The sequence below is a fragment of the Deinococcus cellulosilyticus NBRC 106333 = KACC 11606 genome (assembly GCF_007990775.1).
Taxonomy (GTDB): Bacteria; Deinococcota; Deinococci; order Deinococcales; family Deinococcaceae; genus Deinococcus_C; species Deinococcus_C cellulosilyticus.
Window position 1 is genome coordinate 57,672 of record NZ_BJXB01000016.1, and the last position, 87,771, is coordinate 145,442.

The window sequence follows — 87,771 nt, forward strand, 5'->3', positions numbered from 1 at the left end:
TGGGCCGTGGCCGCCCACCAGGCCCATCGGCTGGTCGGCTCTCCAAGGCTCACCCACATTGGCATTGCCATCCCCAGCCCTTTTGATTACCAGGGCGGATTTTCCCTGCATGAGCACAAGTTCCGTCTGCTCAGGGGCATGAACCTCACCGAGGGCCTCAGAGAACGCTGGATGAGCAGTGCCCTGGCACAGGTCCCTGTTCTGTATGGCAACGATGCTGACCTGTTCGTGCTGGGAGAATGGTGGGGTGGAACGGCCCGGGGCGCAGAACGGGTGCTGGGCGTCACGCTGGGCACCGGCCTGGGATCAGGGTTTCTGGAACGAGGTCGTGTGCTCACCCATGACCCCAGGGTCCCCCCAGACGGTGAACTCTGGAACACCCCCTACCGCAGTACCATCGCTGAGGACTACGCTTCAGGGCGCTCCATTGTGCTTCACCACACCCGCCTCACCTCCAGAAACTGGACGGTGCACGAAATCAGCACTGCCGCCAGAGACCATGATCCACACGCCCAGCAGGTCATGCAGCATTTCGGCGAAGAACTCGGGCAAATCCTCACTCCGTGGGTGTCAGGCTTTCAGCCTGGTCTGGTGGTGCTGGGGGGAAACATTGCCCGGGCTCTGGATTGCTTTGAAGCACCTCTGAAAGCCCGTCTGCAGGATGTGCCCATCGTGACCAGCACCCTCTTTGAACAGGCCAGCCTGTTTGGAGGGGCCGCACTTTGTCAGGCATCTGAACAATATGAACAAATGGATGCACCACAGCTGAAGCTGTGATAGTTTCAACCAGAGGAGCCCCATGTCACACCTTTTGCAACTGATCCCTGAGCACCACACCCGGGTCTGGGGGGGTCACCGCCTGAAACCCGACAGCATTGACCCCGTTGGTGAAGCCTGGGTGGTCTACGAACACAACCTCGTCGCCTCCGGCCCTCACAAAGGCCAGAAGCTCTCTGAAGTGATCCAGCAGGAAGGAGAAAGACTGCTCGGAAGCAACGCCTGGCAGAGCACAGGCGAGCGTTTTCCCCTGCTGATCAAACTGCTGGACTGCACCGACTGGCTCTCGATCCAGGTCCATCCCAATGATGAGCAGGCCCGTGAGCTGCATGGCCCGGACCAGTTTGGCAAAACCGAAGCCTGGCACGTCCTGGAAGCTGCAGAAGGTGCAAAAGTCATCGCAGGCATCAGGGCAGGAACTTCACCAGAAGCGCTCAAAGAAGCCATTCTTGCAGCACAAGTGGAGCCTCTGTCTGAATACGTCCAGGTCAAAGCTGGAGACACCATCTTCATGCCAGCAGGCACCCTCCACGCACTGGGTCCAGGGCTTTTCATCTACGAAGTGCAGCAAACCAGCGACATCACCTACCGGGTTTACGACTGGGACCGTCCGGCCAGCGCAGGTCGCAAGCTGCATCTTGAAGAGTCTGCCCAGGTCACCCGATCAGACCTCTCAGGGCAGGTGAACCCCTACCCGGAACTCGAGGACAATGATCTGAAACCTGTGGTGACCAGCCCCTATTTTGTCACCGAGGTGCTCCAGGCCACCTCTTCCCCACTGAACCTCAAAACCACCGGAGAGAGCTTCCATGTGGTGACCGTCATCGAAGGGGAGGCAGACGTGAGGCTTGGGAAAGAAACTGTACACCTGGGCCTGTTTGAAACCGTGCTTGTTCCAGCAAACGCCGGGGAATACACCCTGACCTCCAGCACAGGCAAAGCCAGAGCCTTGCGCTCCAGTTTGCCCTGAAGACAGAAGAAAGCAAAGCATGAAGATCCATCTGTGGTCTCCTGTTTTGTTGAGGAAAGCGATGCACCTGTCTTTTGCTTTTTGTCCTCGGCTCTCAGCCCTCGGCATCTTCCAGGACATCTGTCCAGGCCAGAGCGCCCCTATAATCTCAGGATGACCCTGTTCTATGCTGCCCTACTCGGTGGTCTTGGTGTGGCCTCTGGCGCTTTTGGAGCCCATGCCCTCAAGGACATGCTCCCTGCTGACCTGCTGGCGACTTTTGAAACCGGAGTGCGCTACCAGATGTACCATGCCCTCGCCCTGCTGGGTCTAGGCGCTGCGAGGTTCAAAAGCAGAGGCATTTTGTTTCTGTTCCTTGGGACGCTCATTTTTTCTTTCAGCCTGTACCTGTTGGCCCTCACGGGGGTCAGGGTGCTGGGAGCCATCACTCCGATTGGAGGTGTGTTGCAGATCATTGGCTGGGTGATGGTTGCACTTGATGCCCGCAAGGCAAAATGGTGAACGCTGAAGATTTTGTCCAGAAGGTTCAGGCGGCTCTGGAACCCCTGAGCAATCCCGGGCAGGCACCAGCCATGCAGAAATACATGAAGGACCGGTTCGATTTTCTGGGAATCAAGAGGCCTGCCCGCACCGAAGCCACCCGTCCCCTCCTCCGGCAGTTGCAGCCACAGGAAGCCCTCCCTGCTGCACAGCACTTGTGGACCCTGACCGGGCGGGAATACCAGTATGTCGCTGTGGACATCCTGGCAAAACACGTCAAAATGCTCTCTCCAGAAGATCTTTCAGCCATTCGTGCACTGATCCAGACGCATTCCTGGTGGGACACTGTGGACCTGCTGGCTTCAAAGGTGGTGGGAGGTCTGGTGCGCAGGCACCCTGAACTCAAAGCAGAGATGGACCGCTGGAGTGAAGACCCGGATTTCTGGGTGCGCCGGACAGCCGTCCTGCACCAGCTGTCCTTCAAGAAGGAAACCGATCAGGAAAGGCTTTTTGCGTTTGCCCTGAAAAATGCCCCTGATGCAGAGTTTTTCATTCGCAAGGCCATCGGGTGGGCACTGAGAGAGCATGCAAAAACCAGCCCCGAGGCTGTGCGCACCTTTGTTGAGGCACATCGGGCACAGTTCTCAGGGCTGACCATCAGAGAGGCATTCAAGCACTTCTGAGTCGGTTTTTCAGTTTTGCTGGGCCTGCTGGCCTTGCAGCACAAACCCGATGTATTCGTCTGGGAAATACACTTCACTGCCTGGAGCGAGTTCTGCTCCGACCCTGCTCAGGAGCACCAGCAGGGCCTGCTCCACTTTCTGGGGGGTGACGGTGGAAACCGCAGCCATCTGCTGTTCGGTCAGGCCAGGGTACATGGCCTTGAATTGCGCCTGGTCCTGCAGAAGTGTGTTCACCTGCCTGCTGAGGTCAGAGATCACATCAGTGCTGACCACAGGGGTACCGTAAAGGTTCACCAGTTTCAGGCCTGCACTGTCCAGTCGCTCTTTGAGGGTGGCCTGTCCCTGCACAGGGTAGGTCTGGGTGAAGGTCTTGCTGAAGCCGTTGGCTCCGGTGACCACAATCTCGCTTTTCAGTTCACCGTCTTTGACTTCAAAGAGGGGAACCAGGGCCTCGTTGATGCGGAATCCGTTGGTGGAGGGCTTGAGGGGTGGCGTGAATTCTGCAGCAGAGACCACTTCTCCATTCTGGGAAAGGGTGTATTTCACCGTAACAGGCAATGGAAGCACCACTGCACAGCGCACGTTGAAGTCTGCCTGCAAGTACTGGCCCTGTTTCAGCTGGGTGGTGGGCTGGCCTTTGACCACAAACCAGGGCTGGTCTTTCAATTCAAAGTCGCAACGGGCCTGTTCCAGCCGGGCCACAATCTGCTCTGCATTGTCCTTCTGGGCAGGGCTGAGGCTGGATCCCAGGTAGACTTTGATGTCTTTCAGGGCTTTGGGATAATCTCCAAGCTGCTCATTCAACACGCCGCTGTAGAAGTGGTATCGGGTTTCTGTGCCCTCGGTCAGGTCCTGAACGGCCATCTGGGTGTCCTTGTAGGTGCCCAGACCCAGTGCGTAGTCATAGGCATCCTGGGCCTCCAGGTCATTCCCCAGTGCAACATGGTAAAGGCCGAGGTTGTAAGCCGCGATTTCATCTCTGGGGTCAAGCTGCAGGGTCTGCTGTGTGGAACGCAGGGCCAGTTGCGCATTCCCAGTCTTGTATTGTGCCCAGCCCAGATTGGTCCAGTACAGGGGTTTGTAAGGGTTGAGGGTGACCAGTCGTTCCATGACACTGCGTGCTGTCTTGAAATCGTTGCGGTCAAAAGCCAGGAAACTGAATTCCTGCAGGGCATACTCGGAGTTGGGGAGCACGTTGTACAGGCCTTCGCGGGTGTCCTGCACCTTCTCTCCAGTGGCCTGCAGAATCACTGCCTGGGCCTGGGTGAGCACCCCTCTGTTCTGAGGAGGCCAGGATTCCGGGAGTTTTTTCCCACGGGTCAGCTCAATCACTTCCGAGAGGGTTTTGGCATAGGGGTATTTTGAAGTGGCCAGCAACTTCAGGGCCTCATCGGTCTGGCCATTCTGTTCGAGATACAGGGCCTGATAGGTGATCAGGCTGGGCACCTGACCCACATTCAGTTCCAGCAGCCGCTTTGGACCCTGCAAAATGGCCTGATACGCCTGATCAAGATGCTCTTTCGGAGAGAGCAATGATTCAAAAAATGCTTTGGCAACAGGATCTTTTGCATCTTTGTAGGGCGCAACAGCTGCCAGGACATCCAGTTTCTCCAGGTCACGCAGCGGCAGGGCCAGCTCTTTCGGGGTCAGTTTTGGCAAAATCAGGCTGGTTTTCAGCAGTTCGGCCACTTTTTTGAGGGTGGTCTTGCGCAGGTCGTTGGCTGGAGCCTTGACCTGGACCTCCTGGTACTGGTCTCCCTGTTGCAGGAGCAAGGTCACCTGTTCCCCTTTGACCAGACCTCCAATCACCGTGCGAACACCCAGCGCATCTTGCAGAACCTGCAGGTGTTCCGGGAGGGTAGGCTCGGCAAACCCTTCGTAATACAGCACATCCATGGGCAACTGTGGCCCATTCGGGGTGAGAAGAGGGGCAGTAAAAACCTGGGTCTGGTGGGGTTTCAGGAGTCCAAAATTCAGTGCAACATCATAAGAAAGCAGTGCAGCTGTTTCAGCATCCTGGGGGGTGGCTGGATGAAACCAGCTGACAGCCCCACGGGTCTGGGCGAAGGCAGCACCGCTCAGCATCAAACTTAACATCAGGTGTTTTGCAAGCATGGTTCATGTTACTGCAAAGGGCCTGAGGATTCCGTGTGCTCGGTGAGAAAAAGGCAGGGCAAGCGCAACGTCGCTGGACGTCAGATGTCGATGCAGAAAGCGGTCAGCCTTCAGCTTTCAGCAGTCAGCGCAACAACACCTGTGTGTTCATTTCAGCCTGACAGGACAGATGTTTGATCTTCCAGCACAAATCCTCTGGCCCACGGCCACCACGTTTCAGCCTGGACTCAGCGTAAAACAGATTAATCACAATTTTCCATCTGTTTTTCTATTTCACACATCAAATCTTATTAAGACAGAAACACAAATATAAATTCGTAAAGTGATCAAAACCCTCAAAAAAATCATTTACCGCTATTGACCATCTGCTGTCGAATGGTTTAACCTTTGACCAATCAACAAAACCCATGCATGACCCCCTGTGGGTCAAATCCTCATGTTGACTGAAGGAGCACCATGATGCGAAAAACCTCTCTTTCACTGGCCACCTCTTCTCTGCTGCTGTCTCTGGTTCTGGGAGCCTGCAACCAGTCCCCCCGCCTCTCCTCACCAGAAGTCTCCCAGCAAGCCATGACTTCTGCATCGGATGATGCCATGGTGTGGCTGAATTCCCAGTACCGCACCAACGGGACCTCCAGCTGTGTGGACAGCTACCAGGATGACAAAGACATCGCCTACACTTACGACATGGCGCTTGCCGTGCATGCCTACCTGCTCAAAAATGATCAGGGGAAAGCCAAAAACATTCTGGATTCCTTCAAAGCCAGACAGCTCTCGGATTTCAGCGACACCAGCCAGTGGGATGGAGGTTCGTGGTACGCGGCCTACCACTGCAACACTGGGAGCACAAGCTGGACTCCTTTTCATGAAGAGAAATTCACGGACGTGGGACCCACAGCCTGGGTGGCCCTGGCAGCCATTGCCTACCGCAAGAAATACAATGATGCCGCCTACGACGACATGATCATTCGGGCTGCAGAATACATGAGCCGCAATCAATGGAAAACCCAGTGGGGCGGAGATGGCGGTGTGAATTTTGCCTCCAACCGCCTGCAGACCGTCTCTTCCACCGAACACAATCTGGACGCCTTTGCAATCTTCAAGAACATCCAGCTGATTCCTGCCCTGAACACCCTGGCAAACCAGCGGCTGACCGGAGACTTCTCGGTGGGCACCAGCCTGGGCAATGCAGATCACTTTTTGCGCAACCAGGTGTGGAACAGTGCCGAGCTGCGCCTGAATGGCGGACGGGGCGACACCAAATTCCCCACAGACATGCTTTCCTGGGGTGCACCTGCATTCGGGCCTTACAACGACAACCTGTATTACTCCGTGGTCAGGCACATTGTGGAGAACACCAACCCCAGCCACCAGAACGCATTTAACGTCAACGGATATGGCACACAATACGCTGTGGACTTCATCGCCAGAACCTCGGACAAGGACAGCTGGTTTGAAGGCACCGGACAGATGATCGTGGCGCTGAAAATGGCTTCGAAGTTCTACCGCAGCAAGGGATGGAGCAGCGCAGCCATCGACAGCAAGATGAACACCTACCTGAATGCCATGAAAAACGTTCAGGCTTATACCAAGGCCAACGGGTACAACGGCATGGGCAGTTACAATGGCGGTCTTCCCTATTCCTGGAACGGAACCAACAACACCTATTTCACCATGTTGAAAAACCCCAGTGTTGCTGCCACCACCTGGCTGATCTTTGCCGAAGCAGGGTACAATTCCTTCTACCCAGACTTTGTGAATTTCTACTGAGCTCTTCCAGAAAAGAGGCTTCCAGCTGGAAGCCTCTTTTCTGGTTTCAGAGTTGCTGACACCTTGGACAGAAGTGGGTGCCCCGCTGGGCCAGCCAGTACTTTTCCAGTGGCGTGTCGCACCTCTGGCAGGCCTTTCCCTCTCTGGCATAGGCCACATGGTCAAACTGGAAATAGCCAGGGTTGCCATCAAGTTGCCCATAGGTTCCATCCGACAACGTGCTCCCTCCAGCCTGCACAGCCCTGCCAATCACGTCCCGAATGGCATGGTACAGACGGGTGGATTGCTCCTGCGTCAGGTTCACTGCTTCAGGGTGGATCTGGGCATGCCACAGGGCCTCATCCACATAGATGTTCCCGAGGCCTGCCACAGGTTTCTGGGAGAGCAGATACGGCTTCACCTTTCCACAGGCAGCCATGTCCTGAACAAAATCCTCAAGCCTGAAATCATCACTGAGGGGCTCCGGTCCCATGTCTTGCAGGGTCGGCATGGTGGCATATTCCCCTTTTGGGATCACTTGCCATTTGCCAAACTTGCGGGAATCCTGAAAGTACACGGTGCCCTTTGCGGTTTTTACAGTGACACGGGTGTGCTTGCCCTCATCCAGTCGAAACCCTCCGGTCATCCCGAGGTGAACGATCAATTCCAGGGGTTCCTCGAAACGGGCAATGATGTATTTCCCTCTGCGGGACAGTTCGGTGATGCGTTTCCCAACCACATTGCTGAGGTCAGTGTAACGGTGGTTGTTCTCATGGTCGATGGACTCGATCACCTGTCCAAGCAGGAAAGGCTCAATCAGGCGACGGGTGGTTTCCACTTCTGGCAACTCTGGCATAACATGAATATATTACGCTAAAAACATATTCAGAATTGCAATCTGGTTTTCAGGGACGCCAGAACCCCAGAAATACAATTCGCTTCCTGGCTCTGCTACGCGCCTGGAGGACGGCCTCCTTCTTGACGCAAAGAGGTGCTTGCGGGGCGGAAAGCCAAGCACAGCGTCGCTTCGCGCTGAGCCGCTTTGCTCAAGCAGACCTGGCTTCAACCCAGGTCTGCTGAAAGCAGTAATCACTGAACTTGCAGATTTGAAGCCAGCTTCTGGCCGTTATACTCGTTCAATGAAAGAGATTTTTGATGCCATCACCCCTGAGACTTGCAGACGGTATCCCGGATCGAAGTGGCAGACCCATCCTGAAAGTGTTCTGCCGCTGTGGGTGGCAGACATGGATTTTCCCATTGCATCAGAAATTCAACAGGCCATCATCGAACGTGTCAACACGGGATTTGTGGGGTATCCCATGCATGGAGGGGGTCCCGAACTTCATCTGGCCCTTCAGAAAAGACTGCAGGAGCGTTTTCAGTGGCACATCGAACCTGCAGATGTGCTCATTGTGCCCAGTCTGGGCCGTGCCCTCCACACCTGCATTGCTGCAGCCAGTCGGCCTGGAGAGGGGGTCATCACCCAGACACCCGTATACCACCGCTTCTTGATTGGGATTCGGGAAACAGGGCGCACCACGCTTGAAAATCCCATGGTTTTTTCCGAACAGGGCTGGGAACTGGACTTTGATCACCTTGAAACCCTGGTCACTCCAGACACCCGGGTCCTGATGCTGTGCAACCCCCAGAACCCCACCGGGCGGGTCTGGGCCAGGCCCGAACTCGACCGTCTTGCCGCATTTGTTCTGAAACACAACCTTTTTGTGGTTTCTGATGAACTGCATGCAGATGTGAATTACGGCTCACACCACACCGTTTTTGCCAGCCTGAGCCCTGAACTTGAGCAGCGAACCTTCACCCTTTATGGCCCCGGAAAAACGTTCAATCTGGCCGGTTTGGGACTGGGATTCGTGATTTCCCGCAATCCTGCACTGCTGCAGAAATACAGAGAGGTGCTCCTGGGCACGCTTCCCGAACCCAATGTGCTCTCTTCTGCTGCTGTCCTTGCTGCATACACCCAGGCTGAGCACTGGGAAAGTGAAGTTCTGGCTTACCTGCAGGCGAACCGGGACCACCTGATGGCAAGGCTTTCCGCAGAACTCCCTGATGTGCGCTGGGCTCCGCTGGAAGCGACCTACACGCTGCTGCTGAACCTCAGGGCCTATCCTTTTGCCCGTGAAGCCCAGAAGGTGTTGCTCGGAGAAGGACTGGCGTTCAATGATGGGGCCAGCTTCGGAAAAGACTTCTGGGGATACGTGCGCATCAACTTTGCCACCAGCAGACAGATCCTCGATCAGGCAGTGAACCGACTGGTGCACATTCTGCAGAAACATCAGGCCACTGCCGCAATTCAGTGACCCAGCAGCGGCCTTTCAGCAGCACTCAATCTGTTTCATGATTCCTGCGAGGCCATCTCATTTCCAGAGCGCAAAAAGAAAGTATGGAATACCTCGTGCTGCTTTTTCTGCTGTTGCCTCTGGCCAACCTGCTGGTGGAGCATTTTGAGAAACCAGCACCCCAGGCCGATCCACAAAGCCCCAGACGTTTCGGTTCACCTCAGGCCGTGGAATCCGATTGAGGGAGGATGTTCAGGCCACAAAACCCAGACTGCAAGAAAGGAGGCCGAATCTTCCGGCCTCATCTGTTATCACTGTTGCTATGTCAGACCCGACCCGAAACAAGAGCATGGTGCCTGCGGTGCTTGGGATGGGAGGGGTGGTGGTGCTCAGCGCCCTGGCCATCGTCTACATGGGCAAACCCTCAGCAAAAACAGCCCAGACCCGTGACTGGACCCCGGAAAAAGTCTTGCAGACCTTGCAGGTGAAACCCGTCAAAACGGCAGGGGATGCGCCCCGTTGCAGCCTCATTCCGGATGATCCCGGAGTGGAGGTTCTGAAAAACCTGAACACCAATGGACATTCCAGCACCCAGCTCAGTGTCCTGATGGATGCTGCCCTGCCCCTGCAGCAGCTTTCAGGCCGCCTGATCAAAAGTGGGCAGTTTGAAACCCTCTCCAGCCATGCCAATGCAGAAACCCGTGGAGGGCCACGCAGCCGGTATCTGGTTTCTACGGACAAAAGCCGCAGGGTCATCATGCTCCAGCAACAGGCCCGCTGTCTGACGGTGGTTGCCCTGGCCGCAGGAACGGCGCTTGAAGATGTTGCTGCCGCACAGGTGAAGTTCTCCCCTGAGGAGGTGCCACCACTGGTGACTTCAGAACCCACCGATCCGTCCACTCCGGCCTTGCCTGCAGAGGTTCAAGATCCACAGGGAACACCCACAGACCTTCAGGGACCTGGTGTGGCTGGACCTGAACCCACAGGCCAGACTGCAGAAATGGGCACAGATGCCCAACCTGAGGGAACAGACAGCCCTGCCCCTGAGGTTTCTGGCAGTGATGCTGGAGAATGAAAACCAGAAGGCCATGCCGTGGAAGTGCATGGCCTCTGGTTGGCTCTGGGGTCAGGAAACAATTGCACCGTAAGTCTTCTGGACGTAGGCTTCGAGCAGGGCCTGGAATTCTTCCACGATGCGAGGACCTTTCAGGGTGGTCAGGAGTTTGCCGTCCTGATAAACAGGAGCTCTGGGGTCCTCTCCGGTTCCCGGAAGGGATATCCCGATGTTGGCGTGTTTGGATTCGCCAGGGCCATTCACTATGCAGCCCATCACAGCAACCTGCATGGTTTCCACACCCGGGAGGGTCTTCTTCCATTCGGGCATGCGCTCTTTGATGTAACCCTGGATGTCCCGGGCCATCTCCTGAAAGAGGGTGCTGGTGGTGCGTCCACATCCTGGGCAGGCGGTCACCTGAGGCAAGAACTGGCGAAGCCCGAGGCTCTGCAGGATCTGCTGGGCCACTTCCACTTCCTTCTTGCGGGGTGCACCGGGCTCTGGAGTGATGGACACACGGATGGTGTCCCCAATGCCCTCTGCCAGCAGCACAGAAAGTCCTGCAGTGGAAGCCACCACACCCTTGTCTCCCATTCCTGCTTCGGTGAGACCGAGGTGGAGGGGATAATCGCATTTTGCAGCCAGCAGTCGGTACACCTGCCAGAGTTCCGGGGCACTGGACACCTTGGCCGAGATGATGATTCTGTCGTGCTTCAGACCCAGGCTTTCAGCATAGTGGGCACTTTCCAGAGCAGAGACAATCATGGCGTCGATCATCACGTCTGTGCCACTGCGGGGCTCGGGCAGTTTGACGTTCTCGTCCATCATGCGAGCGAGCACCGACTGGTCCAGGCTGCCCCAGTTCACCCCGATGCGCACGGGTTTGTCGAAGTCTTTTGCGACCTCAATCATGGTGGCGAAGTTCTCGTCGTGCCTGTCCCCCACTCCGACGTTGCCAGGGTTGATGCGGTACTTGGCCAGCAGTTCTGCGGTTTTCGGGAATTCCCTCAGGAGGATGTGCCCGTTGTAATGGAAATCTCCCACCAGAGGCACCCTGATGCCAATGTCCTCCAGACGCTGGACGATTTCTGGAACGGCAGCAGCACTCTGCTTGTTGTTGACGGTGATGCGGACCACTTCACTGCCCGCGTTGTAAAGCTGGGCCACCTGAATGGCGGTGGCCTCGGCATCTGCAGTGTCGGTGTTGGTCATGCTCTGGACCACAATCGGATGGTCTGAACCCACCCACACCCCACCCACATTCACATTGACGGTCTTGCGACGCTTGATCATACAGGCACATTGTACTCTCGGCGGGTGAGGGGATTGGGGTGGTGGAGCACGGAACCCATTCCAGCAGAGGCCACACATCCGCAGGGGGCAAATCCGCTACACTCACCTTCAAGATGCACTGGAGTTGCCCATGAACAGACCTGCAAACCGACGTTCCCGACGCCCTATCCTGGTTCTGGCTGTCCTGGCCGTCATCGCAGGCATCCTGTACCTGATCTTCCGAAACCTTCTCACTGTTCCACCTGAAGAGGCCGTGTCCAGGGGAAAAGAACTGCTGCAGAAGAAAACTGTTCTGGCTGTGGTGGCCCACCCCGATGATCTGGAGTGGTACATCGGCGGGACCTTGCACAGGCTTGCCCAGGCAGGTGCCAATGTGCAGGTGGTGGTGGCATCTTCTGGCGAGAAAGGCCCCAACCGATTCGATGCACCCAACCTGCCCGGGGTCCGGGAGCAGGAGCAATCCGCAGCAGGAAAAATCAATGGTTACACCCGAATCCATTTCTTGCGTCTGCCGGACCGTGGTGTGGCAAAAGATCCCCGTTTTGTCCCTGAAGTCACCCGCATCTTCAATGAGGTGCGTCCTGATGCTGTTTTTGTCTTTGATCCAGATTACCCTTCCCTGCCTTATCTGCATGCAGACCATCAGGGTTCAGCACGGCTGTTTCTGGGTTTCTGGAACACGCTGGGGGCGGATCGGCCTCCGGTTTACCTGTTCCAGACCCGCAGGCCAGATGTGGCTGTAGACATCAGTGATGCCATTGAAACCAAAGCTCTGGCTCTTTCACAGCACCGCAGCCAGTACGGAAACCGCGACCCCAATGGTGGGCGCATGCTGGAGGTTTTCCGTTCCGAAGGTTCACGGGTGGGTGTGGAATTTGCAGAGCTTTTCAGGCTGCTTCGCTGAGGGTACGCCGTTTCACCGATCCACAGGGGTGCAAATGCAGGTTAAATTGTGCCCATGCAAATCCGACCATTCCAGCCAGAAGACACCCAGGGCATTGTTCAACTGATCCTTCCGATCCAGACCGAAGAATTTGGCATTCCCATCACGCTGGAGGACCAGCCTGACCTGCTGGACATCCAGAATTTCTACCAGCAAGGGCAAGGGAACTTCTGGGTGGCAGTGCAGGATGGCCAGGTGGTGGGCACCATCTCATTGCTCGACATCGGCAACAATCAGGGGGCATTGAGAAAGATGTTCGTGCATCCCGACTTCCGGGGAAAGCCTTTTGGTACCGCCCAGAAGTTGCTTGAGGTCCTGCTGTCCTGGGCCAGAGAAAAAGGCATGAAAGAGGTGCTTCTGGGAACCACCGCAAAGTATCTGGCTGCCCACAGGTTCTACGAGAAAAATGGTTTTGTGCAGATGGAAGCTGAGGATCTTCCTGCAAACTTTCCCAGAATGCAGGTGGACACCCGTTTCTACCGGATCAGCCCTGATCAGTACATTTTATAAGGCAGGAATTTGCCATTCAGTACGATTTTGACCCGGTCTCCTCTGGGGTCCTCTTCTCTGGAGATGTCCATTGAGAAGTCAATGGCGCTCATGATGCCATCTCCAAATTCCTCATGAATCAGGGCCTTGATGGTGGTGCCATACACCTGAATCAGCTCATAAAACCGGTAGATCAGGGGATCTGTGGGAACAGCCGTGGGAAGTGATCCTTTGTATGGAACGGTCTGCAGGGTCTGGATGGCTTCTGCAGGAAGGTTCAGTCGTGCCCCCACTTGCTCTGCCTGCTCTTTTGAAAGGGTCATCTGACCGAGCAGGGCAGCTGTGCTCCACTCTTTGCTCTGTCCCAGGGTTTCTGCCAGGGCACTCCAGCTGAGGTTTTCACGGGCTTTGGCATTCAGGATCATCTGGGTGACTTCTTCACGAATCATGTTCCCTCCCTTATGGTTGGGAATTCTAGCAGGTTTCTGCATTTTTATACATAGCAAAATGCAGCGTCGGATCTTGCCATGGTAAAAAAAGCTGGATGGACCCGAAAAGAGGGTCCATCCAGCCAGATTCCTGATGCATTTTTGTTCATCGGCCCAGTGGCTTACCTTTCCAGAAGCTCAAACCCCTGGTGTTGCAAACTCAGGGTGTGGGTGGCAACAGTCTCCACCATTCGCTGGTCATGGCTGGCAAACAGCATCCCTCCGCCAAATGCAAGCAGAAAGTCCTCCAGGGCTTCGATGCTCTGGATGTCCAGGTGGTTGGTGGGCTCATCAAGCAACAACAGATGGGCATCGGTGACGCTCAGGCAGGCCAGGGACAGCCGGGTTCTCTCCCCTCCCGAGAGGGCCTGAACCTCCATCTGGGGATCTCTTGGCAAGTCCAGGTGGCCCAGGATGGCGTACACTTCTGCAAGTTTCAGTTTCGGGTTGCTGAACAGCAGGGCGTCCAGCAGGGTTCGGTGGGGCAGCAGTTCTTCGTGGTGCTGACCGCAGGCATAGACTTTCACAGGCCCGCCAATTTGCACTGCAGGGTCCCCTGACCTGAGGGCCGCAATCAGGGTGCTCTTGCCACTGCCGTTCTCACCAAGCAGGGCCACACGCATGCCTTTTTTCAGCACCAGATGAATGTCACGGGTGCAGAAGGTGTCGAGTCCTTCCAGGCGCAGCAGGTCGTTCGGGTACTGGGTGGGCAGGGACTCCGGGATGATCAGCTGCTGGCGGTCCTGATAGGGTTTATCAGGCATCTGATCCCGCATGCGCTCCACCCTTCTTTCCAGGGCTTTTGCCTGCTTGTCGGCCTGGTTTCCGGCATGCTCGGCCTTGTTTTTTGCCAGGATCAGGGCCTGGTTGCCGGCCCGCTTGTGGTTGAAGGTGTTGCTGGACCGGGCAGAGCTTTTCAGGGAATGCACCTCCTGGGTGAGGGCTTCGAGTTTGCGGCTCTGGGACTGGTAATCCCGCATCTGAGCGGCTTCCAGTTCTTTTTTATGCTGCAAGGCCCGGCTGTACCCTCCCGTAAATCCTTCAATGGAACCCCGTTCCAGAAAGAGGGTCCGGGTGGCCACCTCATCCATGAAAGCCCGGTCGTGGGAAGCAAAGAGCATGGTTGCAGGGCTCTGGCGCACCCACTCGACCAGTGCAGCTTTGCCCTGAACGTCCAGGTGGTTGGTGGGTTCGTCCAGCAGGTAGAGGTCGGCAGGTTCCAGCATCACCCGTGCCATCATCACCCGGCGGATCTGGCCTCCAGAAAGCTGGCTGAGGAGTTGGCGCTCTGGAAGACCAAGTTCGGAGAGCAACTGCTCCATGCGCTGGTTGAAATCCCAGCCGCCCAGTTCCCTGAAAACCTCCTCTGCCCTGGCGTACCGGGCCAGGTGGTCTTCGGTGGGATCAGACAGCAACTGCTCTGCAACTTCCAGGTTTTCTCTGGCTTGCTGCAGGGTTGGAGGGGTCAGGTAATCGCTGAGGGTGATGTGCAGGTCGGGAGGCAATTGCTGCACAACAGCCACCCGCCCGGTGGTCTGCACTTTTCCAGCATCTGGCGTGAGTTCACCAGAAATGAGTTTCAGCAAAGTGCTCTTTCCAGAGCCATTTTTTCCGACCAGAGCGACTTTCTGGTGCGGTTCGATTTCGAGGTCGACCTGGTCAAACAGTTTTTTGAGTCCCAGAAAATGGGACATGGCCGTGATGAGAATAGACACAGCAACTCCTTTCAAAAGTTGAAATTTGAAGGGGTCACTCGTCTCTCATGTCACGTCCTGTTCTGAATGAAGGGAAAACGACCTCAGGAAGCCTGATCGGGTCAGTACTCAAGGTAGCAGAGGTCGGCTTGAATTGCACTAGTGGGAAAGGCGTAGGGAGCGGTCAGCGGTCAGCCATCAGCAAAAGATGATCCCGTGCTTTCCTGAAAGCCAGAAGTCTGGGAATGCTTGCAAGTCCCACACACTGGTTCCACTCTGGTTAAACTTCGATCCAACGGCAGGGGTTTTGCTGACCGCTGACCGCTGAAACCTGACGGCTGTGGGCTACTCCAGAATGGGATTCACCTTCAGAAAATCCAGCAGTTGCGCCTCCTGCAAGGGCCGGGCCAGCAGGAAGCCCTGAACACCGTCGCAATTGAGCTTGCGGAGCCAGTCGTGCTGGGTTTTCTCCTCCACACCTTCGGCAACCACCATCAGACCCAGGCTGTGCCCGAGGGCAATGACGGCACGGGTGACGGCCTGCCCCCTCTGGTCCACCACCAGGTTCTGCATGAAGGAGCGGTCCACTTTCAGGCGGTCCAGGGGAAGCCGCTGCAGGTAGGTGAGACTGGAGTATCCGGTGCCGAAGTCATCCAGGGACACCGTGACCCCCAGGGCACTGAGTTCACCAAGCAGGTCAATGGCAGTGTCCAGGTTGCTCATCAGGAGGCTTTCGGTGACCTCCAGATCCAGGTATCGGGGCTCCATTCCGGTTTCTTTGAGGGTCTGGGCCACTGCATCCACCAGCGCACGGCTGCGGAAGTGGATGTCGCTGAGGTTCACCGACACCGGAAGTTTGCCGATGCCCAGGCTTTCCATGCGCTGGTTCATCGAGCAGGCTTCTTTCAACACCCAGCGGGTGATGTCCTCAATGATGCCCATTTCTTCAGCGATGGGAATGAAACGTGATGGGGGCACCTCTCCAAGCTCCGGGGATGACCACCTGAGGAGTGCTTCCACCCCCATCACCCGGCCTGTCTGCAGGTCCATGATGGGCTGGTAGTGCAGGCGCAACTCTTTGCGCACCAGCACGGACCTGAGGGCGGTTTCAATGCGCAGGCGGTCCATGGCCCTCAGGCGCATGTCTTCGGTGAAAAAGGAGAATTGATTGCGGCCTGAACGCTTGGCATGATAGAGCGCAGTGTCGGCATGCTTGCGCAGCAGGTCAAAACTTGAGGCGTCTTCGGGGTACAGGCTGATGCCAATGGAGTGGGCCGCAATCAGTTCATGGCCATCGATCTGAAAGGGGGCAATGGAGTCCTCAAGCAACCTCTGGGCCACTTCGGAAGCTTCCTGCACAGAGGTGTCCGGAACCACCACAATGAATTCATCTCCGCTCTGGCGGGCCACCAGACCTTTGGCGGGAAGGCTCTGGCGGATGCGCCTTGCCACCTGAATCAGCAGTTTGTCTCCAGCAGCATGGCCCAGCGAGTCGTTGACGTTCTTGAAGTTGTCCATGTCCATGTACAGGAAAGCCAGTTGCGTGCCTTCCTGATCGGCCTGCTTCAACAGCTGGATCACGGTGTTCTCGATGGAGATGCGGTTGGGCAGTCCGGTCAGGGCATCAAAATAGGCCAGATTGCGAATCTTGGCCTCAGAGGCTTCCCTTTCCAGCACGATGCGCACCAGATCCACGCAGGTGTCGATCATGCGGCGCTGGAAGGCACTCGGAGCCTTCGGCTGCCTGTAATAGATGGCAAAAGTTGCAAGCACCGTCCCATTCCGGTCCAGTACGGGATTGGACCAGCAGGCCCTCAGGTGGTGCTCGCGGGCCAGCTCACGGTAATGCTCCCACAGCAGGTCCGTTTCGATGTCGGCAACAATCACCGTTCTCCCCAGGTGGGCCGAAGTTCCACAAGAACCCGCCTGAGGACCCGAGTGAAGTCCATTGACTTTCGACACAAAGGACTCCGGGAGGCTTGGGGCAGCCAGATGCCAGAGGGTGTGGTCTGCTACGTTGTACCTCAGAACCGAGCAGAGGGCTCCGGGGTTGATGTCCTCAATCATGGAACACAGGCCATTCAGGATTTCACGGGTGTTCTCAGAGCGGGCAGTCAGGTACAGGATGTGTTGCTGCACGGCATTCAGCTGCTCGATCTGCTTGCGCTCCGAGGTGTCCCGGACAATTGCAAGGACCTTTTCACCTGTGTACGGCACAAAACGGGCCTCAAAATACCGGCGCTCTGAATACTGGTCCAGTGCATATTCGAGAATCTCAGGCTCTCCGTAAAGCTGAACGGCCTGGATGGCCTCCATGAAAAGCTGTGCCAGATGGAAAGGAAACACTTCCGTTGGGGTGAGGCCCAGAAAATGCGCAGGAAAGCCGTGCAGGTCCCGCTCGTCCTGCAGGCTGTAATCCACAAAACGGCCTTCCCGGTCAATCACCAGCATCAGGTCAGGCAGGGCCCTGAGCACCGCACGGGTGCGCAGTTCGGTGTCCTTGATGCGCTGGGCAGCCTGGGCATTCCAGGCCTCCTCCTGTTCCAGACGGTTCTGCTGCTCTGCAACCTTCAATTCAAGTCTGGCATTGAGGTCCCGGAATCTGCGTTCATCGTCTTTCCGTCCGGTGATGTCCTGTGCGGTCAAAAGCACCCGAGCAAGCCCTGAGCTCTCCTCTCGAATCGGGAGGAAGGTGAATTCAAACCAGCGCGGGTGAGGACCTTCAATCTTGGATTCTGTGACGCTGGTTTCACCATCCAGCGCTTTCTGAAAATGTTTGAGGAAAGCCCCATTGATGTGATCGGGAACGTAATAAAACAGATCGGTGCCCAGTTCCAGGGGTTTGCTGGAGAGCAAGGCCAGGGCCTGCTGGGCATAGGTGTTGAACACCAGGAGCCTGCGGTACTGGTCGAGCAGCACGAAAGCCTGCTTGGTGTTGTCCACCACCGCTTTGAGGTTGGCTTCAGAATGGATCAGGGCCATCTGGGCATCTTTGATGGGCTGGATGTCCTGCACCACAGCAATCATGGTGCCCTGGTCTCCGAGGGTCATTTTGAGGTTGTACACCGAAAGCACACCCCAGACCACCCGGCCATCTTTGCGCACATAGCGTTTCTCGATGGTGAAGTGGTCTCGCTGTCCAGAAACGAGCGCCTCATACAGATCGGCATTTTCGGGAATGCTGGAAGGGTGGGACACGTCTTCCCACCTTTTGCCTTTCAGTTCATCTTCGGGGTAGCCCAGAAAATCACAGAAACGCTGGTTGGCGCGCACCAGGCGCTGGTCATGGTCCAGCACCACGATGCCCAGGGCGGATTGTGCAAAGTTGAGCTCCAGAAAGCGAGCGGCACTTTCAAGTTCTCCCACGCGGTTTCTCAGCAGGTTGATTTCCTGGTGGGAATCCGTAAATTGCTCTGCCATACAGTGACCTCAACTCACATGTCAAACAAGGGGAACGCCGGGTGGCGGTGGAACAGCAAGGGTTGACCACTTTCAGTGTATGCCATAAATCTAACGGAATTCTCACTGTTATTTGACCAGGTTCAAAGAAAAGCCCCAGCCATACAGACTGGAGCACCGTCACCCGTCCGCAGTTCATCCAAAATAGGTGAGAACATCCATGAGAACCCGGGGGTAGTCGTCTGGTTTGAGGCCCTTCTTCTCGATTTTCACACTGGGTGGAAACTGGGCCACCTCGGTCCTGTGGGGAAACCGCTTCAGGGAGGCTGCATCAAAGTCCAGTCCCTTGTAACTGAAACTGACCACCAGATGGGTGATGTTCTCGGAGATGCTCAGGACCCGCTTGTTCAGGGCAATGATGCGCAGTTTTGCCAGATCCAGGAAGTGCTGCACTTCGGTGGGCGGCACGCCAAAGCGTTTGCGGAAGTCTTTCTCGACCCTCGAAATGGCAGGAAGGGTGGTGGCCTCGGAGAGCATCCCGTAAGCCTGAATGCGGGCAGATTCATCTCCGAAGTACTCTGCAGTCAGGCGGGCATCCACAGGCAGGTCAATGCTGATCTGGGTGGGTTCAGGCAGCACATCCCCCTTGAGTCTGGCCACAGCTTCCGCAAGCAGTTCAGTGTACACCTCAATGCTGACCGCCTGGATCTGCCCGTGCTGCTCACTGCCCAGAATGTTTCCGACCCCACGGATCTCCATGTCCTTCTCGGCAAGCCTGTGGCCTGAACCCAGGTCCTGCAGGTCTGCAATGGCCCAGAGCCTTCGGCTGGCATTTCCGGTCAGTCTTGGGGGGTAGAACATGTAAGCGTAGGCTTCACGGCTTCTGCGTCCCACACGACCCCGAAGCTGATAAAGCTGGGCCAGGCCCAGGCGGTCTGCACGCTCAATCAGGATGGTGTTGGCTTCAGGGATGTCCAGCCCTGTCTCCACGATGGTGGTGGAGAGCAGGACATCAAAAGCCCCCTCTTCAAAACCCAGCATGATCTCTTCAAGCTGCTCTTCGTCCATGCGTCCGTGCGCCACCGCGACCCGCGCTTCTGGCACGATGTTTTTCAGGTAAAGCGCCCTGGCTCCAATGGAAGCGATGCGGTCATGGATGTAAAAGACCTTGCCTCCCCGTTCCAGCTCACTGATGATCGCATGGCGAACCACCGTCGGATCATAGGGGCTCAGGATGGTCTGGATGGGTTTGCGCCCCTTGGGTGGGGTCTGAATGCTGGACATGTCCCTCAGGCCCACCATGCTCATGTAGAGCGTTCTGGGAATCGGGGTGGCCGACATTGAGAGCACATCAATGGACACCTGATTTTTCAGTTCTGCCATCGCATCTTTCACTGCGGTGTTGGTGGAAGGCTGGTCCTGCTTTCTGGGACGCCCCCTGCGGCGTGGAGTGGTGTCTGCAGGTGCAGCCGTTTCAGGCTCGGGAATCCCCTCGAGCTTGCCGAATGCTTTCAGGGCCTTGAGTTTTTCTTTCTGCAGAACCCCAAAGCGGTGCTCCTCGTCGATGATGATCAAACCCAGATTTTTGAATTCGATGTCTTCGGAAAGCAGCCGATGCGTCCCGATGATGATGTCCACCGAGCCTGCTTTGAGGCCTTCCATGATGCTTCTGGACTGTGCAGGTGTGGTGAAACGGCTGAGGCCTTCAATGCGCACAGGCAGATCCCTGAATCTGCCGTTGAATGTGCTTGCGTGCTGCTCGGCAAGCAGGGTGGTCGGAACCAGCACCGCCACCTGTTTGCCGTGACCGACCACCCGGTGGGCAGCCCGGATGGCCACTTCCGTCTTCCCGAAGCCCACATCCCCCGAGATCAGGCGGTCCATCGGGTAGGTCTTCTCCAGGTCGTTCAGGGTCTCCCTGAGGGCCCGTTTCTGGTCGAAGGTCAGTTCATACTCGAAGTTCTTCTCAATCAGGGGGTCCCAGTCTTCCAGCGGTGTGAAAGCGTAACCCGGGGTCACCTGCCTCGCTGCGTATTGCACCAGCAGCTTTGCAGCAAGGGCTTCTGCACTCTGGCGGGCCTTCTCCTTGGCTTTCTGCCATTCCTGTTTTTCCAGCCTGCTGAGGCTCGGGGGATCATCGGTGGTGCCGGGATGGCGTCGCATGATCGGCAGAAGCTCAATGGGCAGGTAGATTTTCGCTCCTGCCCCATATTGCAGGTGCAGGTAATCCCGCTTGACCCCCAGAACCTCCCGCGTCTCAATTCCCAGAAACTGTCCGATGCCGTGCTCAGGATGGATCAGGTAGTCCCCGACCTGCAGTCCCAGTGCATCTGTAACAGGCTTTCCTGAAAGGCGCTTGGAGCGAAGGGCAGATCCACCCTGAAAACCATAGAGCAGGTCCTCCGTCACCACCACGGTGTTCTGGTCTGGAATCTCGAATCCACCCTCACCAATGCCCACCAGGAAACTGGCCTGACCGGGCACCATCACCGGGTTTTTCACCCACTTGATGTTGAGGCCCGAAAGCAGTTTGTCCTGCAGGTATTTTCCGGTCCGCTCGTGCCGCAGGAGCACCAGAACCTGCTGTTCCTGTTCCAGCCACCGTTCCAGATCCCGGGCAAATTTGGTGAGCTGCGCCCGGTAGAAAGGCAGGGTTTTCACAGGGGAAACAATGTCCGGGAGTTCTATGGGCGTGCGGCCAAAAGACACCACATCTCTGGGCATGAGGAGTTGCCAGAGCTGCGGGGTGTTGGGTTCCAGCACACTGCTGTAGAGCTCCGGTGCATCCAGAAAGACCCGGTACTCCGAAAGCAGTTCCAGACGGGTGGCATCCCATTTGCTCGGGGGCAGAAAGCCTTCCGCAGGAGGCACAATAAAAGAACGCAGTTTCTGACCTTCACCGTCTCTGAGGGTGTCCAGTTCGTCTCCGAAGAACTCTGCCCGGATGACCCTCTCCCCACCCAGATGAATGGTGAGGGTGTCCCCTTTCACGGTGTAGCCAGGTTCCTCCTCACGCTGGTAACCCAGCGAAATCAGACGGTCAAAGAGCGCATCTCTGGGGTAGTCCTTCCCGATCTGCAGGGCAATGGTCAGGCTTTCCGGGTCCCTCGGAAACAGGTCCAGCGCCGTCGAGACATCCAGAACCACCCTGTCGCCCTTGATGGCCCACTCCGGAATCCCCGGATTGAACGAAACCTCCGCCCCCCACAGGTCCAGTGTCTGGTAAACCGCGAGCCTCTCTGGCGTGGTCAGCAGGACCGCTTTCCCTTCATGGGCTGAAAACAGAAGCTGTCGGGCCACCTGCGGCACACCCTGCACGGTACCCGGTTGAGAGGGGGGAATCAGTTCTCGTAGACGCGTCACGGGGGTTATTGTACCCCTGCGGTGGGTCTTTACGCCAAAGCACTTAATACAAAGCGGTCAGCTTTCAGCAGTCAGCCCTCAGCCCAAAGAAGCAAAAGCTTGTGGCTGCCCATTGGCATTTGCAGTGGCCTCTGCACAACAACCTGCTGACCGCTGAAAGCTGATGGCTGATCGCTCTAAATGCACACCCCTCCATCCACCAGTATGCTCTGTCCTGTCACATAAGCCGCCCCTGGTGAAGCGAGATAGGCAACGGCAGAGGCCACTTCTTCAGGAAGGCCCACCCTCCTTGCAGGAATGCGGGCAGCAATGCGTTCCAGATCTTCAGGGGTGGGGTGAAGCTGCTCCAGACGCTCTGTCAGGGTGTAACCGGGAGCCACTGCATTGGCAGTGATGCCATAAGGGGCCACTTCCAGAGCCAGGGTCTTCAGGTAATTCTCAACCCCTGCCCTGAGTGTGTTGCTGACCGTGATGTTGGGAACAGGCCGGGTCACACTCAGGCTGGTGATGGCGATGATGCGGCCCCACTTCTCCCCCATCATGTGGGGCAGTACCCCCTGCGCCAGACGGATGGTGCTCATCAGGGTCAGCTCGAATCCAGCAAGCCAGCCTTCCTCGGTGACCTGACTGGGCATTCCGGGTTTCGGTCCTCCAGCATTGCTGACCAGAACATCCACTGCACCTGCCTGGGAAAGCACCTGATCCACACCTTCCTGAGAACCAATGTCTGCCACAATGAACTGGCTTCCAGGAATGCTCTCCTGGGCCTTCCTGAGGCTGTCTTCACTGCGGGACACCAGCGTCACCCGGGCTCCAAGTTCGGAAAGCAGTTTTGCAGATGCGAATCCAATGCCCTTGCTGGCTCCAGTCACCAGGGCGTGTTTTCCTGAAAGATCAAAAAGTTGATGCATGACCCCACTTTAACAGCCGACAGAGGGCGAGCCAGCGTCCAGCGCGAAACTGCGACTCAGCGCGAAGCGGGCCGCCCCGCAAGCGCGTAGTGGAGTCAAGAAGGCCGTCCAGTGAGCGCGTGGTCAAGACAAGACAGCGGCCCGCCCCTACATCTGCCATCTATTGCAACGTGTCCTTCACTGCATCAAACATCACAGAAGCAGGGACCGCCTGACCTGTCCAGCGTTCAAAAGCCAGTCTGGCCTGATGCACCAGCATGCCAATGCCTGTGACGGTGTTGTACCCATGTTCCTGGGCTTCGAGCAACAGTCGGGTGTAGAGCGGCTTGTACACCATGTCATAGACCGTTGCACCTGCCTGAAGCTCTGGAAAGGGCACCGTGAGGGGGGATTCCTGGGGGTTGCTGAGCCCTGCAGAGGAGGAATTCACCAGCAATCCCACCTCTTTGAAGGGAATCTCTTCCTGGGTGGCAAACACCCGGCCTTCCACCTGCATGCTCTCCAGCAGGTGTTCTGCCCGTGAGGGGGTGCGGTTCTGAATCCAGATGGTGAGTCCGGCCTGACTGAGGGCATGCACTGCAGCTCTGGCCGCTCCCCCTGCACCCAGAATCAGGGCGACCCCCTGGGGCTGATATCCCCCTTCCAGCAGGCTCTGGTAAAAACCGTCTGCATCGGTGTTGGTGCCCATCAGTTTTCCGTCTCTGCGCATCAGTGTGTTGACTGCACCAATGCGCTTTGCCACAGGCTCAATCTCATCCAGAAAGGGGATGACCGCTTCTTTGTGGGGCAGGCTGAGGTTGGCTCCGATCACTTCTGGTTCTTTCAGGCGCAAGAGGGCTTTCCCAAGGCAGGAAGGCTCGATGTCCACCGCCTGATAAACCCCGTCCATCCCAATCCACTGAAATGCAGCGTTGTGCATCCTTGGGGAGAGGGAGTGGGCTGCTGGATGGGCAAACAGAAATGCACGTTTCATGGTTAACACCATAACCTCTGTGCATGTGCATCCCACAAGGGTGTCTAGCAGGTTCTGCACCCATCAAGGACTGGTTCTCTTGTTTCCGGATTCTGGTGTGCCAGGGGCTCCACCGTGCAACAATCTCCAGGCTGTTGTTTATCAATCCTTGGTTTCTTTTCATCATTCTCGTTCTTTTTCAGAAAACGAATCCAGTAGACTGTGACCGTAACAGAATGGCCTGCTCCTTGCGGGCTTCCATGAGGTCCTATGTCGCCTGCGAAAAAGAATGTACGCCGCAAACCCAATAAACCAGCACCTCCCAGAAAACGCCTGACCCGTGCCCAGATGATTTTGCTGGCCACAGGTCTGGTGCTCCTGTTCCCCCTGTTTTTTGTGATCAAGTGGACCACGGAACTCCCCAATTACCGGGAACTGGAGCGCATCAAACTTGCAAGCAACACCAAAGTCTTTGACCGCAACCTGCAGTACCTCGGGACCCTTCCGGTCACCCTGCCCACCGGGGTGCGGATAGACCGGAACATCGTGCAGCTTGAGAACATCAGCCCTTACCTGTCGATGGCCATCATCACCAGTGAGGACCGCAGGTTCTTTCAGCATTACGGGGTGGATTTCATCGGTCTGGCCCGTGGCCTGATGAAGATCGTGCTCGGAAACCGCCTGGAGGGGGGATCGACCATCACCAACCAGGTGATCAAGAACACCCTGCTCTCGGAACTGAGCACCGGACGCACCCTGGAACGAAAATACAAAGAGTGGATTCTCAGCGTGCAGGTGGAGCGTTACTTCTCCAAGGATGAAATCCTCACCGACTACCTGAACCTGATCTACCTGGGGAGTGGCGGGTACACCGACCTGATTGGCGTGGACATGGCTGCAAGGGCCTACTTTGGAAAATCTGCCAAAAACCTGTCTCTGGCCGAGAGTGTGTACATCACCTCCCTGATTCCCAATGCGCGTCGCTACTTTGATTACCCCTCGTACCGTCCCCTGATGAAAAACATCCTGACCCGCATGGTGGAGGATGGCCGCATCACCCAGCAGGAAGCAGATCAGGCCTGGAAACAGCCCCTGCGTCCTGCTGGATGGCAGGTGCGTTACGACAGGGAAGGGAACCTGCTGGATGCCAAACTGGTGAACCGCGAAGCTAAGAACCTCAAGCCGAACCGCAACACTTTTGCCTCCCATTTCATGCAGCAACTCGAAAACCAGCTCAAAGGCCTGATTCCCAGCAGTGCCTTCACGGACCCGGGGGGCCTGAAGGTGTTCACCACCATGGACCAGCAGGCGCAGCAGGCCATCGAGCAGGCCTCTCGCAACGCCAGGGTTCCAGCAGGAGCCACCATGGGAGCAGCCATTGTGGACCCTTACTCTGGGGATGTGCGGGCGATGGTCGGTCAGAAACTTGACGTGTTCAGCCGGGAGTGGAACAACGCCGCCCAGTCGAAACGTCAGGTGGGGTCCAGCATCAAGCCCCTCCTGTATGCCACCGCCATTGAAAACGGTTACCAGCAGTACCACACTGAACTTGACGCACCTGTGAGCTTCAAATGTTCTGGATGCCCGGGTGGCGTGTACAGTCCCAAGAATTTCAGCATGACCTCCAGCGGAAGGGAAACCACATTGCGTGCCGCACTGGACCAGTCCCTGAACCTGCCCACTGTGCGCCTTGCGGATCGCATCGGCATCGACACCTTCAGGAACAAACTGCAGGACCTGGGGTTTGAAGTGCAGGGCAATGAAGGCCTCAGCCTGTCCATTGGGACCCTGGAATCGAACCCATTAAAGATGGCCCTGGTTTACGCCAGTTTTGTGAACGGGGGCAAACTGTTTCAGCCCAATTACGTGCTGAAGGTGGAAAACAGCCAGGGTCAGGTGCTTTATGACGCAGAGAACCACCGTTCTGGTGGCAAGCAGGTCTGGAAGCAGCAAACCGCATTCGTGATGTGGGACATGCTGCGTGGTGTGGTGTATGACCGCACCGGAGGCCTTGCCCGCAGCGCCCAGATCCCGGGCCGTCTGGTGGGGGGGAAAACCGGTACCACCAACGACGTGAAAGACCTGTGGTTTGTGGGACTCACACCTGAGCTTTCAGGCGCAGTCTGGGTGGGCAAAGAAGAAGGCGGAGCCATGCCCGAGAATTCCTACAGTGGGGTGATCGCTGCACCCATCTGGCGGGACATGATGGCCGGAGCCCTGAGAGGCAAACCCAACAAGAATGTGCCCCGTCCTCTGGGTGTGGCCTACGAATTGCACGCTGGATACCAGATGGCCGTGGTCAAAAACACCACGCCCCCCGAGGAAGAAAACACCCAGGTTGAGACCCCTCAATCCAAACCTGAAGAAAAAACCGATCAGACCACAGTAACAGCTCCAAAAACCGAAACCCCCGATCCAGCAACAGCAGATGACGGCACCATGCTGGTCATTCTGGACAGTGTGTCAGGGTATCTGGCAGATGCCTCCACTCCCCAGCAAAACCGCGTTGAGCGCCGGATTCGCAAAGAAGACCTGGACAAATTTGTCAAACCTGAAGAACCTGCAGCTGTGGTCACTGAAGAAGAGGCAACTCCACCTCCCTCCTCCACCCCAGAAACCCAGCCTGATGCGACTGTGGAAGAAGTCCCTCTGGGCGAATCCACAGAGACCACCGATCCTTCGGCTGTACCGGTTGATCCGAATGAAGATCCCACGGTCTATCCAGAAGATTCTGGCACGCAAGGCCTGCCTTCAGGACAGGCAGCGCCAGGCACGGATGGGACACCAGCAGATTCCAGTTTCCAGTGATGAGGACCAAAAGAGAAGCGCCATTGGGCGCTTCTCTTTTTTCAGGCTCTCTTTTCAGTCCAGAGACGCCAGTTTGCGTTCCAGTTCATCACCACAGGTGAGGCAGCTGAGTTCTGCATCTTCCAGGGTGGCCATGTCTCTCAGGGCATAGGCGGTGCCAATCACCACGGTCAGTTCACCCACCAGCGACTCCAGGCGGGGGTCGCCGGTCTGTTCCACATAGTAGGTCAATCGGTCCAGTGCTTCCAGTGCGCGAAAATAAACAGACTGCAGGGTAACTGCCATTCCCATAAAGTACTGTACGCCCGGGAAACGCAGCAAGGAAAGTGTTTATATCACACAAAGATCAGGGGGCCAGACGCTCGATCTTCCACTGACCATCTTGCAGGGTGAAGGCGAAACGGTCATGGAGGCGTGCAGGTCCTCCCTGCCAGAACTCAAAGTAATCGGGCACCAGACGGTATCCCCCCCAGTGTTCTGGGCGAGGCAGTTCTTCGGGGTGCTGCTGCTCGAGTTCTTCCATGCGGTCAAACAGAATGTCTTTGCTTTCAATGACCTCTGACTGTGGGCTGCTGGCAGCGGACAGCTGGCTGTCTCTGGGCCGCGACGCAAAATAGGCATCTGACTCTTCAGGACTGACTTTTTCGATGGTTCCCTCGATGCGCACCTGGCGTTCGAGTTCAGGCCACCAGAAACTCATGCAGGCCACAGGACGCGCGGCAATGTCCTGTCCTTTGCGGCTCAGGTAATTGGTGAAGAACACAAAACCTTCTGCATTGAAGCCACGCAGCAGCACCACCCGGTTGGTTGGGCGTCCATTGTCGCCCACCGTGCTGACGGTCATGCCGTTGGGCTCGGGAATCTTGGCATCAATGGCTTCGTGCAGCCAGGCATCAAACTGTTGAATGGGATCGGGGTTGACCTCGTTGAGACTGGCCAGGGTGTAGTCTTTGCGCAGGTCACGGATGGAGTCATTCATGGGCTCACCTCTTTTGCTGGAGCGTCTTGAAGCTTTTCCTCTCTCAAGCCCAGTGTAGAAGGTGACACTCAGGACGTTTGGCTTTGGAGGCCCTCCAGGATCTCTTCTCTTCTAGGCATGCTGGCCTGTGCCCCCACTTTGGTGCAGGCAATTCCAGAGGCCACCACTGCAAAACGGGCAGCTTGCTCAACGGTGGTTCCACGCATCCACTCTGCCAGGAATGCACCCACAAAGGTGTCCCCTGCTCCGGTGGTGTCCACAGGTTCGATGGGAATGGCAGGAACCGTGATGGTCTTCTCCTGTGTCACCAGCAGGCAGCCATCGGAGCCCAGCGTGATGATCACCATGCCCACGCCTTTTCTCAGGATGTCCTGGGCAGCATCTGCATAATTGTCATGGTCGGGAGCATTGATGAAAATTTCATGCTGGTTGGTCACCATCACATCCAGAAGAGGAAAAAGCTCTTCTGGAAGCCGGGTGGCCGGTGCAGCGTTCAACACGGTTTTGAGTCCTGCATCCCTGGCTTTCTGGTAGTAGGCCACCACTGTGGGCATGGGGGTTTCAAGGGGCATCACCAGGGCCTTGAAGCCCTTGAGGCTTGGGAGGTGTTCGGGTTTCAGGGTGTTGTTGGCACCCGACGCCACAGTGATGGCGTTTTCCCCTTCTGGAGACACGGTGATGAAGGCGGCCCCGGTGGGCTCAGTGACCCGTTTGACGTAACGGGTGTTCACCCCATCTGCCTGAAGGGTGTACAGCAGGTTGTCCCCGTAAAGGTCCCGACCCAGGGCACCCAGGAAGGCCACCTTGCCCCCGGCACGGGCGCAGGCCACCGCCTGATTGGCCCCCTTGCCTCCGGCGAAGGTCTCAAAGTTCTCTCCCAGCACCGTCTCTCCGGGGGCAGGGATGCGGCTTGCACGCACGACGAAATCCAGGTTTGCGGAACCAGCGACCAGAATCATGATGTTTTTAATCTAACCCGAGACTGTGCCGGATGTGAATCAACTCCTCTACAGGAATCGCATCGTGCATGCCCGCATAGAGGCTCAGGGTTGACCGGGCACCCAGCAGCGAAAGGATTTCATGGCTTTCCCGGACTTTCCAGGCCGGAATCAGCGGATCATTTTCACTGGAGCAAAAATGGAAGAGTGTGTCTGGGTGGGGCTTTGGATACCTGCGCTTCATCACAACCCCATGGAAGGCCAGCACAGCTGCATAAGGCCTGGGATGGCACAGGGCATATTCCAGGGCAAGGCAGGCTCCCTGCGCAAAACCTGAAATCACCAGCTGCTCTGCCGGGATGGTCTTCAGGGCCTCCTCCACAACTTCATGGACCTGTTCCAGGGATTCAGACAATTCAGGTTCATTCATGGTGCGAGGCGCGAGGGTGCTGTACGGGTACCAACTGCCTTCTCTGGCTTCCGGGGTGAAAACCAGACGTTCTTCCAGCCCGAGTTCCTGAGCAAGAGGAAGCACACTGCGGGCAGTTTTTCCACGACCATGCAACAGGACAATGCCCTGCACTGAGGTTCTGGACATGCGTCTGGAAGAAAACAGCTCGGTCCACATCATGCGGCATTATCATCAGTTTCCCTGCGCCCAAATGTAACCGATCACGCTTGACCCGGTGCAGAGATTCTGGATGCCTCCAATTTTCCTTTTCAAACAGGAAAGGAAAAGTTATTCTGCAACAGACCATGACACGCCTTGCCATCATTCACACCGGAGGAACCATTGCCTCCAAGCCCGTGGCCTCAGGAGGAGTGGCCCCACAGGCCAGTCCGCTCGACCTGATCCAGGCCCTGCCTGAACTGGGAGATTACACCCTCAGCGTGCATCAACCGTACCAGTTGCCCAGTCCCCACATCACCCCACAGCACATGCACACCCTGCGCAACCTGGTGCTGGAACTTGCCCCCAATCACGATGGCATTGTGATCACCCACGGCACAGACACCCTGGAAGAAACCGCATTCTACCTGCACCTGACCCTGCGAGAAGAGGTCAGTGTGGCCCTCACAGGCAGCATGCGCCATGCGCTGGAGCCCTCCTGGGATGGACCAGGAAACCTGTGGGGCGCGGCTGTGGCAGCCACACACCCCCTCAGCCGGGGTCGTGGACCGCTGGTGGTTTTCGGTGGGGATGTCTTTGATGCCCGCACCGTCACCAAAACCCACTCCACAGCACTTGACAGCTTTGGGGGGTATCCTGGACCCATTGGTCGGGTCGATTCCAATGGTCGCGGGCCAGAACTGCATTACTTCAACAAACCCGAGCGCATGCAGGCTTTCGACCCACCTCACGCAGATACCCATGTGGAAATCATGTACACCTATGCAGGCTGGAAAGGCGAAGGGGTCAAAGAAGCCCTTGAACGCAGCGACGGTCTGGTGATTGCCGCGATGGGCACAGGCAACGTGCCTGCCGAAGTGCTGCCTCTGGTGGAAGGATCAACAAAACCTGTGGTGATCGCCACCCGAACCCACGCAGGACCTGTGCTGCCTGTCTATGGTTACCCTGGAGGCTTCAGAACGCTGCTGGATGCCGGGTGCATCCCTGCCAGTTTCCTGAGCGCCCACAAGGCCCGCATCCTGCTGATCGTGCTCCTCAGCCTGGGTTACTCCAGAGCCCAGATGATGGACGCCTTCAAAAGGGTGGTCGCTTGATCGGAGTCACTTTTGAAGAGGGGTTGCAGGAACAGGCGGCAACCCTGGCCCTGCAACTGGACCTGTCCCTGGTGGATGATCCAGCCAGATTTCAGTATGGGCTGCGCCTCACACCTCAAGGTCTGGACATCGTGGACCTGCACAAAAAGCAGCGGCCCATCCGGGTGGATTTTCACCAGCTCAATGAAGACCGCTCAGGTGGAGACCTGATCAAAGCCGTGAACACCAGAATGCACAAGACCGTTCTGGATGCCACAGGAGGCCTGGGTCGGGACGCATTCATGCTGGCAAAAGCAGGCTGTCAGGTGATCCTGATGGAAAAAAACCCCATCATCCATGCCTTGCTGCAAGATGGGCTTGCCAGAGCACAGGACCTTGAAGCCGTGCAGCGCATGACCCTGATTCATGCAGACAGCCTGATTGCGATGCCTGATTACACTCCGGAAGTGATCTATCTGGACCCCATGTACCCTGCACGTAAAAAAGACGCCCTGCCCAAACTGGAGATGCAGGTTTTTCATGCTTTGCTGGGCGCAGAGCAGAATGAACAGGAGTTGCTGCAAGTGGCCCTGAATCAGGCCCGCAAGCGTGTGGTGGTCAAACGTCCCATTCATGCTCCGGTGATTTTGCCCACCGGGTTGCAGTTCAAGGGGAAAACCACAAGGTTCGATGTTTACCTGAAGTGAAACCCTTCAGGCAGGCTCAGAATCCCGTAACGCATGCCTGAGCAGGTCGGTGGTTCCCTGAAGGTCCTCGAGCCAGGGCATGTGACCCACACCTGGAATCAGCCTCCAGTGGGCATGTGGAATGGAGAGGGCAAGTTGCTCAGCACTCCAGGCTGGTCGAGGGTCCTCTGATCCGTGTAACACCCAGGTGGGCACCTGAATGGACTCCAGGGGAAGCTGCTGCAACCTTTGATTTGTGTCTCTCGACAGTTCAGCATTGGCCTGCCGATTGATGTGCACCCCCTCACGCAGAAGACTTCCTGCAAGCTCAAGGCCACATTCCTGATCTGCAAAATCTGTGGACCATGCCCACCTGCAATACTCTGGCTCCACAGAGGGGTCCTGTTGCCATTTGTTTTTCAGGTCCTGCAGCTTTTGTATGCCTTGAGACCCAAGTCTCCTGTTCCTTTCCAGTCGATAAGCCTCATGCCAGCCTGGATGAGTTCCGGCACCACAGAGGTAAACAAGTTTCTGGACCCTTTGAGGGAAGGTGGAGGCATAAGCAAGCGCCAGATCTGCACCAAAGGAGTGGCCGACCACCGACCAGCGGTCCACTTTCCAGAATTCACGCACAGCCTCCAGGTCCTCCAGAGCCTGTTGCAGGGTGTAAGGTCCTTCTCCACTGGACCAACCACAACCTCTCTGGTCGTACCGGATCACTGTGAAATCCTGCTGAAGCAATTCAGCAAGAAATTCAAAATGATCCCACAGTCCTGGACCACCATGACAGAACACCACCACAGGTCCCTGTCCCTGCAGCACACTCCAAAGGGTTGCATCAGAAAGTCGAATCTCTGGCATTCTGTCCCATTTTACTGGCCCTGAATCTAAAGAAAACCCCAACCCAGCTCCACCCGAAATACAGCACCAGTACAGTTTTTTACCATACACCTGTCATGAGGCGGGTCTATCCTGACCTCAACACGTCCTCCGGGACTGGTGGGGCACATCTGCCTGCACCCATTTCATGCTGTATTGCCAAGGAGGCCCTATGTTTCCGGTAACCCTGCTTTTCATGTGGTTGATTGGTCTGCTGTCCGTTGCCATCCTTTACGGAGGGGGCTATTACATCTGGATGTGGTATGAAAGGGAAATTGATGCCACCTGGCCCCTCGTTCTGGGGATTGCCTTGCTGCTTTTTGGGTTGCTGGGACGACCCCTGATGATGCTTTTTCTCGGAAAACAGCCAGAAGCCCATGAACAGGAACCCAGAATGGAGCGCTGCAAGGAGACCCACCTGATTTCGAGACCAGATGGCACAGAACTCTTTGTGGAGATGTGTGGTCCTGAGAATGCGCCTGTGCTGGTTCTCACCCACGGATGGGGCATGAATGCCACCGAGTGGTTCTACGCCAAACGCCACCTGTCTGATTCCTACCGTCTGGTGATGTGGGACCTTCCAGGTCTCGGCAATTCCAGAGGACCCAGAACCCGCAATTGGGACATCGACAAGATGGCCGGGGACCTCGAAGCTGTGCTTTCCGTCACCGGAGAAAGCAAAGTGGTGTTGCTCGGGCACAGCATCGGCGGCATGATCACCCTGAAGTTCTGTGAGCTCTTTCCCGAGCACCTGCAGGAAAAAGTGGTTGGGGTGATCCTGAATCACACCACCTACACCAATCCTGTCAAGACGGCCAGAGGGGGAAAATTCTGGCGTGCTGTGCAAGAACCCCTCCTCAAACCCATCTGTTATCTGACGTTGTGGACGTGGCCCATCAGCTGGGCCATGAACTGGCTCAGTTACCTGAACGGCACATTGCACCTGATGAACCACCTGACCCAGTTCGGGCAGTCTGAAACCAAAGGGATGCTGGAGTTCGCCACCCGGTACAACGTGATCTCCTCCCCTGCCGTGGCGGTTCGTGGGATGTTCGGGATGATGAAATACGACGCTTCGGAGGTGCTGGAAAAGATTCCGGTTCCCACCCTGGTCATTCTGGGCCATGATGATGTGGTCACCATTCCAGAAGCCAATCATCACATCGCTCAACACGTTCCCCATGCCCGTGAGCTGGTGTTGAATCCCGGAGGTCACCTTGGCCTGATCGAAAAACACCAGTTCTGGGTGTCTGAAGTGAAAGGGTTCACCAGAGACTGCTTCAACGCTTCCTTCCGGGTTGCTCCCCAGCGGCAGAATCAGGGCCAGAAGCAGGGCAACAAACGCAATGCCTTTGGTCAGTGAATTTGGAGGGCAAAAACTACAGTTTTTGCCCTCCAAATCCCACTTCAGATAGTGTTCATTGTCGCTACACTTCGCACCAAAAAGGATTAAAATGAGGATGTGCAGAAAACGCATGAAGGACTGGCAGACAACCCGAGAACCGAAGGTCAAACTGGCCTCTTCCCGGTGTGTGTGCCTGCTTCTGAACCGCAAGGACTTTTCGAATGTTCTGGGACAGGACATCCCATGAGGTTCTTGCAGAAAGTGCCCACTTGAGCTGCACAGCGGACTTCCCCGGTAGGCCAATTCTTGTACTGGCGCACGCGCATGATGCTGACGCGCCACTTCGTCCTGTGCTGCAGAATAAAGGCGGTAAATGTTGAACGAATCTCTGATCCAAAGCACCATCAGGCTGAAGAACCAGCAAGAAGCCATCCAGCTGTTTGGTGAGAACGACAAGACCCTCAAGCGAATCCGCGCCATGAGTGCCGCGAAGATCATCGCCAGAGGAGACACCATCACCATCAGCGGCGACACCGAGCAGGTTCAGCAGACCGAGAACTTCATCCGCGATCTCCTTGCCATCATCCGTCAGGGGGGTCAGATTGAAGACACCCTGGAACGCGCGAACGAACTGTCCGGTCAAGGCAAAAGTCTGTCAGCGGAAACCTCCGTTTCCGGTGACCTGGTGCTTCCCAACAAACTCCGCCCCAAAACCCCGAACCAGGCCCGTTACCTGGAAGCGATCAACCAGAATGACATCGTGTTCGGGATTGGCCCCGCAGGGACCGGTAAAACCTACCTCGCTGTGGCCATGGCTGTGGCTGCCTTAAAAGCCCGCAAGATCAAACGCATCATCCTGACCCGTCCTGCCGTGGAAGCCGGAGAACGCCTTGGCTTCCTGCCTGGAGACCTTCAGGCCAAAATTGACCCTTACCTGCGCCCCCTGTACGATGCGCTGTATGACATGCTGGACAATGACCGCTTCGAAAGCTACCTGCAAAGTGGCGTGATCGAAGTGGCTCCTCTGGCCTTCATGCGTGGTCGCACCCTGAACGATGCCTTCATCATCCTGGACGAAGCACAAAACACCACCCCTGAGCAGATGAAGATGTTCCTGACCCGCATGGGCTTCTCCAGCAAGGTCGTGGTGACCGGGGACGTGACCCAGGTCGACCTCCCCAGAAACGTCAAAAGTGGTCTGGCGGTGGCAAGAAAAACCCTGGAGAACATCGAGGGAATCCACTTCCATCACTTCGCAGAATCCGACGTGGTCCGTCACCCCCTGGTGGGCAGAATTGTCCGTGCCTACGAGTTTGCAGAAGATCAGGCCCAGGCCCTGCGTGACCAGCGTGAAGCTGAACGTGCTGCGGCAAATGGCGGTGGGGACCAAAGCGAATAAATCCCCCTGTTCATCAGGGCGAGGCACGCCTCGCCCCTACAGACGGTCCCCCTGAACGAAGGGATGACAAGATCCCCCTGTTCATCGCTGCGCTCTGAACGGTCCCCCTTAGCGAAGGGGGACTTGTTCATTGACTGAGCTGGAGACCATGCCAGAATCCCACCCATCCCCCTTAACAAGGGGGACAGCCCTGAGCAAAGCGAAGGGCAGGGGGATCTGCCCCCCATTCTCACCCCGAAATCGGTTATGTTGAATGCGTGATAGAACTGGTGGTCAATCAGGAGCCTCCGAAGGGCCTGAAGAGCAAATTGCGTCAGGCGACAAAGGCCGTGATGCAGCATTACAACATTGAACGCAGGAGCATCACGGTGGTCCTCACGGGCGATGAGGAAATCCGTGCCCTCAAAAAAGAGCACTGGGGCGAAGATCAGGCCACCGATGTGCTGACCTTTCCCACCTGGCATCCGGATGATCCTTTCATGCCTCCGCATCTGGGGGACATTGTGGTGAGTCTGGACACCGCAGCCAGGCAGGCGGAGGCCAGGGGTCACACCCTGACCCGCGAGGTGGCGCTTCTGGTGTCCCATGGCCTGACGCACATCATGGGGTTTGACCATCCACACAGTGAAGATTTCGGATTTGATGAAACCACCAGTGATGCAGAGTGGCAACCATTCATTGTGGCGTCCAGAATTGCATATGATGTGGTGGATCAACCGTCAATCCCTGCCAAGAGATGAGTATGTCCAGTGATGATTTTTCGTTGAAACGCATGCGGTTCAAAAAACATCCCCACACCCAGCTTGAAGCATTCAAGTTTGCGTATGAGGGGATCATGCACTGCATCAGAACACAACGGAATTTCAGAATTGAACTGGCTCTGGCTGCTGTTGCTCTGGGGCTCAGCATCTGGCTGAAAACGGGCCTCGCCATCATTGTGGCCTGCATTGTCAGTGTGCTGGTTCTGGAGATGATCAACACCGCCATCGAGGCGACCATTGACCTGATCACCGAGGAGTACCATCCTCTGGCCCGCATTGCCAAGGATGTCGCTGCTGGCGCGGTGCTGGTGGCTTCGCTGGGGGCTGCACTGATCGGTGCAATCACCCTGATTCCCCCCCTACTGGAGAAATTGACATGATGGACCCTGTCCTGGCCGAGCAGGCCAAATTCGCTTTTCAGCAGGCTTACGCCCCCTTCTCTCGCTTCCATGTGGGAGCAGCCCTCAGAACGAAGTCTGGCAAGGTGTTCTTCGGGGCCAATGTGGAAAACAGCAGTTATGGTCTGGCCCGTTGCGCCGAGCAGAGCGCCATCCAGACCATGGCCAGCAACGGTGAGCGTGAATTCACCGAAGTGGTGGTCTACTCTGAAGCCTCCCCTCCTGCCTCTCCCTGTGGTGCGTGCCGCCAGATCCTGTTTGAGTTCTCTCCAGAAGCGAAAGTGTACTGCTACAACCATCTGGGAGATGTCATTGAGGGCACCGTGCAGGATTTTCTGCCGCACGGTTTCCGGCTGAATCCTGATCGCTGAATCTCAGTTGCATAAAAATCCCCCCAGGACACCTGGGGGGATTTTTGGTTGAGGATCTTACTTCCAGTTGATGAATTGAACGCTCTTGTTGATCATCTTGCCGTTCAGGAACTGGGTGTAACCCTGAGACCCACCAACGCGTTTCTGCAGGTCGTCGGTGACGTTGACCAGGGCATTGATCAGTTTTTCCTGATCTTTGGGTTTCATCTCGCTGGCTCCGGAGGCCAGGGCCAGTTCGAGGGTGCTGCGGATGGATTCGCGGGTCTGCAGGGGGGCTTTGTTGCTGAACTCGATGGACTGCACACCTTTGGGGAATTTGGCGTTTTTGAAGGGGGTGCTTTCACTGAGGCGCAGACCCGGGGCGAGCAGGGCGCGCATGTCGGCTTCACTGAAGGCCAGCAGCATGAAGTTGTTCTTGAAGGTGTAGTAGGCACTGAAGTCCTGGTCTTTCAGCACGTTCACAGTGCTTCCATTGACCGTGAGGGTCTGCTGGTCCAGGGGCTGTTCGCTGCTCTGGGTCAGCTGGGAGAGCAGGCTCTGCATGCCTTTGCTGGCAGCGTCTGCACTGGTCACTTCCAGAACAACGGCTGTTCCAGTCAGGGTGGCCAGCGGATCAGGATTGCTGAGCTTGATGTTGGAGGCACTGGGCAGGGTCACCATGGCGACTTCTTTGCCCAGCCAGCTGGTGTTCTGGGTGAGGTTCAGCTCTGGAATGGCGCCTGCGGGGATGGAGGGATCGTTGCTGTTGCCCACTTTGTTGATCCAGCTGTCCAGGTACCTGGCGAAGCCTGGGAGGTCTGCAGCACCATCGGAGAAGGTCAGCACATTGGCAGGAACGACAGTTGCAGCGTTCAGGCTGGCTTTGTTGTAGGTGAGGAGGTTGTAGAGGGCTTTGTCTTTGGTGTTCTTGTTGGGGAAGAACACGGTCGTGCTTTCCAGACCTTTGGCTGTAACGCTGGTGCCCGCTCCGAGCTGTCCGAGGGTCTTGACTGCCTCCACGGCAGAGCTGATCAGGGGATCGGTTCCTGCGAATGCCTTGAGCCAGTCTCCAGCAGCAGAGAAGTTCAGGAAGAACTTGAAGTTGCTGTTCTGGACGTTGGTCATCACACCTTTGTAGGTGGCACTTGCACTGAGGCTGGTTCCTGCACCGCCACCAAGTTTGCGCAGGAAGGCCCTCAGGGTGGTGGCGTCACTGGAGACGTAGGCCACGTTGTTCTGGAAGCCGTAGACGGAGTCGGTGCTCTGGTAGAAGCTGTATTTGCCTTCTTTGACGGTGCTGACTTTGCCCGCTTTGCGGTCAGAGGCGAGCATGCTGTCCAGCAGTTTTTTGGCCACTGTGCCTGCAGAGGTGGTGGTCACAAAAAGCACGCTGGGCTGGAAGGTCTTTTTGTTGATGTGAACGCTGATCACACCTTCCGTGCCCAGGAATTCGAGAACGTCTTTTTCACTTTTCAATGCGGTGGCGCTGGATACACCCACGGCGTCCTGAATGGCTTTCACCAGGACAGGACGGAAAGCACCCATGCGGGTCAGGGCACCTTTCAGGTCTTTGACTTCCAGGGTGAGCAGGGCATCATCTGGAACAGATTGGGCGAGCGGTGCGGCGAAAGAGGTGCCGAGCACAAGTGCAGCGCTGGTCATCAGGAGTTTATTCATACGCTTACAGTTTACGAGAGTGCAGATGAAAAAGTTCCGAAAATTCTGCCTGAAGCAAAAACATGAAGACCAAAGACAAAGAGCGTGGATGTCCACGCTCTTTGCTGTTCTGCTGGGAGGGTGCTCAGTGGGCTGCAGCAGACACTGTGGGGAAATAGAAGAAAGCGAAGGCCAGCAGCACATAAACCCCGAGCAGCATCAACCCTTCAAGCCAGTTGGATTCGCCGTCCTTGGCAATGGAATTGGCAATGACAATTCCGGCCACCACCGCCACAAGTTCCAGCGGATTGTGCAGCACGAGGTCCATCTTCTGACCCACGGCAAGGCCAAGGAGCACCAGCAGTGGGGCCACCAGGAGGGCCACCTGGATGGTGGAACCAATGGCAATGGTGACGGCCAGATCCATCTTGTTTTTCATGGCAAAGACCACCGCACTGGCGTGCTCGGCTGCGTTGCCGATGATCGGGATCAGGATGATGCCCACGAAGAACTCACTGAGTCCCAGGCTTTGTGAGGCTTCTTCAAGGCTTCCGACCAGAAACTCAGACATGAAACCCACAGCAACGGTGCTGGCCAGCAGGATGCCCAGCGCTTTGGGCACACTCCATTTGGCCACTTCATGTCCCTCTTCTTCGTGCCCGGAAAGCAGGTCTTTGTGGGTCACCAGCGAGAAGTACACGTTGCCAAGATAAATCAGGATGAGCACGACGGCCACGGCCACACTCAGGCGGAAGTCCAGGTCTGCGGGCTGTGCAAAATTGGCAAAGTTAACGGAAGCCAGATCGAACACCGCAGGAATCAGCAGTCCCAGCACCGAAAGGGTCAGCAGTGAAGTGAGGATTCCGGCATTTTTCTGGCTGAACACCTGGGTCTTGTGTTTCAGGCCGCCCAGAAAGACAGCCAGACCCAGCACCAGCAGAATGTTGCCCAGAATGGAGCCAGTGATGCTGGCTTTCACCACTTCAAGTTTCCCTGCTTTCAGGGCAAAGAAAGCAATGATCAGCTCGGTGGCATTGCCGAAGGTGGCGTTTAACAGTCCACCAACGGTGCTTCCAGCACGGATGGCCAGTTCTTCGGTGGCACGGCCCATGATGCCTGCCAGGGGGAGGATGGCAATCATGCTGGCGATGAAAATCCAGGTGGGGTTGCCGTGGGAAAACTCCAGGTACACCGCAATGGGAAGAAAGATCAGCAGCCAATTCAACATGACCGTAGCTTATCAGATGATGAAGTGATGAGATAAAGTTGATTTCATCTCATCTTCATCTGATTTTGAGCACTTCCACAGGCTGGACTAAGGGAACGAAGACCTGTGACCCCTCAAATCTCAGCAAAACCGTCCTGCAAACAGATTGCACAGCATTCGCTTTGATTCTGCTGTGGGCGTAATGTAAACTGGGTGCAGTGGCTACGCTTCAGGAATTGCAAGAAAAATTGAGAAAACCGCTGGAACGCGAACTCCTCATGGGCTGCCAGAACCGTGTGGTGGCCGGAGGGCTTGAAAAACTGCTGGACAACCTTGGCAAACCCTTCCCGAAGGTTCGGGAAGTGCTGCGTCAGTATGAATCGCTCAGTGTGGAAGAACGGGAACAGAAACTCCGTCTGGCCCTCGAACTTCTCACTGCTCCTCAAAAGTCTGAAACACCCCCTTCGAGACCCACCATGAAGGTCTCCAAAGAACCCGAAATCGTCACACCAAAAAACTGGCAGGAAGACACCCTGGTGGAAAAAATTGCCCTGAGCACCCAGGCTGTGAAAAAACTGCATGCACTGGGCCTCAGAAACCTGCGGGATGTGCTGCACAACTACCCCCGCAAACATGAGGACAGGCGGGCCCTCCCCAACCTGTACGACATCGAAGATGGCCAGAAGATCACCGTGGCTGGGGTCATCACCGGGAAAAACCGCCGTACACCCAAACCTGGCATGCTGATTCTGGAAGCCGTGGTACAGAACGCCTACGGTCACAAAGTCAAATGCACATGGTTTCAACAGCCCTGGATTGAACGCAGCCTGAAAGTGGGTGCCCACATCATCGTTACGGGGAGGGCCAAGAAGTTTGGTCGCCAGATCCAGCTCAACGTGGAATACATGGAAGAGGATTCAGAATCCAGCCTCTCCACCGGCCGCATTGTCGGGGTGTATGACATCAAAGAGGGCATCTCTCAGGACTTTGTGCGAAAAACCGTGCATGATGTGCTGACCCACACACCAGTGACCGATTATCTTCCAGGCCGCATTCTGCAGGAGCATGGCCTGATCAACCTGCCAGATGCTTTGAATGGCATTCACTTTCCGAGGGATGAGGTCCATCTGGCAAAAGCCACGGACCGCCTGCGCTTCGATGAGTACCTGTTTCTGGAATTGCGCATTCTGCTTCAGGGCGGAGAGAACTCCCTGCTCGGCAAACGCTTTTCGGCAAAGCGAGAAGACATCGACACCTTTGAGAGCTCTCTGCCTTTCAGGTTCACCAATGCCCAGCGGCGTGTGATGCAGGAACTGGCCTCCGACATGAAAAGCGAGAAGCAGATGGCAAGGCTGGTGCAGGGGGATGTGGGATCAGGAAAAACAGCAGTGGCTGCCTGTGCCCTCTACCTTGCCACCCGCGACCTTTATCAGGGTGCCCTGATGGCCCCCACGGAAATCCTTGCCAAGCAGCATTATGCCAACCTGACCAGATACCTCTTCCCACTCGGGGTGCGCTGCTGCCTCCTCATCGGGGCCATGACTGCAAAAGAGAAACGGGAGAACCTGCAGCGCATTGCCACCGGAGAAGTGGACGTGGTGGTGGGAACCCAGGCTCTCATTCAGGAGGCCGTGCAGTTCAACAACCTGGGCCTCGCTGTGATTGACGAGGAGCACCGCTTCGGGGTGCAACAGCGCAGGGCGCTCCTGAAAGACCGGCCCGATGTCATCGTGATGAGTGCCACCCCCATTCCCAGGTCGCTGGCCCTCACCCTGTATGGAGACCTCGAACTCTCGATCATTGATGAGTTGCCTCCAGGTCGCACCCCCATCTCCACCAAACTGCTGCACGATTCCAGCCGTCTGCAGGCCTACAGCTTTGTGATGCAGCAGATCCGGGAAGGCAGACAGGCCTACGCCGTCACCAGCCTGATTGAGGAGTCCGAAACCCTGACCGAGCTTCTGGCCGCCACACAACTGGCAGACAACCTCAAGGAGATCCTTCCCGAGGCCCGCATTGACCTTCTGCACGGCAAGATGAGCGCCCAGGAAAAAGAAGAGATCATGGACCGCTTCCGGCGGCACGAATTTGATCTGCTGGTCTCCACCACCGTGATTGAGGTGGGTGTGGATGTGCCCAACTCCACCGTCATGGTCATCGAAAACGCCGAGCGTTTTGGACTGGCACAACTGCACCAGCTTCGGGGACGGGTCGGACGGGGCAGCAACAAGAGTTTCTGCATTCTGGTGGCCGGGGATGCCAGCCAGAAAACCCGCAAGAGGCTCAAGGTCATCGAGGACACCACCGATGGCTTCAAGATCGCAGAAGCCGACCTGAAGATCCGTGGCCCGGGTGAACTGCGCGGCACCCGCCAGAGTGGCATTCCAGACCTGCAACTCGGGGACCTCACCAGTGATGCGGACATCATCGAACAGGCCCGCAATCTGGCCAAACGCATTCTGGCTGCAGACCCCGGGCTGGAAAAACCCCAGAGCCAGCGTCTGAAACTGGAGTTGCGTTCCAGAAGCGCCCAGGTGGCCATCCGCGAAGTGATTTGAAGCGGTCAGTGGTCAGCCCTCAGCCGTCAGCAGAAAGCCTGGAAAGCTGAAGCTTTTGTTCAAACATCCAGTGCAGCTTCCTGCACATCAGAACCACAGTCTTAGGTTCTTTTCACCTCAAACAGCATTTTCTCAAAGAACCAGAGAGAGCGACTCACACAGGTTTCCTATCCTGAAAGGTCAGGAGGTCTGTGTTGTCGTTTTCCCGCATTGTCTTTTCTGGTCCTTTCTGGGCTATGTTCATCACCCTGCTGTCTTCAGGCAGCCTGGCGGTCAGCACCATCCCCCAGTTGTGGAACACCCATTTTGGGTCTGGAGGCTTCAAACTGGTCAGGATCATGTCGAAAAACAGCAGTTTCACCCGCTACCAGCTGGAGTATCCTTCCGATGGCCTGAAAATCCAGGGGTTTGTCAATGTGCCCAGCAAAGGGACAGCCCACCCTGTGGTGGTGATGCTGCATGGTTATGTCACGCCTTCCAGATACCGCACACTGGATTACACCACCCGTTACGCCGATGATCTGGCCCGTTCGGGTTTCATTGTCTTTCATCCCAATTTTCGGGGTCAGGGAGGTTCACAGGGCAAGGCAGATGCCGATCCTTTCCGATCAGATTACGTCCGGGACACCCTGAACCTGATCGGGCAGATCCGCAAACAGAAAGGCAAAGGCATCCTCAAGGGGTTCAATGGAAACGTGGGCCTGTGGGGCCACAGCATGGGAGGAGGCGTGGCCCTCAAGACCCTGGTGGCCGATCCCCTGATCAAAGCCGCCGTGCTTTATGCCCCGATGAGCGGGGATGAAGCCAAAAACCTGAAACGCATCCAGATGTGGTCTGGAGGCACCAGAGGGAAGGAACTGTCCCGGTACAGCGCAAAAACCATTGCGCAGCACTCTGCTCTGAATTATCTGGGACAGGTTTCCACAGCCATCCGGGTGCACCACGGCACAGCCGACACAGAAGTGCCGTTCAGCTGGACCAAAGAACTCTGTGAAAAAGCCAAAGGTCAGGGCCTCAACATCCGCTGCACCAGTTATGCCTCTGCAGGACACATCTTCACGGGCAAGACCGATCAGGCATTTCGTGCAGAGGTGAAAATCTTTTTGAAGCAGCACCTGTGACCTTCCAAAATCCTGGAACCTCTGGAGAGGGCATCACGTATCAGCATCTGTGTAGGAATCAGACAAGCCCTTAGAACAATTGGCTTATATCACCCAGACGTACCCCGGATTTTCTGTGATGATGATCACAGAAAGCCAGGCTCGGGGTATGATGTTTCGTAAGCTGCTTTACAGCTGATGTCTCTGCAAAGGTCTCCAGGTATGGATCACAATTCTGCTTCTGCTTCGCGTCTGTCCGGTTCAGCATTCAGCCCCAACGATCAGATCGAGACCCTGCTGAGAGAGTCCCGATCGCTGCTTGAAAAACATCCCGCCCAGTCTCTGGCGAAAGCCCAGGAAGCCCTGCAAATGGCTGAACTCACTGGCCTTTTCATTCCTGAAGCCCTCACCCACCTCTCCGACAGCTACCGGGGCATCGGGCAATTCCAGCACAGCATGGATGCGGCCCGTCGCGCTCTGCCCATGATGGCCCCCGACCATCCCGAGTATCCCCGCCTGCTGATGAGCATGGGGGCCTCCGCCACCTTTCTGAGCCTGCACTCTGAAGGGATGTCCTACCTGATGCAAAGCCTGGAACTGGCCAGAAGCAGAGAGGACCGCCCATTGGAATTCCGGGTGCTGAATGGCATCGGGGCAAACTACGTGGACATCGGAGAACTGGAGCAGGGAGCAGAGCACTTCCGCAAAGCCCTGCAGGTGGCCTCCCAGAGCCAGGAGATCTCGCAGGATTCGGTGAGCATGCTCAATTACAACCTCTCGGTGACCCTGAACATGCAGGGCAAAACCCAGGAGGCACTTGAACCTGCCAACCGGGCCATCGAGATTGCCCGGCACACCGGGAGTGCCAAGCGCATGGCCGCTGCCCTGCTGCAAAGGGGTTTCTTGCTCCTTGATCTGCACCAGACCCTGCAGGCGGAACAGGCCCTGCTGGAATCACTGAACATCAGCACCGAAATTGAAGATCCTGTGACCCAGCAGAGCTGCTACCTCGGCCTCGGGAAGGTGAAGATTGCCCTGGGACAGCTCAGAGAAGCTGTGCCCCTGCTGGAAGCCGCCATCAACCCGAAGTACCAGACCCACTACGAAACCCAGCGGGCGTACATCGAACTGATTGCCCTGCACAAGAACCTTCACCAGTATGAATCTGCCCTGCAGCGTTATGAAGAAAGCATTCAGCTGGAACGGGAACTGAACAACAAGCAGACCGATGACCGTTTTCAGGAACTGGAAGTCAAATACCGCACTGAACTGGCCCTGCGTGAGAAAGCCCAGGCCGAAAAGGAACGGGAATGGCTCAAAGGGCGCAACCAGATGCTCAAGGATCTGGTGCAGCAGCGCACCGAAGCCCTGGAACGCAGCCAGCTTGAGATGCTCGAAGCCCTCACCACCGCAGGGGAACACCGCGACGGGGAGACCGCGCAGCACACCGAGCGGGTGGGAGAGATCAGCAAGAAAGTGGCCCTGAAACTCGGCATGTCCGAAGTGCTCGCTGAACGGGTGCGGGTGGCCTCCAAACTGCACGACATCGGCAAAATCGCCATTCCCGATGAGATTCTGCTCAAACCCGGCAAACTGACCCCTGAAGAGTACGAGCAGATGAAACAGCACACCCTGATCGGGGCGCAGATCCTCTCCAAGAGCTCATCGATCATGATCCGACTGGCCTGCCAGATTGCCCTCAGCCACCACGAGCGCTGGGATGGCAAGGGGTACCCCAATGGCCTGTTTGGAGAGCACATCCCCATTGAGGCCCGCATTGTGGCCATTGCAGATGTGTTTGATGCCCTGACCCATGTGCGTCCTTACAAGAGGGCCTGGACCCGCGAAGAAGCCCTGCGGGAAATCCAGAAGGCCGCAGGAACCCAGTTTGATCCCTGGGTGGTGAAGGCATTTCTGGAAGTGGTGGAGTAAGCTTTCAGCGGTCAGCCATCAGCGATCAGCAAGACAAAAGCCAGGACCTTTGAAAGTTTCAAAGGTCCTGGCTTTTCGCCTGGTCCGGATGGTCAGGCCAAAAAAGTTCAACCCTGTCTCTGATGGCGGTCCAGTGTCCATTTTTGATCTCCTGGAAGCGCCCCGAACCATCTGCACCTGACTGGCACAGAAAGCTGACGGCTGACCACGGATGACTGATCACTCAACCCCTACGCCACTGCACTTAAGCGAAATCCCACAAAGAGATGTTAGAATGGCGAAATGGCATTTGGTCGTTCTGCTTTCAGCGTATACGGGGGCAGCAAAAGGAGTGGCAGCAGTGCACAACATCATTGTTAAGGGCGCCAGAGAACACAACCTGAAAAACATCACCGTGGAGCTCCCACGCAACAAATTCATCGTGATCACCGGGGTGTCCGGCAGCGGCAAGAGCACTCTGGCTTTTGACACCATCTACGCAGAGGGACAGAGGCGTTATGTGGAAAGCCTTTCTGCTTACGCCAGACAGTTCCTGGGCCTGATGGAAAAACCCGAAGTGGAATCCATCGAGGGCCTCTCCCCTGCCATCTCCATCGACCAGAAAACCACCTCCCACAACCCCCGTTCCACTGTGGGCACGGTGACCGAAATTCACGATTACCTGCGTCTGATGTACGCCCGGGTGGGCACCCCTTACTGCCCGATCTGTGGTCGCAAAATCGAGCGCCAGAGTGCCAGTGAGGTCACCGAGAAGCTCGTTCAGGTGCACCATGAACGCCGTGCCATGCTGCTGGCACCGATTGTGCGTGGGCGCAAAGGGGAATACCGCAAGATGCTGGGCGACCTCAAGCGCGAGGGCTTCGCCCGTGCCCGTGTGGACGGCACCATCTATGACCTGGACGAGGCCGAGAAACTCAAGCTGGAGAAGTTCGAGAAGCACGACATCGATGTGGTGATTGACCGTCTGGTGCTGCGTGAGGACGACCGGGGCCGCATCGCCGAGAGTGTGGAACTGGGCCTGAGGCGTGGTGAAGGTCTGCTGCGGGTCCTTTTCCCGGACACCAACGAGGAGGAGCTTTTCAGCGAGAAGTTCGCCTGCGTGGAGCACGGCAGCGTGCTGGAAGAAATGGAACCCCGTTCCTTCTCTTTCAACAGCCCTTATGGGGCCTGCGGGGACTGTTCCGGTCTGGGCACCAAGCTGGAGTTCTCCCCTTCCCTGATTGTCCCGGATGAAGACCTCTCCATCGCCGAGGGAGCGATTGCCCCCTGGAGCAAAAAAGGCACGGGCGGAGGGGTGTACTACTGGGAAAAACTGCGAATGCTCGCAGAGCACCTGAAGTTCGACCTGAAAACCCCCTGGAGGCAGCTCTCCGAAGAGGTCAAAAAGGCTGTGCTCTACGGAGTGGAGGACACCTTCGAGGTGACCCTGAGGCGTGCAGGCAAGGAAACCATGAAGTTCAGCACCGACTTTGAAGGGGTGGTTCCCAACCTGGAACGCCGCTACAAGGAGTCCGACTCCGAGTACATCCGCCAGAAGATGGAAGAACTGATGGAGTTCAACATCTGCCCAACCTGTGGAGGAACCCGTTACAAACCTGAAATTCTGGCTGTACGTGTGGGTGGCCTCAACATTGCCCAGGCCAGCAACCTGAGCGTGCTGGAAGCCCAGTCCTTCTTCCGCAAGATGGGTGAGGGCACCCTGCTTGAAGAGGATGTGGAACCCTACACCCACACAGGTCTCGGGGGAACCGCACAGGTGGCACCTGCCCTGAATCCGCATTACAACCTTGGCGGGTTTGAAGCCCAGGTCGCACCTCCCATCATCAAAGCGGTGCTGACCCGACTGTCCTTCCTGGTGGATGTGGGCCTGGATTACCTGTCCCTGGACCGCAGTGCCAACACCCTTTCCGGCGGTGAAGCCCAGCGCATCCGTCTGGCCACCCAGGTGGGTTCTGGATTGACCGGGGTGCTCTACGTGCTGGACGAACCTTCCATTGGTCTGCACCCCAAAGACAACCAGCGCCTGATCCGCACCCTCAAGAACCTGCGGGATCTCGGAAACACCCTCCTGGTGGTCGAGCACGACGAAGAGACCATGATGGAGTCCGACCACATTGTGGACATGGGACCTGGTGCAGGTGTGCACGGCGGCATGGTGGTGTCAGAGGGTACGCCTGCCGACATCATGAAAGACGAGGACAGCCTGACCGGAAAATACCTGCGTGGAGACCTGAAAATTGAGGTCCCAGAGCAGCGTCGTCTGGGCAACGGCAAGAAGCTGCGCATCAGAAATGCCCGGGAACACAACCTCAGGAATGTCACCATCGAGATTCCGCTGGGCACCATGACCGTGATCACCGGTCCTTCCGGTTCTGGCAAGAGCACCCTGATTCACGACATCCTGCATGCCACCCTGGCCAGGGACCTGAACCGGGCCAAGACCCACCCAGGTAAGTTTGATGGTCTGGACGGCATTGAGCACCTCGACAAGGTGATCGAAATTGACCAGAGCCCCATCGGGCGCACCCCCAGGTCCAACCCGGCCACCTACACCGGGGTCTTCACAGACATCCGGGACCTGTTCACCCGCACCACCGAGGCCAGACGGCGCGGTTATGAAGCAGGCCGTTTCAGCTTCAACGTGAAAGGCGGACGATGTGAGGCCTGCAAAGGGGATGGGGTCGTCAAGATCGAGATGAACTTCCTCCCGGACATCTACGTGCCCTGTGAGGTCTGCAAAGGGGCCCGCTACAACCGGGAAACGCTGGAAGTGAAATACCAGGGCAAGAGCATCTCAGATGTGCTGGACATGACCGTGGAGGCCGCTTGCGATTTCTTCCAGAACATCCCCAACATCCAGAAGAAAATGCAGGTGCTGATGGATGTGGGTCTGGGGTACATGAAGATCGGTCAGCCCTCCACCACCCTCTCCGGGGGTGAAGCGCAGCGCATCAAACTGGCCACCGAGCTCTCCAAGCGGGCCACCGGGCGCACCATCTACATTCTGGACGAACCCACCACCGGTCTGCACTTCGAGGACACCCGCAAACTGATGCTGGTGCTGGAACGTCTGGTGGAAGCCGGAAACACCCTGGTGATCATCGAACACAACCTGGACGTGATGAAAACCGCCGACTGGATCATCGATCTGGGTCCCGAAGGAGGCATCCGTGGGGGTGAAGTGGTGGCCATTGGGACCCCTGAACAGGTGGCCCAGCACCCCACAAGCCACACCGGAGCTTACCTCAAACGCATCCCTGACATTCAGAAACGCCTGAAGCCCGCTGAGGAGAAAACCACCAAAAGCAGCAAAGGCAGCAAGGTGAAAGCATGAGTCCAGCAGTCCGTGCATGGCTGTTTGGACTGCTGGGCTGGGGAGCGATGGGTCTGGTGGCCTTCGCTCCCCTGCAATGGGAACTCAAACTGGCGTTCTGGGTGGTGATCCTCAATGTCACCGATGATTTTGCAGGCCGCTGGTTCGGGTACATCGGCATCCTGCTGGGATTGCTGGGGTTCTATCACCCCACGGAATCCTGGTGGGTGGCCTACCCACTGCTGTTTTTTGTGCTGTGGGCTTTCCTTGTGCTGAAACACACCCTGCATGTGTATGGTGTGATCATTGGGATGCTGGGCGTGCTGGGGTTGTTTGCAGCCCTCAAAATTGCTGTGCCCCTGCTGGACCCCAGCATGAGGCTCCTGACCAGCAACACCCTGACCCTGCCTGTGCTGGTGTCTTTTTTGATCGCCAGCGTGATCCATGTGTGGGTTTTTTTCAGCACGAACAGGACAAACAGCCTCAAGACAGAAGCCGCCTGAACTTGCTATATTGTTTCAGAGGTTATCATGTCTAAAAAGTCACAGAATTTCGAGCGCCTGGAGCGGGAGCAACGTCAGGCCCAGATGCGCATCATCACCACCATCGGGATTGTGATTCTCGCTGTGATCGTGCTGGCCGTCGTTCAAAGCATCCGCAGCAGTGCCCCCAAACAATTGGATCTGGTGGGTCAACCCACCCTTGGAAGTGCAGATGCCAGGGTCTCCGTGATTGTTTTCGAGGACTTCAAGTGCCCGGTCTGCAAGATGTTCGACAGCAACATCTTCCCTGTGATTGAAGAGAAGTACGTCAACACAGGCAAAGTCCAGGTGGGCTTCCGCAATTTCATGGTGATTGCCCCCAATGGAGACAGCAAAACCGCAGCTGTGGCCGGTGAGTGCGTCTACAACCAGAACAAAGACCTGTTCTTCCCCTTCGCCCACCTGATGTACCGGGCACAGGGAGATGAAAACACCGTCTGGGCCACCAAGGAGCGTATTCTGGAAGTGGCAGGTTACGTGCCTGGAATCAACCGGGACGATCTCGGCAAGTGCATCGACGAGAACCGCTACGAAAAAGAAGTCATGAACGACCAGTCTGTGGGCAGTTCTGCAGGTGTGAATGGCACCCCCTCTGTCTTTGTCAATGGAGTGAAAGTCAGCAACCCTCTGGACGAAGCCACCATGATGAAAGCCATCGATGACGCTCTGGCCAAAGCCCAGTAAAGCGGAAAGACAAGCCTGAAACTCCAGAGGAACTGTCCATCCGGGATGGTTCCTCTTTTTCAAGGAGGTCCCATGAACATTGCAAACAGACTGTATTTTTCGTGGTTGCTGGCCATTGTGGGGGTGTTGCTGGCAGCATTCACCCCGGAAGTCAGCAGTTATCTCTTTAAACCCCTGCAGGCAAAATGGCTGTGGCTGCAACTGGTGTGCCTGGGCTTCCAGGTGGTGGTCCTTGGCATTGCGGCCTTCCAGAACTGGGGCTGGGTGCTCAGGTACAGCCTGCCCTTCACCCTGATTGGGGCAGTGCTCGCGGTGATCAATCTGATCAATGGACTTTCTCCTGCCGTCTTCGGGGTGCCAGCAGCAGGCCTGTATCTGAGCATTTTTGTGTTGCTTGCGGTCTTCCAGGTTCCATCCACCGAGCGGCCTGAACAGCAGACCACCAGGCCTCTCCTTGGCCTGGCAAGCCTGACTGCAGTGGTCGCCACGTTGGGAAGCCTGTACTACAGCGAAATCCGGTACTTTGTGCCCTGCACGCTGTGCTGGTACCAGCGCATCCTGATGTACCCGCTGGCCGTATTGCTGCCTCTCGGACTCCTGCAGAAAAATCCCAAAGTGCAGGTGCTGGCCCTGCCCCTCAGCATCATGGGCATGTTGATCGCCACTTACCACGTGATGGAAGAGAAGATTCCGGGGTTCAGCCCCATCAAGGTGTGTGCTCCAGACAATCCCTGCACCACACCCTGGGTGAATTATTTCGGCTGGATCACCATTCCGGTGCTGAGCCTCACGGCTTTTGTCATCATCATCATCTGCATTGTGGTGGCCAACCGGCAGGCCAGAAAAGCCTGAGTGAAATTGTCCACAGGCTTCTGGTCACTTGCCAGGGGCCTGTTTTTCATGCCATTCCTGCCTGAGGATGGCACAATGCACCTCATCTCCCCATTCGCCCTTGAAGATCTCACTCTGAATGAAATGGGCCTCCTGTCGCATCCCCAGACGTTCCATCAGCTTGCGGGAACCGTGGTTTCGGGCATCGGTGCGGGCATAGATGCGGTGAAGGGGCAGGTGGGTGAAGGCATAATCCAGCACGGCATGAATGGCTTCATGGGCAAACCCCTTACCCTGTGACCCTGTGCCAAAGACATAACCCACTTCTGCCTGCTGGTGCTGGAAGCTGCGACAGATCAGGACAGCTTCACCAAGCAGGGTCCCACTCTGCTGTTCCACCACCGCCCAGGAGAAGGCTTTTCCTTCTTCCCATAGGGTGTCCCCCATTTTTCGTTCCAGCGCAGCCCGGTTTTCTTCCAGAGTTCTGGGTTCCCAGAACAGGAAACGCACCACTTCCGGATCGGAATGGATCTGGTGGAACATTTCAAGGTCCTCTGTCCGAAAAGCCCTGAGGTGAAGACGTGAGGTGTGAAGCTCGGGTATGTGTTGTGGCATAAGGACCATTCTTTTCTGCTGGAGTGTGGAACACATCGGCAAAATAGCATAAGGAAAGCTACAGAGGGTTTCGCGTCACCCACCTGCCAAAGTCCAGAGCTGGTCCACTCACAGAATGTCTTTCTGGTGGCGGGTGGGAGTTGCAAGATGCAAACGCCGGTGGACCCCAGAGCTGCCCTGGGGTCCACCGGTGGGTCCACTGAAATCATTTGACTGCTTTTGGTGGGTGCAACACACGAGGGCGGATGCTTTGCTGAAGCAGGTCCCAGAGGATCAGCACCATCACCAGCACCAGCCAGAACCGGGCACCTTCATCGGTGGCAGGCTGGAGGAAGATGTTTCCTTTGATCACCCAGGATGCGAGGAGCAACAAAAAGCCTACGCCTGTTGCTGCATCCATCCTGCGGGTCAGGATCGTCCAGCGTCCCTCACGCCACACCGCAGTGTGGATGGCAAAAGAAGCGGTCCACAGGAAGACAGCCAGCATCCCCTGCACAGGCAGAAAATCCGGGTGGAAAGCCAGCACTGCAGGCAGGACCCCTGGCAGGGATTGGATCAGGGTCGGCAAGAAGACCATCATCAGCACAGCCAGAGCGAACCCCACCAGGCCCACCGTCCACACAGGTCTGGACACCCGATCCGTCTGAAGGCCACGAGGAGACCACTGGGAGTGAAACAGGCCCCGGAGTTTCAGAGAACGCTCCAGCAGAGAAAACATCACCACAAAACCTGGAATCCAGAAAGCGCCAAGTCCAGGTCCAAACCACCAGGCTGCGATGGACTGACCTGCAAACACTGCAGGCAGGGTCAGGGCCCATTGCAAGGCCATTCCAGTCAGGGAGACCAGCAGAAAGGGTCGAAGCTGGTTTCCAGGCAGGAAGGCAGGGACAGCAGGCAGGTACCTCTGGGCCACTTCGGAGGGGTGACCGAAACGCCTCAGCATGTCCAGGGTCATGGAAGCTGTGGGAGCTGTGCCCTGCTGCTGGGCCTGCTCTTGCAGCATTTCGGTCAGCAGGCCACGCAATTCAAACCCTGTTTCGTTGCGGTCTCTGTGGGGCAGGTGCCGGATCACATCCCGAACATAGGCTTCGATGATCTCCTGTGGGTTCATGCGTTTTCCTCCTTCAGCAACCCTCTCAGGGATGCGTTTAAGGCCTGCCAGGATGCCGTGAGTTGCCCAAGCAGGGTTTCACCCTGGGCATTCAACTGGTAATAGCGTCTGGGTTGACCATCATCCGTGCGCCATTCGGACTGCAGATAACCCTGACCCTCGAGCCGACGCAGCAATGGATAGAGGGTTCCTTCTTCGATGGGAAGGTCATGGTGCGCAAGGGCCTGACGCAGGGAGTACCCGTACTGCGGCTTTTTCAGCTGGGAAAGCACTGCCAGCACCAGCACGCCCCTGCGCATTTCAAGTTCCAGTTTGGGAGAGGGAACCTCCTGCATCTTCACTGTGTGTCACCTCATGCTGTTTATCACATGGTACAGTGCGGCACACAGTATGTCAATGTGACCTGCCTGGAATGCCCTCACAGTCAGACCAAAGAAAAAGCCCCCTTTTTGGGGGCCACAGAAAAAACAGGGTCAGAACGTCAACCCGAGAAAAGCTTTTCGTTTTTCAAACCACTTGAGGCCCAGTTCAATGGCGGTTTCCAGACTGCTTTCGGGGTACCAGCCGAGTTCCGTGTTGGCCCGTGCAGGGTTGGCGTACGCTCCGGCCACATCTCCAGGGCGAGGAGGGGCAAGCTCTTTTTTGATGGGATGCCCGATGACATTTTCGAAAGCCTGCACCAGTTCGAAAACCGTGGTGCCGTTTCCGGTCCCGAGGTTGTACACCCGGTACTTTTCAGTGGTGTACTCACTGAAGACCCGGTCAAACTCCAGGACAGCTTTGATATGGGCTTTGGCCAGGTCCCAGACATGAATGTAATCCCGGATTCCCGAACCGTCACGGGTGGGCCATTCGGTGCCCGTGATGTAGAAGTTCTGACGCAGGGTGTGTGCCTCGATGATCTTGTCAAGGGCGTGCGAAACGCGCTCCAGTTGCTGTCCACTGCGCAGTTTGGGGTCTGCACCGATGGGGTTGAAGTACCTCAGGGTGATGGCACGGAAATCATACGCACGGGTGAAATCTTCCAGCGCCAGTTCCATGCAGAGTTTGGTGCGTGAATAAGGACTGCTGGGTTTGAGAGGAGAAGCTTCATCCACAGAAAAGCCTTCCACCACATCATAGAGGGAGGCCGTAGAACTGAAGATCACCCGGTCACAGCCCACCTGCATCAGGGCATCAAAGAGGTCAAGAGATTTCTGCACATTGGCCCGGTAGTACCCCAGCGGGTTTGCGGTGGATTCGGGCACCAGAATCAGTGCAGCACAGTGAATGGTGGCGTAAATGTCCGGGTGGTCTTTGAAAATGCGTTTGATCAGGTCCTGATCTGCAATGTCACCCTGGTAAAAGATCCGGTCCTGCACAAATTCCTGGCGGCCCCGAATCAGGGAGTCCAGCACAATTGGGGTGTGTCCCTGATCGAGCAGTGCCGAGCAGATGGTGCTTCCGATGTATCCTGCGCCTCCAGTGACCAGTACTTTCATATCTTTCACTTCCTTCGTTTCTTTTCGAAGTATAACAGGTCCATCCACAGGTCTCAATCCTGCTGTCCCCTCAGACATCACGCTGTACAAACAAGCTGCTTGTTTATAATGTGAAACTCATGATAGATCCACTCTTGATTCTGTATCGACCCCAGCAATTCTACCGGAAGCTTTTTGAATCCTGGCCGCAATTCGGAAAGCTCATGGCCACCATCGGACTGACCATGCTGGTGTGGGGCGTGTGCCAGTATGTGACCAGCAAACTGCTGATGCACCAGCTCGGTCTGGATCAGGCCTTCCGTGCACCTGAAGGGGTTGCTGCAGGCGCAGGGATTTTTCAGGCCATGTGGATTTTCTTCTGCTGGTTGATGCTTTCAGTGGCGGTGGCACTGGGAGCCACTTTCCATGCCCGCCCCTTCGAAACCACAGGCTACGCGCTTGCTGTCTCCATCCCGGTGGTGCTGGTCTCCATGTTGATACAAATGCTGGTGATCTCTGGCTTACCGGCCATCACACCTGCCGAGATGCAAAGCATTCTCAACCACCAGAATGGAACACTGATCGGCAAACTGGTGATTCACGCGGAAGAACTGTACGTTCGCCATCCTCTGGTGATCACCTCCCAGATCCTGATGCTGGGAACGGTGCTCTGGCAGGTGTGGGTGATTCAGCAGGCCCTGCAGGTCTCTGATGTCCCAACAATGCGCCGCATCGTCTTCAGCACAGTGCTGGCGGTGGTTTTTGGACTGCTGCAATACAATTTCTCTCCACACTGGCGGATTCTGCAGGAGGGTGTTCTCAGGACCATCACCCAGCCTGAATTCCAACAGGTCCCACCAAAGGGTGGATCTGAACTTTAAAAAAAGAACCCCAGATTGGGGTTCTTTTCATTGCATCAAAATTCAGCCCTGAAAGGCCACTCGACCATTCACCAGGGTCAGAACAGGCCATCCGTACAGTTCGTCACCAGCCCAGGGGCTGAATCTGGCCTTGCTCTTGAAGGATTTTGGATCAACCGCCTTGCTGTTTTCCAGATCGAGCAGCACCACGTCTGCCACCGCCCCTTCTTCAAGGCTGGGGACCTCCCAGTTCATGACCCGGGCGCAGCCTGCAGTGAACAGATCGAGCAGTTTCTCCAGGGAGATTTTTCCGGTCTTCACAAAACGGGTGTACATCAGGGGAAAGGCCACTTCGATGCTGGGGATGCCAAACGGAGCTTCCAGCATGTCTTTTTCTTTTTCGGCCTGGGTGTGGGGGGCATGGTCGGTGGCAAGGCAATCCACAGTACCATCCAGCAGGCCTTCAAAAAGGGCTTCTGCATCCTGCTGGGTACGCAGGGGTGGTGCCACTTTGTACATGGCATCAAAGCCACGCAATGCCTCATCGGTGAGGGTCAGGTGGTGGGGGCACACTTCACAGGTGACAGGGGCTCCTGCCTTTTTGCCCTGACGGACAATTTCCAGTGCGCGTGCAGTGGACAGGTGCTGGATGTGCAGTCTGGCCCCGGTCAGGAGGGCAATTTCCACATCGCGGGCCACACGGGCAGCTTCTGCAGCCGCAGGATTTCCAGGCAGGCCCAGTTCCTGAGACACCACCCCTTCATTCATCACCCCGTCCTGACGCAGGGTGGCGTCTTCAGCGTGCACACTCACCAGCAGACCCAGACCACTGGCGTACTCCATGCCCCGGCGCAGCACATTGGCGTTCTCGTTGGTGCGCCCATCATCGGTGAACATGGCTGCACCTGCATCTTTGAGTGCAGCCAGATCTGCCAGGGTCTCCCCTTTCTGGCCCCGGGTGAGGGCAGCAGCAGGCTTCAGGCGGGCAAAACCCAGCCTGTCGGCTTTCTGAATCAGGGAAGTCACAATCCCGGGATCATCCACCACAGGACTGGTGTTGGGCATGCTGACCACCGTGCCATACCCTCCAGCAGCAGCAGCAGCAAGGCCAGAAGCCAGGTCCTCTTTCTGCTCCTGTCCAGGCTCCCGCAGGTGTGCATGGAGTTCAATCAGGGCAGGAGCAACCGTGGCCCCTTTGCCATCGATGGTTTCACTGGCACTTTCACTTAAATTCCAGCCCCTGATTTTGCCGTCTTCAATGAAGAGGCTTTCCAGGGTGTCACTGCCCACACGTTTGATGTTTTTGATTTCCAGCATCATGTTCTCCAACCCCTCTCCTGTCAGGAGAGGAAAGCAATGTGAAACGAGCGCGGTGAGGTCAGCGCGGTGAGGTCATTTCTTCCCGACCAGCAGGTGGTAGAGCACGCTCATGCGGATGGCCTGACCGTATTCGACCTGGGCAATGATCCGGCTGCGTTCACTGTCCGCGAGGCTGCCAGAAATTTCCAGGTCCCGGTTCATGGGGCCAGGGTGCAGCACAATGGCGTGGTCTTTTGCGAGTTCCAGCAAGCGTTCATTCACCTGGTAGGTCAGTGCATATTCACTCATGCTGGGCAGGAAACCACCGTTCATGCGTTCCTGTTGCAGACGCAGGGCCATCACGACATCGGCATCCTTCACGGCTGCCTGCATGTCGTTGGTGAGCTTCACGCGGCCTTTTTGCAGTTCTTTTGGAAGCAGGGTGGCAGGTCCGCACAGGGTCACGTCTGCACCAAGCAGATCGAGCAGTTCTGCATTGCTGCGGGCCACGCGGGAGTGCAGGATGTCCCCGACGATGGTGACTTTGAGGCCTTCGAGCTTGCCAAATTCCTTCAGCATGGTGTAGGCGTCTAAAAGTGCCTGGGTGGGGTGGGCGCGGCGTCCATCTCCAGCGTTGATGGTGGATTTGCCGCTGAACTTCGCCACCTGATGGGCAGCACCTGAGGCGTGGTGGCGCACGATGAAAGCGTCCACCTTGTAGGCGTTCAGGGTTTCGATAGTGTCGCGCAGGGATTCACCTTTGGAAAGGCTGCTGGCTCCAGCAGCGAAGGTGAGCACATCTGCACTCATGCGGCGTGCTGCGAGTTCAAAGCTGGTGCGGGTGCGGGTGGAGTTCTCGAAGAACGCTGTACACACGGTGATGCCCTGCAGTGCTGGGACTTTTTTGACCGGGCGTTCCAGCACTTCTTTCATGACGTCGGCGGTCTCCAGGATGCCCTGAATGCCTTCAACCGTCCAGCCCTGGAAATCCAGCAGGTGTTTTACTCCAGTTCCCATAATTCCACCACATCCTCACCATCGGTTTCGGCAAGTTTGACTTTCACGACCTCGGTTTTGCTGGTCGGCAGGTTTTTTCCCACGTAATCTGCGCGGATGGGCAGTTCGCGGTGTCCTCGGTCCACCATCACGGCAAGCTGGATGCTCTTGGGGCGGCCCAGGTCGGTCAGTGCGTCCAGGGCAGCACGGATGGTGCGGCCCGTGAAGAGCACATCGTCCAGCAGCACGATTTTCTTGGTGCCGATGTCAAAGTTGATTTCGGTCCTGCGGATGATCGGCTGGCGACTGATCTCCGAGAGGTCATCGCGGTAGAGGGTGATGTCCAGTTTGCCGGTGGGCACCTGGATGCCTTCCAGTTCAGCGATTTTCTGGGCCAGTTGTTCGGCCAGCGGAATGCCACGGGTGTGGATGCCCACCAGGGCAAGGTCCGTTGCACCCTTGTTGCGCTCGAGGATCTCGTGGGCGATGCGCGTCATGGCGCGTTTCATTTCGTGAGCATCCAGAATCTGAGCTTTATAGTGCATTTCGCCCTCCGTTGGCACAAAAAAACGCGCCTGGGCTGACTGCCCGGCGTGGTGTAGGGGATGTGTTCACATTGTCCTCCTTTTCGCCTCTCTGGACGATGGCAGCCTCACAGGACTGCATTAAAGGTCAACACAGGATAACACGCCTCTTTGAAACTGAGAAGCCCCTGAATTTAGACTTCTGGTGCAGCAAAAAGCTGGCCTCCGACCCGCATCAAGATGCATGTCTGTGCATTTTTTTACTGATCTGAGTTCAACAATTGTTGATTTGCCTGATCTGCATCAAAGTCCCCTTGACAGGACTTTGTAAGAGTTGAACATTTAGGATACATTTGTACAATCCTGAGGTCAGTCACCTATACAATGGGTGGCCACATCTTGCGTCCCATCATCCAAACCTCATGTTGCAGACATCAGCACCATCCACAGGGGGGATATGTTTTTCAGCCGTAAAGCACCACAGCAAAATGGGTTGCCTGCACACTTTCTGCCCAAGAATTCAAAGCTGCACGATGTGCTCTTCAACCTGCCCGACAGCTGGCAGGTGCGCGAGAACCTGCAGATCGGACACGTGCCAGGTTGCACGGTGGTGGTTTCAGAAACGGGCATCTTTGTGCTGTATCCACAAGACATCAGTGGTGTGATTCTGCACAACCCCCGTTCCCTCATTGTTTCTGAGCAGAACCTCAATCCCCAGTTGCAGATGGCCCAGCAGAGTGCCCAGACCCTGTCTCGCATGCTGAAAGAGCGGGTGCATGCGGTGATGCTCTTCAAACAACTGGTGGAACCTGAGGAATTGAAAGCAAAGGCCCTCAACCCCAACACCAACCGGGAATGGGAAGTGGAAAACGTCAAAGTGGTCACCTGGGAGAGTCTGAAATTGTATTTGCTGACCTTCAGCCGCAAAATCTACACCCCCGAGCAGGTGATCCAACTGAGCCGCAAGATCAAGGAACTCGCTGGTTGATGTCAGTTTTGCCATACACGCTGTCCAGCAGGTCTTTCTGAATCTCTGGACAGCGCCACTTTTCTTCTGCCCAAAAGCCGATAGAATGGGCCCATGACCCGGGCCATCATGTTGCAGGGACAGCGCATCCCCTATGTTCTCAAACGTTCTGCGCGCAAAACCATCGGCCTGAAGGTGGCCAGCGGAAAACTGGAGGTGTCCGTTCCGAAAGCCGTGACCGTCAAATTAGTGGAGCAGATCCTGCAGGAAAAACAGCAGTGGATTCTGCAGAAAGTTCAGGAAACCCACGGGGCCAACTGGGAATTGCAAGACGGACTTTCCGGGTTTGTGGCCGGGCAGCCTGTGACTTTCCGCATTGTGGAAAGAGTAGGCGTGGTCCAGCAGGGCACAGACCTGCTGATCTCTTCTGTGGACCCCAAAGCCGCCCTGAAAAGTTTCCTGATCCGCAAAGGACCTGAACTGCTTGCCTCAAGGGTCCAATTCTGGGCCGAAAAAATCGAAGTGAAACCTGTGAAGCTCCGGGTGACCCGTGCACAGCGTCGCTGGGGCAGCATGAACGCAAAAGGGGTTCTGGCCCTGTCTGTGGGCACTTTGTTGCTGGAACCCGAACTGCTGGATTACGTGATTGTGCACGAGCTGTGTCACCTGCACCACCTGAACCACAGTGCAGAGTACTGGGCGTGTGTGGAGCGCTTTCTGCCCGATTTTGAAAGCCGCCACATGCGGGTCAAACAGCAGGGTGGCATTCTGGGTGGGCTCTTCTGAAAAGAAGAACCTGAAGGTCTTCCTTCAGGTTCTCTGGTGCAGATTTCAGCTCGAAATCAGTGGTGGCCGTGGCTGTGGGTGTGGTCGGTGTCGGTTTCTGCCCGATCTCCCGCCTGCAGGGCCCGCACCAGGCCGAGGGTTCCAAGGTAGCCGCCAAGCAGCACGCCAATGATGGTGATGATCACTTGCCAGGTCGTCATAATTCCTGTTTACTCTAGCACGTCCGGGACATTTGCCTGTGAGCTGTCCCTGAACGGGTTCTTATGGGGATGTTGAGCTAGACAGCAGGTGAGGCTCAGGTGCAGCGTTTCTGCAGATGCAGCACCCCTAAACGTTTCAAAGCCTCTACAAATTGAGCAAAACTTTGTACAGCAAAGGGTACTGGACAGGAAAATCTTCTCCCAGGATGATTCTGGCATGCTCTGTGATCTGCAAATCCTCGGTTGCTGAACCCAGAAAATAATGATCAAGAGCCAACGAATTGAATTCAGACAACTCCAGCAGGGTGTGTGGCTCGTGGTTTGCTCCTGTGGAGATCCCTGTTACCTGCACCCCTCTGGCCGTCAAAAAAGCAGCAAGTTGACGGGCCAGGCCTGGAAGTTCACTGCTGTTGACCACCTCAGCGCTGAAAGGCTGCTTGAACATCGCAGGGAAAAGTTCCATGGCAAACCGGGAACGGTCTGCTTCCAGCAAAGTGGTCCCTGCAACTTCACGCACGGAAAACTGAACCGACTTGATGCGCTTGCTGGAAGCGTAAGGAAAGTATCCCAGCAGTGATCTCACATCAAGATCTGTCTGCGTTCTTTTTAAGAGCTCTCCCAGAGACCCCACCAGGGCCAGAGCATGTTGAGGTTGCTTGACGCGCCCCATCAATTGTCTCAGGGCCTCGCGTTGCCGCTGGGTGCGTCCATAATCGTCCCCGGCACCTTTGCGCACCCTCAGATACAACACGGCCTCCTGCCCTGCAAGGTGGTGGGAACCAGCTGCCAGTTGAAAATTCACACCAGCAGCATGGTCGATCCATTTCATTCCAGGGACTGGAACCTGAACATCCAGCCCTCCCAGCCGATCCACAATCTGGGCAGCCAATTCAGTGTCGATCACAGCATGATGGTGAATGGCAATGCCTGTGAGATCTTGCAGGTCCTGTTTCAGCAAGGGCATGCCTCCCATCCCGTAAGAAGTGTTGATTCTGCGGTTGGTATGCAGGACCCGGATGTCCCTGGGAACACTCACCACCTGCACTGCATTTCCCGGCAAGGTGGTGATCAAGAGCAGGGTATCTGTATGCCCTCCAGAGGTCATGCGTTCTGTCCCAGACGTGCAACGCTGTGCCGGAACAGACACCGAACCTTCCTTGCAATAGGCCACTTCAAGCCCTGCCAGCAGCAAGGTCTGGTTTTCCAGACGGGTGGATTGTGTGGCGATTTCATTGACCACCATCACATAAATCAATCCAGAGAACACCACAAGCAGAAATAGGATCACCCACAAGATGGGCCTACGTTTTTTGCGAGGGATTTCAAATTCCATGTCAACCATTTGATTCATCCTGCTTCGGTAGAATTGCTGTATTCGCTAGAAATGAGTGTACTGCAGAACCAGCTCAGGCAGTAGAATGCACCTGATGAAAACGCTTTACACCATCAGCATCATGCTCCTGTCAGCTGCACATGCCGTTTCGCTGCAGGGTGCGGGTGCCTCCTTCCCCTATCCTCTCTACAGCAAATACTTTGCTGAGTACAAAAAACTCAGAAACATCGAGGTGAATTACCAGAGCATTGGGTCTGGAGGTGGTCAAAGGCAGATCCTGCAGCAGACTGTGGACTTTGGGGCCAGCGATCAGCCAATGAGTGACCGTGATCTCAGGAAGGCCCTTCCGGGCAACAAACTGCTGCACATTCCCACTGCCCTCGGGGCAGTGGTGGTCACCTACAACCTGCCCGGGGTGAAAGCCCGACTCCAATTCGATGGGAAAACCCTCTCCAGCATCTTCATGGGGGACATCCGCCTGTGGAATGATGCAGCCATCGCCAAATTGAACCCTGGAGTGAAGTTGCCTCCCCTGCCCATCTCGGTGGCCAGACGGGCAGACAGCAGTGGGACCACCTACATCTTCACGGACTTTCTCTCCAAAATCAGTCCAGGGTTCCAGAAGAAGGTGGGCCGTTCTCAGGAGCCCAACTGGGGCAACTACACCATCGGTGCAAAGGGAAATGATGGAGTCACTGCGGTGGTGAAACAAACTCCGGGGTCCATTGGCTACGTGGAGTTGCTGTATGCGGAACAGAACCATCTGTCTTACGCCCTGATTGAGAACAGGGCTGGAAAATTCATTGATGCCAGTGCTGGCAGTGTGGCCTCTGCGGCAAAAGACATCAAATTGCCTCCTGATGCGAGAATCAGCATCACCAACAGTCCTTCTCCAAAGGGCTATCCCATCAGTGCCTACACGTATCTGCTGGTCTTTCAGGACCAGTCCTACAACAAACGCACCATAGAGACTGCAAAAACCCTGAAGAACATGCTGAACTGGGTGGTGCAAGATGCCCAGAAGTACAACGAGCCCATGGGTTACGCAAAACTGCCTGCGGATGCCCAGAAACTGGCCCTGAAGATCATCTCCAGCATCAAATTCGGCAGCAAGACCCTTTAAGAATTGCTGTCATCCCGGGTGAAACTCATAACCTGGCGCTGTGATGGCGTGGAGCGATCAGCTTTCAGCCCTCAGCCATCAGCAAAAGAAATCCCAATGCTTTTGCAGCAGGCCAAAAATGGGCCTGTCCTGTGCTGGAGAGAGAAACATCTTTGTATCTGACTGAAGTAAAAGCACACCTGTGTTTTGATGCTGACCGCTGAGCGCTGATGGCTGACAGCTTTCTACAGGAACAATGCCCCATCAACGACTTTGGCGCTCACCCCGGCCATTCCCCCTTTCCAATATGTCTAAACATGTGCATAATGGGACAAATCTCCAGAGGGGGTGGGTGCTGTGGAAGGGTACATCAGGGCTGCATTGGGACAGGAAAACGTCGATCTGCTGATCAGGAATGCCCGCATGGTCAGCGTGCTCACCCGGGAAATTCTGGATGTGGATGTGGCGATTCATCAGGGCCGTTTTGTGGGCTTTGGAGGAGAGTATCAGGCCCAGGAGACCCTTGATGCCCGGGGTGCTTACCTTGCTCCCGGGTTCATTGATGGACATGTCCACATCGAATCCAGCATGCTGGCTCCATCCAGTTTTGCTGCAGCGGTGCTTCCCCACGGAACCACCACCGTCATTGCCGAACCCCATGAGATTGTGAATGTGCTGGGGTTGAAGGGCCAGAGCTGGATGCTTGAAGCAGGCCGGTCTTCAGGGATGCGGGTGCATGTGAGCACCCCTTCTTGTGTTCCTGCCAGTGTGTTTGAAGCAGGATGCACCCATCTGAAGGCAGAGGACATCGCTGAAGCCCTCAGGGAAAAAGGCTCTCTGGGGCTTGCAGAGATGATGAATTACCCGGGCGTCCTGAGTGGAGATGCTGGTGTGTGGTCTGTGCTGGAAGCTGCACGAGGCCACAGAATTGATGGGCATGCCGCTGGGCTCTCAGGCCAGAGGCTGCAGGCCTATGCCAGTGCAGGCATCCATTCCGACCATGAGGCCGTGACCCCGGAGCAGGCCTGGGATCGTCTTCGTGCAGGCATGTGGCTGATGGTCCGGGAAGGCAGTGCTGCCCGCAACCTGAAAGACCTCATGCCCGTGCTCAAGAAAGAGCCCAGACGGGTCATGTGCGTGACAGACGATGTGGATGTCAAGGAACTGCTGGCCCTGGGTCATCTGGACCGGGTCCTGAAGCTGGCTGTCGCAGAAGGTCTGGACCCCATTTATGCCCTCAGTCTGGTGACCTGCAATCCAGCAGAATACTGGGGTCTGCACGATCTGGGGGCCATTGCTCCTGGATACCGGGCTGATTTTGTGCTGCTGGAGGATCTGCAGGACTTCACGGTTCTGGACACCTACGTGGATGGGAAGCCCGCCCAGGCTGGAACCGTGACCCCTGAGCTTCTGGGTGGAGGGGTGAAACTGGGCAAAGGCTGGGACCAGGTCACTTTCCCTGTGGCAGAGCACCATCCAGTGATCGGGGTTCAGGCCACCCAGATTGAAACCCGCAGCCTTGCCTCTGGCAGCAGCGATGGGGTGAAACTGGTGGCCATTGAGCGCCATCTGGGTGAAGAAACGTATGCCAGTGCCTACACATCAGGCATTGGCCTGAAGCGAGGAGCCATCGGGTGCACCATCCAGCATGACGCCCACAATCTGATGGTTGCGGGCGTCAGCGATGACGACATCCGCCTGTGTGCACGGGTGATCGAGGAGATGCAGGGAGGCGTGGCGGTGATTGCTGATGGTGAGGTCAGGGCCAGACTTCCCCTGCCCATTGGAGGCCTGATGAGCCCCCTGCCGCCTCAGGTGGTGGCTGCTCTGCAAGACGAGATCGAGCGTGCTGCCCATGCCCTGGGTTGCGAGCTTCCCCATCCCATCATGACCCTGGCCTTTTTGGGCCTCAGTGTGATTCCATCGCTGAAACTGACCCCTCTGGGTCTCTTTGATGTGGAAAGGTTTGAGTTGATCCAGTAGACTGAGAGAGATCGAACCTGAGTAAGGACTATTCGTACCAAAGTACGACATCTCGGGTTCACTGCTGGAGGCAACATGATCTACCGGAACTTTGGAACAGCAGGCTTTCAGGTCTCCGCTCTGGGATTTGGCGCAGGCCACATCGGCTGGGACCAGCTCGATGAAAACTTCGTGGGCTCACTCCTCAACGAGGTGGTCAATGCTGGCATCACCCTGATAGACACTGCCCGGGGCTACGACCTCTCTGAGGAACGGATTGGGCGGCACCTGTCCTGGCGCAGAGGGGATTTCATCCTCTCAACCAAGGGAGGCTATGGGGTCGAAAACACCCCGGACTGGACCCGTGAAAACATCCACCGGGGGGTGGACCGTGCCCTGAGAACCATGCGCACCGATCACCTCGACATCTTCCACCTGCACTCCTGCCCTCTCGGAACCCTCCAGGACGAAAAGCTGCTGAAGGCCCTGCAGGAAGTCAAAACCCAGGGCAAGGTCCGGGCTGTCGCTTACTCCGGCGAAAACGAGGCCCTGGAATGGGCTGTTCAATCTGGCGTTTTCGACAGCATCCAGTGCAGTGTCAACCCCTTTGACCAGCGGAGCATTCCCCTGCTTTCCACCGCAAAAGACAGGGGCATGGGAGTGATTGCCAAGCGTCCGCTGGGCAACGTCCCCTGGACTTATGCAGAACGACCCACAGGACAGTATGCCGAAGAGTACTGGCTGCGCATGCAGGCCATGGGATACACCCCTCCCATACCCTGGGATGAATTTGCCCTCAGGTTCACCGTGTTCACCGAAGGGGTCAGCAGTGCAATTGTGGGCTCCAGAAACCTGCAAAACATCTTGCGCAACATTGAAATCCTCGAACAGGGACCACTGGGATCAGAGGTTTATCTGGAAATGCGCGAAGTTTTTGAAGCGCACGATCAGGAGTGGATCGGGCAGGTGTAAATCCAAAAGAAATCCCCTGCTTGTCGCAGGGGATTTGAGTTCAATCGGCAGAGTTCGGGGTGGGCTGGGGGTTGTGGTGTTGCTCCAGGGCCTCCCAGAAGTGGTCCTCCATGGGACTGGCTTTTTCCCCAAATTCGTTTTTGCTGTTCCAGGTCACAAAATAGAAGGCCAGACCGTAAGAGATCAGGTTCATGACAATGCTGATGGGGCGCATGGCCGCATCCACCCCCGCCTTCTGGGCATTGAATTCCTTGGTCCCGAAGTCCGCAATCACGTTTTTGTAATTCATGATGAAGTTGATGGCACCGTTGAGCAGGGCCTCCACCATGATGATGATCGTCCCGGTGATCACAGCCTTCTGGATGGCAGAGGAAGCCACAAACTTCTGGTAGAGGGCTTTCTTGGCATCATTGTCGGGGTTGAGGATCATCTTCATCAGTTCGCCAAAGAAAGGGCGGTTCATGGCCAGTGAAATGGCCGCAATGATGAAGATGACGATGTGGGCGTAAGAGTCACGCAGTGCAAATTTCCAGCCATCCACCTGCAGAAAAGCCAGTGCACCGTTCAGGAGGGCACTTGCAGCAGCCACGATGGTGTAGGGATTGATGACACGGGTGCGGTAAAAATCAATCAGGATATATGCGGTCGGAATCAGGGCAGCCACAATGTAGGCGTTGCGGGCACCCCACTGTTCAGAAAAAGAAAAGCCTGTTTTGAACAGGTTGTCACTCAAGAGCATCAGGGGGATGGCCAGAGTGAAGATGAGGTCAACGACGATCTTAGGTACTTTCACGTATTCTAGATTACCCGAAAAGGTTAAGACTACACTGAAGGCCATGCAAACTTTTTTGAGGACTTTGTTTCCACAAACCTGTCCGGGATGCCACCGGCCCCTGAAAGACCATCAGGCGGTCTGTCCGGAGTGCACCCCAAAAACGGCTCACCTGACTTCCGAAAGCGTCCTCCGGGACACCAGTGAACCCCATCTGGTCTATCTTGGACCTGCAGAGGGCAAACTGCGCCGCATGGTGCATGCCCTCAAATACCACCACAACCACAAAATCGCGCAGTCTGTGGCACCTGCTCTGAGCCGCAGCATCCCTCAAAGCTGGAAGCTGGATGTCATCTGTCCGGTTCCTCTTCACCCCAGACGGGAAAGAGAACGCGGGTACAACCAGAGCCGCCTGCTTGGAGAGGCCATTGGTGCCCGTCTGGGCGTGTCCACCCGTGACCTGCTGAAACGTGTGGTCTACACCCACCAGCAGGCCAGACTCCGCCAGCAGGAGCGCAACCACAACATGAACGGGGTCTTTGCCCTGAATGCCTCTGTCCAGAACCTGAATGTTCTGCTGGTCGATGATGTGCTCAGCACCGGAGCGACTCTTAATGCATCTGCTCAAATCTTACAGCAGGGAGGCGCAAACGCAGTGTACTTTCTGGTTATCGCACGTTGAGGGTGCGATGTGGAGGCATGATGTGGAGAGTCAGGTGGGTGGTCACCGTTTTGTTGCTCGGGTTTGCTCAGGCCCAGATGGTGCTGGATTTTGACAGGGGTGACAGCAAGACGCATCAAACGACCCAGCAGGTCCTCTCCAAAAGCCAGTATCTGAAAAATGTGGTGCGGCATTTCAATGACGGACTGAAACTGCCCCAGAAAATCACCCTGCAATTTCTGTCCTGCAAGCAGGAAAATGCCTTTTACGATCCCAAAAAGAACCTGATCCAGATGTGTTACGAGCTGATTGACACTTACGGGCGGCTTGAAGGGACAGGTAAAAATTCAGAGAAACAGCTGCTGAATGCCACGCTCTTCACCCTGGTGCATGAAATCGGGCACGCCCTGATTGACCAGTTGAAACTCCCTGCCACCGGTCGGGAAGAAGATGCGGTGGACCAGTTTGCCACCCTGGCCCTGATCGCCCTGGAAGATGAAGACGCCCTGCTGAGTGGCCTGCTGCAGTTCACTTTTGAGGCCAGCGAGGAAACCAGACAGCTGGATTTTGGTTTTGCAGATGCCCATGCCCTCGGTGCCCAGCGGCTGTACAACCTGGTGTGCCTGATGTACGGCAGTGACAAAAAAGCATACCGTGACCTGCCAAAGCAATTCAAAATTCCTGAAAACCGTCTTGCCCAGTGTGCAGAGGAACATCAGGATGCCCTTTATGCCTGGAGCACCCTGCTGAAACCCCATCTGAAAGATCTCAAAAAGCCCCTGTTCTGATCAGCAACAGCAAAAAAGCAGCCCTCAATGAGGACTGCTCTGGAATTTTCACAGCTGGGATTACAGGGCTTTCTCGCCTGCGGGGACCTCAAAAGGAATCCAGTTTGCCACCGGAGGCAGGGGGCAGGACCAGCTTTCGTCATAGGCACAGTAGGGGTTGTACGCCATGTTGAAATCCAGCAGCACTTCGTCCCCGTCCAGTGGGGCATCGATGTAACGGCCTCCGCCATAGGTGGTGTGCCCATTGGTCTTGTCCTTGAAGGGAACAAACAGGCGCTGGGGATCGTCCTCTTCCACGGGGACATAGAGTTCAATCCGGTGCACCCCCTGAGGAAAGGGCACATCCACATAACCCCACACCTGATATTCGCGCATCTCTTCGGTGTTGGTCTGAATTTCGATGATCCTCAGGGTCTCGTCGTGGTCGGCTTGCAGCCTGAAAGTGTAGTCCTCATCGACAGGATAATACTTGAGGCCAGAAAAACCCTGTTTTTTCTCACTGCTGAGGGGACTGTGGGGCCCCTTGAAGTGTGCGTCTTTGCGCTCCCGGTAATGTTGGATGTCAGTCATAAGTGTACGGTGGCGGTTCTCCCCTGGTAAGCCACGGTGTCCCCATCGCGCAGTTTTCTGCGGCGGCGGGTTTCCACCTGATCGTTGACTTTCACCAGACCACTCTGAATCACGACCTTGGCGTGGCCGCCCGTCTGCACCCAATCGTGCAGCTTCAGCCAGTCTTGCAGGTCCATGGTGCCTTCCATTCAGCCCATCCTAGCACACTTCATTCCTGGCACAACGAGAGCAAAGTCACCGGGTGTAGAGCTGTTGAAACAGCGCATAATCCTGATCGTTCACCGTGCCATCCTGGTTCAGATCACCCTTCTGGGGGTTCTCCACTCCCATGTTTTTGGCCAGGATGATCAGATCCAGCAGGTCCACACGGTCATCTCCGTTGAAATCCCCCTTGCTGGCAAACTGGGTTTTCAGGGCCATTTTGTCCTGTTCGGTCAGGGTGCGTTCTTTGGGGAGCACTGTTGGATCAGGGAGTTTGAGCAGTTTCGCTGCTTCCACCCGCCAGATCAGGTCCTGGGAGAGGGTGGTCGCCGTGTTGATCCACACCTGCCGTTTGTTGCCAGATGTGAGGGTGCGGCTTCCAGCATCTGGATTGAAGGGGATGTCCGTTTCGGTCTGGAACTGGGTGTCGGCACTGGCCACAAACTCCGCTTCAAGAGGCACCCGGTCATGTGAAAACACCTTCAGGGCATTCTGGAAGGGTGCCCTCAGGGCCTCAGGAACAGTCACCGGGATTTTCACCACCGGAAATTTGGGGGTTTCCGGAGCAGGCTGGGCAGGTTGTTCTGTGGCAGGGTTGGGAGCCGTTGCTGGAGAGGTCGGGGCAGGTGCAACGGGGGTCTGTTCCTGGGCCGGGTCAGCAGGCGTTTCCCCGGCATCCTCGGGACTTTCATCGGGGTTGGCAGGTGTTTCCTGTTCGGTGCCTGTCCCGGTGGAGGGTTGCTCAGGATTCTGGGTTTCATTCACCGGAGGCTGTCCCCCATCGGCAGGAGGGGTCGTCTGGGCAAAAGCCAGCCCTGAAATCAGCAGGAGGGTCACAAGCCACTTCATAATTTCTCCCGGATGGCGGTTTTGAAAGTGGGGAGTTCATTGTTTTTCAGGTTCAGGCTGTCAACGCCCAGCACCCGACCGTCCTGAATGCGGTACATGCCCTGGTTGAACCCAACAACAGGACTGTCATAGGGGGTTTTGTACAAAAACACCACCCACTCCTCATCTTTGCGGAAAGTGGGGGCTCCTTCCAGGGTCCAGGTGTCGCCGCCCAGCACATTGAAGGAAGGCACATCCTGCACCTGAGGCAAAACATTTGCATTGCCCTTCAGTGTTTCTTTGACACTCAGGGTGTACTGCTGCCACGGGTAATTCTTGCTCTGGATGGTTTTCACATCAACAATGCGCACATGCAGGATCACATCGGCTTTTTTGACCTGCTCTTCAAAAGTCAGGGCACTGACGGTGGTGGCGTGGGCCATGCCCAGGGTCAGGGCAATCAAATAAAGGGAAAAAACGGGTTTCATCATCGTCCTTCGTTGCTGGAATCAGAGGGAGGGGTGGGCTGGGTGGGGCGGTTCTCATCAGGCAATTCTGTCTGAGGGGGGGTTGGGGTGGTTGCAGGAGGGGTCACATTTTCCCGCTCTGTGCTGGAACCTCCACCCATGTTTTCTGAGCCTGTGGGCTCACCCTCAGGGTTGTCTCCAGGTGCAGGATTCTGTGGGCCCGTTGGGGTTGCAGGCTGAGCATCCGGGTCTACGGGATCTCCTGCAGGAGCCTGATTTTCCGTGCTTCCAGCTGGTGTGCTGGTGGATGGGGTGGTCCCGGATGCAGGTGTTTCTCCAGCTTTGGGTGTCTCTGCAGGTTTGGGCGTGGGTGGGGCCGGAGGGGTGACCAGATCTGCACCTGCAAGTTTCTTGGCGTTGCCGTCCCGCAGGTCATAATTGCTGGAGGAAATGGAGGGCACATAAACCCCGGCTTCCTTGTTGGACTCCACTTCCAGAAACAGGGCGTTCTTGTTGCGGAAGAACTTCTGGGTGAAAGCAAAGTCCACGGTGAGCAGGTTGCTTTTGACAAACCAGACCACCAGGGGTTTTCCGGTGGCAGGCTGCACACTTTTCACGGTCAGGCCCTCAGGGAGGGTCATGGTGAATCGACCTCCGGCCACATTTTCCGCATTGTTCAGGACCACAGGAATGCGGGTGGCCGACTTGACGGGGGTCCCTGGCAGTTGCAGGCTCAGGTCTGGTGGGGGTTTGTCGGTGACCACCAGGGTGTATTTCTGGACTTTGGTGGACAGGTTGGCATCGGTCACCTGCACGGTGAAGTTGAAGTTGCCTTTCTCTGTGGGCGTTCCAGAAAGGTTGATCGGAGATGTGTTGGTGAGGGTGACCCCTGCTGGAAGTTTTCCATCCACCAGGGTGACAATGTAGGGTGCAACTCCGCCCAGTACGCCCAGAGGGGCGTTGTAGCTTTCATTGACGATGGCATTGCTCAGGGTGGAGTTGGAGATCCGCAGGCTGTCTTTGGGAAGGTTGGCAGTGTTCTCTGCACCCGAGCAGGCCACCATCAACACCAGGCTTGCGCCCAGAAACCAGTTTCGCATGGCCCCAGTGTACCTGTTTTTTCTGAGGACTCCGGGAGAACCTGGAACTCATGAAGAACCCATCCAGACAGCTGAATAAGGGTTGGTTTTCGGGGGACTGTGGAGTGTTTCAGGGTCAATTGAAAGGTGAAAGCACTCTGTTTGTCTGACGGTCCACAGGATATAATTCCGCGTATGATCAACAGCTGGCAAGTGGGACAGACCCTCCATGGTTATGAAGTCATCCGCATTGCGTCCGTGCCCGATTTGCATGGCACCCTGATCGAACTGCGTCACCGTTCAGGCGCAAGGCACATCCACATTGAACGGGATGACCCAAACCTGACGTTCATGGTGAGCTTCAAGACCATCCCCACCGACGACACCGGGGTGGCGCACATCCTGGAACACCTTGTGCTGGGCGGATCGGAAAAGTTTCCGGTCAAAGATCCGTTCTTCATGATGATGCCCCGTTCTTTAAACACCTTCATGAACGCCCTCACCGGGGACGATGTCACCATGTATCCCTTCTCCACCCGCAACGAGAAGGATTTTTTCAACCTGATGTCCATCTATCTGGACGCGGTGTTCTTCCCCACCCTCGACGAGTGGAAGTTCAAACGGGAAGCCCACCGTTTCGAGTTCACAGATCCCTCCGATCCCCAGTCTCCCCTGACCGTTCAGGGCATCGTGTACAACGAGATGAAGGGAACGCGGGCAGATGCCAACAGTTCTTTCAACAACCTGCTGGGCAAGGCCCTGTATCCTGACCTCACCTATGCACGTGATTCCGGTGGAGACCCTGCGGCCATCGTCAACCTGACCTACGAGCAACTCAAAGACTTCCATGCCCGGTACTACCATCCCAGCAACGCCTACTTCTTCACCTATGGCAACAGCGATCTGGGTGGGATTCTGCAGTTGATTGATGCCTGGGCTCTGGGCAGATTTGAAGCCCAGCCTTTCAACTTCGAAGTGGGTGTGCAGCCCCAGTTTGAAGCACCTGTCACCGTGCGTGAAACCTACCCGAGCAGCGACACGGACCACAAGTCCATCGTGGCCCTGGCCTGGATGACCGCTCCTGCCACCGACCTGTACACCACCCTGAAACTGTCGGTGCTGTCCAGCGTTCTGCTGGGCAACAGTGCAGCCCCCCTTCAGAAAGCCCTGATCGATTCCGGTCTGGGACAGGCCCTGGCTCCGGGCTCTGGATTCAACAACAGTTTTGCCCAGACCCGTTTTGTGGCTGGCCTGAGGGGCACCAACCCTGAAGATGCTCCTGCGATTGAAGCCCTGATTCTGGAGGTGCTGAAGGGTCTGGTGGAACAGGGCATCCCCGATGAGCTGATCGACAGCGCCATCCACAAAATCGAGCTGTACCGCAAGCATGTTTCCAATTCGGGTTATCCTTACAGCCTCAAAGTGGCCTTCAGCTTTCTGTCCGAATGGATGTATGGAGCAGATCCCGTCGAGTCTCTGAACTTCAACCACCACCTGGAGCAGCTTGAAGCCGAGCGCAAAGAGGGCCGTGTGCTGGAAAACCTGATTCGCACGGAACTGCTCGACAACCCCCATAGGGCCCTTGTCATTCTGGAAGCCAGCACCACCCGCGCCCAGGAGGAAGCTGAGCAGGAGCAGAAGTTCATTCAGGAAGCGCAAAGCAAAATGAACGAGCACGACCAGCAGAAAGTCGTTCACGACGCCCTGAAGGTGCTTTCCCTGCAGGATGATCCAGGGAACCTGGACGCCCTGCCCAACCTGGAAATCAGCGACGTGAACACCACCATCCCGGATGTGCCTTACGAGACTTCTGCTTCTGAGGGCACATCTGTTGCACTGGTGCCCCAGCCCACCAACGGTCTGGTCTATGTGGAAGCCCTTCTGTACACCCATCACCTCAATGATGACCAGAAGGACCTGCTGAACCTGCTCTCCACGGCCATCACCCGCTCCGGGGCAGGGGAACGGGATGAGGTGGAACTGGCCCGCCATCTGGAGGCCGTCACCGGAGGGGTTTCCGCCACCATCAGCGTGCATGCAAAACCCGAGAACTCCCTGGTGAGCTCAGAAACCTTCACCCTGTCTGGAAAAGCACTGGTGCGCAACCAGTCTGCCTTGCTGGAAGTGATGCGGGACATGCTGTTTGCCCCCAGATTCACCCCGGGTCGCCTGCGCCAGCTGATCAAGCAGCAACTGGTGGCCCTGGAATCCGGAATTGCCCGGGCAGGGCACTCTTACGCCACCCGCACAGCAGCAAGCCAGTTGAGCCCCGTTGTGGCGCTCAGGGAGCGGCAGGCGGGTCTCACCCAGTTGAATGTGCTGCGCAAGTACGCCAGTGCCAGCGACCAGGAGCTCGCAGACCTGCTCATCGAATTCCAGCAAATTGTAAATGACGCGCTGAGGGGTGGTCTGTGGATGTGCATCACCGCGGAGCAGGAACAGCTTGAGGCCCTGAAGGCAGAATCCCTGCAGCTGTTCTCCACTCCGAAAGAAAACCTGCCTCAAACACCTCTGCAGAGTGCCGAACTCGCACCTGTGGCCCGACTCACCGAATCCCTGGTGTCCTTCAATGCCATGAGTTTCCGGGGTGTGCCTTACACCCATCCGGATGCAGCACCCCTGTTCATCCTCAGCCAGATCCTGACCGACACCTTCCTGATTCCCGAAATCCGTGAAAAAGGTGGGGCTTATGGGGCATTCAGCAGCTATGACACCCAGGCAGGCGTGTTTTCCATGTCCACCTACCGCGACCCTCAACTCAGCCGTTCCTACAGGGTCTTTGTGGAGGTGCTGGACCGGGTGCGTGCAGGTGAACTGGAACCCCGTCACCTGAAAGAGGGCATTCTGAGTGCCTGCAGTGCCCTCGACCCTCTCACCTCCCCGGACACCATTGGCAGCAACAGGGTTTACGGAGATCTGGGAGGGTTCACCCGTGAACGTCAGGAAGCTTTCCGGACCCAGATCCTGCAAACCACCCTGGAAGACCTGAAACGGGTCACCGATACCTATCTGAAACCCGAACTGGCTGCTTATGCCACTGTCACCAGCAGCAACATCTTGCATGCTCAGTCGGATCTTCCTGTGGCCTTCAAAGAATTGCCCATCTGAGCCATAGAACACCAGAGACCTCCAGTTCCCCTGGAGGTCTTTTTTCATTTTTGAGGGGGGTCAGATCAGAAACTCAATGCTCTTTTCAAACACCCAGTCGGTCCACTGAAAGGAACCAAAGATGTGGTCCGCTTCTGGAATCACAATCAGTTCGGCATTGGCATGTTCTGCATAACTGATGGCGGTCTGGAGCGGTACGGCCTGATCCTTCTCTCCCTGAATGATGCGTACAGGTCCCCGGTAGGCGGCCAGGGCCTTTCTGGTGTCGTGGGTGGCGAGGTCCAGAAAGTACTGTCTGCCCAGGGGCCATCCACCGTGGTCCGTGGTGGTGGCAGGAATCTTCCCGTTCAGGATGCGCAGCATGCCTTCGGGTGCAGCGGGTGCCCACAGCAGCAAACGCTCTGCCTGCATTTTTGTGGCAGCCAGGGTGGCAGTCAGTCCTCCCATCGAGAAACCGAGCACCCGCACATTTCTGGGGTCCAGATCGGGATAGTTGCGCAGGTAATCCGCAGCAGCTACCGCATCTTCCACATTGCGGGTGATGGTCATTTCACTGAAATCCCCCTCGCTGTCGCCGTTGCCCCGGTAATCAAAGCGTAGAGCGGCAATGCCAAGCTGTGCCAGCCTGCGGGCCAGCAACACGAAAAGCCGGTGGTGTTCACTTTTCGAGCCTGTGAATCCGTGCAAAAAGATCACGCTGGGATGGCCTGCTTCAGGTCTGGGGGTGTCGGGAAGGTGAAGCATGCCGTGAATCTTCTGGCCGCCCACCGTGAACGTGGCCCATGTTTCCATGCGCCCCAGTCTACACCCGGGTTCCTGCATCGAAATGTTGTTTTCTTCTGTGTTTTCCAGACGTCTGCTGGTTTTCACAGCGGGCTGTGAAGGGCACTCCTTCACCAATCTAGACCTGAGTCTTAACTGATGTTCAACTTAAACCAGACTGAAAGACTTGTGTGATATCTTGCAGTTCAAGATGGGCTGGAAGGCCCAAGTTCTGCCTTTTTGCAGGTTCAGAACAGCAGTCTTGCAGGGTGGCGCTGCACGGGTGTCTTTTCAGAAGACCTCAGTGTGGCTGCAGAAAGGGAGCATGACATGTCCGTCCTTCAAACCAAAGATCTCAGCCCCTGGTCTGCCCGGTGGACCCAGCAGTACCTCGGTTTCCAGAAAAGGTACCCCCTCGAAACCGTGAATGGTGTGGTGCTTTTCAGCAATCTGGACCGCACCCCTGCCCACACCCGTGCCACCGTGTCCTTCAGTGGCCTTGGAGAGTCCAGGACCGAGGGCATCTGGTACTTCACCCCGGATCGCCTGATCGTCAAAATGAACGGGGAAATCTACAATTGGACCAGCCTGGAAGGACTGACCGTGGTCTATGACCAGAGCGATGAGCAAAAAGACCTGCTCACGGTGCTCGATCAGGATGGGGACACCCTGCTGGAACTTGATTTCTCTGTCTACGTCAAGAACAAGATCAAAGTGGCAGGTGGCTTCCTGATGGCCTCGGGCTTCAAAGCCTTCGAGATCACCCCGGAAACCCTGCAGTCCCGTGAAGACATCCTGGAAGACTACTTCAGGAAAGCCCGGGAACCCCAGAGCAGGTATTTTCAGGAGGGCAACTGGATTGTCACCAGCGTTCCGCCCCTGCCTGAAGTAGAACACTGAGCCCCAAATAATAAAATCTGAAAAACAAAAGACCGGGAAATTCCCGGTCTTTCTTGATTTTTGTCTCAGGGCAGCAGACGGTGACGGTCTCTGGGGAAGGCACGTGCATATCGCACGTTCTGGATGCCCAGGAATTTGGCAGTCAGGCGCTCTGCACCAATGGCAAAACCACCGTGAGGGGGCATGCCGTGCTTGAAGACTTCGAGGTACCCCTCGAAACCATCCACTTTCATGTTGCGGTCTGCCAGGCTTTCGAGCAGCATGGGGTACTCGTGGATGCGCTGTCCCCCGGAGGTGATCTCGATGCCCCGGTACAGCAGGTCAAAGCTGCGGGTCATGCCGTCTGCTTCATAGTAGGCATAGAAGGGACGTGCATTTTTGGGGAAGCGGGTGACGAACACAAAATCGCTGCCCTCTTTTTCCTGGAAGTACTGGCTGAGCAGGCGTTCCCCTTCAGGGTCAAGGTCCTTGCCGCCCACACTGTACCCGAAGTGGTCCTTGATGAGCTGGCGGGCTTCCAGCAGCGGAATTCTGGGGAAACGCTCAGGTGCCACAGGGGCCTGAACTTTGAAGAGGTCAAATTCCTTCTGGCATTTGTCTGCGAGTTCTTTGCAGATGCGCTGCAGGACCATCTCTTCAATCTGCATCACATCCTCATCGGATTCGATGAAACCCAGCTCGACGTCCAGAGAGAGGTATTCGTTCAGGTGACGGCTGGTGGCATGTTCTTCCGCACGGTACACGGGGGCCGTTTCAAACACCCGCTCGTACACACCGACCATGATCTGCTTGTAAAGCTGGGGGCTCTGGGCCAGGTAGGCGCGCTCACCGAAGTAGTCCACTTCGAAGAGGTTGGAACCGCCTTCGGCTCCGGCAGATACAATCTTGGGCGTAAAAATTTCCGTGAAACCAGCGTCGATCAGGGCTTCACGGAAGGATTGAACCAGCACCGACTGCACCTTCAGGGCAGCACGTTCCTTGAGCCCGCGCACACTGACGTAACGGTAGTCCAGCAGCGTTTCGGGGTTGACGTTCCACTGCACTTTGGGAAGTTCCACGGGAGAGGGTTCCACGGCTCTGGAAATCACCTGAAGTTCGGCAATCTGGATTTCGTATCCGCCAGGGGCCTTGGGGTGCTGCACCACTTTGCCCTTCACCTGAACCACAGATTCTGCCATGGGGATTTCCAGGTGGGAACCCACGCACTGCACAATGCCGGTGCGGTCCCTGAGGGTCAGAAACTGCACCCCCCCGAGGTCCCGTCTGGCGTACACCCAGCCTTTCAGTAAGACGGTCTCTCCGACGTGCTGGCTGAGGTCCTGAACCAGGGTTCTCTGAAGCGTTTCTACCACAGTCTCGTGCATGGCTGTCTCCTCTACGAAAAACCCCCCGTTTTATACGGGGGGCTTAAGCTCAATACAGTGCCTACGCCACCCGTCGGTGACGATTGTCATCATTATTCACGGTGGCGGCGAGGCATTTCACTTACCGAGTACGGTAATGAATTGGCCTTGCTTCCGTCAAGTGGGGCAGCTAGACAGAATTGCCTTTGGGAGCAAAGGGAAAGGCAATTCAGAAATTCGCAACAGCAACCTGTGTTGGTTCTGTCCTAGATTGTGAATTTTTTATTCTAAAATTGTGCACATCTCAACAAGGGATTTCCTACATCTCTCAGGCCAAAATCAGGTAATCTTAGACCATGCTCAAAGTGATCACCGATTCGACCTGTGATCTTCTGCCCGAACAGGTGGAGGCACATCACCTTTCCGTGGTGCCCCTGTACGTGAATTTTGATGGGAAACTGCAAAAGGACCGCCTGGAAATCAGCACCCCTGACATTTTCACCGGTGTCAAAGCAGGCAAGAAGATTCCTTCCACCAGCCAGCCCTCCCCCGAAGACTTCAAAGGTTTTTATGACAACGCCCTGATGGTGGCCGACCATGTGCTTTCCATCCACATCTCCAGCAAGATGTCTGGCACCGCCCAGAGTGCCACCCTTGCTGCCAAGGAGTTTGAAGGCCGCGTGACGGTCTTCGACTCTGAAACGGTTTCGGTGGGTCTGGGCATGATGGCCATGCGCGCCAGCGACATGGCCTGGATGGGCAGCAAACGCGAAGAAATCCTTGTGGCCCTGGAGCAGGTGCGCCAGAAGCAGAGCATCATGTTCACCGTGGACACCCTGGACTACCTGCGCATGAACGGACGCATTGGAGGTGCCCAGGCCCTGCTGGGAAGCCTTCTCAACATCAAACCTGTCCTGGGCGTAAAGAATGGCCGCGTCGAAGCTGCAGGCCGGGTGCGTGGTCGTCCCCAGGCCATCAAAGAATTGCAGAACCACATCGCCAAATATGTGCAGGTCAACGGTCCCTCCCGTCTGTGCATGATTGACACCCCCGGAGGGGAAGAAGAAGCCCAGAGAATGGCCGAGGCCGTCAAAGCCACTGGCGTGGAAGTGATCGGCATCAACCCTCTCGGTGCGGTGGTGGCGACCCACGCCGGACCCGGGACCATCGGGTACGGCATCGAACCCATCAAACTGTAAATCCAGCGTTTCAGTCCACACAGAAGGGTGCTTTGTTACCCTTCTGTATTTTTTGCGACTTTTTTGAGTATGATGAAAGCCTGATGTGGACCAAAATCTCCATCGGGGTGCTCGCCGTCACCCTGGCCTCTCTTTCATGGATGCTGACCCCTCTGGGGGGACAGCAGGAAGCATCCAGCCTTCCTCAACTCACGCCGGTGGCACAGGCTGCACCTGTTCATGTTCAGAAACCTGTGTGCTATGCGTTCCAGCCCAGAAACATTCCCCATGTTGATGCCCCCACACCTCCCAGCAGATTGCAGGGCAAACTGGGCCTTTTCGTGGCAGAGGTGGACCCGGTGACCCTGGCCTTCAAACGTGTGGTTTCCAGAGATGCCAACAGTTCCTTCCCCCTTGCCAGCACCTACAAACAGGCCGTGATGTACGAACTGGCCCGGCAGGTGGATCAGGGTGAAGTCTCCCTGAAAGAAATCTTTGACGTTACCCAGAGCAATCACAGCCTGGGTGAATTCCCCTACGATGGAAGCGACGTGAACACCCTTGCTGTGCGCATGATCAAAAACAGCGACAACACCGCCACTGACATCCTGCAAAGACGGGTCGGGCTCAGAAAAGTCCAGGCAAACATTGATGCCCTGAACCTCTGCAAAACCCGCATGATCATGACCACCAAAGGCTGGTGGACCGCCCAGGCCAGCATGAGTCCCATGTTCCCCAAAAACAGAGAGGCGCTGCTGAAAGCCGCCGAGGAATATGGCAAGCTGCGCGGAGAAGCGCTGTACCAGAAAGCAGAAGCCCTGGACCAGGATGCGCAGAAAGTCTTCTGGCTCGATCTGGACAAGGCCATCACCAGATACTTTGAGTCAGACCGCTATGATCCCAGAGTGGACCTGAACACCCATAATGTCAGCACACCAGCAGAATTGGCTGTCTTCCTCTCCCATGAATTCCTGCGCAACGGTCTGAATCCGCAAACAGACAAATGGTTCCGGGAAGTGATGGCCACCGCACCCAATGGCAGCAGGCTTGCCCTACCCCATGAATACTTTGGAGGCAAAGGGGGCAACGGCTGGCGTATTCTGACCTACAGTGGATACCTGCTGGGAAAAGATGGAAAACACTACGTGTATGCCTTCCTGAACCAGGAAAGTGGTCACACTTACACCATGCGAGACACCGGAGCGGCTTTCATCTGGATCAATCAGGCCTTCAAGGCCCTGCAGGCCCTGCCAGAAGCCAGCCCTCCAGCCCTGCAGGCCAGTCCTCAGGGCAATGCTGAACGGGGTACACCACAATAAACCTCCTTTCAAACAAAAAGCACCCTGAAATCAGGGTGCTTTTTGTTTGAAAGGAGGTCACTTCAGGTAGGACTTGAAAGCTGCCAGCTGTTCAGCAGAGGGTTTGGTGGTGGCTGTGGCCTCCCCCTTCGCATTGAACTTCACAAACAGGAGTCCTGTGCCAGACTTGTTGCTCAGTTTCTGCTTGCCGCTCTGGAAAGAATAGTTCCCGTACAGGACAGCAACATTCTTTTCGTAGTCTGCCAGGACCATGTTGGCCTTGATGGCAGGGGCCTGTGCCTGCACGCCACCCGAAGCCACAATGATGTGGTCTTTGGTGTTCACCACGACTTTATCGGCGCCCAGGTCCTTGATGTTGTCGTCTTTGTAGTTGATCTTTCCGGTGGCGGTCAGATTGTTGTTCTTTACGGAATATTCCACATTGCTGGCGGTCAGCAGGCCACCATCGCTGGTGGTGAGTTTTGCTGTTTTTGCCTTGAGGAAATCCCCTTCTTTCATTTCGATGAACTGGGCATCGATTTTGATTCCGTTTTTGCTGTCGGTCACCATGCCTCCCTGGGGGAGGGTGGTGATCCCGGTGACCAGATCGACATCCTGGTTGCCTTTGGGCTTGATGTCAAATCCAGAGAAACTGGCGGCAAGGGACACGCCGCACAGGGCACTGATGATGAGAAGCTCACGTTTCATGAGAACCATCGTAAACCAAGGGGGCTTAGAAGCGTGAACCTCATCTAAAGCAGGCTGCATTGTTTGAAAGGATACAACTCTGTTAAACTCGGCTAGATGAGCATTTTCCGCGTTCTCCTGCTGGCCCTCTTTGCATTAAACTGGGCTTTTGCCACACCCAGGGTTGGGCAATACGAGGGTTACACCCGTCTGGTTCTGGATCTGCCAAAAGAGGTCAAGTACTTCATCAACGAACAGAAAACCACCCTGACGGTGCGCCTGACCGGCATCAAACTGCCTGCAGTGTCCTCCCAGGTCTCCTCCAACGAAATCAGCAGTTATGAGATCAGAACTTCTGGCAGTGACACGCTGTGGGTGATGAACCTCAAGCATCCTCTGCAAAAAAAGTACACCTCTTTCTGGCTGGACAGCGTGGATGGAAAAGGGGTGCGGCTGGTGCTGGATCTGGGCAGCAAGAGTGTGGCTTCAAATGCAACCACCAAGAACACGTCTCAGCCTGCTGGCAGCAAAACCCCCACAGCCAGAGCACCCACTCCTCCTGTCATCAAGAAGCAGAAGTTGCGTGTGGTGATCGACGCTGGACACGGAGGCAATGACCCCGGAATGGTGGGTTTCATCACCGAGAAGGAAGTCACGCTGGATGTGGCCCTGAAATTAAAAGAGATCCTGCGCAAGAAAAATGTCGAAGTGGTGCTCACCCGCGATGAAGACGAGGACCTCAGCCCGGACAAGCGCACCGACCTGACCGCCAGAGCAAACATGGCGAATGCTGGAACGGTCAATGTGTTCGTCAGCATTCACGTCAATTCAGGCCCAGAGAGTGCCCAGGGGGTGGAAACCTTCATCTTCGGGGAAACCCAGGGATCGCAGACCCGTGCCCTGGCCGTCAAAGAGAACGGGGGTGGAGCCATCGGTGAAAGCATCACCAAGCAGGCCACCAGTTACGCCCAGAGCATTCTTGGGGACATTCTGGTGCAGGCCAACCTCACCCTTTCCCGGCAATTTGCCCAGGCCGTTCAAAATTCGATGGTGCGAGAACTGAATGCAATCAACAGGGGCGTGAAGTCCGGCCCTCTGATGGTCCTTCGTTTTGCCCGCACTCCTGCCATCCTGGTGGAAATCGGGTTCGGTTCACATCCTGTGGAGGGCCGCAAACTGGACAACCCCTCGTACCGACAGCAGGTTGCTGAAAGCATTGCCAGTGGCATCTTCAACTTTCTGCATGTGAAGTAGAGACCAGAAAAAGGCTGCAGCATGTGCTGCAGCCTTTTTTTATGCAAGGATCATTTTCTGCCTTTGACATGCCAGAGGGTCTCACTGAGGCCTGAACGTGCGTTTACAGCACGGGCCATCACGAAAAGCAGGTCAGAAACGCGGTTCAGGTAAACCCTCACCTGTGGGTTCACCTCCTCTTCCTGTTGCAGGCGCACCACATCCCGTTCTGCACGTCTGGCGACATTGCGGGCCACATGCAGGGTTGCAGCAGTCACGGTTCCACCAGGGTGAATGAAATTCCTCAGAGGCTCACATTCAGTTTCCAGACGGTCAATCATGCCTTCAAGCACTGCAACATCCTCTGCATCCATTCGGTTGACGTTTTTGGCATAAGGACTGTCTGCACGGGTGGCCAGATCTGCCCCGACATCAAACAGGGCATTTTGCAGATAAGCCAGTTCTTCATCCAGAAGAGCATCCTGGCTCTGGGCACGGGCCAGGCCCAGCAGGGAATTGAGCTCGTCCACTGTACCGTAGGCTTCCACTCTGGGGTGCCCTTTGGACACCCGATCTGCACCATAAAGACCGGTCTCACCCTGGTCTCCTGTTCGGGTATAAATCTTCATGGCTGAAGTTTAACCTGTCTGATGGACAGACTGCGTAAGGCAACACCACAACTCACTTCTTGTTTTGGGTTGCCATGCACAATGGGCCAGTCTTTCACACCCGTGCTTTGAAGTTGAGCAGATAGGTGATGGTCTTTTTCTGCCCAGGTTGCAACACCTCCACCACCTGCAAACCCTCTGGAATGGCTTGCAGGGTCTCTCCTACCGCCTCTGCAGTTTCTGAATAGGTCTGAAAATGCTCCTGATATTTCACTGTGACTTCCCTGTCCTTGTGGTTCTCAAGATGCAAATGAACCCGATGCGTGGTGATTTGTTTGTTGGCCCGCAGCACCTCAATCTCCCTCTGGTAATTGACATCTGGATCAATTCCCAGGCTGAATGACACTTTCTCCTTTGCTGTGGTGGCCGACAATCTGTGCTGACCCACCACACTGCCTGTATCCCGGACAGTCATCTTGCCCTGTGGCAGGGCACAGGGGGCCTCAAATTCGTACCAGCGCTGCATCTTTCCCTGGACATTGCGTGTGTATTTGTGGACCTTCTGAACAAACCCTGCTTTCTGGTGAATCTGCAAGGTTTCACTCAACACCTTCAGGGAGGTTGCCCCCTCCCCTCGCAAGACAAAGCTGCCAGTGAGGTTGAACATCTGGAGACCCACCTGTTCCTGTTGAGGCTCAGCTGTGGGCATGCTCCTTTCCATGCCGGCAGCAGGAACTGCCCTGCCTTCCATCCCGTACAGGTCTTCTGGCAGTGCTGGAGGCAACAACTTCACATCACCAGCGATCAAAACAGCCTGATCCACCTGCAGATCTTGCACCGTTTGATTGATCACTTCTGCCCAGGCAGTTAAAGTCCCCTGTCCATTTTGCACGTCGAGGGTGAGGTGAGCTGTCCAGAACAGGGCGCGGGTGAGATAACTCAGTACCGCCTGCTCTCCACCTCCTGTATGAAAACAAACTTCGTGCTGGGCTCCTCTGGGAGCAGGCTTTTCAGTAAACATCAGGTCCTGAGGCTGGATGTAGAAAAAACGGCCATCTTCATCCTGAACCAGTCCATCTTCAGCATGAATCAATTTGACTTTCTGCATGGTGTGCGGTGTGCTGAGAATCACCCAGCAGTCTTGCCACAGGCTCAGGGCACTGGGAAGCCTGCGCTTCTGGACCAGTTCTACCTTTACACCTTCCAGGGACAGGGAATCTGGCAACAGGGAATTCCAGCTGCGGTCATCGAAAACGCGCAGAAATTGCTTCTGGATTTCAACGGTTTCCCGGTATTCAGAAAACGTTTCATAGATGCGAAGTTGAAGGTTCATGCTTCAGTCTGTCAGCAATCCCAGCAAGAAAAAAGCCCCCGCGAAGGGGGCACCTTGATTTGTGGGTTTTAGACCGTAACTCCAGGCTGCACGTACCGCCCAGACTCCTGCGTCAGGGACTTCAGGCGTCGGGACACGAAGGGGCTCAGGGCACCCTGGGGGTACCGCCAGGACCAGTTGCTGTCACTGAGGCTTCCAGGAAGGTTCATGCGGGCCTCTGTGCCCAGGTTGAGCACATCCTGCAGGGGAACAATGGCCACTTTGGTGCGGGAACGCCAGGCCATTTCGGTGAGGAGCCAGGCCACGCGGTCCTCGGTGACTTCGGTGTGGGCCACCTGATTGAGGTGGTGTTTTTCGTCCTCTTTGGCACTGTTGAACCAGCCACGGGTGGTGTCGTTGTCGTGGGTGCCCGTGTAAACAATCTGGTTCTCCTTGAGGTTTTCAGGGAGGAAGGCGTTGGATGCCCAGTCCCCGCCTCCGAAGGCGAATTGCAGAATGGCCATGCCAGGGAATCCGAAAGAATCTCTCAGGTCTTCAACTTCAGGGGTGATGACCCCAAGGTCTTCTGCAATGATGGGGATTTCACCGAGTGCATCGCGAATCTTCTGGAAGAGGGCCTTGCCGGGGGCTTTGACCCACTGTCCATTGATGGCGGTTTCTGCGGGGTACTGGATTTCCCAGTAGGCTTCGAAGCCTCTGAAGTGGTCAATTCGGACCAGATCGTACAGTTTCAGGCAGCCCTTGATGCGTTCAATCCACCAGTCGAAACCACGCTCCTGCATGATGTCCCAGCGGTACAGGGGGTTTCCCCACAGCTGTCCGGTTTCACTGAAGTAGTCTGGTGGAACGCCTGCCACCACCGTGGGTTGACCGAGGTCATCAAAGTAGAACTGGTCAGGGTTGGCCCAGGCGTCTGCAGAGTCCATGGCCACAAAAATCGGGATGTCTCCGATGATCTGGATGCCTTTGCTGTGGGCATACTTCCGGATGCTGGTCCAGGCCCGGAAAAACAGGAACTGGTAGAAGCTGATGCGCTCAATGTCATCTGCGAGGCGCACTCTGGCCTCCTGCATGGCCTGTGCTTCACGGCGACGGATGGGGAGGTCCCAGGCGTTCCAGGGCAGTCCACCATTTTCGTCTTTCAGGGCCATGAACAGGGCGTAATCGCTGAGCCACTGGCTTTCCTCTGCCTTGAATGTCTCAAATTCGGCTTTCAGCTGACCGAAGTCACCGTCCCTGAAGTGGGTGTAGGCTGCACGGAGCTTCTGGAATTTCCAGATGTAGATCCAGCCATAATCCACCTTGCCAGGGGGGAAATCGGGGGTGTCAGCAAGGTCTTCTTCTGTCAGCAGGCCTTCTTTCTGGAGGTCATCAAAGCTGATCAGGTAGGGGTTGCCTGCAAAAGCACTGAACGATTGATAGGGGCTGTCGCCGTAACCGGTTGGGCCAAGGGGCAGCACCTGCCACCATTGCTGTCCGGCTTCAAACAGCCAGTCTAAAAATGCATATGCACTTGCTCCAAGCTCACCGACGCCATACCGTCCAGGAAATGACGTGGGGTGGAGCAGGATGCCGCTGCTGCGGGGTAAGTTCATCACAACCTCCAGTTTGGAATTGCTTCCATTCCTCAACATGGTAACAAAAACCACTGCAACTGAGAATAGGGCATTCAGGGAGAACACACCGTTCCCTGAACTAAACATAACGATCAACGCAAAATCAAACTGGAACTAATAACCCCGAGTTCGCTGTACCCTGCCCATCATTTCTTCACCTGCAGCCAGCCGGGACAGATTGTCCAGCATGAATTCCCGCATCTTGCCCTGCAGCCTGTCGCTCTGGGAGGCCACATGAGGGGTCAGGATCACATTGGGCAGATTCCCAGAAGGGGTGATCGGCTGGAAGGGGCTCAGGAGTGGTCACATCGAGCGCTGCACCCGCAATGTGGTCTTGTTGTAAGGCCACAAGCAGGTCATTCTGGTTGACGGCATCTCCCCTGCCCACGTTCACCACCCAGGCATGGGGAGGAAGCAATTCAAGCACTTCACGGTTCAGGACATGCCGGGTTTCAGGGGTGCTGGGCAAGATCATCACCAGATAGTCCGTTTCAGGCAGGACCCGTTCAAACTCCGCAGGGGTGATGATGGGCACTGCTCCGTCTGTCCCCCTCTGGGTCCGAACACCTGTGACATGTGCTCCCATCACCTTGAGAACATTGCCCACTGCCCGTCCAATGTTCCCGTACCCCCAGATCACCACATGGCGGGAATGGATCGACCCGAAAGGATGGGGGTGGGTCCAGCGGTGCTCACGTTGCTGGTCCCTGAGCACATGAAGCCTGCGGGCAATGCCAAGCAGCAAAGCGAGCGTGTGCTCTGTCACCAGTTCTTCATGCAGGTTTGGTGCCCGATACAGGGTGATGTGCTCTGGAAGGTTCATGGCGAGGACATGGTCCACACCAGCGGTCAGCGTCTGAATCCACTTCAAGCTGTGGGCGTTTTCCAGCAGACGCCGCACAAAATCCCGGCTGAGCGTCCAGAGCACCAGCCCTTCCGCTTCTGTCACGGCAACTGGAAGGTCCTGATCAGGAAAGACCTTTACCCATTCGATGCCTTGCAGGTCAGGGAGTTCCACATGGCCCGACACCATCACCTTCACAGGACCTCTCCCCCGGATTGCAGTTGCTTCAGGAAATCAAGGCGGGTCAGTTCCATGTTGACACTGGTGGAATCTCCCTTCTGGGCATGGCTCTTCACCTGAAACCCCACCCGGGCAAAACAGCGCTGCGCTCGCACATTGTGCAGAAAAGTGGTCAGGCGAATCCGATCCAGCGGAGGCTGCAATTGCTGAAAAGCATAGACTGCCAGAGCCATCAGTGCTTCACGGCCATAACCATGGCCCAGCAGGGTTCTGTCCCCTATCATGATCCCCAGCGTTCCCTGGGTGGGCTGCACAGGAAACGCAGGTTGCAGGTGGTAGAGTTCGACTGAACCGATCAGGCGACCTTCGGTGTAGATGCCAAATCCCCACTTGTCTCCCGCCTGCTCCTCCTCCAGCAAAATGCGCTTAAACAGCCAGAGAGGAAGCCGAACTGGACGGGCCCCGTTCCAGTCTGCCAGTTCACGGTCCCTGAAAAAAGCATGCATGAGCCGCCAGTCGGCCACTGTCAGTTCGGTGATGCGCTTCAATTCCACCCGGCCATAACGGATCTGCATTCCCACCCCTCAAAAGCAGAATGAAGCTTTAAGGCTTCATTCCAGTGCACTGGTCATGCCCCCACCAGCAAGGGTTTGTTGTTCTGGTCCACATGCACCACTCTTGGAGTGAGGTTCCTGGCTTCCTCTTCAGTGAAGTTGCCATATGCTGCGATGATCACCAGATCTCCAGGTTTGACCAGATGGGCCGCAGCCCCATTGATCCCGATGACCCCACTTCCCCTGGCCCCACGCAGCGCATAGGTGGAAAGTCGGTTGCCATTGGTGATGTTGTAAATGTCCACCCGCTCATTCGGCAGGATGTCTGCGAGTTCCAGCAGGTCAGAATCGATGGTGATGGAGCCCACATAATCCAGGTCAGCCTGGGTCACCGTGGCCCGATGGATTTTGGCTCGAAACATGATGCGTTCCACGAAAGGCATTCTACTCCAGTGTTCATGGGACAATCGTGATGTGGATTTACACCAGCACCGTTTTGGCCTGAAGTACACCACTCATGCTCCTGACCATTCACATGACGGCTTCTGGCAAGGCTGGGTCCACAAACACGGTCTTCTGCTGGGTGTAGTGCACCTGCCCCTTCCCTGCCCCTTTTGGCCGCCAGACATGCTTGATGCGGGTGTAATCCACAGGTACATTCCCTGACTCTCTGGCCTTGGAAAAGTGTGCTGCCAGTGCAGCCACCTTCAGGACCACATCAAAGGGAAGCTCTTTGCCACCAGATCGAACCAGCACATGGGAACCCGGATAACCCTGGGCATGAAACCAGTGATCCATGCTCTTGCCAATGCGGTGGGTGAGCATTTCATTCTCTGTGGAATTGCGCCCCACCAGCACCTCGAAACCCCCAATCCGGTATCTCGCTCCCACCTGAACCGTGTTTTTGGTGGAAGTTTCTGCTCCCAGAATTTGCTGTTCCCATTGCTTCAGTCTGGGCAGATCTGCCTGCATCACCTGTTCCAGCAGGACTTGCAGTTCTTGTTGCTCCTGCAGCAACTGGGGTTCACGCTCCAGCAATCTGAGATACACATCTTCCCTTTTGCGGGCACGGGCATACAGACGATCTGCATTCTGCCAGGGTTTCTGGTCTGGCTTGAGTGGGACTTGAACCCTCTCCCCTGTCTCAAAATCAGGAAGTTCCACGCCAGTTGCACCCTCTGGAACCTGATGCTGGTACGCCATCAGCAAATCTGCCCAGGCCCGCTCTTGCAGGGCTGTTTCTGCTCCCTGCTCTGCACGTCTGACATCCATCAATTGTTCATGGAGAACTTTAAGCCTTTTCTGCAACACTTCTCTGAGGGACTTGCGAATGGCCTCTGCCTGCTCGGCCTGGGAAACATCTCTGGCCTGCTCCGAAAGTGAACCCTGGGCAACACTGGGGTCTTCCACCAGGGACTTCACTGCAGAAAACACCACTGGAATGCGGTCGCCGACCACTTCAGAGAGACCAATCCCCGAGCGTCTGCTCAACTCGGACAGCAGAGTGGGCCCCAGACCATCCAGCACGTCTCTGGCCTTCAGCAGTGGACGCTCAGCGAGAACCTCAAGGTCCTCCAGTTGCAGGGTTCGAGGATCGAGCTTTTCATAAGGCGGAGGAGGCGTATAACTGCCTCCAGACCGCACCACCCGGTAACGGTTGCGGCTGCCAGTGATCTCCCTGGCAGCCATCAGGATTTTTCCAGCAAATCCCTCTCCTGTCTCCAGGATCAACAGGTTGGCGTTGCGTCCAGTGACCTCAAAAAGCAGTCTGGTGGGTGGGGCATCAATGAAACCCTTTGCTCCTGAGAAGTGAAACACCACCACACGATCCAACTTGAGCTGTTCCGCCCGAACCAACTCTCCTTGCACTTTTGATGCCATGAAGCGTTGAAATGGATTGCGCGCTTCACCCTGAAGACGGTCACGTGAAAAATACAACGCAGGCGTGGGAGGTGCATATTCCAGCACCAGAAAACCCAGACCCTCCAGATAAAGTGCCGCAGAGGTTTCACTGGGAAAAACCCAGCCTCTGGTGGCAAGGGGCATGCGGCCCTCCAGGAGCCGCAGCTGATGGGACAGAAATAGGCCTTCCATATGAGGCCCACAATACAACAGGCAAGAAGGTGCTACCACTGCAGTACAGCTTATTGATGTTCGCAAAAAGAACTGTAGGTTCTTGTTGCTGAGCAACGCGAATGGAACGATCAGGACAGCCAGGTGACCTGCCCTTGTTTTTGCGTAGATCAATAAAGGGTGTTTTGAAAGTCTGTAGGAGAGGATTCTCCTGATTTTACCTCGCTCAAAACTGGAAAAGGAGTCACTGCAGCCTGGTGGCTCTTTTCCTACGCTGAGACATGAAAACCCAAAGTTTCACCAGTGACCTCACCGATCAGGAGTGGAAAATTCTGGAACCTCTGGTCCCCCCTGAACGTCCCATGGGGCGGCCCAGGAAGTGGTCTCTGCGGCACATCCTCAATGGGATTTTCTACGTGCTCAGAGGAGGGATCGCCTGGAGACTTTTGCCATTTAACTTTCCCCCTTGGCAAACGGTCTACGCGTATCACCGCAACTGGAGAATCGAAGGGCTCTGGGAAAGCATCCATACCGCCTTGCGGTAACAGGTGCGCCATCAGGAAGGCCGAGAACCCACCCCCAGTGCAGGCATCATCGACAGTCAGTCGGTGAAAACCACCGAAGCAGGAGGACCCAGAGGCTACGATGGCGGAAAAAAGGTGAACGGTCGAAAAAGGCACATCCTGGTCGACACTCTTGGGTTGGTTCTGAAAGTGGTGGTGCATGAGGGCAATCTGCAGGACCGTCAGGCCGCTTCCAGAGTCTTTGCTGGCC

The 87,771-nt window shown here is 56.1% G+C and carries 79 protein-coding genes and 1 pseudogene (1 of these 80 cut by a window edge); 39 read left to right on the forward strand and 41 right to left on the reverse strand.

Features of this window, described 5'->3' with window-relative positions:
• The 4 genes from DC3_RS17285 to DC3_RS17300 all read left to right on the forward strand — a co-directional run.
• Nucleotides 1-777: the 3' portion of an ROK family protein gene (locus DC3_RS17285; RefSeq protein WP_146886498.1), read on the forward strand. It extends 147 nt beyond the left edge of the window; 777 of the gene's 924 nt are visible here — the last part of the coding sequence; its start codon lies beyond the left edge, outside the window; its stop codon occupies nucleotides 775-777.
• 22 nt (nucleotides 778-799) lie between these two features.
• Nucleotides 800-1,747, forward strand: coding sequence for a type I phosphomannose isomerase catalytic subunit (locus tag DC3_RS17290; RefSeq protein ID WP_146886500.1), 948 nt, complete (start codon nucleotides 800-802; stop codon nucleotides 1,745-1,747).
• Nucleotides 1,748-1,900: 153 nt separating this feature from the next.
• Nucleotides 1,901-2,248, forward strand: a complete 348-nt coding sequence (locus DC3_RS17295; protein WP_146886502.1) for a DUF423 domain-containing protein — start codon at nucleotides 1,901-1,903, stop codon at nucleotides 2,246-2,248.
• Nucleotides 2,242-2,910: a DNA alkylation repair protein gene (locus DC3_RS17300; RefSeq protein WP_146886504.1), complete on the forward strand. Its 669-nt coding sequence runs from the start codon at nucleotides 2,242-2,244 to the stop codon at nucleotides 2,908-2,910. Before DC3_RS17295 ends, DC3_RS17300 begins: the two co-directional genes overlap by 7 nt.
• 9 nt (nucleotides 2,911-2,919) lie before the next feature.
• Here the strand turns inward: DC3_RS17300 and DC3_RS17305 are convergent, their stop codons facing one another.
• On the reverse strand, nucleotides 2,920-5,025 hold the full coding sequence (locus DC3_RS17305) for a tetratricopeptide repeat protein (protein ID WP_146886506.1): 2,106 nt from the start codon (nucleotides 5,023-5,025) through the stop codon (nucleotides 2,920-2,922).
• A gap of 456 nt (nucleotides 5,026-5,481) precedes the next feature.
• Here DC3_RS17305 and DC3_RS17310 point away from each other — a divergent pair, with 456 nt between their 5' ends.
• Nucleotides 5,482-6,795 carry a hypothetical protein gene (locus DC3_RS17310; RefSeq protein ID WP_146886508.1) on the forward strand — a complete coding sequence of 438 codons (1,314 nt, stop codon included), beginning with the start codon at nucleotides 5,482-5,484 and terminating at the stop codon, nucleotides 6,793-6,795.
• Between the two features lie 46 nt (nucleotides 6,796-6,841).
• On the opposite strand, the gene mutM is transcribed toward DC3_RS17310, so the two are convergent.
• Nucleotides 6,842-7,630 carry a bifunctional DNA-formamidopyrimidine glycosylase/DNA-(apurinic or apyrimidinic site) lyase gene (mutM, locus tag DC3_RS17315; protein WP_146886509.1) on the reverse strand — a complete coding sequence of 263 codons (789 nt, stop codon included), beginning with the start codon at nucleotides 7,628-7,630 and terminating at the stop codon, nucleotides 6,842-6,844.
• Nucleotides 7,631-7,913: 283 nt separating this feature from the next.
• On the opposite strand from mutM, the gene DC3_RS17320 reads away from it, so the two are divergent.
• The 3 genes from DC3_RS17320 to DC3_RS17325 all read left to right on the forward strand — a co-directional run bounded on the left by DC3_RS17320 (nucleotide 7,914) and on the right by DC3_RS17325 (nucleotide 10,146).
• Entirely contained in the window at nucleotides 7,914-9,092 is a 1,179-nt protein-coding gene (locus DC3_RS17320; RefSeq protein WP_146886511.1) for a MalY/PatB family protein, read from the forward strand.
• A gap of 83 nt (nucleotides 9,093-9,175) precedes the next feature.
• A complete protein-coding gene (locus DC3_RS29230; RefSeq protein ID WP_186816097.1) occupies nucleotides 9,176-9,313 on the forward strand; it encodes a hypothetical protein in 138 nt (45 codons plus the stop codon).
• 80 nt (nucleotides 9,314-9,393) lie between these two features.
• Complete coding sequence (locus DC3_RS17325) at nucleotides 9,394-10,146, forward strand: hypothetical protein (RefSeq protein WP_146886513.1); 753 nt, start codon at nucleotides 9,394-9,396, stop codon at nucleotides 10,144-10,146.
• A 51-nt stretch (nucleotides 10,147-10,197) separates the two neighbouring features.
• Here the strand turns inward: DC3_RS17325 and ispG are convergent, their stop codons facing one another.
• Nucleotides 10,198-11,418, reverse strand: coding sequence for a flavodoxin-dependent (E)-4-hydroxy-3-methylbut-2-enyl-diphosphate synthase (gene ispG / locus DC3_RS17330; protein WP_146886515.1), 1,221 nt, complete (start codon nucleotides 11,416-11,418; stop codon nucleotides 10,198-10,200).
• A 130-nt stretch (nucleotides 11,419-11,548) separates the two neighbouring features.
• Between ispG and DC3_RS17335 the strand changes: the two genes are divergently transcribed.
• Together DC3_RS17335 and DC3_RS17340 are read left to right on the forward strand one after the other, a co-directional pair.
• On the forward strand, nucleotides 11,549-12,322 hold the full coding sequence (locus tag DC3_RS17335) for a PIG-L deacetylase family protein (RefSeq protein ID WP_146886517.1): 774 nt from the start codon (nucleotides 11,549-11,551) through the stop codon (nucleotides 12,320-12,322).
• A gap of 54 nt (nucleotides 12,323-12,376) precedes the next feature.
• Entirely contained in the window at nucleotides 12,377-12,871 is a 495-nt protein-coding gene (locus DC3_RS17340) for a GNAT family N-acetyltransferase (RefSeq protein WP_146886519.1), read from the forward strand.
• On the opposite strand, the gene cynS is transcribed toward DC3_RS17340, so the two are convergent.
• The 6 genes from cynS to aroE form a co-directional block, all read right to left on the reverse strand.
• Nucleotides 12,856-13,299 (reverse strand): cyanase, encoded by a 444-nt coding sequence (gene cynS, locus DC3_RS17345; RefSeq protein ID WP_146886521.1) that lies wholly within the window; start codon nucleotides 13,297-13,299, stop codon nucleotides 12,856-12,858. The two genes, DC3_RS17340 and cynS, sit on opposite strands and share 16 nt — an antisense overlap.
• 161 nt (nucleotides 13,300-13,460) lie before the next feature.
• Nucleotides 13,461-15,053 carry an ABC-F family ATP-binding cassette domain-containing protein gene (locus tag DC3_RS17350; protein WP_146886522.1) on the reverse strand — a complete coding sequence of 531 codons (1,593 nt, stop codon included), beginning with the start codon at nucleotides 15,051-15,053 and terminating at the stop codon, nucleotides 13,461-13,463.
• A gap of 324 nt (nucleotides 15,054-15,377) precedes the next feature.
• Nucleotides 15,378-18,452, reverse strand: a complete 3,075-nt coding sequence (locus tag DC3_RS17355) for an EAL domain-containing protein (RefSeq protein ID WP_146886524.1) — start codon at nucleotides 18,450-18,452, stop codon at nucleotides 15,378-15,380.
• Nucleotides 18,453-18,626: 174 nt separating this feature from the next.
• Entirely contained in the window at nucleotides 18,627-21,803 is a 3,177-nt protein-coding gene (locus DC3_RS17360; RefSeq protein WP_146886526.1) for a DEAD/DEAH box helicase, read from the reverse strand.
• A gap of 167 nt (nucleotides 21,804-21,970) precedes the next feature.
• Entirely contained in the window at nucleotides 21,971-22,705 is a 735-nt protein-coding gene (locus tag DC3_RS17365) for an SDR family oxidoreductase (protein ID WP_146886528.1), read from the reverse strand.
• Between the two features lie 160 nt (nucleotides 22,706-22,865).
• Nucleotides 22,866-23,678 (reverse strand): shikimate dehydrogenase, encoded by an 813-nt coding sequence (gene aroE, locus DC3_RS17370; protein ID WP_246130710.1) that lies wholly within the window; start codon nucleotides 23,676-23,678, stop codon nucleotides 22,866-22,868.
• Nucleotides 23,679-23,927: 249 nt separating this feature from the next.
• On the opposite strand from aroE, the gene DC3_RS17375 reads away from it, so the two are divergent.
• Nucleotides 23,928-26,465 (forward strand): transglycosylase domain-containing protein, encoded by a 2,538-nt coding sequence (locus DC3_RS17375; protein ID WP_246130712.1) that lies wholly within the window; start codon nucleotides 23,928-23,930, stop codon nucleotides 26,463-26,465.
• A 54-nt stretch (nucleotides 26,466-26,519) separates the two neighbouring features.
• On the opposite strand, the gene DC3_RS17380 is transcribed toward DC3_RS17375, so the two are convergent.
• From DC3_RS17380 to DC3_RS17395, 4 genes are all read right to left on the reverse strand, one after another.
• Nucleotides 26,520-26,750: a hypothetical protein gene (locus DC3_RS17380; RefSeq protein WP_146886532.1), complete on the reverse strand. Its 231-nt coding sequence runs from the start codon at nucleotides 26,748-26,750 to the stop codon at nucleotides 26,520-26,522.
• A 61-nt stretch (nucleotides 26,751-26,811) separates the two neighbouring features.
• On the reverse strand, nucleotides 26,812-27,444 hold the full coding sequence (gene pdxH, locus DC3_RS17385; protein ID WP_146886534.1) for a pyridoxamine 5'-phosphate oxidase: 633 nt from the start codon (nucleotides 27,442-27,444) through the stop codon (nucleotides 26,812-26,814).
• 68 nt (nucleotides 27,445-27,512) lie between these two features.
• Nucleotides 27,513-28,403, reverse strand: coding sequence for a ribokinase (locus DC3_RS17390; protein ID WP_146886536.1), 891 nt, complete (start codon nucleotides 28,401-28,403; stop codon nucleotides 27,513-27,515).
• 7 nt (nucleotides 28,404-28,410) lie between these two features.
• On the reverse strand, nucleotides 28,411-29,013 hold the full coding sequence (locus DC3_RS17395; protein WP_146886538.1) for an alpha/beta hydrolase: 603 nt from the start codon (nucleotides 29,011-29,013) through the stop codon (nucleotides 28,411-28,413).
• Between the two features lie 125 nt (nucleotides 29,014-29,138).
• Here DC3_RS17395 and DC3_RS17400 point away from each other — a divergent pair, with 125 nt between their 5' ends.
• Both DC3_RS17400 and DC3_RS17405 read left to right on the forward strand, forming a co-directional pair.
• Entirely contained in the window at nucleotides 29,139-30,107 is a 969-nt protein-coding gene (locus DC3_RS17400) for an asparaginase (RefSeq protein WP_146886540.1), read from the forward strand.
• Nucleotides 30,104-30,793 (forward strand): class I SAM-dependent methyltransferase, encoded by a 690-nt coding sequence (locus DC3_RS17405; RefSeq protein WP_186816098.1) that lies wholly within the window; start codon nucleotides 30,104-30,106, stop codon nucleotides 30,791-30,793. Before DC3_RS17400 ends, DC3_RS17405 begins: the two co-directional genes overlap by 4 nt.
• 6 nt (nucleotides 30,794-30,799) lie before the next feature.
• Here DC3_RS17405 and DC3_RS17410 read toward each other — a convergent pair whose 3' ends face one another.
• Nucleotides 30,800-31,633 carry an alpha/beta fold hydrolase gene (locus DC3_RS17410; RefSeq protein ID WP_146886544.1) on the reverse strand — a complete coding sequence of 278 codons (834 nt, stop codon included), beginning with the start codon at nucleotides 31,631-31,633 and terminating at the stop codon, nucleotides 30,800-30,802.
• Nucleotides 31,634-31,823: 190 nt separating this feature from the next.
• On the opposite strand from DC3_RS17410, the gene DC3_RS17415 reads away from it, so the two are divergent.
• From DC3_RS17415 to cdd, 5 genes are all read left to right on the forward strand, one after another.
• Nucleotides 31,824-33,014 carry an alpha/beta fold hydrolase gene (locus DC3_RS17415; RefSeq protein WP_186816099.1) on the forward strand — a complete coding sequence of 397 codons (1,191 nt, stop codon included), beginning with the start codon at nucleotides 31,824-31,826 and terminating at the stop codon, nucleotides 33,012-33,014.
• A gap of 355 nt (nucleotides 33,015-33,369) precedes the next feature.
• Complete coding sequence (locus DC3_RS17420; protein WP_146886548.1) at nucleotides 33,370-34,395, forward strand: PhoH family protein; 1,026 nt, start codon at nucleotides 33,370-33,372, stop codon at nucleotides 34,393-34,395.
• A gap of 257 nt (nucleotides 34,396-34,652) precedes the next feature.
• Nucleotides 34,653-35,135, forward strand: coding sequence for an rRNA maturation RNase YbeY (gene ybeY, locus DC3_RS17425; RefSeq protein WP_146886550.1), 483 nt, complete (start codon nucleotides 34,653-34,655; stop codon nucleotides 35,133-35,135).
• A 32-nt stretch (nucleotides 35,136-35,167) separates the two neighbouring features.
• A complete protein-coding gene (locus DC3_RS17430; RefSeq protein WP_146886637.1) occupies nucleotides 35,168-35,536 on the forward strand; it encodes a diacylglycerol kinase family protein in 369 nt (122 codons plus the stop codon).
• Nucleotides 35,533-35,925, forward strand: a complete 393-nt coding sequence (cdd, locus tag DC3_RS17435) for a cytidine deaminase (RefSeq protein WP_146886552.1) — start codon at nucleotides 35,533-35,535, stop codon at nucleotides 35,923-35,925. The genes DC3_RS17430 and cdd overlap by 4 nt, the downstream gene beginning before the upstream one ends.
• A 57-nt stretch (nucleotides 35,926-35,982) precedes the next feature.
• Here cdd and DC3_RS17440 read toward each other — a convergent pair whose 3' ends face one another.
• Both DC3_RS17440 and cax read right to left on the reverse strand, forming a co-directional pair.
• On the reverse strand, nucleotides 35,983-37,581 hold the full coding sequence (locus DC3_RS17440; RefSeq protein WP_146886553.1) for a hypothetical protein: 1,599 nt from the start codon (nucleotides 37,579-37,581) through the stop codon (nucleotides 35,983-35,985).
• A gap of 124 nt (nucleotides 37,582-37,705) precedes the next feature.
• Nucleotides 37,706-38,788, reverse strand: a complete 1,083-nt coding sequence (cax, locus tag DC3_RS17445) for a calcium/proton exchanger (RefSeq protein ID WP_146886555.1) — start codon at nucleotides 38,786-38,788, stop codon at nucleotides 37,706-37,708.
• Between the two features lie 197 nt (nucleotides 38,789-38,985).
• Between cax and recG the strand changes: the two genes are divergently transcribed.
• The 7 genes from recG to DC3_RS17480 all read left to right on the forward strand — a co-directional run bounded on the left by recG (nucleotide 38,986) and on the right by DC3_RS17480 (nucleotide 49,748).
• The gene (gene recG / locus DC3_RS17450; RefSeq protein WP_146886557.1) at nucleotides 38,986-41,325 is read left to right on the forward strand and encodes an ATP-dependent DNA helicase RecG; all 2,340 of its coding nucleotides are present in this window, start codon (nucleotides 38,986-38,988) and stop codon (nucleotides 41,323-41,325) included.
• 191 nt (nucleotides 41,326-41,516) lie between these two features.
• Nucleotides 41,517-42,446, forward strand: coding sequence for an alpha/beta hydrolase family protein (locus DC3_RS17455; protein WP_146886559.1), 930 nt, complete (start codon nucleotides 41,517-41,519; stop codon nucleotides 42,444-42,446).
• A 201-nt stretch (nucleotides 42,447-42,647) separates the two neighbouring features.
• A complete protein-coding gene (locus DC3_RS17460) occupies nucleotides 42,648-44,357 on the forward strand; it encodes an HD domain-containing phosphohydrolase (RefSeq protein ID WP_186816100.1) in 1,710 nt (569 codons plus the stop codon).
• A 340-nt stretch (nucleotides 44,358-44,697) separates the two neighbouring features.
• A complete protein-coding gene (gene uvrA / locus DC3_RS17465) occupies nucleotides 44,698-47,691 on the forward strand; it encodes an excinuclease ABC subunit UvrA (protein ID WP_246130714.1) in 2,994 nt (997 codons plus the stop codon).
• Nucleotides 47,688-48,173 (forward strand): hypothetical protein, encoded by a 486-nt coding sequence (locus DC3_RS17470; RefSeq protein WP_146886565.1) that lies wholly within the window; start codon nucleotides 47,688-47,690, stop codon nucleotides 48,171-48,173. The genes uvrA and DC3_RS17470 overlap by 4 nt, the downstream gene beginning before the upstream one ends.
• 27 nt (nucleotides 48,174-48,200) lie before the next feature.
• Complete coding sequence (locus tag DC3_RS17475; RefSeq protein WP_146886567.1) at nucleotides 48,201-48,896, forward strand: thioredoxin domain-containing protein; 696 nt, start codon at nucleotides 48,201-48,203, stop codon at nucleotides 48,894-48,896.
• Nucleotides 48,897-48,968: 72 nt separating this feature from the next.
• Nucleotides 48,969-49,748: a disulfide oxidoreductase gene (locus tag DC3_RS17480; protein WP_146886569.1), complete on the forward strand. Its 780-nt coding sequence runs from the start codon at nucleotides 48,969-48,971 to the stop codon at nucleotides 49,746-49,748.
• A gap of 24 nt (nucleotides 49,749-49,772) precedes the next feature.
• Here the strand turns inward: DC3_RS17480 and DC3_RS17485 are convergent, their stop codons facing one another.
• From DC3_RS17485 to galE, 4 genes are all read right to left on the reverse strand, one after another.
• The gene (locus DC3_RS17485) at nucleotides 49,773-50,378 is read right to left on the reverse strand and encodes a GNAT family N-acetyltransferase (protein ID WP_307724745.1); all 606 of its coding nucleotides are present in this window, start codon (nucleotides 50,376-50,378) and stop codon (nucleotides 49,773-49,775) included.
• A gap of 169 nt (nucleotides 50,379-50,547) precedes the next feature.
• Entirely contained in the window at nucleotides 50,548-51,453 is a 906-nt protein-coding gene (locus DC3_RS17490) for a hypothetical protein (protein ID WP_146886573.1), read from the reverse strand.
• Complete coding sequence (locus tag DC3_RS17495; protein WP_146886639.1) at nucleotides 51,450-51,788, reverse strand: PadR family transcriptional regulator; 339 nt, start codon at nucleotides 51,786-51,788, stop codon at nucleotides 51,450-51,452. Before DC3_RS17495 ends, DC3_RS17490 begins: the two co-directional genes overlap by 4 nt.
• 138 nt (nucleotides 51,789-51,926) lie before the next feature.
• Nucleotides 51,927-52,934: a UDP-glucose 4-epimerase GalE gene (galE, locus tag DC3_RS17500; protein WP_146886575.1), complete on the reverse strand. Its 1,008-nt coding sequence runs from the start codon at nucleotides 52,932-52,934 to the stop codon at nucleotides 51,927-51,929.
• A gap of 119 nt (nucleotides 52,935-53,053) precedes the next feature.
• On the opposite strand from galE, the gene DC3_RS17505 reads away from it, so the two are divergent.
• Nucleotides 53,054-53,794 carry a hypothetical protein gene (locus tag DC3_RS17505; protein WP_146886577.1) on the forward strand — a complete coding sequence of 247 codons (741 nt, stop codon included), beginning with the start codon at nucleotides 53,054-53,056 and terminating at the stop codon, nucleotides 53,792-53,794.
• Nucleotides 53,795-53,836: 42 nt separating this feature from the next.
• Here the strand turns inward: DC3_RS17505 and DC3_RS17510 are convergent, their stop codons facing one another.
• The 3 genes from DC3_RS17510 to pyrR form a co-directional block, all read right to left on the reverse strand.
• Entirely contained in the window at nucleotides 53,837-55,093 is a 1,257-nt protein-coding gene (locus DC3_RS17510) for a dihydroorotase (RefSeq protein WP_146886578.1), read from the reverse strand.
• A 72-nt stretch (nucleotides 55,094-55,165) separates the two neighbouring features.
• Nucleotides 55,166-56,089: an aspartate carbamoyltransferase catalytic subunit gene (locus tag DC3_RS17515; protein WP_146886580.1), complete on the reverse strand. Its 924-nt coding sequence runs from the start codon at nucleotides 56,087-56,089 to the stop codon at nucleotides 55,166-55,168.
• Nucleotides 56,074-56,613, reverse strand: a complete 540-nt coding sequence (gene pyrR, locus DC3_RS17520; protein ID WP_146886582.1) for a bifunctional pyr operon transcriptional regulator/uracil phosphoribosyltransferase PyrR — start codon at nucleotides 56,611-56,613, stop codon at nucleotides 56,074-56,076. The genes DC3_RS17515 and pyrR overlap by 16 nt, the downstream gene beginning before the upstream one ends.
• A 436-nt stretch (nucleotides 56,614-57,049) precedes the next feature.
• Between pyrR and DC3_RS17525 the strand changes: the two genes are divergently transcribed.
• Together DC3_RS17525 and DC3_RS17530 are read left to right on the forward strand one after the other, a co-directional pair.
• Nucleotides 57,050-57,580 (forward strand): hypothetical protein, encoded by a 531-nt coding sequence (locus DC3_RS17525; protein WP_146886584.1) that lies wholly within the window; start codon nucleotides 57,050-57,052, stop codon nucleotides 57,578-57,580.
• 93 nt (nucleotides 57,581-57,673) lie between these two features.
• Complete coding sequence (locus DC3_RS17530; RefSeq protein WP_146886586.1) at nucleotides 57,674-58,345, forward strand: M48 family metallopeptidase; 672 nt, start codon at nucleotides 57,674-57,676, stop codon at nucleotides 58,343-58,345.
• Between the two features lie 56 nt (nucleotides 58,346-58,401).
• Here DC3_RS17530 and DC3_RS29235 read toward each other — a convergent pair whose 3' ends face one another.
• Nucleotides 58,402-58,545, reverse strand: coding sequence for a hypothetical protein (locus tag DC3_RS29235; protein WP_186816101.1), 144 nt, complete (start codon nucleotides 58,543-58,545; stop codon nucleotides 58,402-58,404).
• Between the two features lie 145 nt (nucleotides 58,546-58,690).
• Entirely contained in the window at nucleotides 58,691-59,878 is a 1,188-nt protein-coding gene (locus DC3_RS17535; RefSeq protein ID WP_186816102.1) for an LCP family protein, read from the reverse strand.
• A gap of 94 nt (nucleotides 59,879-59,972) precedes the next feature.
• Here DC3_RS17535 and pstS point away from each other — a divergent pair, with 94 nt between their 5' ends.
• The 3 genes from pstS to DC3_RS17550 all read left to right on the forward strand — a co-directional run bounded on the left by pstS (nucleotide 59,973) and on the right by DC3_RS17550 (nucleotide 63,914).
• Complete coding sequence (pstS, locus tag DC3_RS17540) at nucleotides 59,973-61,001, forward strand: phosphate ABC transporter substrate-binding protein PstS (protein ID WP_146886589.1); 1,029 nt, start codon at nucleotides 59,973-59,975, stop codon at nucleotides 60,999-61,001.
• Between the two features lie 336 nt (nucleotides 61,002-61,337).
• A complete protein-coding gene (gene ade, locus DC3_RS17545; protein WP_246130715.1) occupies nucleotides 61,338-62,963 on the forward strand; it encodes an adenine deaminase in 1,626 nt (541 codons plus the stop codon).
• Between the two features lie 75 nt (nucleotides 62,964-63,038).
• Complete coding sequence (locus DC3_RS17550) at nucleotides 63,039-63,914, forward strand: aldo/keto reductase (RefSeq protein ID WP_146886591.1); 876 nt, start codon at nucleotides 63,039-63,041, stop codon at nucleotides 63,912-63,914.
• A gap of 40 nt (nucleotides 63,915-63,954) precedes the next feature.
• Here the strand turns inward: DC3_RS17550 and DC3_RS17555 are convergent, their stop codons facing one another.
• A complete protein-coding gene (locus tag DC3_RS17555) occupies nucleotides 63,955-64,707 on the reverse strand; it encodes a VC0807 family protein (RefSeq protein WP_146886593.1) in 753 nt (250 codons plus the stop codon).
• A gap of 43 nt (nucleotides 64,708-64,750) precedes the next feature.
• Between DC3_RS17555 and DC3_RS17560 the strand changes: the two genes are divergently transcribed.
• Nucleotides 64,751-65,368 (forward strand): ComF family protein, encoded by a 618-nt coding sequence (locus tag DC3_RS17560; protein ID WP_146886594.1) that lies wholly within the window; start codon nucleotides 64,751-64,753, stop codon nucleotides 65,366-65,368.
• Between the two features lie 17 nt (nucleotides 65,369-65,385).
• Nucleotides 65,386-66,135 carry a DUF4344 domain-containing metallopeptidase gene (locus tag DC3_RS17565; RefSeq protein ID WP_146886596.1) on the forward strand — a complete coding sequence of 250 codons (750 nt, stop codon included), beginning with the start codon at nucleotides 65,386-65,388 and terminating at the stop codon, nucleotides 66,133-66,135.
• A gap of 60 nt (nucleotides 66,136-66,195) precedes the next feature.
• On the opposite strand, the gene DC3_RS17570 is transcribed toward DC3_RS17565, so the two are convergent.
• The 5 genes from DC3_RS17570 to DC3_RS17590 are packed head-to-tail and all read right to left on the reverse strand — an operon-like array spanning nucleotide 66,196 to nucleotide 69,301.
• Nucleotides 66,196-66,705 carry a DUF1684 domain-containing protein gene (locus DC3_RS17570; RefSeq protein ID WP_146886598.1) on the reverse strand — a complete coding sequence of 170 codons (510 nt, stop codon included), beginning with the start codon at nucleotides 66,703-66,705 and terminating at the stop codon, nucleotides 66,196-66,198.
• A complete protein-coding gene (locus DC3_RS17575; RefSeq protein WP_146886600.1) occupies nucleotides 66,702-66,893 on the reverse strand; it encodes an RNA-binding S4 domain-containing protein in 192 nt (63 codons plus the stop codon). Before DC3_RS17575 ends, DC3_RS17570 begins: the two co-directional genes overlap by 4 nt.
• A 46-nt stretch (nucleotides 66,894-66,939) precedes the next feature.
• Nucleotides 66,940-67,755: a dockerin type I domain-containing protein gene (locus DC3_RS30000; protein WP_146886602.1), complete on the reverse strand. Its 816-nt coding sequence runs from the start codon at nucleotides 67,753-67,755 to the stop codon at nucleotides 66,940-66,942.
• Nucleotides 67,752-68,225 (reverse strand): hypothetical protein, encoded by a 474-nt coding sequence (locus DC3_RS17585; RefSeq protein WP_146886604.1) that lies wholly within the window; start codon nucleotides 68,223-68,225, stop codon nucleotides 67,752-67,754. Before DC3_RS17585 ends, DC3_RS30000 begins: the two co-directional genes overlap by 4 nt.
• Nucleotides 68,222-69,301: an Ig domain-containing protein gene (locus DC3_RS17590; RefSeq protein ID WP_146886606.1), complete on the reverse strand. Its 1,080-nt coding sequence runs from the start codon at nucleotides 69,299-69,301 to the stop codon at nucleotides 68,222-68,224. The genes DC3_RS17585 and DC3_RS17590 overlap by 4 nt, the downstream gene beginning before the upstream one ends.
• 174 nt (nucleotides 69,302-69,475) lie before the next feature.
• Between DC3_RS17590 and DC3_RS17595 the strand changes: the two genes are divergently transcribed.
• Nucleotides 69,476-72,388: an insulinase family protein gene (locus DC3_RS17595; protein ID WP_146886607.1), complete on the forward strand. Its 2,913-nt coding sequence runs from the start codon at nucleotides 69,476-69,478 to the stop codon at nucleotides 72,386-72,388.
• A 60-nt stretch (nucleotides 72,389-72,448) separates the two neighbouring features.
• On the opposite strand, the gene DC3_RS17600 is transcribed toward DC3_RS17595, so the two are convergent.
• Complete coding sequence (locus DC3_RS17600) at nucleotides 72,449-73,210, reverse strand: alpha/beta hydrolase (RefSeq protein ID WP_465251936.1); 762 nt, start codon at nucleotides 73,208-73,210, stop codon at nucleotides 72,449-72,451.
• Between the two features lie 270 nt (nucleotides 73,211-73,480).
• Between DC3_RS17600 and DC3_RS17605 the strand changes: the two genes are divergently transcribed.
• On the forward strand, nucleotides 73,481-74,050 hold the full coding sequence (locus DC3_RS17605) for a hypothetical protein (RefSeq protein WP_146886610.1): 570 nt from the start codon (nucleotides 73,481-73,483) through the stop codon (nucleotides 74,048-74,050).
• A gap of 65 nt (nucleotides 74,051-74,115) precedes the next feature.
• Here DC3_RS17605 and aspS read toward each other — a convergent pair whose 3' ends face one another.
• Entirely contained in the window at nucleotides 74,116-75,414 is a 1,299-nt protein-coding gene (gene aspS, locus DC3_RS17610; RefSeq protein ID WP_146886612.1) for an aspartate--tRNA(Asn) ligase, read from the reverse strand.
• Nucleotides 75,415-75,749: 335 nt separating this feature from the next.
• On the opposite strand from aspS, the gene DC3_RS17615 reads away from it, so the two are divergent.
• Nucleotides 75,750-76,592, forward strand: coding sequence for a DegV family protein (locus DC3_RS17615; protein ID WP_146886614.1), 843 nt, complete (start codon nucleotides 75,750-75,752; stop codon nucleotides 76,590-76,592).
• Nucleotides 76,593-76,675: 83 nt separating this feature from the next.
• Complete coding sequence (locus DC3_RS17620; RefSeq protein WP_146886616.1) at nucleotides 76,676-77,890, forward strand: serine hydrolase; 1,215 nt, start codon at nucleotides 76,676-76,678, stop codon at nucleotides 77,888-77,890.
• Nucleotides 77,891-77,947: 57 nt separating this feature from the next.
• On the opposite strand, the gene DC3_RS17625 is transcribed toward DC3_RS17620, so the two are convergent.
• Nucleotides 77,948-78,577: a hypothetical protein gene (locus tag DC3_RS17625; protein ID WP_146886618.1), complete on the reverse strand. Its 630-nt coding sequence runs from the start codon at nucleotides 78,575-78,577 to the stop codon at nucleotides 77,948-77,950.
• A 96-nt stretch (nucleotides 78,578-78,673) separates the two neighbouring features.
• On the opposite strand from DC3_RS17625, the gene DC3_RS17630 reads away from it, so the two are divergent.
• Nucleotides 78,674-79,810 carry an N-acetylmuramoyl-L-alanine amidase family protein gene (locus tag DC3_RS17630; protein ID WP_146886620.1) on the forward strand — a complete coding sequence of 379 codons (1,137 nt, stop codon included), beginning with the start codon at nucleotides 78,674-78,676 and terminating at the stop codon, nucleotides 79,808-79,810.
• 50 nt (nucleotides 79,811-79,860) lie between these two features.
• Here DC3_RS17630 and DC3_RS17635 read toward each other — a convergent pair whose 3' ends face one another.
• From DC3_RS17635 to DC3_RS17665, 7 genes are all read right to left on the reverse strand, one after another.
• A complete protein-coding gene (locus tag DC3_RS17635) occupies nucleotides 79,861-80,418 on the reverse strand; it encodes a cob(I)yrinic acid a,c-diamide adenosyltransferase (RefSeq protein ID WP_146886622.1) in 558 nt (185 codons plus the stop codon).
• 94 nt (nucleotides 80,419-80,512) lie between these two features.
• Complete coding sequence (locus DC3_RS17640) at nucleotides 80,513-81,730, reverse strand: hypothetical protein (RefSeq protein WP_146886624.1); 1,218 nt, start codon at nucleotides 81,728-81,730, stop codon at nucleotides 80,513-80,515.
• 68 nt (nucleotides 81,731-81,798) lie between these two features.
• Nucleotides 81,799-83,364 carry a 4-alpha-glucanotransferase gene (gene malQ / locus DC3_RS17645; RefSeq protein WP_281292546.1) on the reverse strand — a complete coding sequence of 522 codons (1,566 nt, stop codon included), beginning with the start codon at nucleotides 83,362-83,364 and terminating at the stop codon, nucleotides 81,799-81,801.
• A gap of 136 nt (nucleotides 83,365-83,500) precedes the next feature.
• Nucleotides 83,501-84,379 carry a D-2-hydroxyacid dehydrogenase gene (locus DC3_RS17650; RefSeq protein ID WP_246130718.1) on the reverse strand — a complete coding sequence of 293 codons (879 nt, stop codon included), beginning with the start codon at nucleotides 84,377-84,379 and terminating at the stop codon, nucleotides 83,501-83,503.
• Between the two features lie 5 nt (nucleotides 84,380-84,384).
• Nucleotides 84,385-84,945, reverse strand: a complete 561-nt coding sequence (locus DC3_RS17655; protein ID WP_146886629.1) for a GNAT family N-acetyltransferase — start codon at nucleotides 84,943-84,945, stop codon at nucleotides 84,385-84,387.
• A 53-nt stretch (nucleotides 84,946-84,998) separates the two neighbouring features.
• Nucleotides 84,999-85,358 carry an aspartate 1-decarboxylase gene (gene panD / locus DC3_RS17660; RefSeq protein WP_146886631.1) on the reverse strand — a complete coding sequence of 120 codons (360 nt, stop codon included), beginning with the start codon at nucleotides 85,356-85,358 and terminating at the stop codon, nucleotides 84,999-85,001.
• A 97-nt stretch (nucleotides 85,359-85,455) separates the two neighbouring features.
• Nucleotides 85,456-86,970, reverse strand: coding sequence for an Rqc2 family fibronectin-binding protein (locus DC3_RS17665; protein ID WP_246130716.1), 1,515 nt, complete (start codon nucleotides 86,968-86,970; stop codon nucleotides 85,456-85,458).
• A 308-nt stretch (nucleotides 86,971-87,278) separates the two neighbouring features.
• Here DC3_RS17665 and DC3_RS17670 point away from each other — a divergent pair.
• Nucleotides 87,279-87,771 (forward strand): annotated as a pseudogene (locus tag DC3_RS17670) (IS5 family transposase); the annotation flags it as partial.

Bases quoted from the DNA above. Each gene is read 5' to 3' on its own strand.
- DC3_RS17290 (WP_146886500.1), top strand. From the start codon at position 800: ATGTCACACCTTTTGCAACTGATCCCTGAGCACCACACCCGGGTCTGG.
- DC3_RS17295 (WP_146886502.1), top strand. From the start codon at position 1,901: ATGACCCTGTTCTATGCTGCCCTACTCGGTGGTCTTGGTGTGGCCTCT.
- DC3_RS17300 (WP_146886504.1), top strand. From the start codon at position 2,242: ATGGTGAACGCTGAAGATTTTGTCCAGAAGGTTCAGGCGGCTCTGGAA.
- DC3_RS17305 (WP_146886506.1), bottom strand. From the start codon at position 5,025: ATGCTTGCAAAACACCTGATGTTAAGTTTGATGCTGAGCGGTGCTGCC.
- DC3_RS17310 (WP_146886508.1), top strand. From the start codon at position 5,482: ATGATGCGAAAAACCTCTCTTTCACTGGCCACCTCTTCTCTGCTGCTG.
- mutM (WP_146886509.1), bottom strand. From the start codon at position 7,630: ATGCCAGAGTTGCCAGAAGTGGAAACCACCCGTCGCCTGATTGAGCCT.
- DC3_RS17320 (WP_146886511.1), top strand. From the start codon at position 7,914: ATGAAAGAGATTTTTGATGCCATCACCCCTGAGACTTGCAGACGGTAT.
- DC3_RS29230 (WP_186816097.1), top strand. From the start codon at position 9,176: ATGGAATACCTCGTGCTGCTTTTTCTGCTGTTGCCTCTGGCCAACCTG.
- DC3_RS17325 (WP_146886513.1), top strand. From the start codon at position 9,394: ATGTCAGACCCGACCCGAAACAAGAGCATGGTGCCTGCGGTGCTTGGG.
- ispG (WP_146886515.1), bottom strand. From the start codon at position 11,418: ATGATCAAGCGTCGCAAGACCGTCAATGTGAATGTGGGTGGGGTGTGG.
- DC3_RS17335 (WP_146886517.1), top strand. From the start codon at position 11,549: ATGAACAGACCTGCAAACCGACGTTCCCGACGCCCTATCCTGGTTCTG.
- DC3_RS17340 (WP_146886519.1), top strand. From the start codon at position 12,377: ATGCAAATCCGACCATTCCAGCCAGAAGACACCCAGGGCATTGTTCAA.
- cynS (WP_146886521.1), bottom strand. From the start codon at position 13,299: ATGATTCGTGAAGAAGTCACCCAGATGATCCTGAATGCCAAAGCCCGT.
- DC3_RS17355 (WP_146886524.1), bottom strand. From the start codon at position 18,452: ATGGCAGAGCAATTTACGGATTCCCACCAGGAAATCAACCTGCTGAGA.
- DC3_RS17365 (WP_146886528.1), bottom strand. From the start codon at position 22,705: ATGCATCAACTTTTTGATCTTTCAGGAAAACACGCCCTGGTGACTGGA.
- aroE (WP_246130710.1), bottom strand. From the start codon at position 23,678: ATGAAACGTGCATTTCTGTTTGCCCATCCAGCAGCCCACTCCCTCTCC.
- DC3_RS17375 (WP_246130712.1), top strand. From the start codon at position 23,928: ATGTCGCCTGCGAAAAAGAATGTACGCCGCAAACCCAATAAACCAGCA.
- DC3_RS17380 (WP_146886532.1), bottom strand. From the start codon at position 26,750: ATGGCAGTTACCCTGCAGTCTGTTTATTTTCGCGCACTGGAAGCACTG.
- pdxH (WP_146886534.1), bottom strand. From the start codon at position 27,444: ATGAATGACTCCATCCGTGACCTGCGCAAAGACTACACCCTGGCCAGT.
- DC3_RS17390 (WP_146886536.1), bottom strand. From the start codon at position 28,403: ATGATTCTGGTCGCTGGTTCCGCAAACCTGGATTTCGTCGTGCGTGCA.
- DC3_RS17395 (WP_146886538.1), bottom strand. From the start codon at position 29,013: ATGATGTGGACCGAGCTGTTTTCTTCCAGACGCATGTCCAGAACCTCA.
- DC3_RS17400 (WP_146886540.1), top strand. From the start codon at position 29,139: ATGACACGCCTTGCCATCATTCACACCGGAGGAACCATTGCCTCCAAG.
- DC3_RS17410 (WP_146886544.1), bottom strand. From the start codon at position 31,633: ATGCCAGAGATTCGACTTTCTGATGCAACCCTTTGGAGTGTGCTGCAG.
- DC3_RS17415 (WP_186816099.1), top strand. From the start codon at position 31,824: ATGTTTCCGGTAACCCTGCTTTTCATGTGGTTGATTGGTCTGCTGTCC.
- DC3_RS17420 (WP_146886548.1), top strand. From the start codon at position 33,370: ATGTTGAACGAATCTCTGATCCAAAGCACCATCAGGCTGAAGAACCAG.
- DC3_RS17430 (WP_146886637.1), top strand. From the start codon at position 35,168: ATGCGGTTCAAAAAACATCCCCACACCCAGCTTGAAGCATTCAAGTTT.
- cdd (WP_146886552.1), top strand. From the start codon at position 35,533: ATGATGGACCCTGTCCTGGCCGAGCAGGCCAAATTCGCTTTTCAGCAG.
- DC3_RS17440 (WP_146886553.1), bottom strand. From the start codon at position 37,581: ATGAATAAACTCCTGATGACCAGCGCTGCACTTGTGCTCGGCACCTCT.
- cax (WP_146886555.1), bottom strand. From the start codon at position 38,788: ATGTTGAATTGGCTGCTGATCTTTCTTCCCATTGCGGTGTACCTGGAG.
- DC3_RS17460 (WP_186816100.1), top strand. From the start codon at position 42,648: ATGGATCACAATTCTGCTTCTGCTTCGCGTCTGTCCGGTTCAGCATTC.
- DC3_RS17470 (WP_146886565.1), top strand. From the start codon at position 47,688: ATGAGTCCAGCAGTCCGTGCATGGCTGTTTGGACTGCTGGGCTGGGGA.
- DC3_RS17475 (WP_146886567.1), top strand. From the start codon at position 48,201: ATGTCTAAAAAGTCACAGAATTTCGAGCGCCTGGAGCGGGAGCAACGT.
- DC3_RS17480 (WP_146886569.1), top strand. From the start codon at position 48,969: ATGAACATTGCAAACAGACTGTATTTTTCGTGGTTGCTGGCCATTGTG.
- DC3_RS17485 (WP_307724745.1), bottom strand. From the start codon at position 50,378: ATGTGTTCCACACTCCAGCAGAAAAGAATGGTCCTTATGCCACAACAC.
- DC3_RS17490 (WP_146886573.1), bottom strand. From the start codon at position 51,453: ATGAACCCACAGGAGATCATCGAAGCCTATGTTCGGGATGTGATCCGG.
- DC3_RS17495 (WP_146886639.1), bottom strand. From the start codon at position 51,788: ATGCAGGAGGTTCCCTCTCCCAAACTGGAACTTGAAATGCGCAGGGGC.
- galE (WP_146886575.1), bottom strand. From the start codon at position 52,934: ATGAAAGTACTGGTCACTGGAGGCGCAGGATACATCGGAAGCACCATC.
- DC3_RS17505 (WP_146886577.1), top strand. From the start codon at position 53,054: ATGATAGATCCACTCTTGATTCTGTATCGACCCCAGCAATTCTACCGG.
- DC3_RS17510 (WP_146886578.1), bottom strand. From the start codon at position 55,093: ATGATGCTGGAAATCAAAAACATCAAACGTGTGGGCAGTGACACCCTG.
- DC3_RS17515 (WP_146886580.1), bottom strand. From the start codon at position 56,089: ATGGGAACTGGAGTAAAACACCTGCTGGATTTCCAGGGCTGGACGGTT.
- pyrR (WP_146886582.1), bottom strand. From the start codon at position 56,613: ATGCACTATAAAGCTCAGATTCTGGATGCTCACGAAATGAAACGCGCC.
- DC3_RS17525 (WP_146886584.1), top strand. From the start codon at position 57,050: ATGTTTTTCAGCCGTAAAGCACCACAGCAAAATGGGTTGCCTGCACAC.
- DC3_RS17530 (WP_146886586.1), top strand. From the start codon at position 57,674: ATGACCCGGGCCATCATGTTGCAGGGACAGCGCATCCCCTATGTTCTC.
- DC3_RS29235 (WP_186816101.1), bottom strand. From the start codon at position 58,545: ATGACGACCTGGCAAGTGATCATCACCATCATTGGCGTGCTGCTTGGC.
- DC3_RS17535 (WP_186816102.1), bottom strand. From the start codon at position 59,878: ATGGAATTTGAAATCCCTCGCAAAAAACGTAGGCCCATCTTGTGGGTG.
- pstS (WP_146886589.1), top strand. From the start codon at position 59,973: ATGAAAACGCTTTACACCATCAGCATCATGCTCCTGTCAGCTGCACAT.
- DC3_RS17550 (WP_146886591.1), top strand. From the start codon at position 63,039: ATGATCTACCGGAACTTTGGAACAGCAGGCTTTCAGGTCTCCGCTCTG.
- DC3_RS17560 (WP_146886594.1), top strand. From the start codon at position 64,751: ATGCAAACTTTTTTGAGGACTTTGTTTCCACAAACCTGTCCGGGATGC.
- DC3_RS17565 (WP_146886596.1), top strand. From the start codon at position 65,386: ATGATGTGGAGAGTCAGGTGGGTGGTCACCGTTTTGTTGCTCGGGTTT.
- DC3_RS17570 (WP_146886598.1), bottom strand. From the start codon at position 66,705: ATGACTGACATCCAACATTACCGGGAGCGCAAAGACGCACACTTCAAG.
- DC3_RS17575 (WP_146886600.1), bottom strand. From the start codon at position 66,893: ATGGAAGGCACCATGGACCTGCAAGACTGGCTGAAGCTGCACGATTGG.
- DC3_RS30000 (WP_146886602.1), bottom strand. From the start codon at position 67,755: ATGAAGTGGCTTGTGACCCTCCTGCTGATTTCAGGGCTGGCTTTTGCC.
- DC3_RS17585 (WP_146886604.1), bottom strand. From the start codon at position 68,225: ATGATGAAACCCGTTTTTTCCCTTTATTTGATTGCCCTGACCCTGGGC.
- DC3_RS17590 (WP_146886606.1), bottom strand. From the start codon at position 69,301: ATGCGAAACTGGTTTCTGGGCGCAAGCCTGGTGTTGATGGTGGCCTGC.
- DC3_RS17595 (WP_146886607.1), top strand. From the start codon at position 69,476: ATGATCAACAGCTGGCAAGTGGGACAGACCCTCCATGGTTATGAAGTC.
- DC3_RS17600 (WP_465251936.1), bottom strand. From the start codon at position 73,210: ATGCAGGAACCCGGGTGTAGACTGGGGCGCATGGAAACATGGGCCACG.
- DC3_RS17605 (WP_146886610.1), top strand. From the start codon at position 73,481: ATGTCCGTCCTTCAAACCAAAGATCTCAGCCCCTGGTCTGCCCGGTGG.
- aspS (WP_146886612.1), bottom strand. From the start codon at position 75,414: ATGCACGAGACTGTGGTAGAAACGCTTCAGAGAACCCTGGTTCAGGAC.
- DC3_RS17615 (WP_146886614.1), top strand. From the start codon at position 75,750: ATGCTCAAAGTGATCACCGATTCGACCTGTGATCTTCTGCCCGAACAG.
- DC3_RS17620 (WP_146886616.1), top strand. From the start codon at position 76,676: ATGTGGACCAAAATCTCCATCGGGGTGCTCGCCGTCACCCTGGCCTCT.
- DC3_RS17625 (WP_146886618.1), bottom strand. From the start codon at position 78,577: ATGAAACGTGAGCTTCTCATCATCAGTGCCCTGTGCGGCGTGTCCCTT.
- DC3_RS17630 (WP_146886620.1), top strand. From the start codon at position 78,674: ATGAGCATTTTCCGCGTTCTCCTGCTGGCCCTCTTTGCATTAAACTGG.
- DC3_RS17635 (WP_146886622.1), bottom strand. From the start codon at position 80,418: ATGAAGATTTATACCCGAACAGGAGACCAGGGTGAGACCGGTCTTTAT.
- DC3_RS17640 (WP_146886624.1), bottom strand. From the start codon at position 81,730: ATGAACCTTCAACTTCGCATCTATGAAACGTTTTCTGAATACCGGGAA.
- malQ (WP_281292546.1), bottom strand. From the start codon at position 83,364: ATGTTGAGGAATGGAAGCAATTCCAAACTGGAGGTTGTGATGAACTTA.
- DC3_RS17650 (WP_246130718.1), bottom strand. From the start codon at position 84,379: ATGGTGTCGGGCCATGTGGAACTCCCTGACCTGCAAGGCATCGAATGG.
- DC3_RS17655 (WP_146886629.1), bottom strand. From the start codon at position 84,945: ATGCAGATCCGTTATGGCCGGGTGGAATTGAAGCGCATCACCGAACTG.
- DC3_RS17665 (WP_246130716.1), bottom strand. From the start codon at position 86,970: ATGCCCCTTGCCACCAGAGGCTGGGTTTTTCCCAGTGAAACCTCTGCG.